The organism is Flavobacterium sp. CG_9.10 (assembly GCF_015752245.1).
GTDB lineage: Bacteria > Bacteroidota > Bacteroidia > Flavobacteriales > Flavobacteriaceae > Flavobacterium.
In genome coordinates, this window is sequence record NZ_JADOVD010000003.1 from 173,014 (window position 1) to 288,356 (window position 115,343).

The following is a 115,343-nucleotide window of genomic DNA, read 5'->3' on the forward strand; positions in this document are numbered from 1 at the left end:
TTCTAAAATATTCTTTTTTGAAGATTTTGTGTCGAGTAAATTCCATTTTGTAAAGCAAATTCTGGGAGGAATGTTCGTAACCATTGCGATGGTGGGACTCGATCAGGATTTAATGCAGAAAAATTTGAGTTGCAAAAACATCGGGGAAGCCCAGAAAAACATGTTCACTTTTACCGGAATATTTGTACTTATCAATATCTTTTTTCTAAGCGTTGGAGCATTACTTTATATTTATGCCGCTAAAAACGGAATTGAAGTCCCAACCGACTTAGTTACCGGAAAACCAAGAACGGATTTACTTTTTCCCGAAATCGCTTTTCATCATTTGAGCTTGATTCCTTCAGTGGTTTTCTTGTTAGGATTAACGGCCGCTACATTTGCGACAACTGATTCGGCATTAACAGCATTGACCACTTCGTTTTGTGTCGATTTCCTTGGTATGGATAAAGTCGAAAATTTAAATAAACCAAATATTGTGAGAACAAGACATTTTGTTCACATCGGTTTTTCGTTTTTAATGTTTTTAGTTATTGTATTTTTCAATTCTGTCAACGACAGCTCTGTTGTAGGAATGATTTTCAGAGTCGCTTCCTACACTTATGGTCCGCTTTTAGGATTGTATTGTTTCGGATTATTTGTAAAAACAAAAACCGTTAAAGATAAACTGGTTCCATTAATATGCTTATTATCACCAGCCGTGACTTTCTTTATCAGCGAAAATTCAAAAGCCTTGTTTTTTGGATATGTTTTCGATAATGAACTCATTATAGTAAACGGACTGATTACTTTTATTGGTTTGTTGTTGATTAGCAAACCTGCAGTGGAGGAAACTAGATTTTAAAAAAGCACAAAGTAATTCTTAGAGAGATCTTTTTACGACCATAGCTTTGAGAAAAAATTGGTTGTACCAAGTTCACTATACAAACTTGTTTTTTAATTTTGAATGTTCAACTTGGAATTTTCAATGTTGAAATCATTAAATCACGAAACAAAAACCATTTTAATCCCAAATCTTTAGGTTGAATCCAATATTCCTAGAGCCCTGATAAAAATGGAAATCCTTTTGATAAAAAACAGAAATTTTTTCTTATAAAAAAAGAGCGACCAACGGAAGCTCCTTATTTTATTTAGAAAAATACTGTTTTGTTCAAAAGATTGAAATGGATAGCAGGAATAGCTGCTAAAAAAACTAATACTGATTTGTAGCCAACATAACAAGCGTACAAGCTATCTCGACTTTTATGTCATTTAATTTTAGCAACTGATAAAACTCTGGATTCTCTGTCCCAGGATTGAAAATAACACGTTTAGGTTTTGCCTCTACTAAATAATTGTAGTAATCACGTTGACGTGAAGGGTTTAAATATAAAGTAACGGTATCGATATTTTTTAACGGAATGGCTTTGGTTTGGATTTTAATTCCTGCCACTTCTCCAGCATTTTGACCTATAGCGAGAACGGAATGGCCTTTTTCAACCAATTTTTCAATCGCCATAAAAGCATATCTGGCGGGTTTTGTAGAAGCACCAAGTACCAGCGTTTTTTTATTTTTTATCATTTTCTATAATTGTATTTTGCAAAAGTAAACAAAAAGGTTCAGGATTTAGAAATTATCCGCTTTTGTTGCAAAAGCAATGAAAACAATAAGCTAACATTAAAAGAGAGTCAACTTTTAAAAAAAGACTATTTTTGCAATCTTAACAACAACAATATGGATCTGTTTATTTACCTTTTTGCTGCGCTTTTTTCTGTTTTAAATCCCATCGGGACAGTTCCTATTTTTGTGGGACTTACACAAGATGATTCGTTAAAAGAACGCTCCAGGATTTCTTTATGGACAGCGATAAATGTGTTTGCCATTCTCATTATCTCTTTTTTCATAGGTCAATATGTACTGACTTTTTTTGGAATCAGTATTGATGCGCTGCGAATAGCGGGTGGAATTATCATCGTGAGCTCAGGATTTTCATTGCTTTCTGGAAAATTCAATAAGAAACGAGGTATCAATAAAAAAATAGAAACCGATGCTCAAAAAAGAAATGATATCGCATTGACTCCGCTTGCCATTCCTATGCTTGCAGGTCCCGGATCTATTTCTTTATTAATTGCATTTTATCAGGAACATCATTCTACGAGTGATGTTATATTTTCCTCATTGGCAATTCTAGCGATTGCGATTGCCATCTTTGTAATTCTTAGAAGTGCTCATTATTTGGCCAAAATACTTGGTGCGTCAGGGATTGTGGCTATATCCAGAATTGTTGGTTTTATTGTAATTGCAATTGGGATTCAATATATAGTGAGTGCCGTTATCAATATTATCAAAGGGAATTTTTAGTAGTATTTATTTAACTCTGACAAGGCACAAAACCCTGTCAGAGGTGTAAATTATTTTTTAGGCAAGAATATTTCTGCCATCATACATCTGGCACTTCCTCCACCACAAGCTTCAATTGTATCTAAACTTGAACTCAAGATTTCAGCATGTTTTTCTAATTGTGTAATTTGTTTTGGCGTCAAACTTTGATGTGCCGATGTGCTCATAACCAAATATCTTTTATCATTTGCGCCGCGAACTTCAAGCATATTCCCAGCGAAATTATTCACTTGAGTTTCGGTAATTAGAATAATCTCTTTCCCATTCTCTTTTAGATTATCCAAAACCATTTTGCGTTCTTTTTTCTCATCAATGCAATCCGAACAAATCACCGCAAAAGTTTCTCCCAAACACATCATAACATTAGTATGATAAATTAGTTTTCGTTCTCTGTTAACAGTTTGAAACGCTTCAAAAATTACTGGTGCATAATCAAAATCTTCACAAAATTCTATGAATAATTCTTCATCTGCTCGAGGTGACAAAGCGCAGTAAGCTTTACTATTGGCTCTATCCAAAAGTAAACTTCCTGTTCCTTCCAAGAAAAAACCATCTTCCTCAGCTGAAGTATAATCGACAATATTATTAATTACAAAACCTTTGTCTTCCAGCATATCCAAAATCTCCTCACGTCTTTCCTCGCGACGATTTTCGGCAAACATTGGATATAATGCCACATCACCATTCTCGTGAAAAGAAATCCAATTGTTTGGAAAAATGCTGTCCGGCGTATCAGGATTTAAAGTATCATCAACAACCGTTACATCAACACCAACAGCGCTAAGTTTTTCAACAAAAGTGTCAAATTCTTGTTGTGCCTTTGCATTGACAGTTGCCGGCATAAGTCCGTCTAGTACTTTTTGATAATAATTATTTACTGCCGTTTGTTCGTTCATTCGAAACGCAACAGGGCGAATCATCAATATGGAATTTGTAGTTTGTTTCATATATTTTTAGTTTAAAGTTTAATAATTTAAAGTTTAATGTTTCCCAACATTAAACTTTAAACTATTAAACAAATATTTAATCTCTACTTAAAGGTAAAGTAGAACATCGTAATAATCCTTCTTGTTTGGCAATTTCGGCATATGGAATTTCTTCAACGGTAAATCCATTAGATCGCAACCAATTGTTTAATCGAGTAAAGTTCTTTTCGGAAACCACAACATCAGTATCAATAGAAAAAACATTCGAATTCATATCATACATTTCATCTCGAGTAATGTGAAATAAGTTTTCTTTTCCAAAAAGATTGACAAGAAATAAATAATCAGCTTCTTCACGAAATCCACTTTTGTAAATAATTCCTTTGGCCTTCCCAACAGGTTGAAAACAACAATCAAGATGCAAGGCATTGTCTCTAGCTTCTATTTTTGATTTAACCAAATCGAATTCTTTGACAATTTTATTTGGAAATAAATTTTTAATGTATTGTACTCCTTGAACATTTGTTCGTGCTGTAATATAATCTTTGTAATCGCTTCCTTTATATGTGCCAATAAATATATAATCATTCCACAGAATCACATCACCACCTTCAATATGGACTTCTTCTGGAGGACGCACGACTTTTTTGGGATCCATTTGGTCAATCACATATTGAATCGCATCTAATTCGCGTTCTCTTTCTGGTAGAATATTCGATTTAATAAAAACATCATCAATGACGAATCCAATATCCCTTGTAAATATTTGATTGTAATTTTCAATCATTTCAGGACGAAAAACGGTAACATTATATTTCTTCAAAACCGTACTGAATGCTTCCATTTCATTGACCATATCTTCCTCAACCGGATAAGTTCCTGCCAATATATGCTCTAATGATTTTGGATCATAGGCTTCATCTGCTTTAGGTGTAGGGCCGTTATGTGTTGCAGAACCCAAAACTACAGCCCGCAGTCTTGAAGTTTCATTCTTTATATTTAACTCAAGCATTTTTTTTCATTTTGACAAATATAAAAAAAGCTTCACAAATTAGTGAAGCTTTTTAAATTGAATTTATCTTTTATCAGATGTTTTGAAATCTCTCAAAGGATGACCTGTGTAAATCTGTCTAGGTCTTCCTATAGGTTCTTTGTTTTCACGCATTTCTTTCCACTGTGCAATCCAGCCAGGTAAACGACCGATCGCAAACATTACGGTAAACATATCAGTAGGAATTCCTAAAGCTCTGTATATAATTCCAGAATAAAAATCTACGTTTGGATATAATTTTCTTGAAACAAAATACTCATCAACTAGTGCAGATTCTTCTAATTTTTTGGCAATAGCAAGAATTGGATCATCAACACCCAAAGTTGCTAAAACTTCATCAGCCGCTTTTTTAATGATTTTGGCTCTTGGGTCGAAATTTTTATATACTCTGTGACCAAATCCCATTAAACGGAATGGATCATTTTTATCTTTGGATTTCTCCAAATATTTATCAGCGTCGCCACCTGTTCTGTGAATTTCTTCCAGCATTTCAAGAACTGCCTGGTTAGCTCCTCCATGTAAAGGTCCCCAAAGTGCAGAAACTCCTGCTGAGATTGAAGCAAATAAACCTGCGTGAGAAGAACCCACCATTCTAACCGTTGATGTAGAACAGTTTTGTTCATGATCAGCGTGAAGAATAAACAATTTATCTAATGCATCTACAACTACTGGATTTGGCGTATAAGGTTCCGTAGGCAATTCAAACATTAATCGCATGAAATTCTCTACATAACCTTTAGTATTATCGTAATAATTTAAAGGATAACCCATGCTTTTTCTATATGTCCAAGTTGCAATAACCAAGAATTTACCCATGGTTTTACAAACAGCTTCATACATTTCTTTTTCATTCTCAACATTTACTGACTTCGGATTAAAAGCTGTCAAAGCGCTTGTCAATGCAGCCAAGACACCCATTGGGTGCGCAGTTTTTGGAAATCCATCAATGATGTTTTTCATTTCCTCATTGACTAAAGTGTATTTTCTTATATGGGTTTCAAAATCTTCCAATTGGGCCGCTGTAGGCAACTCACCAAAAATAACCAAATAAGACACTTCAAGAAAATGTCCTTTTCCGGCTAAATCCTCAATTGAATATCCTCTGTAACGAAGAATTCCAAGTTCACCATCTAGGAAAGTGATTTCGCTAGTACATGAACCTGAATTTTTGTAACCTGGATCAAGAGTAATTATTCCTGACAAATCACGTAATTTACTAATATCAATAGCAACTTCATTTTCACTTCCTGTGATTATAGGCAGTTCAAATTTCTTACTATCAATCTCTAATATTGCTGTTTTCGACATAATATAATTGAAATAAACTTTTAAAAATAATAATTTACCAAATCTAGGGAATTTAAGACTAATTAAAAAGAGAATTTCACAATGAATATGTTAAATAAAATAAAAAAACCGTTCATTATTAATGAACGGTTTTTGAAAAAAATATATGGGAAAATTATTTAATTTTAAAGGCGTCTTTACCTGGGAAATAAGCTGTGTTCCCAAGTTCCTCTTCAATTCTTAATAATTGATTGTATTTTGCCATACGATCAGAACGAGAAGCGGAACCGGTTTTAATTTGACCACAATTTAAAGCTACTGCTAAATCTGCAATTGTATTATCTTCAGTTTCTCCAGAACGGTGTGACATTACTGAAGTATAACCCGCATTTTTAGCCATATTTACAGCTGCGATGGTTTCTGTTAAAGTTCCTATTTGGTTTACTTTCACTAATATTGAATTAGCAATTCCTTTTTCAATCCCTGTAGACAAACGTTTCACATTTGTTACAAATAAATCATCCCCCACTAATTGTACTTTATCTCCAATTTTTTCCGTTAGGTATTTCCAACCATCCCAGTCATCTTCGTACATTCCGTCCTCGATAGAAATAATTGGATATTTTGCTGCTAATTCAGCTAAATAATCAGCTTGTTCTTCCGAAGATCTTATTTTACCAGTTTCTCCTTCAAATTTAGTATAATCGTATTTTCCGTTAACATAAAATTCTGAAGCAGCACAGTCTAAGGCAACCATAATTTCATCTCCAAATTTATATCCAGCAGATTCTACCGCTTTTTTTATGGTATCCAATGCATCTTCAGTTCCACCGGCAAGATTTGGTGCAAAACCACCTTCATCCCCAACGGCAGTTGAAAGTCCTCTGTCATGTAATACTTTTTTAAGACTATGAAAAATTTCTGTCCCCATCTGCATCGCTTGAGTAAAAGTAGTTGCTTTTACTGGAATAATCATAAATTCCTGAAATGCGATCGGCGCATCAGAATGAGATCCACCGTTGATGATATTCATCATTGGTACTGGCAATGTATTAGCTGAAACTCCTCCTATATATCTGTATAAAGGCAATCCTAATTCATTAGCAGCCGCTTTTGCAACAGCTAAAGAAACTCCCAAAATTGCATTTGCTCCTAAGTTGGATTTATTTGGCGTACCATCTAAATCAATCATCATTTGATCAATAACATTTTGTTCGAAAACAGAAACTCCCAAAAGTTCTTCTGAGATTATGCTATTAACATTTTTCACAGCATTCATAACTCCTTTTCCAAGAAATGCTTTTCCTCCATCACGTAATTCAACAGCTTCATGCTCTCCAGTAGAAGCACCAGATGGCACTGCCGCTCTTCCTAAAACACCATTATCTGTAATTACATCTACTTCTATAGTAGGATTTCCTCTAGAATCGAAAATTTGTCTTGCGTGAATTTTGATAATTATACTCATACTATTTTATTTTAAAATTTTAAAACACAAATATATTCTATCTTTTCTATTCATTTAATGAAAATAATGAATCTTATTAACGAAAACGTTGTAATTTTTTTTAAAAAACATAAAGTTTATATTTTGTTTAAAAAAAATCGTACACAATTTTATATTTTTTTCTTATTTCAAAGTCATTAAATACACAAAAATAAAACAATAGAGCAACCGCAAAATAATGAACTAATTGCATCTCTTTTTATTTTACAAAAGTACTATATTTAAAACTTTAATACCTCATTATCAATAATTTATATTATTTTTGTTATTCATTTTTACGATCGTAAAATCATACTCTATTGGATATTATCTAAAGTTTTTAATTTAGATCAAATTAGATAAAATTAGAAAAGGAACTCGCCATGAAAACAACTAAAAAACCAAACAGTCATAACAATTCTGTTGAAATTGAAGAGTTATTAAAAATAAATTCGACATCATTAGAAAATTTGAGCGATTTAGACCCATTGATTGATCTTATTGGAGATGCAAAATATGTTCTGCTAGGTGAGGCTTCTCATGGAACACATGAATATTACACTTGGAGAGCAAAAATAACACAACGCCTCATTCAGGAAAAGGGATTTTCTTTCGTAGGAGTAGAAGGCGATTGGCCCGACTGTTATCGATTAAATCGTTTTGCAAAAGGATATACAAATTCAGGAACAGATATTTACAATGTGCTTAATGAATTTAAAAGATGGCCAACATGGATGTGGGCAAATTGGGAAATAGCAGCATTCATAGATTGGCTCAAAGCCTATAACGTAGATCTTCCGGCTGATAAAAGAATCGGGTTTTACGGATTAGATGTATACAGTTTTAGAGAATCCATGAATTCAATCGTTCAATATTTAGAAAAAAATGATCCAAAAGCACTCGCAATCGCAAAAGCAGCAATGGAATGTTTCGAACCTTACAACAAAGATGAAGGACAATCTTATGCTAGAGCCTCCTCATTTGTTCCAGAATTATGTGAAAAGGAAATACTTCATCTGCTTACTGAAATAATAAAAAATGTTCCCAATTATAATCATGATGCAGAAAACGTTTTGAGCACGGAGCAAAACGCATTCATTGCCAGAAACGCTGAAAAATACTATCGAGCCATGATAAAAAGAGGCTCAGCTTCTTGGAATATTCGGGACGAGCATATGGTTTCCACCATTGAACGGCTTATGAAATTCCATGGAAAGGAAGCTAAAATAATAGTTTGGGAACACAACACACATATTGGTGATGCTCGTGCTACGGATATGGCAGCTGACGGCATGGTAAATGTTGGGCAATTATTGAGAGAACAATATTCAACTGAAGGAGTAATAGCGGTCGGGTTTGGATCCTATAAAGGAAGTGTAATTGCAGGCAGAGAATGGGGAGATTCCATGCGAAAAATAAAAGTTCCAGAAGCCCTGGAAGGCAGTTGGGAGCATTCCTTCCATCTTGCAAGCAAAGGACAAAACAGATTACTAATAATGAATAAAATACATGAGGAAAAATGTGTTTCTTCCTATATAGGACATCGAGCAATAGGAGTTGTTTATAATCCAGAACATGAAAGATTTGGAAATTATGTTCCTACAATTTTGCCAAAGCGATACGATGCTTTTATATTTCTTGATGAAACTAGCGCATTGCACCCAATAAATATCCAGCCCGATGGAAATCAAATTCCAGAAACATATCCATTCGGTATGTAAGCTGATATTAGCTATATAAAAAAAGGGATTGACTTTTTAATAAAAGCCAATCCCTAAATATTTCACTATTCTGTATTTAATAAAAAATCCTCACTACACTACTACCCTTTTATATTCTCAATGAATTGATCAAATAAATAAGAAGAGTCATGAGGTCCAGGACTTGCTTCCGGATGATATTGCACAGAGAAACAATTTTTGTTTTTCATACGCATACCAGCAACGGTTCCATCATTAAGATGAAGATGTGTGATTTCTAAATCAGGATGATTGTCCAACTCTTCTTTGCTTACGGCAAAACCATGATTTTGAGAAGTAATCTCCCCTTTTCCTGTAATTATATTTTTCACAGGATGGTTTATTCCTCTATGACCATTAAACATTTTATAAGTCGAAACTCCGTTTGCCAAACCAATTACTTGATGTCCTAAGCAAATTCCAAATAGAGGTTTGTTATTTTCAATAATTGCTGTAGCTACTTGAATGGCACTTGCCAAAGGTTCTGGATCTCCAGGTCCGTTAGATAAGAAATAGCCATCAGGATTAAATGATGCCATGTCTTCATAAGTTGAATCGAAAGGAAAAACTTTGATATAACAATCTCTTTTGGCAAGATTACGAAGGATATTCATTTTAATTCCTAAATCAAGAGCAGATATCTTATAGGTTGCATTCTCATCCCCAAAGAAATATGGCTCCTTTGTAGATACTTTTGAAGCTAATTCTAAGCCATTCATATCTGGAACTTTGGCTAAAGCTATTTTCAATTCCTCAATTGAAGTTCCATCCGTACAAATAACTGCATTCATCGCGCCGTTGTCACGAATATAGCTTACAAGTGCGCGTGTATCAACATCTGATATACAAATAAGGTTTTGTTTTATAAAATAGTCTTCTAAACTCCCCGAAGCATCTTCGCGTGAATAGTTAAAACTAAAATTTTTACAAACTAAACCTGAAATTTTAATACTCTCAGACTCAATTTCCTTATCATTTACTCCATAATTTCCAATATGTGCATTGGTAGCTACCATTATTTGACCAAAATAAGATGGATCTGTAAATATTTCTTGGTAACCTGTCATTCCTGTGTTAAAACAAACTTCGCCAAAAGTGGTTCCGCTAATACCAATAGATTTCCCATGGAATATCGTGCCGTCACTTAATAGAAGAATGGCGCTTTGTCGTGTTGTATATTTCATTCGTTGTTTTCTATTAATTTTTTAATAGTCTCATGAAACTCGAAAAACTCGTCTCATGTGTAGTTAAATATTGTGCAAATTTAATTTATTAAAACAATGGATGCAATGTTTTTAAAATTTATATTTATTAAACAGATTCACGCTCGGATTAAAAAAAAAGATTAATGTACTCGATCATTTCTTTTTGAAAAGTTTCTTATGAAACATATCCATTCTAAGTAGCCCTGATTGAAGCGGCATCCTTTTTTGAAATTCTAACAAAGGAAGAATTACAAAAAAGATATAGCGAAAAGCAGGTGAATCGTTCTTTTAAAAATATATTGTTGTGCTCCTAAAATTTAAAAAAAAAGTCAAAAAAAAAGGATAAACTATTAATAGCTTATCCTTGATTTTTATTGAATGATTATTTTCATAATTACTCAGCAGCGTCAGTTGTAGTTTCAGTTTCGGCAGCTGGAGCTTCAGTAGCTTCATCTGCTTTCTTTGCTTTTCCACCACGACGGCTTTTTGCTTTTTTAACTTCTTTTTTACCACCATTGTAAAGTTCATTGAAATCTACTAGTTCGATCATTGCCATATCAGCATTATCTCCTAAACGATTTCCAACTTTAATGATACGAGTGTATCCACCTGGACGGTCACCTACTTTAGCTGCTACGTCTCTGAACAAGTCAGTTACGGCATATTTGCTACGTAAGTAAGCAAAAACGATACGACGATTGTGAGTCGTATCTTGTTTTGATTTTGTTATTAAAGGCTCAACGAATTGTTTAAGCGCTTTCGCTTTAGCAACTGTAGTGTTAATACGTTTGTGCTCAATAAGAGAACAAGCCATATTAGCCAACATAGATTTTCTATGTGCAGTCTGTCTGCTTAAGTGATTGAATTTTTTTCCGTGTCTCATGACGTGTTTTTTTATACTTTCATCTTGATGCTATCCATTTTGGAGATCAAAATATGAAGTAATTTATTCTTTATCTAGTTTGTATTTTGCTAAATCCATACCGAAGTTCAAATTTTTAACTGCAACAAGTTCATCAAGCTCTGTTAAAGATTTTTTACCAAAATTACGGAATTTCATTAGATCATTTTTATTGAACGATACTAAATCACCAAGTGTATCAACTTCAGCCGCTTTCAAACAATTTAATGCTCTTACAGAAAGATCCATATCAACAAGCTTAGTTTTAAGCAATTGTCTCATATGTAATGACTCTTCATCATATGATTCTGTTTGTGCAATTTCGTCAGCCTCGAGTGTAATTCTTTCGTCAGAGAACAACATGAAATGGTGAATTAAAACTTTAGCAGCTTCAGTAAGTGCATCTTTTGGATTGATAGAACCATCAGTTTTTATTTCAAAAACTAATTTTTCATAATCTGTTTTTTGCTCTACACGGAAGTTTTCAATTGCGTATTTTACGTTTTTTACCGGAGTAAAAATAGAATCCGTAAAAATAGTACCAATTGCAGCATTCTGTTTTTTGTTCTCCTCAGCAGGAACATATCCTCTACCTTTTTCGATAGTTAAATCGAAATTCAGTTTGATTTTACTATCTAAATTACAGATAACTAGTTCTGGATTCAAAACTTGGAAACCTGAAATGAATTTTTGAAAATCACCAGCTGTTAATTGATCTTTACCAGAAACAGATATAGTAACTGATTCATTATCGACATCTTCAATTTGACGTTTGAAACGCACTTGTTTAAGATTAAGGATAATTTCGGTAACGTCTTCAACAACTCCAGGAATAGTAGAAAATTCATGATCTACACCTTCAATGCGAACAGATGTAATTGCATAACCTTCTAATGCTGAAAGCAAAACTCTTCTAAGTGCATTACCAACAGTCAATCCGTAACCAGGTTCTAAAGGTCTAAACTCAAATTTACCTTCAAAATCGGTTGAATCGATCATGATAACTTTATCGGGCTTCTGAAAATTAAATATTGCCATAAATTTCGACTAAGTCAATTATTATTTGTTGTACAACTCTACGATTAATTGTTCTTTAATGTTTTCTGGGATTTGAAGTCTCGCAGGTACAGAAACGAAAGTACCTTCTTTAACGTCGTTATTCCAAGTAATCCATTCATAAACATGACTTGAATTAGATAAAGAACGTTCGATAGCTTCTAAAGATTTAGATTTTTCACGAACACCAACTTTATCACCAGGTTTAAGGTGGTAAGAAGGAATATTAACAACCTCACCATTTACGGTAACGTGTCTGTGAGAAACGATTTGACGAGCACCTCTTCTAGAAGGAGCAATACCCATTCTAAAAACCACATTGTCTAATCTTGCTTCACACAATTGTAATAAAACTTCACCAGTAACACCTTTAGTAGCTGATGCTTTTTCGAATAAATTTCTGAATTGTTTTTCTAATATTCCATAAGAATATTTAGCTTTTTGCTTTTCCATTAACTGGACAGCATATTCAGATTTTTTTCCTCTTTTTTTTGCCATCCCGTGTTGTCCGGGTGGGTAATTTCTTTTTTCGAAAGCTTTATCGTCTCCGAAAATTGCTTCGCCAAATTTACGAGCGATTCTTGTACTTGGACCAGTATATCTTGCCATTTTAATTTGTTTAAGGTAGAGATTATGAATTCAGGTCTTATCCTTCGATAATCAACGTTCTACCTATGTTATACTATAATTAATTTGAGTATTAAACTCTACGTCTTTTAGGAGGACGACATCCATTATGAGGCATTGGAGTAACATCGATAATCTCTGTAACTTCAATACCACCATTATGCAAAGAACGGATAGCAGACTCACGTCCGTTTCCTGGTCCTTTTACATAAACTTTTACTTTTTTAAGTCCTGCCTCAAGAGCTACTTTACTACAATCTTCTGCTGCCATTTGGGCTGCGTATGGAGTATTCTTTTTAGAACCTCTAAAACCCATTTTACCAGCTGAAGACCAAGAAATAACTTCACCTTTTTTGTTTGTCAAAGAAATGATGATGTTATTGAAGGTAGCAGAAATATGAGCCTCTCCCGTTGATTCAACGATAACTTTACGTTTTTTTGCAGTTGCTTTAGCCATATTACTTATTATTTAGTTGCTTTTTTCTTGTTGGCAACAGTTTTTCTTTTACCTTTTCTTGTTCTAGAGTTGTTTTTAGTTCTTTGTCCTCTTAAAGGAAGACCAGTTCTATGACGGATACCTCTGTAACAACCAATATCCATTAAACGTTTGATGTTTAAAGAAACTTCAGAACGTAATTCTCCTTCAATTTTAAATGCTGATACAGCTTCACGAATTGCTCCGATCTCATCATCATTCCAATCTTGGACTTTTTTATCTTGGCTAACTTGAGCTTTTTCTAAAATCTCAATAGCTCTACTATTTCCTAATCCGAAGATATAGGTAAGTGCTATAACACCTCTCTTATTTTTCGGGATATCTACCCCTGCTATTCTTGCCATAACTATCCTTGTCTTTGTTTAAATCTAGGATTCTTTTTGTTTATAACGTACAATCTCCCTTTTCTACGCACAATTTTGCACTCGGGACTTCTCTTTTTTACTGATGCTCTAACTTTCATTGTGAATATCCTTTAATATCTATAAGTAATTCTTGCTTTTGACAAATCGTAAGGGCTCATTTCTAGTTTCACTTTATCACCAGGTAATAATTTGATGTAATGCATACGCATTTTTCCAGATATATGGGCGATTACAATATGTCCATTTTCTAACTCTACACGGAACATTGCATTTGACAATGCTTCAATGATTGATCCGTCTTGTTCTATTGCTGATTGTTTTGCCATAAGTTAAGCTACTGCCTTTCTATTTTTACCACTTTTCATTAAACCGTCATAATGTTTGTTTAACAAGTATGAATTGATTTGTTGAATTGTATCTATGGCAACACCAACCATAATTATTAATGAAGTACCTCCAAAAAACATTGCCCAAGATTGTTGAACATCCATAAGACTTACAACAATTGCTGGGAACACAGCTATCAAAGCAAGAAATAAAGAACCTGGAAAAGTTATCAAAGACATCACCTTGTCAAGATAATCAGAAGTTTCAACTCCAGGTCTAACCCCAGGAATAAAACCACCACTTCTCTTTAAATCATCAGACATTTTGTTAGTAGGAACTGTAATTGCAGTATAAAAGAAGGTAAATACAACTATTAAAGTTGCAAAAACTACATTATACCATAATCCAAACATATTACTAAAAGCGCCAACAATTGATTGTGATGCATCTGATTTTGATAAACCTGCCACAGCAGCAGGAATAAACATAATTGCCTGAGCAAATATAATAGGCATAACACCAGAAGCGTTAAGCTTCAATGGAATCCATTGTCTATTTCCACCCATTAAATCTTGTTCGTAATCTCCCGATGTTGTACGACGAGCATACTGAACAGGTATTCTTCTAACTGCCATTACTAGTAATACACAAGCAATAATAACTAAAAGCCAAATAATAATTTCAATAACCAATAGCATTGGTCCACCGTTATTATTAGTTACTCTAGTTGTAAATTCTTGCATAAAAGCTTGTGGAAACCTAGCTAGAATACCAACCATAATCAACAATGATATTCCGTTTCCGATACCTTTATCAGTAATTTTTTCTCCCAACCACATGGCAAATATTGTCCCTGTTACTAAGATTACTACTGATGAAAATAAGAATTCAAATGAATTAAATCCTAACAAAAAAGCACTACTTGGTAAGGTTTGGTACAAATTATAAATGTAAGTTGGACCTTGAACTAAAGTAATACCTATCGTTAACCAACGGGTTATTTGATTAATCTTTTTTCTGCCACTTTCTCCATCACTTTGAAGCTTTTGTAAATATGGAATCGCAATTCCCATTAACTGAACAACAATAGACGCAGAAATATATGGCATTATTCCTAAAGCAAAAACTGAAGCTTTAGAAAAAGCACCTCCGGTAAACATATCTAAAATAGATCCGATACCATTTTTGGTTTGACCAGCTAAACTGTTTAATTGAGTTGCATCAATTCCAGGAAGTGTAACGTGTGCTCCAAAACGATAAACTAAAAGAAGTCCTAAGGTGATTAGGATTCTATTTTTTAGTTCCTCGATTTTCCAAACATTACTTATTGATTCTATAATTTTCTTCATATTAATTGAAAAATTACATCGTTACAGCTTCTCCACCAGCAGCTTCAATAGCAGCTTTTGCAGTAGCAGTAAATTTGTGAGCGGTTACTTTTAATTTTGCAGTCAATTCACCTCTACCTAAAATCTTAACGATTTCATTTTTGGTAGCCAAACGATTAGCAACATATACTGTCATATCAACAGTATCTTTAATAACACCATTGTCAACTAAAAGTTGCAGTGTATCAAGATTAACACCTTCGTAATCTTTACGATTGATGTTTGTAAAACCAAACTTAGGTACACGTCTTTGAAGTGGCATTTGACCACCTTCAAAACCAATCTTTTTAGAATAACCAGAACGAGATTTAGCTCCTTTGTGACCTCTTGCAGAGGTACCACCTTTTCCAGAACCTTCACCTCTACCTAATCTTTTATTTTGATTGTGAGTAGAACCTTCAGCAGGTTGTAAATTACTTAAATTCATAACAGTATTTGTTATTTAGTTTCTTCAACAGAAACTAAGTGTTTAACTTTATTTATCATCCCAAGGATTGTAGGATTTGAATCATGCTCTACAACTTGTCCCATTTTACGTAGACCTAAAGCTTCCAAACCTCTTTTTTGAGTAAGAGGACAATTGATTTTGCTTCTTACTTGTTTTACTAATAATTTAGCCATAATTTCCTTGAATTAACCTTTAAAAACTTTTTCTAAAGAAACACCTCTTTGTTTTGCAACAGTATAAGCGCTTCTCATTTGTAATAAAGCATCAAAAGTTGCTTTAACTACGTTGTGAGGATTTGAAGATCCTTGAGATTTAGATAATACATCATGAATACCTACTGATTCAAGAACTGAACGAACAGCTCCACCAGCAATAACTCCTGTACCATGAGAGGCAGGAATTAAAAATACACGTGCACCACCAAATTTACCTTTTTGTTCGTGAGGAACTGATTTTCCATTCAAAGGAATTTTAACTAAATTTTTCTTAGCATCTTCTACTGCTTTCGCAATTGCTTCAGAAACGTCTTTAGATTTTCCTAATCCATGTCCAACCACTCCATTTTCATCACCTACAACTACAATAGCAGAAAAACCAAAAGCTCTACCACCCTTTGTAACCTTAGTAACACGATTTACACTTACCAAACGATCTTTTAATTCAAGACCACTTGGTTTTACTAACTCTACATTCTTGTATTTACTATTAGACATACTATATTAGAATTTAAGTCCAGCCGCTCTTGCGCCTTCCGCTAATGATTTAATACGACCGTGATATAAATAACCTCCTCTATCGAAAGTTACCACGTCTATCCCAGCTTTCAAAGCTTTTTCAGCAACTAGTTTTCCAACCGCTGTAGCAACTTCAATGTTCGTACCGTTACCTATTTCTTTTTCTCTTGAAGAAGCCGCCAATATAGTAACTCCGTTTACGTCATCAATAAGTTGCGCGTAAATTTCTTTGTTACTTCTAAATACAGAAAGTCTTGGATTAGTAGCAGTACCACTAATTGTTTTTCTAATTCTGAATCTAATTCGTTGTCTTCTTTCAGGTTTTGTTAATGACATAATCTTATTTTTTAAGCTGATTTACCTGCTTTTCTTCTTAATACTTCACCCACAAATTTAACACCTTTTCCTTTGTACGGCTCAGGCTTACGGAAACCTCTGATTTTCGCAGCTACCTGACCTAAAAGTTGTTTGTCAAATGATGTTAATTTAACGATAGGGTTCTTACCTTTTTCAGATATAGTTTCTAAAGTTACTTCTGGAGCAATTTGTAAAACTATATTGTGAGAATAACCAAGCGCTAAATCTAATTTTTGTCCTTGATTCGAAGCTCTATAACCAACTCCTACCAATTCTAATGACTTAGTAAAACCATCCGTCACACCGATAATCATGTTATTGATTAAAGATCTGTACAAACCATGTTTTGCTCTTTGGTCTTTGTGATCAGACGATCTGTCTACTTGAACAATACCGTCTTCAACTGTTACAGTTACGTCCGAAAACTCCTGTGTAAGTTGACCATTTTTTCCTTTTACTGTAATAATACCGTCTTTAACTTCTACAGTTACTCCAGCAGGGACTACAATTGGATTTTTACCTATTCTTGACATCTTATAAGTCTTTTAATTAGTATACGTAACAAATTACTTCACCACCTACATTTAATTGCTTAGCTTGTTTTCCTGTCATCAAACCTTTAGATGTAGAAACAATAGCAATCCCTAATCCATTAAGGATTCTTGGAATGGAAGAAGAACCTGAATACTTACGTAAACCTGGTTTACTAATTCTTTGGATATCTTTAATTACTGACTCTTTAGTATCTTTATCATACTTCAAAGCAATTTTGATTGAACCCTGAACAGCGTTGTCTTCAAATTTGTAACTTAAGATATAACCTTGATCAAATAAGATCTTTGTTATTTCTTTTTTTAGATTAGATGCAGGAATTTCAACAACTTTATGGTTTGCGGCCACAGCGTTACGAACTCTTGTCAAATAATCGGCAATAGGATCTGTATACATTTGTATTAATTTACGGTTTTGGTTTTCTTTAAGACTATCTTATTGAACCTTAAACCAATTTATAAATATTAATGATACAGACATAACTATGTTAAGTCTGTATCAGTACGTAATAAATTACGTCTTACCAAGATGCTTTTTTAACACCAGGTATCAATCCGTTATTTGCCATTTCACGAAATGTAACACGTGAAAGACCGAATTGACGCATATACCCTCTTGGTCTACCTGTTAATTTGCAACGATTGTGCAAACGAACTGGCGAAGCATTTTTTGGTAACTTTTGCAAACCTACGAAATCTCCAGCTTCTAACAAAGCTTTTCTTTTCTCAGCATACTTAGCTACTGTTTTTTCTCTCTTAACCTCGCGGGCTTTCATTGATTCTTTAGCCATGTCTTAATTCTTTTTAAAAGGTAATCCTAATTCTGTCAATAGAGACTTTGCTTCTTTATCTGTTTTCGCAGTAGTTACAAAAGAGATATCCATTCCTGATATTTTGTTTACTTTGTCAATATCAATTTCTGGGAAAATGATTTGCTCCAAAACACCAAGGTTATAATTTCCTCTTCCGTCAAAACCAGTAGCTTTAATACCACTGAAATCTCTTACACGTGGCAAAGCTGAAGTGATAAGTCTATCTAAAAACTCATACATTCTTTCTCCACGTAAAGTAACTTTTGCTCCAATAGGCATCCCTTTTCTCAATTTGAAAGACGCAACGTCTTTCTTTGAAATAGTAGATATTGCTTTCTGTCCAGTGATCTTTGTTAACTCATCAACTGCATAGTCGATTAATTTTTTATCAGATACAGCTGCACCAACTCCTTTACTTAAAACGATTTTGTCCAATTTTGGAACTTGCATTACGTTTACGTATCCGAATTCCTCTTTAAGAGCAGCGATTACTCTGCTCTTATATTCTTCTTTTAGTCTAGGTATATACGCCATTACTATAGTACTTGATTAGATTTTTTTGAAAATCTTACTTTCTTATCTCCTTCTACTCTAATACCAACTCTAGTTGTCTCCTTTGTTTTAGGATCAATTAAAGAGATGTTAGATATTTGTATAGAAGCTTCTTTCTTTACGATACCACCTTGAGGGCTTTTTGCACTAGGTTTCGTATGTTTTGAAACCATGTTTACACCTTCAACAATCGCTTTGTTTTTCTCTTTGTACACACGTAATACTTTACCTTCAGCACCTTTATGGTCTCCAGCAATTACTCTTACGATGTCACCTGATTTTATTTTTAGCTTTATCATCTTAAAACGAATTAAAGCACTTCTGGTGCTAATGATACAATTTTCATGAATTGTTTTTCACGAAGTTCTCTTGCTACTGGACCAAAAACACGAGTTCCTCTCATTTCTCCTGCAGCATTCAAAAGAACACATGCATTGTCATCGAAACGGATATAAGAACCATCGGCTCTTCTCACTTCTTTTTTGGTACGTACAACAACTGCAGTTGAAACAGCTCCTTTTTTAACGCTTCCGTTAGGGGCTGTATCTTTGATAGAAACTACAATCTTGTCACCAACAGAGGCATACCTTCTTTTGGTACCTCCTAAAACACGGATAGTTAAAACTTCTTTAGCTCCTGTGTTATCTGCTACTTTTAGTCTTGATTCTTGTTGTACCATAATTATTTAGCTCTTTCTAAGATTTCAACTAACCTCCAACATTTAGTTTTACTTAAAGGACGCGTTTCGCTAATCCTTACCGTATCTCCAATGTTACAGTCGTTCATTTCGTCGTGTGCGTGATACTTTTTAGTTTTCAACACGAACTTACCGTATAATGGGTGTTTTACTTTACGCACTTCAGCAACAACAATAGATTTATCCATTTTGTCAGAAGTAACAACACCAACTCTTTCTTTTCTTAAATTTCTTTTTTCTTCCATCTTTCAGCAGACTACAGTTATTGTAACTCTCTTTTAGTAAGTTCTGTAGCTAATCTAGCAACCGCTCTTCTCACACTTCTAATTTGAAGTGGGTTTTCAATTGGCGAAATAGCGTGAGCCATTTTTAGATCAGCATATGTTTTCTTAGTCTGGCTAAGCTTTTCTTGCAACTCTGCTGCAGAAAGATCTTTTATTTCTGATTGTTTCATAATATAATATAGATTATGCTTCGAAATCTCTAGCAACAACGAACTTCGTTTTTACTGGAAGCTTTTGAGCTGCAAGACGTAACGCCTCTTTTGCAACTGACAAAGGTACTCCTCCAACTTCAAACATAATTCTTCCGGGTTTAACAACAGCAGCCCAATATTCAACGGCTCCTTTACCTTTACCCATACGTACCTCAAGAGGTTTCTTAGTAATTGGTTTGTCTGGAAATATTTTGATCCATAATTGTCCTTCTCTTTTCATAAAACGAGTTGCAGCAATACGCGCAGCTTCGATTTGACGAGAGGTTAAGAACATTCCATCTTCATGTACAGATTTAATACCAAACATTCCATTAGAAAGTTCATGCCCTCTTTGAGAGTTTCCTTTCATTTTACCTTTTTGTACCTTTCGGTATTTTGTTCTTTTAGGCTGTAACATTTTTCTTTAGTTTAAAAATTTACTTTCTTTTACGAGCGTCTGGTTTTCCACCTTTGTTAAAAGGCTTTCTATCTCCTCTTGGAGAATCGCCACCTTTACCTCCACCAGTACCAGATTGTTTTTTGTCCATTCCAGCAAGCGGAGAAAGATCTCTCTTTCCATAAACTTCACCTTTCATGATCCACACTTTGATACCCATTCTACCATAAGTAGTATGTGCTTCAGCAAGTGCATAATCAATGTCAGCTCTGAAAGTTGATAGAGGAACTCTTCCTTCTTTGAAACCTTCTGAACGAGCCATCTCCGCACCATTCAAACGACCAGAAATCAAAACTTTGATACCTTCTGCGTTCATACGCATAGAGGCAGCAATAGCCATTTTGATTGCACGTCTGTAAGAAATTCTGCTTTCGATTTGACGACAGATGCTTGTAGCAACTAGATACGCGTCAAGTTCAGGTCTTTTGATTTCAAAGATGTTGATTTGAACCTCTTTGTCAGTAATTTTCTTAAGTTCTTCTTTTAACTTGTCTACCTCTTGGCCACCTTTTCCGATAATGATACCAGGTCTAGCAGTAGTGATAGTAACGGTTACAAGTTTCAAAGTTCTCTCGATGATTACTTTTGATACACTAGCTTTTGATAAACGAGCATGGATATACTTTCTGATTTTGTGATCTTCGGCAAGTTTATCACCATAATCATTTCCACCATACCAGTTTGAGTCCCATCCTCTGATGATACCAAGTCTATTTCCAATTGGATTTGTCTTTTGTCCCATCTTGTATTAAATTGCTTGTGTGTTATTAATAGATCCTAACACGATTGTTACGTGATTAGAACGCTTTCTAATTCTGTGTGCACGACCCTGTGGAGCTGGACGAAGTCTTTTCAACATCATTCCACCATCAACCGTAATCGTTTTAACAAATAACCCAGCTTCTTCCATATTAGCGTCAGGGTTTTTTGCTTGCCAGTTGGCAATTACAGATAAAACCAATTTTTCTAATTTTCTTGAAGCCTCTTTAGAACTGAATCTTAAGATGTTAAGTGCTCTCTCTACCTTCTGACCTCTTACCAAGTCCGCTACTAAGCGCATTTTTCTAGGTGAAGTAGGGCAGTTATTCAATTTTGCGAAAGCTATAGACTTATTAGCCTCTTTTCTCGCATCTGCTGTTTCTCTTTTACGAACTCCCATTGCTTCTTATTTTTTACCTTTATTTTTTGCTCCAGCATGACCTCTAAAAGATCTAGTTGGTGAAAATTCTCCTAATTTGTGACCTACCATGTTTTCTGTTACGTAAACTGGTACAAATTGACGACCGTTATGAACTGCGATAGTTTGCCCAACAAAGTCTGGAGTAATCATGGAAGCTCTAGACCATGTCTTGATAACTCCCTTACCACCTTTTTCAATGTTTTCTTGAACTTTCTTGTCTAACTTATAATGAACGAAAGGTCCTTTTTTTAATGAACGTGCCATATCTTATTATTTCTTTCTACGTTCTACGATATACTTGTTACTCGGGTTTTTCTTAGAACGAGTTCTATAACCTTTAGCTGGTATTCCATTTCTTGAACGTGGATGTCCACCAGAAGAACGTCCTTCACCACCACCCATTGGGTGATCGACAGGGTTCATTGCAACAGGTCTTGTTCTAGGTCTTCTTCCTAACCATCTTGTTCTACCTGCTTTACCAGATACAACTAATTGGTGGTCTGAATTAGAAACCGCTCCAATTGTAGCCGAACAAGTCAACAAGATTAATCTTGTTTCCCCAGAAGGCATTTTAATTGTTGCATATTTTCCATCTCTTGCCATCAATTGAGCAAATGTTCCAGCAGAACGAGCGATTACAGCCCCTTGTCCTGGTCTCAATTCGATACAAGAAATTACAGTTCCAAGTGGAACTCTACTTAAAGGTAATGTATTTCCAATTTCAGGTTGAGAATCAGGACCAGAAACTAATTTCTGACCTACTTTCAATCCGTTTTGAGCAATAACATAAGTTTTCTCACCATCAGCATAAGCTAATAAAGCGATAAACGCAGTACGATTTGGATCATATTCGATCGATTTCACTGTAGCTGGAATTCCTTCTTTTGTACGTTTGAAATCAATAATACGATATCTCTGCTTGTGACCACCACCCGTATAACGCATGGTCATCTTTCCTTGACTATTTCTACCACCAGAGTTTTTTATCGGCGCTATCAAAGAGCGTTCCGGCTTATCAGTTGTAATGGCGTCATAACCATTCACAACTCTAAATCGCTGACCTGGGGTAATAGGTTTTAATTTTCTTACTGACATTTTATCTTAGATATTGTTGTAAAAATCAATTGTTTCTCCTTCTTGTACTTGAACAATTGCTTTCTTAATTGCATTCGTCTTTCCACTGATTAAACCACTTTTAGTGTATTTTGTAGTTCTATCCGGTCTTACGTTCATCGTGTTAACACTCAAAATCGTTACTCCATAAGCAGCTTCAACAGCTTTCTTAATTTGTACTTTATTTGCTTTTTTGTCAACAACGAATCCGAAGCGGTTTAAAACTTCACTTTCTTTGGTTACTTTTTCCGTTACTATAGGCTTAATTATGATGCTCATATCCTATTATTTACTTAAATTTTCTTCAATTATCTCTAAAGAACTCTCTAAAAGCACTAAATTATTAGCGTTTAAGATAGCGTAAGTGCTTAATTCTAAGCTACTTACCACACTAGAACCCTTTAAATTGCGTGAGGACAAATATACATTTTTATTGGTATCACCCAACACAAATAGAGATTTTTTATTTTCTAACTCTAAAGCTTTCAAAACATTAATGAAATTTTTAGTGTTTGGCGTTTCAAAATTAAAGTCTTCAAGTACAATTATGTTTGATTCTTTTGCTTTAATTGAGAAAGCAGATTTTCTAGCCAAACGTTTCAAGCTTTTATTCAATTTGAATGAATAACTTCTTGGTCTTGGTCCGAAAACTGTTCCACCACCTTTAAACAATGGATTCTTTGCACTACCCGCACGAGCAGTACCAGTTCCTTTTTGTTTTTTAATCTTACGCGTACTTCCCGCAACTTCAGCTCTTTCTTTTGCTTTGTGCGTTCCTTGTCTTTGATTAGCAAGATATTGCTTAACATCAAGGTATACTGCGTGATTGTTTGGTTCTATACCGAATACTGAATCAGAAAGTTGAACTTTTCTTCCAGTATCTTTTCCGTTGAAATCTAATACTTTTGCTTCCATTACTTCTGAATGATTACATAAGAGTTGTTACATCCAGGAACACATCCTTTAATAACAAGTAGGTTCTTTTCAGCCACTACTTTTAAAACTCTAAGGTTTTGAACTTTTACATTGTCTCCTCCCATTCTTCCAGCCATACGCATTCCTTTGAATACTCTAGATGGATAAGAAGAAGCTCCTACAGAACCTGGCGCTCTTAAACGGTTGTGTTGACCGTGAGTTGCTTGACCAACACCACCAAAACCGTGACGTTTTACAACCCCTTGAAAACCTTTACCTTTAGATACACCTTGTACATCTACAAATTCTCCTTCTTCAAAAATAGAAACATCTATAAGATCTCCTAAATTTTGTTCAGTTGCGAAATCTCGGAATTCAACGACTTTTTTCTTAGCTACAGTTCCCGCTTTTTTAAAGTGACCTAAAGCCGCTTTTGTGGAATGTTTCTCGTTTTTGTCATCGAAACCAAGTTGCAACGCTTCGTACCCGTCAACACCTTTGGTTCTGACTTGGGTAACAACGCATGGTCCAGCTTCGATTACTGTACAAGGAATATTCTTCCCGTTCTCGTCGAAAATGCTAGTCATGCCGATTTTTCTACCAATTAACCCAGACATAATTATTAATTATTAATTATTAAATATAAATATAGAACACAACATTTAAGCGAATCCTATTTTTTAAGAGGTGCAAATGTATAACATTTATTCCATTAATCTTAAAAAATAATTTTCGCTTAAATAAAGTGCCCTTTTCTTACTAGTAAGCTACTTAAACTTTGATCTCTACTTCAACTCCGCTAGGCAATTCAAGTTTCATCAAGGCATCAATAGTTTTAGATGATGATGAGTAAATGTCAATTAATCTCTTGTATGACATTACTTCAAATTGCTCTCTCGCTTTTTTGTTAACGTGTGGAGAACGTAGTACAGTGAAAAGTTTTTTATGAGTTGGTAATGGAATTGGTCCTGTTACTACTGCACCGGTACTCTTAACCGTTTTTACAATCTTTTCAGCAGACTTGTCTACCAACATGTGATCGTAAGATTTTAGTTTTATTCTGATTTTTTGACTCATTTTCTTAAAGATTAAGCGTTTCCTTTTGCTTTTTTGATTACTGCTTCTGAAATATTAGCAGGAGTTTCAGCGTAATGTGAAAATTCCATTGTAGATGTTGCTCTACCTGATGAAAGTGTTCTTAACGTTGTAACGTATCCAAACATTTCAGATAATGGCACATCAGCTTTAATGGTTTTAGCACCTGCTCTGTCACCCATGTCATTCACCTGACCTCTACGACGGTTGATATCACCTACGATATCTCCCATGTTTTCTTCTGGTGTAATAACTTCCATTTTCATGATTGGCTCAAGAATAACAGCTCCGGCAGCTTTAGCAACTTCTCTATACCCCATTCTCGCTGCTAACTCAAAAGATAGCGCATCAGAATCGACAGGGTGAAAAGATCCGTCTGTTAAAGTTACTTTCAAACTGTCTACTTGGTAACCTGCCAATGGACCGGTTTTCATAGCTTCTCTGAAACCTTTTTCTACAGAAGGAATATATTCTTTAGGAACGTTACCACCTTTTACAGCGTTAACAAATTGTAATCCTTTTGGAACTTTTCCTTCAACTTCATCTGCTGGTTCTAATTTAAATACGATATCACCGAATTTACCACGACCACCTGATTGTTTTTTGTATGTTTCTCTATGAACTGCACTTCTTGTGAAAGCTTCTTTGTATTCAACTTGAGGCTCACCTTGGTTTACTTCAACTTTAAATTCACGTTTCATACGATCTACCAAGATATCTAAGTGAAGCTCACCCATACCTGATATAATCGTTTGACCCGAAGCTTCATCTGTTCTAACAGTAAATGTTGGATCTTCTTCAGCTAATTTAGCCAAAGCCATACCCATTTTATCAACGTCAGCTTTAGTTTTAGGCTCAATTGCAATACCAATTACCGGTGCAGGGAATTTCATTGACTCAAGAATAATTGGGTGTTTTTCATCACACAAAGTATCTCCAGTTTTAATGTCTTTAAATCCTACAGCCGCTCCAATATCACCTGCTTCGATATAATCGATTGGGTTTTGTTTGTTCGCATGCATTTGATATATACGTGAGATTCTTTCTTTATTTCCTGAACGTGTGTTCAAAACATAAGAACCAGCATCTAAACGCCCAGAATAAGCACGGAAGAAAGCTAAACGACCTACGAATGGGTCAGTAGCAATTTTAAATGCTAAAGCAGCAAAAGGCTCTTTAACATCCGGCTTACGCAATATTTTAACTTGATCTTCTTCTAATAAATCAGCATCATCAGGATGAATCCCTTCAATACCTTCTTTATCCATTGGAGACGGCAAATATTTACAAACCGCATCTAACATGAATTGAACTCCTTTATTTTTAAAGGAAGATCCAGCAATCATAGGGATGATAGCCATATCCATAGTAGCAGCTCTTAAAGCTATATTGATTTCTTCCTCAGTAATAGAGTCTTCATCTTCCATAAACTTTTCTAACAAAGTCTCATCATAATCAGCTACCGCTTCAATAAGAATCGATCTGTATTCTTTCACTTCTGCAATCATGTCTTCAGGAATAGGCACAATATCATATGTAGCACCAAGTCCTTCTTCATGCCATACAATAGCTTGATTTTTCACTAAATCCACAACACCTTTGAAATCATTTTCTTCACCAATTGGCAAAGTGATTGCAACAGCATTAGATTTTAACATGTCTCTAACTTGCTGACATACCATCAAAAAGTTAGACCCTTGTCTGTCCATTTTGTTAACAAATCCAATACGCGGAACTCTATATTGATCAGCCAATCTCCAGTTAGTTTCTGATTGTGGCTCAACACCATCAACAGCACTAAATAAGAAAACCAAACCATCAAGTACACGTAAAGAACGATTCACTTCAACTGTAAAGTCAACGTGTCCCGGGGTATCGATAATGTTAAAGTGATAAGGCAATGTTTCTGGTAAAACTTTACCTTGTTCAGTTGGAAAATTCCATTCACAAGTTGTAGCAGCAGATGTAATTGTAATACCTCTTTCTTGCTCTTGTGCCATCCAGTCCATAGTTGCAGCACCATCGTGTACTTCACCTATTTTGTGTGATTTTCCAGTATAGAATAATATACGCTCAGTTGTTGTTGTTTTACCAGCATCAATGTGTGCAGCTATTCCAATGTTTCTTGTATATTTTAAATCTCTAGCCATTTCTTATGAATTAAAATCTAAAGTGAGAGAATGCTTTATTAGCTTCTGCCATTTTGTGAGTATCCATTCTTTTCTTAACAGCAGCACCTTCTTCTTTAGCCGCAGCTAAACATTCTGACGCTAGCCTTTGAGCCATAGATTTTTCGTTTCTTCTTCTAGAATAAAGTATTAACCACTTCATTGCCATAGAAATCTTTCTGTCTGGACGAATTTGCATCGGAATTTGGAACGTAGCTCCACCTACTCTACGACTACGTACTTCTACGTGAGGCATAACGTTAGTTAAAGCATCTTTCCATATTTCTAATGATGGTTTCTCCGCATCTTGCTTTTTAGACTCAATGATGTCAATTGCATCATAAAATACTTTAAACGCTGTCGATTTTTTTCCATCCCACATTAAGTTGTTCACAAAACGTGTTACCAGTTGGTCATTAAACCTTGGATCTGGTAAAAGTGGTCTTTTCTTTGCCGCTCTTTTTCTCATGTCTTTTTTTTAATAAAATGCCATACTTATTTACCCGCAACGAATCACGTCTCCACAAGAATAACTTTTTAAATTACTTTTTTGCTTCTTTTGGGCGTTTAGCACCATACTTAGATCTTCTTTGCGTTCTTCCTGCTACTCCTGACGTATCAAGTGCACCACGAACGATGTGATATCTAACTCCTGGTAAATCTTTTACCCTTCCACCCCTAACTAATACTATCGAGTGCTCTTGTAAATTGTGTCCTTCACCAGGGATGTAGGCATTTACTTCATTACCATTTGTCAAACGTACACGCGCTACTTTACGCATTGCAGAGTTTGGTTTTTTTGGTGTTGTAGTGTAAACACGCGTACAAACCCCTCTTCTTTGAGGACAAGAATCTAAAGCAACCGATTTACTCTTCTTAGTTATCTGAGTTCTTCCTGTTCTTACTAATTGTTGAATTGTTGGCATAATTAATACTAAAAATTTATTATGTATATTTAATTCCCGCTTTTTACGGGGTTGCAAATGTAAGAAATATTTTTTACTCTACAAACCTTAACCCATTAATTTTCAACAAGATTATTTTACAGTTTGATTTTTACTACAAACAAAAGATATTTGCATTACTTTTATTAAAACATATTTTCATTTGAAACATCTTGCTATTTTTTTTGTGCTTTTTAATTTTGCTCTGACTTGTTCTGCGCAAAATTTTAAATTAAATATCATAGGAACTTCTGATTCTGAAACAAAAACAATAGACTCTTTACATTACACTTCTGCACAAACAAACCTAAAGCTCTTGCAGGACGAAATCAATCGAGTATCTGAAAAACTATCAAAAACAGGATATATCGAAAACAAAATACTTGACAATATAAATACTAAGGACTCCAGTTATACTGCAAAAATTAGTTTAGGAAAAAGAGTGAAATTTATACATATATATATAGGTACAAATGCAGAATTAAAAAAATTAATTACAACTAACACAAAATCAGACACAATCGTGATTCCATATAACGAAACAGAAGATTTTTTGAATAATACAATCCACCAATTAGAACAAAAAGGATTTTCTTTAGCAAATATAAAACTCAATAACATACGAAATATAAACACAATACTTTTTGCAGATTTGATTTTAGAAACAAACAAACAGAGAACCTTAAACGCTATTATAATTAAAACTTCTGAAAATAAAAACAAAATCAATTTCCCAAAAGGACATTTAGAACAAATCAACAAAAAATACCACGATAAAACCTTCAACCAAGAAATGTTAAAACAAATTCATGATGATTTTGACAACTTTGGATTTGTAACTCAAATAAAATATCCTGAAATTTTATTTACCAAAGACTCTACTAAAGTCTATTTATATCTTGAGAAAAAAAAATCAAACACTTTTGATGGTTTCGTAGGTTTTTCAAACAATGAAAACAAAAAAATAGCTTTTACCGGTTATTTGGATGTAACCTTAGAAAATACCTTACATGCTGGAGAACAATTTTCTATCTATTGGAAAAGCGACGGCAACAAACAAAAAACCTTTAGAGCCAACCTTGAACTACCCTATATATTCAAAACGCCACTTGCACTGAAAGCAAATATTAATATTTTTAAACAAGACAGCACCTATCAAAACACAAAAACCGCAATTGATCTGGGATATTACATTAACTATAATTCAAGATTATACATAGGCTACGAAGCTACGGAATCAAGCGATATTCAAAATAGTAATAACCAATTCTTAGGTGATTACAACAATTCCTTTTTTACTTCAAATTTTACTTATTCTAAAACTGATAAAAACAGCTTAACTTTTAACAAAAAGTCAACTTTTTCCCTAGGCGTTGGACTAGGAAAAAGAAATCGAAACAACTCATCCAATTTACTTGACACAAACAAACAATTTTATATCAGTTTTCAAGCCATGCATAATTTTCATCTAAACCAAAAAAACAACATCAACATAACGACTCAAAATTATTATTTGCATAGCGAAAATTACATATTAAACGAACTATTTCGTTTCGGAGGCTTAAATTCTATAAGAGGATTTGATGAAAATAGTCTGCAAGCCAATTTTTTAACATCAATATTAACAGAGTACAGACATACACTGTCTCCTAGTTTATACATTCACTCGATCCTAGATTACGGTATGTATACAGATAAAACCATTATAAACGAAAAAAAGCAAAAAGAGAATTTATTCAGCATTGGCGCAGGATTAGGCTTACAAACAAAAAACGGTTGGCTAAAAATAGCGCTGGCTAACGGGATTGCAAAAAATCAAAACTTCAAATTTTATAACACTATTGTTCACATCTGTTATAATGTAAAATTTTAGTCACAAAAATAAATTTTTTCATTTATTAGGAAAGTTAACAAATTATTAAGATTTTTGTCGCATAACTAATTCAATATAATTTAATATGAGATCAAAATTCAAATGGATTTTTACGCTATTAGTAGTGTTAACAATGCAGCTTTCATTTGCACAAGAGAAAACTGTTACAGGGGTAGTTTCCGATGCTACAGGACCATTACCAGGTGCCAATGTTCTTATTCAAGGAACAACAAGGGGTGTACAAACTGATTTTGACGGAAAGTATTCTATCAAAGCAAAAACGGGAGATGTTTTAGTATTCTCTTTCATCGGTATGGCCGAGTCTAGAGCTACAGTTGGAGCTTCAAATTCTATCAATATTAAACTACAAGACAGTAGTGTAAAATTAGAAGAAGTTTTAATTACTGGAGCAATGGGTATTAAAAAGAGAAAAGACGCACAAACGTCTACTCAACAAGTAGTTAAAGCAAAAGAACTTACTCAAGCCTCTAGTCCTAACGTTATACAAGCACTTGCTGGTAAAGTTTCAGGATTACAAATTAACACTGCAAGCAATGGCGCTAACCCTAATACAAAAATTGTATTAAGAGGAAATCGCTCACTTACAGGAAGTAATCAAGCTTTAATAGTAATTGACAATGCAATTTCATCTGCGTCTATCTTAGCACTGTTACCACCAGAGGTGATTGAAAGTGTCAATGTTATTAAAGGACAACAAGGTTCCGCACTTTATGGAGAACAAGGTTCAAATGGAGTAATTGTTGTTACTACTAAAAAAGGAACACAAAATTCAAAAATGACAGTTAGCCTAACTTCTTCTGTTGATTTTCAAACAGTTTCTTTTTTACCAGAAAGACAAACCAAATACGGACAAGGATGGGCATACGGATACGATTTTAAATTTCCAAATGCTACAGATCCAAGAAACAATAGCGTTCAATTTTCTCCTTATGAAAATGGAGCATGGGGTCCTGCGTTTAATAATCCTGCTTTCGCTGGTACTATCGTTCCGGTTGGTTTACCACAAGCGGACGGACATTTTCTTACTACAGAATGGAAATCTTTAGGTTCTGATAACATTCGTGATTTCTTTAGAACAGGTACTATTTTACAAAATGGTATAACAATCAATGGCGGTAATGAGGACGGTTATTCTTTATTAAGTGTAAACAGACAAACTACTGACTTCGTAGTTCAAGGAGACGGTTTGAAACGTAACAGCTTTTTATTCAAAGGCGGTAAAAAAATGGGTAATTTCACAATTGATGCAAACATCAATTACATAAACCAGTCTGTTACACAAACTGACAGTGATCTATTTGATGATTTACTACAAACAGCTACTAATGTACCTATCGCCGAATTTAAAAATTCAGGGCATCAAGGTAACTACTCTGTTTATGCTAGAAACCCATATCAAGTAATAAAACAAGTCCGCAATGATGATGGAAGTGACGTATTTAATGGTATTGCAGCCTTAAATTATCAATTCAACAAAAACATCTCTGTTAATTACACCAGCAATGTACAATTGCGTTACACACAATCAACCTCTCACGATGATGGATTTGACAATCTTGGTATAGACTATGATTTTTCTCCGTATTCAGATTTCGGTGATACAGCTTCTTCATATGAAGCTTTGGGAGGAACACCACAAACATCTTCATACTTTGTAAGTCAATCGTTTGGGAGAAAATTCTATGGTGATTTAATCTTCAATTTTAATTATGATCTTACTGAAGATTTGAATTTAAAATTTAATGTTGGAAACAACATGCAAGACAACTTTACAAGAGTTTCAACTCAAGGGGGTACAAATTTAGATACTCCAGGTTACTACCATGTAAACAACGTTTTAAGTCCATCCAATCCATCTACTTTAGCAAATGGAATCACTAGAAGAAGAAGTATATCTGGTTTTGGTAACTTAGATTTAGATTATAAAGGATATTTGTTTTTAAATGCTACTGCGCGTTACGACAAATCTTCTACTGTTGCTGATGGAGTTTTCTATCCTTCAGTAGGTGTTTCATTTGTTCCAACAAGAGCATTTGAAAACTTAAAAGGTGATGTATTAAATTATGTGAAGTTATCAGCAAGTTTTACTAAACTAGGAAATACTACATCAGTTAACCCTTATGCGACTAATGCAACAGGCGTTTCAGCTGCTGGTTTCCCTTTTGGTGATTTAGTTGGTTTTGGCTTTAACCAAGCACCTACCTCTGCTAATATCAAACCAGAATTTTATACTACAAAAGAAGCCGGTGTTAATTTAGGTTTCTTTGGTGACAGAGTTACACTTGATGGTACTTATTATATTACGGACACGAGTGACTTAATAACAAGAGCTACCGCTTCAACTCCTTCTGGATTTGTTAATTCATTACAAAATGTTGGAGATTTACAAAACAAAGGATATGAAATAGATTTAGGTCTTAATCCATTCCGTAATGCTAATGGCTTTAATTGGAATATAAAAGCTAACTATTCTTCTTACAAAACTGTAGTTAAAGCATTATCTAACGGAGTAAACTCCGTGAACTTACAATCAAACACTTTCATTGGTGTTTTTGCAGAAGTAGGAGAAGAATTTCCTTTAATTAAAGGTACTGCTTACGAAAGAGATCCACAAGGACATATTATTGTTAATTCTAATGGTGTACCATTAAAAACAACTGATTTCAAAAAATTAGGTAAATCTACACCTGATTACATTATCGGTTTTTCTAACACATTTAGCTACAAAGGATTATCATTAACTGCAGTTGCTGATTACCGCGCAGGACACAGTATTTATTCTGAAGCCTATGCTACAATGGCATTCGCAGGATACACTTTAGAGTCAGCTTCTCAACCTAGAGAAACAGGTTATATTGTTCCAAATTCAGTACAACAGACTACACCTGGAGTATTTACAACTAATGCTACACCTACTTTTAACACAACTTATGGTGGTGGAACATACAGAGGTGCTTTGGATTATTTTTCAGGTCAATATAACAGAACTGGAGAAGCTATGCTTTTAGATGCATCTGCTGTTAAAATCAAAGAATTATCATTATCATATGATTTACCTTCTAAACTTTTGAAAAACACTGGACTTACTTCTTTCAAATTTGGTGTTAACGCACGTGATCCTTTTATCTTTTTCATAAATAACGGTAATGGTATTAAAAACCAAGGATATACTGATCCTGAAGCTTCAAACACTACAGGAAATGGTTTAGGTATATCTAACGTTGGTCAATATCCTACAACTAAAACTTATGGAGCAAGTATAAACTTAACATTCTAATACATAAATAAAATGAAAAAAATAAAATTTATATTGCCGATTCTTGCCTTAGTCATGTATTCGTGCAATGATTATTTAGATGTCAACACAGACCCTAACCGTCTGTCTGAAAGTCAATTAAATCCGGCGAAATTAATGCCCGCATCGCAGGTTGGTTCGTATAGAGTACAAGCTACTTCGATGAATCAATTAGGTAACGTTTTTATGAACACGTGGGCAAGTAATGTACAATCGTACACAGGAGGTTATAGTAAAGAATTTCAATTAACTATTGACAACTCTTTTTACAATCCAATTTGGAATAATCTATATTTGAATCTAAATAACATTCAAAAAATTATTGACTACCCCAATACTTCTGGAAAGTACAATTATTCAGTTGCTGCTGCAAAAATAATGAAAGCTCATTACATGCAGTACATAGTTGACCTTTACGGTAATGCGCCTTTCACTGGAGCGTTTAAAGGATTTGAAAACTTAACTCCAGCTTATAATGACGATCAATTTATTTACCGTCAGTTATTGACTGGTTTAGATGAAGCACGTGCTTTAATTGCAAAATCAGATCCTTCTGTATCGGAAGACATTGCTGGCTTTGATGTTATGCTACACGGTGACATGAATCGTTGGGTACAATTTGCAAATACTATTGAATTAAGAATGTTATTGAGAATGTCAAATAACACTGGTGCTATTGCAACTTACAGAAATGCAAGATTAACTAAATTAGCCTCAGCTTCATTGATATCTAGTTCAGTTACTATAAATCCTGGTTATTCTGATTCTAATGATGATCAATTGAATCCAACTTATGGAGTTTTCTTCTTTGATTCTGCGCTTAATTCACTAGCTAACCGCACTTTCATAACGGAGTCAGGTCACATATACAAAGCATTAAATGCTGCCTCAGTTTACACAACAACAGGAGCGCCAGAAATAATTGCTGGTTCAGGTATATTCTACCCAAATGTTGCGGATCCAAGAAGAACAAGACTTTTTGGTAATGGTGCTGGTCAAACTTATCAAAGAGCGGTTACCCAAGGAAGTAATGTAGTTGATATATTCCCTACTACTGGTGCCGCTGGTTTACCGGCAAGACTAGGAACTGGATTGTTAAATCCTGAAAATGCAATTGTTGCTTCCGCAACTTCAGATTATGCATCTAGTAATGGTTATGTAATGACATTACAAGAAGCTTATTTCTTGCGAGCTGAAGCTGCGTTACGTTACCCAACTTTATTTACAGGAGCCTCTGCAAACTTTGATTTAGGAGTTCAAGCTTCATTTAAATATTTAACTTCTACAGTAGGTACTTATTTGACAACTGTAAATGCTACAAAACCAAATTTTGGATTTAATGTAGCTAACACTTTTGCTCAAAATTTACATGCAATTATGTATCAAAAATGGATTGGTTTAGCTGGAATTCATGGTATTGAATCATTTATTGATTACAACCGTACGGGTTATCCTTTAACTCCATTAGCTACAACAGCTACTGAAAAAAGAAAACCTAGAAGTTTAATTTATCCAATTTCTGAGTACATTGCTAATGCAGCAAATGTTCCAGTGCTAACAGCAGCACAAATATTTGCTGATTCAGATCCTTCTAATCCATTCTGGAGATCAGGAGATCCTGCTTTAGGAAACTAACATAATAATAATTCCAAGAAAAAGGACCGCCAGCAATGGCGGTCCTTTTTTATTTCAATCCTAGTCTAAATTGAAAAAACTACCGAGGATTATTAGAAAACAAAACCAGAATATTTAATCTAAAGGAAATAAGGCATTGCTGCAGTTTTGTTTTATAAGTTCCCATATAATTACGGTTGAATTGTATCACCAAAGGATGGAAAGTTGCACAAAAAAAATCTTCTCTTTCCAATTTCATAGTATAAAGTTTGTTACACGAAAAATTATAAGGCCAACTACTATCTACTTAAAGCTTCAATTTATCTTATTGATCAGTTGAAAAATACGCCGATTTAGCTTCACTATGTTTACATATATTCCTTCTGCAATTTCAATGATAAACCTACCAGTCTAAAACGCATATATAACGCTACAACACTTATGATTGTCCACATATATACTTTATAAGAATGAGCAGACTAACATTGAGTTATAATATTTCAATTTAACACCTCTTTTTGGGTAGCTTAATTATTATAATAAAAATAATTAATTTTTTTTAACTAAGGCAAAAACTCCCTCCCCCACTTAATATTATACTTTCTTGACAGCTTCACTTTAGGGTCAAGTTCAAAATCATATGTTTTAATGTTTTTTGAGCAATTAGAAATGGTTTGATTTTTCCATTTTTCCTAAGAAATACACTTTGACTTAACAGGTCATAATCCCATATTTACCCAATGCTTTTGCAAGGGATTGTATACATTCGCTTATTTTCTTAGAATACTACTTTCGGTGAAATACTGTAACCCATATCGGTCCCTATTATATCAATCAAATCTCGTATAATCATAATCAGTTTGAATCGCGTATTTGCAGGACGTAATATCCCATGGAAAACTTAAAATCGAGAAAATTAACAAATAAAAAACATCTCTTGTATTAAAAATAAATTAGCGAATTAAGTATTTCTAGATTTTCAATTTAAAAAAAAATTAAGCATTTTAAAAATATTTAATACCGTTGTGATATCTATATAGCTAGAATTATTAAATCAAGGATACTGTTAAATTTCAACATCCTCGTAAAATAAGAGTTTCATTTATTAGGAAAGTTAACAAATTATTAAGATTTTTGTCGCACTAATTCAAAATATTTAAAAATGAAACTAAAGTTCAATGGATTCTTAGTACTATTAGTAGTACTTGTGGCGCAACTAACTTTTGCGCAAGAAAGAGCCGTTTCAGGAACTGTTTCCGATAATGCAGGATTGCCTTTACCAGGTGTGAGTGTATTAGTAAAGGGAACTAAATCTGGGACACAAACTGATTTTGACGGAAAATATTCTATCAAAGCTTCACCAAGTCAAGTCTTGATTTTTACCTACATAGGCATGAAATCTCGCGAAGTAATGGCAACATCTTCAACTGTGAATGTGAAATTAGAAAGTGGAGCGTTAGAACTTGAAGGAGTTGTAGTAACAGCTTTAGGAATTAAAAGAGAAAAAAAATCTCTAGGTTATGCTACTCAAGAAGTTAAAGCAGAAGACTTAAATTCAGGTGCAGGAAGTGGAAATTTCATTAATGAACTTTCAGGAAAAGTAGCAGGTGTTAACATCAAAAGAAACAACAACTTTGGTGGTTCATCTAGTATTGTATCTAGAGGGGTTAAAAGTTTAACTGGTAGTAATGAGATGCTTATTGTTATTGACGGAATGCCAATCAACAACTCTAATGCAACTGGTGGTACAGGAAATCAAACCGGAGGAGCAGGAGGAACTTACGATTACGGTAATAATGCAATGGATATCAATCCTGAAGACATCGAAAGTGTAAATATATTAAAAGGAGCAGCAGCTTCTGCATTATATGGTTACTTAGGTGGTAATGGTGTTGTAATGATTACAACTAAAAAAGGTAGAGCAAAAAAAGGATTAGGGATAACAGTTTCTTCTGAATTTGTTGGAAGCACTATTGACAAATCTACATTTGTAAAATATCAAGATAAATATGGAGCTGGATACGGTCCATATTATGAAGATGCTTCTGGATATTTCTTAGAAAGAGATGTAAATGGAGACGGTATTCCTGATTTGGTTGTTCCTACATCAGAAGATGCTTCTTATGGAGCTGCGTTCGATCCAAAAATAATGGTGTACAATTGGAACGCATTTACACCTTGGTCAGACAGTTTCGGAAAAGCTACACCATGGGTAGCGGCTAAGAATGATCCAACAACTTTCTTTCAAACAGGTACTTCATTTAACAACTCTGTTTCGTTAGAAGATGGAAATGACACTACAAATTTTGTTTTGAATTATACTAATTCAAAACAAACAGGAATTCTTCCAAACAGTGATATGAAGAAAAATAGCTTCAGTGCTAAAATTAATCACAAATTTTCTGATAAATTATCAGCTAGTGTTTTCGCTAACTACAATGCTCAAAGCACTATAGGTAGAAACTCAACTGGATATAATGAAAATATCATGTCGAATTTCCGTCAGTGGTGGCAAACAAACGTAGACGTTCAAGAATTGAAACAAGTTTACGAAAGATCAGGTGGACAAAATATCAACTGGAACTTTACTGATCCAAGTGACTTAACTCAAATTTACTGGGATAACCCGTATTTCATCAGATATAAAAATTACCAATCTGATGAAAGAAACCGTTTTATCGGTTATTCTAAATTGGATTATAAAATTGCTGACTGGTTAACTGCTACAGCAAAAATATCTACTGATTCCTATAGTGAATTACGCGAAGAAAGAAGAGCTACAGGATCTATCGCTGGTCTTTTTGGAATAAACCGATTAGACGAAACTTCTGGATACCAAAAATACCAAAGATCTTTTTCTGAACAAAATTATGATTTCATCTTGACATTCAAAAAAGACATTTCTGAAAGCATTAGTTTTAATGGTGTTGCTGGAGGTACAGCAGTAAGAACTAGAATTATTTCTACTTTAAATTCTACACAAGGTGGACTTATAGTACCAAACTTATTCAGTTTATCAAATTCTGTTCAAACTGTTCCTTTCCCATTAGAGCAAGAAGCTAACATAGGAGTTAACAGTTACTACGGTTCAGCATCTTTAGGATTTAAAGATTTCTTTTTCTTAGATGCGACTGCAAGAAGAGACGCTTTTTCTAGCTTACCAGTTGGAAAAAATGCAATTTGGAGTTACTCTGCTTCTGGAAGTTATGTTTTCACTAACCATATTAACCAACCATGGTTAAGTTTTGGTAAGATTAGAGCAGGTTATTCTGAAAGCCCATTGGGTACTCCAGGACTTTCTTTGGTAGATACTTATGTTAAGAATGACCCTTTTGGTTCAAATCAACAATATTCAGTTGCTGGTACTAAAAACAATCCAAACTTAGAAGCGGTTAAAACTAACACTCAAGAAATTGGTTTAGAAATGCAATTTTTAAACAGAAGAGTAGGATTTGAAGTAAGTGCTTACAAAAACGTAAATAACGGAGAAGCTTTCCAAGTTCCTTTTTCTACCGCTACTGGTAACAGTGCAAGATATATTAATGCTGCAACTGTAGAAAATAGAGGTATTGAGGTTCAACTTAACGTTACACCTTTCAAAACAAAAGATTTCGCATGGGATATTTTTGTAAACTGGTCTAAAAACAAAAATGAAGTTACTAAGTTAGCTCCAGGAATTGAAAACTTAAGATTAAACTCATTTCAAGGTGGTGTAACTTTAAATGCTTCACTAGGAGAACCTTATGGAGTACTTAAAGGAACTGATTTTACTTATTTAAATGGGGAAAGAATAGTTGGCGCTAACGGTAGATACGTAATTAACGCCACTGCAAATAATGTAATTGGTGATGTAAATCCTGATTGGTTAGGTGGTATCCGTAACAAATTTACTTATAAAAATATATCTTTTGGATTCTTAATTGACATGAAAAAAGGTGGAGATATTTTCTCTCTTGACCAATCTTATGGTTTAGCTACTGGTTTATATGATGTTACTGCAGGTAATAATGAATTGGGTAACCCAATTAGAAATACAATCGCCAATGGTGGTGGTGTAATCTTACCAGGTGTTACCGCTGCCGGTGCTCCTAATACTGTAAGAACGCCTTCTCCAAATCAATACGGTAACGTATCAGGATATAGAAGAGCACCAAATAAAGCTTTCGTTTACGATGCATCTTTCATTAAGTTAAGAGAAGTAAACATTACTTATTCTTTACCAAGTACTTTCGTTTCAAGAATGAAACTTCAAGAAATGAAGTTTAGCGTAGTAGGTTCAAATTTATGGATAATAGATAAAAACCTTCCATACGCTGACCCAGAAAGTGGATTAAGTGCTAGTGCTTCATCTGCAGGATATTCAGTAGGTTCTTTACCAACAACAAGAAATGTTGGTGTTAACGTAACATTTAAATTTTAAATTATGAAAAAAATAGTTTTATTAATCTCGTTTTTAGCTCTGACTATATCATGTACTGATGATATAACCGGACTAAATACAGATACGAAAAATCCAACATCCGCTAAACCCGAGTTTTTATTTACAAATGCTCAAAAAACTTTAGTAGACCAAATGGTAAACTCTTCTGTAAACAGAAACGTTTTCAGAATGTTAGTTCAGCAATGGACAGAAACAACTTATCCAGATGAAAGTCAATACAATTTGACTACACGACCTATTCCTGACACTCACTTTACAACTCTTTACAGAGATGTTCTTAGAGATTTTAAAGAGTCTAATATTTTACTAACTAAGGTTGTTACTGCTGGTGCTAGTGAAGCTACAATTGTGGCTAACAAAAAAGCAATCGTTGAAATCATGAGTGTTTACACTTTTAGTGTTTTAGTAGATAGTTTTGGTGATGTACCTTATTCTGAAGCTTTAGATATCGAAGGTCATCCACTACCAAAGTATGATGATGCGCAAACCATTTACAAAGACCTTATTGCTAGATTAACCGCAGCACAAGCTGCATTGAATACATCAGAATCTAGCTTTGGTACTGCTGATCTTATATATAATGGTAATACTGCAAAATGGAAAAAATTTGCAAATACTCTTAGATTAAGACTTGCCATAAATATGGCTGACGTAGATGCTGCTTATGCTTCTACTCAAGCAACTGCTGCTATTACTGCAGGACTTATAACAAGTAGTAGTGACAACGCTAATTTGAATTATTTAGGTGCACAGCCAAATGCTAACCCTTTATATGTGGATTTAGTTGCAAGTGGTAGAAAAGATTTTGTTATCGCTGATACATTTGTTGACAAATTAAACACGTTATCAGATCCTAGAAGAGCTAAATATTTCACATTTGCTCCAGGTACAACTATATACAGAGGTGGTATTTATGGCGCATCTAATAGCTATACTAATTTCTCTACAGTAAACAGTACACTTTTAGCTCCATCTTTCCCAGGGACTATACTTACAAACTCTGAAACGGAATTTTTATTAGCTGAAGCTGCGGCAAGAGGTATTGCTGCTGCTGGTGTAGCTGCAACTCATTACAATAACGCAATTACTGCTTCTATGAATGATTGGGGTGTTGACCCAGCTGCGACAGTAGTATATTTAGCTGCTAATCCTTACAATGGAACTTCAACTGCAACTTGGAAAAAAAGTATTGGAGAACAATCTTGGATTGCTTTATATAATAGAGGTTTTGAGGCATGGAATACATGGAGAAGATTAGATTTTCCTGCGTTAGTGGTTCCTGCTACAACTTACGCTGATATAAAATCAGTTCCTACAAGATTAACTTATCCTGCTGGTGAAGCAACTGTAAACGCAACTAACGTAAGTGCTGCTGCTGCAAAAATTACTGGTGGAGACAAATTAACATCAAAAATCTTTTGGGATAAATTCTAATTATTTCGAAATTTTTATCAAAACCACCAGCCTAAAGCTGGTGGTTTTTTTATACAATTATTTTTCTATCAAAAGATTACCAACGCAATTAAAACGGTATTTTATAGTTGCAAAATGACTCGCCTCAAATAATTATTATTTAACAACAATCGCTTAAATAATTCAACTAAAAAACGAAACCACCTTTTTGGAAACTTGTTCAATTACTTTATAAATTGCAAGATGAGCTGATCCAAATGCTATTTTAGCGAATACATAAAACAAAAACTTATTAGAAGAGTGAGAAACGTTAAAAAATAGCTTTGACCAACTTTATACATACAGTCAATCCATGTAAAATCCCAAAACTATACTTATTCAATACAAACGGCTACAAAAAAAATTCGAAAAACTTGAACTTTTTTTAAAATCACAAAACAAAAACTTTTGTGCTTTTTAATGTTATTTTCAGTTATATTCCCAAAAAAATCACAATAATAATTACTACTAAGTTAAAATAAAGGATAATATGTTAGGAAAATTAACAAATTATTAGCATTTTTACTATGCTAATTCAAAAAAAATAGAAAATGAAACTAAAGTTCAATGGATTTTTAGTAATATTTGTAGTACTAGTGGCGCAATTAACATTTGCGCAAGAGAGAGCTGTTTCAGGAACTGTTTCTGACAATGCAGGTATGCCTTTACCAGGCGTAAGTGTGTTAGTGAAAGGAACTACATCTGGAACACAAACTGATTTTGATGGAAAATACTCCATCAAAGCAACAGCAAGTCAAGTCCTAATTTTCTCCTACATTGGAATGAAATCTCAAGAAGCATCTGCTAGTTCTACATCTCTGAATGTAAATCTAAAAGATGATTCAATCGAACTAGAAGGCGTTGTTATCAACGTACTTGGAGTTGAAGTTAAGAAAAACCAAAATGCTTCCGCTTTTTCTAAAGTGAAAGGTGACGTTCTAACTAATTCAGGTGAAACCTCAGTTTTAAAAGGACTTTCTGCCAAAGCATCTAGTGTGAGTATCGTTTCGAATTCTGGAGATCCAGGATCTGGAGCCTACATCCAAATTAGAGGTCAAAACTCTATTACAGGTTCTACTCAACCCTTATTTGTAATTGATGGTATTCCAATTTCGAGTGATGAAATTGGTAGTACAGTAGACGGAGTAGGACAACAAAGTAGAATGAATGACATTAACCCAAATGATATTGCTTCGGTTCAAGTATTAAAAGGTGCCTCTGCAGCTGCACTTTGGGGTTATAGAGCTGCAAATGGTGTCGTATTAATTACAACAAAAAAAGGAAAAAAAGGAAAAATATCGGTTGATATCAATTCAAGCGTTTCTTTTGATAAAGTAAATGTTAGGATGAAACTTCAAGATCGTTTTGGACAAGGTTCTAACGGAGTATGGCGAAGAAATGCTTCCACTTCTTTTGGAGATAAAATTTCAACCAGAATAGGCGGATCAGACATATTTAACACTACAGGTCAGTACTTTGTTTCTGATAACGGAAACACTATTTATCCTATTACGAAAAAGAATAGCACTGCAAATTTCAATGATTCTAATTACGATTCAGTAATAGGTAACGGACAAAACGTTGACAATCATATTGGAATAAGTGGTGGAGGAGAAAACACTAATTTCTATCTTGGTTTAGGAAGTACAAAGCAAGAAGGAGTTGTTAGAGGTTCCACCTATGAAAGAACAAGTATTGATTTCACTTCTGAATCAAAAATTGGAGAGAAAACAAGTTTTAAAAGTAAATTTGGTTATTCATCAGTAAATTCAAACAGAGTTCAAACCGGGTCTAATCTTGCAGGACTTTTCTTAGGACTTTATAGATCTCCTGCTGATTTTGACAACAGAGATTACAAAGGAACAAATTTTAGAAATGGAGTCCCTTCATTTAACAGCCAAAGAGCTTACCGACAAGATGTTGGAACTTTTGAAGGTGATTTAACACCTAGTTACAACAATCCACTATGGACGACAAATGTTCAGAAAAACCCAAATACTATAGATCGCTATATTGCAGGTTTTGAAATAAAACACGATGTAGCTAGCTGGATGTCGATTTTAGGCCGACTTGGTTTAGACGGATATAGTGATAAAAGAATTTCTATGTGGCCAAAAAATTCTGCAGAAAATGGCGGAAATGGTAATGCAAGCGAAAGCGTTACTGACTTCCAACAATATAATGTTGATATTATGGCATTAGGAGATGTAAAAGTAAATGACAATATTGGGCTAAATTATTTAGCTGGTGTCAATTTTGCTCAAACTCATTACGATCAACGAGGTGGTACCTATAAAAACTTTTTGCTTGACAATAATTCATTTTCATACGACAATGCATTGATCAATGACAAAACGACTTTTTTAGACCGAACATACTCCAAATTAAGCGGAGCTTATTTCTCTACCGCATTTGATTATAAAGACTATTTATTCTTGACTTTGGGTGGACGTTTAGAGACTTCTTCATCTTATAGCCCAAATTTAAAAGTCTATTTTTATCCTACGGCAGAGTTTGCTTATAAATTTACCCAAAACATCGAAAATGAAGTTCTTACTAACGGTAAATTAAGATTAACGTTTGGACAAATAGCTTCAATACCTAGACCTTATGCTGGAACAACATATTTCAATTCGGCCGTAGGTGTTGAAGGGTATGGTGGCGCATATGATTCAGGAGTTTACAACGGTTCTTTCCAAAGATCAGCAACAGGGGGAAATCCTAACTTAAAACCTGAAATAAAAACAGAGTTTGAGGTTGGAGCCGATTTAGAATTTTTCAAGAGAATAAAACTTTCTGGAACCTATTACTCCAATGAAACTAAAGATTTATTAGTGGATGTTCCTTTAAACGGTAGCTCAACTTTCAGTAGTCTTTATGGTAATTTTGCTACTATTCAAAACAAAGGTGTAGAAGTTGAATTTGATGCTAATCTACTTTCTTCTTCTTCGGAACTAAAATGGAATATATTTGGAAACTGGAGTAAAAACACTAATAAAGTAACTAAATTAGAAGGCACCGAATCTTTATTCCTAAATGGATTCACTGGATCTTCTTCCCGTGCAGTATTAGGACAACCACTAGGTGTTCTTTGGGGAGGAAAATTTGACAGAGACACAACTGGAGCATTGCTATTGGATTCTAATGGCTTCCCAACTGTAGCAAACGCTGAAGGAGTTATAGGAAATCCTAATCCAGATTGGAGAGGTGCTATTGGAACTTCTATATCTTATAAGAACATTAAATTAAGCACTTTATTTGACGCTTCAATTGGCGGTCAACTATGGGATGGTACGAACGGAGCTTTAAATAACTTTGGTAGACCATTGGAAACTGCAAATGAAGTAACCCTAACGACACCTACAGTTAATTCAGTTGGTTCATTAATTCCTGCAGGAACTGTGAGAGGTAATCTTAGAGATTTTGGAGCCGGTAATGTGCTGCTAGATCAATCATGGTATACTGGACTTGGTGGTGGTTTTGGACCAGTTGCTGAACAGTTTGTTAAATCTGCTTCATGGGTAAAATGGAGAGAATTAACTCTATCTTATGTATTAAAACTTGAAAAAGCAAAAATTGGATTTGAAAGCATGACTTTTTCGGGAACAGGTAGAAATTTATGGTTATGGACAGAAGATAAAACACTTGGTCAAGATCCCGAAACTAATCTTACGGGAGGATCAAATGGTAGAGGATTACAATATTTCAACAGTCCAAATACTAAATCTATAATATTTAGTGTAAATTTAAAATTCTAAAAACATGAAAAATAATATTATAAAAATAGCCAGTCTATTCTTAATCTTTACAACAATACTAAGTTGTACAAGTTTTGTAGAGGACATGAATGTTGACCCAGACAATTTGGTTGATGCTGATGCAAGAAATATATTTCAAGGTGTGCTTTTGGCTGACCAGTTTTTTCAAACCAGTTCAAATACCAGAGATATGATGATTTGGTTGAATCAAGCGAACGGTGAAAACAGACAATATGTTGCCTTAAACAACTGGAATGCATCAACGGCTTCAACATTTGATGATAGTTGGAACAATGCGTATGTAAACTGTATTACTCAAGCTAAAATAGCAATTTCTAAAGCGGACCAAGAATTAAACCCTAGATTAAAGGGAGCCACTCAGGTGATTGAAGCGCATTGTATTGGAACTGTGACTTCTTTATGGGGAGACGTTCCTTATTCTGAATTGGATATTACAGGCAAGAATCTTACTCCAAAGTATGATGCACAAGCCACGGTTTACAATAGTGTTCAGCTTTTACTAGATAATGCTATAACTAATCTTCAATCCACTAAAGGGAAAGGCATTCCTTCCGACAAAGATATTTATTATGCCGGGAATGCGTCAAAATGGATCACATTAGCCTATTCGCTTAAAGCAAAATATTATCTTCACGTGAAAGATTATACTAAAGCGAGAACGAATGCATTATTAGGAATAAACAATGCGGATGATGATTTGAAGGCAATATTTTCGAACAGTTATCTACAAAGTTTCAACCCATTTTATTCTTTCTTAGTTTACGACAGAGATGATTATATGTCAGGAGACAGTTATGCTGCTAGATTATTAGATCCTTCAGCCCCTTTGTATAGAGGAAATGCTAAAACAGACGAATCAGCAAGATACGCGTTCACATATAATGAAGAATATTTTTCTCCTTATGGTTTAAACATATATGGTGGAGATTATGGAGGCACTAATGGTAAATTCGGAAGTGATTCTGCAATGCCAATGGTGACTTATGGCGAAATGTTGTTAATTATTGCTGAAGTAGATGCAAGAACTTCTTTTGCCGCTGGCTTAACATCTTACAACAACTACAGAGCATTATTGAATACTGGATATTCAATTGGTATAGACAATGCAGGTTATGATACTGAAACTTTCAACTATTCCGCTTATGCTGCTGGCGATTTTGCCGCAGGTGGAATTGAAAATCCTTCGCCAAGCATTACGAATCAAAATGCCTTATTAAGAGAAATATTCCAAGAAAGATATATCTATTTTATGGGCAATTACGAATCATACAATGACTTTGGAAGATCAAACAACTTAGCTGGAATTCAATTGAAAGCAGGGATACCAGGGACTCCGCAAAGATTTTTATACCCACAAGTAGAGATCAATGCAAATCCGAATACACCAAACCCGATTCCAACAATTGTAACTAAAACACCTGTTCATTAAGACGACCTATTTAAATAATTATATTGAAAACCATCCCAATATCGGGATGGTTTTTTTTATATCTTTGCGCCATGGAAAAAGAACATCAAATATTCGGGATTAGAGCAATTATTGAAGCAATACAATCAGGTGCCACAGTTGACAAAGTCTATATTCAAAAGGAAGCAAGCAGCGAACTGATGAAAGACTTAATGAAAGTGATGAAGCGTGGTAATATAAACTTTTCTTATGTTCCGGTTGAGAAACTAAATAGACTTACTCCTAATAACCATCAAGGAGCAGTCGCAACCATCTCTCCTATTTCCTTTTTTGATTTGGAATCCTTAATAGAATCAGTGATTGAAAACGGAAAAAAACCTTTATTTTTAATCTTGGATCAAATATCTGACGCACGTAATTTTGGTGCTATTATCAGAACGGCCGAATGTACAGGTGTCAATGGAATAATCGTGCAAAAAGCAGGTTCAGCACCAGTAAACGGAGATACCGTAAAAACTTCTGCTGGAGCAGTTTTCAATATTCCAATTTGTAAAGTGGAACACATTAAAGATGCTATTTTTCTTTTACAAGCTAGTGGAATTAAAACAGTAGCCGCTACAGAAAAAACAGATACAAATATTTATGATATTTCTCTAAATGAACCCGTTGCTATTATCATGGGTTCGGAAGATCGTGGAGTAAATCCATCTGTTCTTAAAATCGTTGATGAAAAAGCAAAACTTCCTATGTTTGGAACCATTGGTTCTTTGAATGTATCGGTAGCTTGCGGTGCTTTTTTATATGAAGCAGTTAGACAGAGAAGTTAAAAATTCTCACTTCCCATTAGTTAATAAAAATTAAAAAATGAATTAAGACTCCGGCTTTAATTCATTTTTTTCATTTGCGATAACCTCATATTGAACGGGCCTACATGATGTAAAAAAAGGATTTAGATCTTCTTGCTCTATATTTTCTTCAATTATTGGAAGATTTACAAAATTTCCATTGGTATCAAAACGTTGCATAAATTTATCTTCCAAAGGATTAAAACTTGGATGTTCCCAATCATATTTAATTACCTTTTTATACTCTGGTGTTTTAAAAAACAGTGACAACGCAAAACCTGTTATGAATCCTGCCAAATGACCTTCCCAGGAAATGGTTTCATCTACTTTTGGAAAAACGTACCAAACCATCCCACCATACATAATGATCACAGCTAGTGACAAAGCAACCAACCGATAATATTTTGTTTGTATCCCTTTAAAAAAAATAAAACTAACCAACACATAGATTAGTCCACTTGCACCGATATGATAATTATCCCTTCCAATTACCCACGTAATTATTCCTGAAAACAGAATACCATACGATATCACGGCTATAGTTTGTTTCGAATAAAAAAATTGCAACGCAGCTAATAAAACCAATAACGGTATGGAATTATTATATAGATGATTCATATCCGAATGTATGAAAGGGCTAAACAAAACACCTTGCAAACCCGCAAAAGATCGCGGAAAAATTCCGTTCGAAACAAAATCAAAATCAAATCTAATTTCTACCCAATAAACAAACCATAGGAATAACACAAAAAAAAGTGGTAATCCAATAACGGAATTGGTGAATTTAAAATGCTTATCCATTTTTGCTGTTTGGTTTAAAAATAACAATCAATTATTTATCCAAAAGCAATTTAATGCTATTTTGTCATACTAAAACCAAAAGGACATTTAAAATATACAACCCTAGCCCAAATGGAAATGGCATCCTTTTTATCTCGTTTTTTTAACGAGATAAAAAGATATAGTGAACAGCTGGAAATAGCTCCAAATAAAAATAGTAATTTTACCAAAGTCATATTTTTGATTTATGATTAACGAATCCAGATTTCAGATTTAAAAAACAGATGGAAGCACCACTTGCAGAACGCATTCGGCCACAAAAATTAGAAGAATACATCAGTCAATCCCATTTAGTAGGTCCTAATGGTTCTTTGACGCAACAAATTGCAAAAGGAATTATTCCTTCCTTGATTTTTTGGGGACCACCGGGAACGGGAAAAACGACTTTGGCACAAATAATTGCGCAAGAATCAAAGCGCCCTTTTTATATATTGAGTGCAATAAATTCCGGTGTAAAAGACATCCGCGATGTTATTGAAAAAGCAAAACAAAGTGGTGGACTTTTTACCACAAGAAATCCTATCCTTTTCATTGACGAAATTCATCGTTTTAGCAAATCGCAACAAGATTCGTTATTAGCAGCAGTAGAAAAAGGTTGGATAACATTAATTGGCGCCACTACCGAAAATCCAAGTTTTGAAGTGATTCCTGCTTTATTGTCACGATGTCAAGTATACGTTTTGAATGCTTTCACCAAAGATGATTTGGAGACGTTATTACAACGTGCTTTAAAAACCGATGCTTTTTTAGCAACCAAAAACATAAAACTTAAAGAAACAGAGGCCCTGTTAAGACTTTCCGGAGGCGATGGACGTAAACTATTAAATATTTTTGAACTTGTCGTAAATGCATCCGATGAAGATGAAATAATCATCACAAATGAGCGAGTATTTGAACTGGTGCAACAAAACACAGTTTTGTATGACAAAAGTGGCGAACAACATTATGACATCGTTTCTGCCTTTATAAAATCAATTCGAGGAAGTGATCCAAATGGAGCAGTGTATTGGTTAGCAAGAATGATTGAAGGTGGCGAGGATGTAAAATTTATAGCAAGACGTATGCTCATTCTTTCCAGCGAAGATATAGGAAATGCCAATCCTACTGCATTTATTATGGCGAATAACACATTTCAGGCTGTTACCACTATTGGCTATCCTGAAAGCCGCATTATATTAAGCCAATGTGCCGTGTACTTAGCCACTTCACCAAAGAGTAATGCCTCTTATCTCGCGATAGGAAATGCACAACAATTAGTAAAACAAACAGGAGATTTACCTGTCCCGATCCATTTACGCAATGCACCAACCAAATTGATGAAAGAATTAGGATATGGCGATGAGTATAAATATTCTCACGATTTTGCTAATAACTTTGCGGAACAGGAATTTTTACCAGACGCCATCAGTAAAACACCATTATATATTCCTGGTACTAATTCAAGAGAAAATTCGATAAGAGAATTTCTTAAAAATCGTTGGAAAGATAAATATGGTTATTAGATTGTAGATCTTTAATTATCTATTATTGATACTATATTTCAAACACAATGATTATTAATGCTCGTCCTTCTAAATTAAAACTTAACTTCTATTTCCTCAGAGATTAATTTGTCATTTTGATAATATTCAAAAAACCATTGATTCTCTTTTGCAAGTAAAACACCCTGCACATTTCCTTTTACAGCAATATAACAATTCGTACTTGACGTTTTAAAAACTTTCATTATCACCTTTGGTGTACTATCAATCAATTGAAAACCGTTAGAAGTTTGTTGGGCATATAACAAATTACTCGTAACATTTTCTACATTTTTAGAACCATTTAAAACAGTTGTAGGCATAATAACTTGTGAAACTACAGGTGCGTCTGCTACTTTATTACTAGTATTTGTCCCGTTATATTTATACTGCAAAGCATAAATACCTTGAAAAGCTTTATTCAAAACTTCTGTATAAGCAAGCTGGGTATCTTTTTCTTTAGTAAAAGCACTTTGAGATTTATATACAACTTTCCCGTTACAGTCATTCAAAATTATAAACAGTTTTGTCGCTAAAAAAGCATTTTCTTTTATGACATCCAAATACAACAAACTACATCGGTCATTGTAATCTTTTGAAACAGCTTCATTTGTATAAAAAGCTTCAAAACCAGCTTTGTTTAAATTAAACTTAGACAAAGTTGCCAGACGATATTGGTTGTCGGTTTTCATAAAATCAAATTTTAATGGAATCATCACACCTTTATAATCATTAACCGATTGAGAAAAACCATAACTCGCAACAAATAACAATAGTAATAAAATTCTTTTTTTCATAATTATAAGTATTTTTTTAATTCTAATAAATGATTGACTTGTTTAATCGTGTTCGAAACTTGAACCCTACTTTCGTTAAAAAAAATAGCGTCTAATCCTGCATCCAGAGCTCCTTGCACATCAGCCTCAAGACAATCACCAATCATAATACTATTTTCTTTTTTGGCCTTTGCTAAATCTAAAGCATATTCAAAAATAATTGGATTTGGTTTTTTAACGCCAGCCATTTCCGAATTTGTAATCGTTTGAAAATAACTTCCAATCTTAGAATTAGTTATTTTCTTAAATTGCACTTCGGCAAAACCATTGGTAATAATATGAAGTTTATATTTCTGTTTCAGGTAATCCAAAACCTCAAAAGTTCCATCGAAAAGATGATTGTTCTCCGGCAACAAATCGATGTATTCTTGTGCAATACTTTCAATTTGCTCATCAGAAATAAAATAATCGATTGCATCAAAAGAATGTTTCAACCTATTGTAACGCAACTCCGCATGCGTAATTTTATCATATTGGTATAATTTCCAACAGGCTTGATTTATTGGAACATATTTTTCAATGAAAATTTTAGTTTCAATTGTTGGGTGATTCTTATTGAATATATTCTCAAATGTCAATTCGGAATTTTTGTCAAAATCCCAAAGCGTATGATCTAAATCAAAGAAGACATCTTTTATATTATTTTGCATCATTAATTTTATTATTTAAAAATTCTTTTATCAAAAGGAAAGTCATTTTGAGCTATAATTATAATTTTATCAAAATCTTTATGATAGGGGTTTATTAGAAAATTAAAATCTCCTTTCACCACTGCCGATGGAACTTTGAATACACAAGCCTCGTTTCTGCGCATAAAATCATCCCCTAATAAAGGCGTTTCAAATGTACCAGGAAAAACATTCCAACCCGTTTTTAAATTCATAGTATTAAGGATTTCAACTAAAATAGTATCTCGAATATGAAATGTCAACATAACAAAATCGCTTGGTAAGGTAGCTAATGACAAATGAACCAGGACTTCGGCCATCGCTAAAGCTCTACTTTGCGCGCAATAAATCATTTCCGTTCCCTTAGAATTCCAGCGAGCTCCAGTTATTGAGGCACCTTTACCGGATAGAACAATCGGATATTTTTTACGAGTCAATCTAAAAACTTCCATTACACAAAAATTCCTTGATCTATTTTATTCAATTCATTAACAACCATTTCTTTGCCATAAGAATCTTTTAACAACTCTATTGGTTTTAAATTTCCAAGCGCAAAAGAAGGTGTTTTCAGCCACGAATAAAACTGCTCATCTGTATCAAAAACTTCTTTCCCTAATGAGGTCACCTCAGCCAATTCGAAAATTTTTTCTGATTGCAATGCTTTAAAAACAAAATTTTCTTTGGCTTTATTTCTTTGAAGTGATTTTGCAGAAATTCCTAAAAAAGTAGCCCAATCCTCTTCATTAAAAGGAGTTCTTTCTTTTATAAGATCAAAAAAATGATAAGGAATTCCCTCACGAATAGAATGAACGATTAACATTCTGTTTTTTAGAAATTCGTTATAGGTAATGTTTTTATTGATCAGCTTATAACCTCTATCTTTCTCGACTTTCTCGACAAAAACCCTGACGGCTATGTCAATTGCTGCTCTAGACTTAATTTTTAAATTCTCCATATAAAAGACATTTGACTTCAAATATAAGACAAATGTCTTGAATTTTCAAATTTTTAAAATATCCCTTCATCTACAAAGCTAAAATAACTGACTTCCGTCACAATAAGATGATCCAATACTTTAATTTCTAAACTCTCTCCAGCCAACTTCAGTTTTCTTGTAATTTGTTTATCGGCATCACTGGGAACCAATGTTCCTGAAGGATGATTGTGACATAAAATTAACCCTGTTGCGCCCATTTCCAACGCGGTTTTAAACACTAATCTAATGTCAACAAGCGTTCCAGTGATTCCCCCTTTACTCAACTGTGATTTTGAAATAATTTTATTAGAATTATTCAAATAAACAATCCAAAATTCCTCATGTGGTAATTCTCCAATTATTGGCTGCATGATTTCAAAAATCATTTTACTGGAGGTTATTTTTGTCAATTCGACTGCATCTTCTGCTCTTCTGCGTCTCCCTAATTCTAAAGCGGAAATAATTGAAATGGCTTTGGCCTCACCTATTCCTTTAAAAGTAATCAACTGGGTAATGGATAATTTCCCTAATGCATTCAAATTATTATCTACACTTGCCAAAATTCGTTTGCTCAAACCTACTGCAGATTCGTTACGACTCCCAGACCCAATCAAAATCGCGATTAACTCGGCATCACTCAAAGAACTTTTACCTTTCAGCATCAGTTTTTCACGTGGTTTGTCGTCTTCCGACCAGTTCTTTATAGGAAAAAAGGAATTTTCAGACATTCATTTTCGCTTTAAATTTGTTTTTGCATGCAAATACTATTTTCCAAACCTATATAAGGTTCGTAATTATCAACTATTACGTAACCTACTTTTTGATACAACCCGATGGCTTCTTTTTGTTTATACAAAGTTTCTAAAACTGAAATCGTATAACCTAATTCACTTGCCCAATGTTCTAATTCTTGTAATATTCTTTTAGCAAAACCCATTCCCCGAACATCTGGTGAAACAAACATACGTTTTATTTCAATTGTATTTTTATCCTTTTTTTTGAAGCATCCGCAAGCTATTGGATTTCCTTCAAAATAAATAATCACAACGTTCGGATTTATTTCTAAAACATTATTATCCCAATAATCTGATGTGAATTCAGGATAACGTTCCCATAAACTTTGATCTAATGAGGCGACCAAGTTGACAAAATCTAAATTTTCACTGGTAGTTTTGCAGATTCTAATTTTCTCATTCATTTTTGTCAAATGGAATAATTATTTAATTAATTCTTTTACCTCGTCAAAATTCAATCCGCCATAATTCCCGGAACTCATCAATAATAAGGCTGAATTTTCAAGATTTTGTTTAAATAAAAAATCTTTAAACTCTATGGGATTCGTATAAATAATTAAATCTTTCCTGTTGAAAGCAGTTGCAATTTGGTCATAGGTAACTTCCTCAAGCTGTTTTATTTTTACCGCATCCGGCGAATAGAAAACAACTGCAACGTCTGCAAATTCTAATGCGCCTTCATATTCTTTTAGGAATTCCGCATTCAAGCTACTATAAGTATGCAATTCTAAACAAGCCACTAAAGTCCTGCTTGGATATTGTTCTTTTACGGCCTTGGTAGTCGCAGCCACTTTACTTGGCGAATGCGCGAAATCTTTATAGGCTACTTTGGTTTTACTTTCGGCAATTTTTTCCAATCGTTTTGAAGCGCCCTTGAAACTGGCAATTGCTTCGTAAAAATCAGCTTCATCAACTCCCATATTTTGACAAATCCATTTGGCTCCGGCCAAATTATTAAGATTGTGTGCTCCAAAAACCTCAATAGGCATATCACCTTCGGGAGTTTCCAGCAGCGTCACTCCATCACTAACCGAATATTTAGGAGTGCGATATGCTAGTTTTCGTATGGGATTTGTAGCGGCTTCGGCAACACGTTTTACTTCGGAGTCCTCTTCATTGTAAACTAAAATTCCGCCATTTGTAATTTTACCAATAAATATTTCAAACTGCTCCACATAGTTTTCATAAGTAGGAAACACGTTGATATGATCCCAAGCTATACCGGAAATCAAAGCAATATTTGGTTGATATAAATGAAATTTTGGTCTTCTGTCTATTGGCGAAGACAAATATTCATCACCTTCAAGAACGATAAAGTCATTCTCTTCAGTTAGATGAACCATAGTGTCAAATCCTTCTAATTGTGCTCCAACCATGTAATCAACTGCGATATTATGATAATGCATCACGTGTAAAATCATTGATGTAATTGTAGTTTTTCCATGAGAACCACCAATAACAACACGTGTTTTATTTTTGGATTGTTCGTATAGAAATTCTGGGTATGAATATATCTTTAAACCTAATTCTTGTGCTTTCAACAGTTCTGGATTATCGGCCTTCGCATGCATTCCAAGAATTACAGCTTCTATATCAGTTGTGATTTTTTCCGGAAACCAACCTAATTCGGCAGGCAAAATTCCCTTTTTATCTAATCTTGATTTTGATGGTTCAAAAATGGCATCGTCGCTTCCTGTAACTTGATATCCTTTGTTGTGTAATGCTAAAGCAAGATTGTGCATGGCACTCCCGCCAATAGCTATAAAATGTGTACGCATTTTAGTTTATGGTTTATGATTGTTGAATTTGCAAAACATTAAAAGTCATTACTCTTACTTATCTACCTTTCTCTATTTTTATATTCTTCTAAAATTGATTTTGCTTTTTCAGGTTCTTTCATTTTGTTTTTATACAAATTCGCAAGCATTTGATAGCCCACTTTTGAATTCCCTACTGCAATTCCCTTTTTATATTGTTGTTCAGCTACCGCATATCTTTTAAAATATTCATCGATATGCCCCTTAGACAAATAACCGTCAACCGGAGAAAGTCGGAATAATTCATTTGAATATTTTATAGCTTTAGATTGGCTTCCGCCCACGATTCCAGGTAACTGAATATAGAGTTCTATTAATGCCCAACGTGCTTCAATATGCTTTGGATTTAGCACAATTGCCTTTTCAAAGGCTCCTTTAACCTCATCAATCATGCCTAGGGCTTTAAACTTATTTGATTCCTTGGCTTTCATCCCTAAGGCTCCCCCATATTTATAATGATAATTGGCTTCTGATGGTTTTAACTGGACAAGTTTTTTATAATAAATGATAGTTTTATCCCAAGATTTATTTCGACCTGCAATGTCTCCTAAATATTCAATAGTTTTTAAATCCGAAGGATTCGTTTTCAAAACAGTTTCAAAGACAGCTTGCGCCTGTTCAAATTTATTTTCTTTGAATAATTTTTCTGCTTTATCAAAATTGGTTTGAGACCAAATGGAGTTAGAATACATTAGCAGAACTAAAAATAAGTATTTCATGATAGTGCATTTAAATTGTCATTTGTTTTATTACTATGCCAAAAATAAGAAATTTAAAATCAATATATTCTAAAAAGAATTTAAAGAAATCCTGTGGTATAGGAACCAATCAATGTAAACAACAAAAATTATAACAACTTTGAACTAAAATATTCATTAAAAATATCATTTAAAAGAAAATTTGAAATCGAATTTTTAACTAATTTAGTAGTTAATTAATTTAAAAATCAAAACAATGGGACTATTATCATTTATTAAAGGCGCTGGGGCGAAATTATTTGGAAAAAAAGAAGAAGAAGCTCCTGCTGCGGAAAAAGAAGCATTGAAAGCAAATGTTTTATTAGCACATGTTCAATCTTTAAAATTGCCTTTCAAAAATTTAAAAGTTTATTTACAAGAGGAAAAGGTTACACTGAAAGGAGAAGTTGACAAACAAGTTGATGCTGAAAAAATTGCTCTAGCTGTGGGTAATGTGGAAGGAGTTTCTGAGGTAGACAATCAGATGGAAGTTGCAATCAAAGAACCAGAAGCAAAATACCATACAGTAGTTGAAGGTGATTGGTTGTCAAAAATTGCAAAGACATATTATGGAGATGCCAATAAATTTAATGTGATTTTTGAGGCAAACAAACCGATGCTTTCCGATCCAGACAAAATATATCCCGGTCAAGTTTTGAGAATACCAAATTTGTAATTAATATTAATAAAAAAAGGGCTTCAAAAATTCGAAGCCCTTTTCCCTAAAATATAGTACCATTAAACTATTTTAGTCATTCAACATTTTCCATAATTTATCTTTCAATTCTGTCAATCCTTGTTGGGCAACAGATGAGATAAACATATAGGGAATACCTTTAAAAGCCACATCCAATTCTAATTTCAGTTCTACTTTCAATTCATCATCCAGCATATCACATTTAGAAATAACAACCATACGCTCTTTATCGAGCATTTCAGGATTGTATTTAGTCAATTCATTAACTAAAATATCATATTCTGCTTTAATGTCTGGTGTGTCAACTGGAACTAAAAACAACAAAGTTGAATTACGTTCAATGTGACGTAGGAAATAATGTCCAAGACCTTTTCCTTCGGCGGCACCTTCAATAATTCCGGGAATATCGGCGATTACAAAAGACTGAAAATCGCGATACGCTACAATCCCAAGATTAGGTTTCAAGGTAGTAAATGGATAATCAGCAATTTTTGGCTTAGCAGAAGTCAACACAGATAATAAAGTTGATTTCCCAGCATTAGGAAAACCTACTAAACCTACGTCAGCTAGCACTTTTAACTCCAATATCACGTCCATTTCTGCACCTGGTAATCCAGGTTGAGAATATCTAGGCGTTTGGTTTGTGGAACTTCTAAAATGCCAGTTTCCTAAACCTCCCTTACCTCCTCTTGAAAGTATTTGTTTTTCACCATCTTCGGTGATTTCAAATAAAATTTCTCCAGTTTCTTTATCTTTTACAACTGTTCCTAACGGAACTTCGATGTATTTATCATCACCATCGGCACCTGTACTTCTGTCTCCACTTCCATCGCCTCCGTTACCAGCTTTTATGTGACGCGCAAATTTTAGGTGAAACAGTGTCCAAAGACCTTTGTTTCCCACTAAAAAAACATGACCTCCACGTCCACCATCTCCACCATCCGGACCTCCTTTTTCAATAAATTTTTCTCTATGCAAATGCGTAGATCCTTTTCCTCCTTTTCCAGAAGAAACATATATTTTAACGTAATCTACAAAATTCCCTTCAGTCATCTTTTCTAATATTCAATTTTCAACTACAACATTCAAAACTCATTTTGAGCTCTTCAATCCTGTAAACTATTTTTACATTTGTAATGCTTTCACCATTACTTTATCAATCTTCACGCCATCCATATCAATCACTTCCAACTCAAATTTTTGCCAAATCAGTTTTTCGCCCTGTTTTGGAATATGAGAAAGTTCTGTCATTATTAAACCGCTAACCGTAGTCACTTCATAATCATTTATCAATTCATCCAACTCAAAGTATGTCAAGAAATCATGTAACGAATAATGCCCATCTACTACCCAAGTTCCATCTTCTCTTTCAACTAACTGAAAATCATCTTTATAAAAATCTGAAGCATCCCCAACTAAAGCTTCCAAAATATCATTCAAAGTAATTACACCTTGAAAAACACCATATTCATCTGAGACAAATGCATAATGTATTCCTGTTTTTTTGAAGTTTTCAAGAGCAATATAAGCAGTGGTTTGCTCCATCATAAAAGGAGCTTCCGTCATTATATCTGCCAAATTAAAATTCTCGTTTTCAAAATGGGCAAAAATATTTTTTAGGTTTACCACTCCAACAATATCATCATAATTATCGCCATAAACCGGATAAATGGAATGTAGCTCTTTTAGCATAAATTCTTTAACCTGATTTTTATCAGAATGCAACGGTAAAAACACGACCGATTTTCTATGAGTCATTAAAGAGTTTATTTTTCTATCGCCAATATGAAAAACACGTTCTACAATATCTTGTTCTATTTCCTGCACTTCCCCGCCTTCAGTACCTTCTTTGATAATAGCCTTTATTTCTTCCTCGGTTACTTTTCCGTCTGCTGTGGGTTTTATTTTTAGAACATTTAATAAAAATTCCGTTGAATGTGTCAACAACCAAATAAATGGTGCGGTGACAATCGAAACGATTTTCATAGGTAACGCCACTGCTTTGGCAATGGCTTCCGGATGATTTAAACCTATTCTTTTAGGCAACAATTCCCCTAAAACTAATGAAAAAAAAGTTAAAATCACAACTACAATTCCTACCGCTACAGTATGCGCATAAGGAGTTAGTATTTCAAATCCTTTTACAAAATTTTCTACATTTATTGTTATTTTATCACCGCTATATATACCCGTAAGAATTCCTATAAGGGTTATTCCTATTTGTACAGTTGATAAAAATTTATTTGGCGAATTGGCCAAATCCAATGCGATTTTCGCACTTTTATTTCCTTTTTTGGCAGCAGTTTCTAATCTGTTTTTTCTAGCCGAAATCAATGCGATTTCTGACATGGAGAAAACCCCATTTAATAGTATTAGAAAAAATATTATGAGTATTTCCATGTTTTTTTTTAGCCCAGATGGTAGTTAAAAGCCCGCAGCTTATACAACTTATTTTTCTTGACAGAAAAGAGCGACCACGGGAAGCTCCTTTTATGGCTTAGAAAAATAGTTTTTTAAGCGAGTCCCGAAAATTATCGGGATTGTAACGTACAGCTGGAAATTGCTCCTATAAATTATCAATAACGGCACTTAACCGTTCCGTAATTTCTTGAATAGTTCCTATTCCATTTACGGCGTGAAACTTTCCTTGTTGTTCATAATACCCCATTAAAGGAGCCGTTTTTTCATTGTATTCTTGGTAACGATTTCTTATTTTATCTTCATCTTGATCGTCTATTCTACCACTTGTTTTTCCTCTTTCCAATAATCGTTGGATTAAGATTTCATCATCGGCTTCAAGTGCTACTGTTGCAGCAACTTTAGAGCCAATTGTAGTAAGAAACGCATCTAAGTCTTCGGCTTGTGAAATTGTTCTTGGGTAACCGTCAAATAAAATTCCATTTGTATCTGGATGTTTATTTACCTCATCAATAAGCATTTTGGTAGTCAATTCATCAGGCACTAAATCGCCCGAATCCATGTAGACTCTTGCCTGTTTCCCTAATTCAGTATCGTTTTTCAAATTAAAACGAAATACATCACCAGTGGATATGTGCGTTAATTTGTATTTCTCTTTTAAAAACTCTGCTTGAGTTCCTTTTCCTGCTCCTGGCTTTCCAAATAAAACAATGTTGATCATAATGTTGTTGGGTAGTTATTCTTTTAGTTTATATACTTCGGGTAAATTTCTTCCTAATCCATTATAGTCCAAACCATAACCAACAATAAATTTATTTGGAATTCTAATTCCAACGTAATCTATCTTGACATCTTTTGTATATGCTTCTGGTTTAAAAAAAAGTGTTGCTATTTTAAAATGTTTTACATTTTGTTTTTTGAACAATTCTTTCAATTCAACTACTGTATTTCCAGTGTCTACAATATCTTCGATAATTACGACAGTGCGTCCGGTCAAATCTTGGTTCAATCCTATCAATTGTTTCACCTCTTCAGTTGACGAAGTCCCTTCATAGGAAGCCATTTTTATGAAAGATACTTCACATGGTTTTTTATACAATTTCATGAAATCAGAAACGACCATGAAAGCGCCATTCAAAACGCCAACAAACACCGGCGTTTCATCAAAAAAATCATCTTCTATTTGAGCAACCATTTTTGCTATTGCAAACTCAATTTCTTTAGCGGAAATAAACGGAACAAATTGTTTATCGTGAAGTTGTATCATTATTATCCTATTTAAAATAATGTGCAAAGATACAGAATTCGGATTTGACAATTGCTAATTGGACATTAATTTGTAATTAGCTTATTGAATGCACAAATTATCTTAATAACGCAATTATAAAATCTGTATCCGAAACCCTAAAAAAAACATATAATCTACTAAAAAACAATCAGTTAGACGACTATTACAATCTGTTAATCGAAAAAATAGTGTATCAAATTTATTTATTCCTAACTTTAAGTATAGGATAATGAAAATCGTATAATTATGGCTTCACTAAATCCAAATACCACAGTTTTAGGTGTAAAAAACGCTAAACATTTGTTGCGAAGAGCAACTTTTGTTTACACCAAGGCCTTGATAGACCAATATTCAAAGCTCGCCCCCAGCCAAGCGCTAGATCTATTATTGGTTGATAAACCCCTCGCGTTAAACCTACCGTATGACCCTTTGCCAACCACTGCTCCAGATGGTTTTTGGACCGAATCCGCAAATTTACCGACCTCAATTGCTAACCAATATGGTAAAGGTGTACTTGTAGCTGGTTGGTGGTGGTATAATGCCATAAATACTCCCACATTAAAATTTAAACTTTCTCATTTTCTATCTACCCGTTTTACAGTAATAAAAAACGAACAGGTTTTTGGATCTTCCACCGAATTCTACGATTACATCCGATTGCTTTTATTTTATTCCTATGGGAATTATAAAAAGTTAGCAAAAAAGATGACACTCAATAATTCTATGCTTTGTTTTTTGAATAATACTTCAAATGTGAAAAGTTCTCCAAATGAAAATTATGCCCGCGAGTTTCTAGAATTATTCACTATTGGGAAAGGAGCACAAGTTACACCCGGAAATTACACGAATTATACCGAATCAGATATTGTGCAGACAGCAAGAATATTAACGGGATTCAAAAGAAAATCCGACAGATCTCTAATTGATTCTGAAACTGGAATTCCAAAAGGGTACAATCAATTCTCAGATCACAATACCAGTCCTAAAACATTTAGTAGTGCTTTTAACAACAAAATAATTACTTCTTCAAGTGATGCTTCTTCGATGGATACCGAATTAGACAATTACATTGAGATGGTTTTTGACCAATCGGCTACAGCAAAAAATATTTGCAGAAAATTATATACTTATTTCGTTAAAAGCAACATTTCGTCAGAAGTAGAAAACGACATTATAAATCCATTAGCACAAGACCTTTACAACAATGGATATGAAATTGTTCCAATTATTAGAAAATTATTAGAAAGCCAACATTTTTACGATTTAGATGATAGTATCACAACTGATGAAATTATAGGTGGAATAATAAAATCTCCCCTTCAGCAATTATCAGAAATATGCACGTATTTAAAAGCCGCAATTCCAGATCCTACTTCGAATCCATTAAATTTCTATAATGTTTTTTGGTGGTATTTCGTCAACAATACCTTTTTTGTGCGTTCCAATATGATTCTATTTGAACCTGAAAATGTTGCCGGACATGCTGCCTATTATCAAGCTCCTGCTTTTGATAAAACTTGGATTTCATCTTCAACCTTAATTGCAAAATACAGATTAGGAGAATCTTTACTCGACGGAGTAAATAGGATCAGTGGTAATAGTAATATTGCTGTTAAAATAAACATTTCAGATGTCTTAAAAAACACTGGAATCGTATCAAATCCTTCGAACCCTCTTACATTAACTTCCGAACTGTGCAACGCACTTTTCGCCCAAGAAACAGACAGTGATCGTATTAACTACTTTATGAATTCTTTCCTCCTGCAAGGTCTATCTAATTATTATTGGACTGAAGCGTGGAATAACTTTATTAGCACCAATAATAACTCAGTAGTCGAGTCTCGATTAAAGCTGTTAGTAACCAAAATATTAAGAGCCCCCGAATCTCAAATGTTTTAGTATTATTTAAAAAATTTATTATTATCCAAAATATTTAAGAGAATTTAAACCTTAAATACATTTGGTATTACCCAACAATTCATATAGCGTACAAGATATTAGGAGACCCCAAATCTCGACTGTTTTAGTTTAATTCATTTAATTCCAAAAACAACAAATATCATGAAAAGAAGAAATTTTATTAAACTAACTTCAACTGCTAGCGTACTTTCATTGTTACCCACAGAAGTGTTTGCTCTTTTCAAATCAGCAGGTATGACATCCTGCCCTGATCCCAGCTCAAAAAAAATAGTTTTAATTCAATTAGCTGGGGCTAATGATGGACTAAACACCATTGTACCCATCAATCAGTATGATACTTATGCGACGTTGCGTCCTAACATTAAACTTAATAACGTTGGAATGACAAATGGCATCATTAATCTTGATTCAACTTTGGCATTAACCGATCAAGTAGGATTACACCCTTCCCTTATAGGATTCAAAAGCTTATATGACAAAGGATTTATGAGAATCATTCAAGGCGTTGGCTATCCTGCCCAAGACAAATCTCATTTCAAATCAACTGATTTATGGTTGACAGGAGGAGATGGCACCATGGCTAACAATAATTTAGATAGCGGATGGACGGGACGTTTTCTTGAGAATTACTATGCTGAATTTTTAAATTCAAATTTCCCTTTAGGAATTCAACTTGGCAGTAGCGATAATTCATTAGGTTTTCATGGAGAAGTCGAACATGGTATGTCTTTAAACATTAGTGGACAGGATTTATCTGGATTTTATTCTGTGGTGAATGGTTTAGGCGGTCAACCGCCAGCAAACATACCCGATTCCGAATATGGAGGATTAATTCAATATATCATTAACAATGATGCTTCTACAAATGCTTATGCGCAGACTATTTCCAGCTCCTTTAATTCAGGCTCTAATTCATTAACATATCCTAACACTAGCTTATCCAATCAGTTAAAAACAGTCGCACGATTTATTTCAGGTGGCCTTCAGACCAAAGTCTATTTAGTTAAAGTTGGCGGATTTGACACTCATGACATGCAAGTAGCTGCAAATAATACTACTCATCTAGGCAATCATGCCACTCTTTTGACTCAAATTTCAGAGGCAATTAACACTTTCATCACGGACTTGAATAATCAGAACATGGCCAATGATGTTGTAGCAGTTACCTTTTCAGAATTTGGGAGAAAAGCGGGAGAAAATGCAAGCTTAGGCACGGATCACGGAGAAATTGCCCCGATGTTTGTTTTTGGGAGCGCCATAAATCCTGGAATCTCCGGGACAAATATTAATTTATCTGAAGCCGTTTTGGCAAATAACTATCAAGTTCGAACCGTTCAGCATGACAACAGAAGAGTTTTTAGTACAATTCTTCAAGATTGGTTTGGAGCAAGCAACCAAACATTAGATTTGACTTTTTACAATCAAACCACTAATACCGGCTTTTCAAATAATAAAATAGCGGATTTAATCAAAACTCAAAATATAGTTAATTCAACCTGTTATACTGACAAGTTACTTTCTGTCAACGAATTCAAAAATACCTATGAAGTTATCGTTTATCCAAATCCAACTTCGGAACTGATTACCATTAATTCGCCAAACAACAATGATATTTATTCGGTTTCTATTTACTCAATAGACGGAAAATTTATTGGAAAATATAAAAATCCTTTAAACGGCAGTCAGCTTTCAATCAATGTTGAAAATCTATCGACAGGATTTTATAATTTAAAAATCGAGACCACCAACGGGAATTTTTCCAAAAAAGTAATTGTGAGAAGATAATATTCGAAATACTGAAATACTTATCCGACCATTTTACAACTCGTATTTTTTTATTATTACTCATTTAAAAGTATCTTTGTAAAATCAATTTTACAGATAAATTTCAATACAACGATGAATTATTTTTCTTCTGATTTTAAACTTGGAATTCTCGGTGGCGGACAACTCGGCAAAATGCTGTTATCTGACACCCGAAAATTCGATATACAAACTTATGTACTTGATCCAAGTGATGAAGCACCTTGCAAAATAGCCTGTGACCAATTTTTCAAAGGCGACTTAATGAATTTTGAAACCGTTTACAATTTTGGAAAACTAGTTGATGTTTTAACCTTTGAAATCGAACTGGTTAATCTTGAAGCTTTAGTAAAACTAGAAGATGAAGGATTGAAAGTCTACCCTTCACCTAAAACACTAAAACTCATTCAAAATAAAGGGATTCAAAAAGATTTTTATATACAACATGCTATACCAACTGCAAACTACAAGCGATTCCCAAATTTAAAAAGTGTAGTTGTTGACATTCTCGATTCCAAACTAAAATTACCTTTCGTATGGAAATGTACGGAATTTGGTTACGACGGAAATGGCGTTAAAGTAATTAGACAAATCTCGGATTTAGACAATTTAGCTAATGTAGAATGTATTGCTGAAGAAATGGTTCCGTTCAAAAATGAGTTGGCAGTAATCGTTTGTCGCAATCCATCCGGCGACATAAAAACATATCCTGTGGTTGAAATGGAATTTCATCCAGAAGCAAACCAAGTAGAATATGTGATTTGTCCTGCTCGAATCGATGACACAGTTGCCGAAAAAGCGAGAGCAATCGCCTTGAATGTTTCTGAAAAATTCAATCATGTTGGACTTTTGGCAGTGGAAATGTTCCAAACAGAAGATGACGAGATTCTTGTAAACGAAGTTGCTCCTCGCCCGCACAATTCAGGTCATTATTCGATTGAAGCCAGCTATACTTCACAATTCGAAAATCATTTGAGAGCAATTCTTAACTTACCCTTAGGAAATACCGATAGCAAAGTAGCTGGAATTATGGTGAATTTAGTTGGTGCTGAAGGATTTTCAGGAGACGTAGTTTATGAAAATATCGAAAAAATATTAGGATGGAATGGTGTCACACCACATATTTACGGAAAAAAACAAACTCGTCCTTTTAGAAAAATGGGGCATGTAACTATAGTAAATGAGGACATAAAAGAAGCAAGACGTATTGCGCAAGATGTAAAGAATACTATAAGAGTAATCAGCGATAAATTGAATAATTAAAAGATTTAATGATTTAAAAATTGTAGTAAGCTAAATAGACTTTTAAATAATTTTTCAATCTTTAAATTTTTCACCCGAGCCCAAAAGGCGAACGGATGAATTAATCTTTAAATAAAAAATAATGAAAGTAGCCGTAATAATGGGAAGCATATCAGATATGCCTGTAATGCAAGAAGCGATAGACATCTTAAAAGCATTTGACATAGAAACAGAAGTTGATATTGTCTCCGCACACAGAACTCCTGAAAAATTATTTGATTTCAGTAAAAACGCTCACACTCGCGGCATTTCGGTAATTATTGCTGGAGCCGGAGGTGCTGCACATCTGCCTGGAATGGTTGCCTCCATGTCTCCACTTCCTGTAATTGGTGTTCCGATAAAATCGAGTAATTCTATTGATGGCTGGGACAGTGTTTTATCCATTCTACAAATGCCTGGTGGTGTTCCTGTAGCAACAGTTGCGCTAAACGGAGCCAAGAATGCAGGTATTTTGGCGGCACAAATTATTGGTTGCCACGATAAAATTGTCTTAGACAGAATAATATCATATAAAACTGGATTAAAAGAAGCCGTGGATATTGCCTCTGAAAGTCTAAATAAATAATAAAAAGCTCCATGACGGAGCTTTTTATCTTTATTTTTATTCTAATTAATTCTTTAATCTTCTGTCAACACTTCTTCCAAAATTCCATCGAATTCTGAAGCAATTATATCATCTCTGTTTAACCAATATTCAGACGTGGTTACTGTAAAATCAACATTATTCGTTGTGGTTAAATCCCACAGAATGTCGTCAGCTTCCGGAAATGGAGCATTATGATTCATTTGGTGGTCAAACAATCTTTTTATAAGATTGCTGTCAGACAATCCGTTGCTTAACAATTTCAACACATCTTCCTTTGTTAACTCCTTCACAGTTTCTTCTTCTAAAGGAGCAAAACTACACTTTACAATTGTAGCTTTTGCATTTGGAAATTTACCGTTATATGCTTTGAAAAGCAATTGATTTACGTGAAACAATTTTGCATGTAAACCAATTTCCGGATATTCTTCACAAACTTTATCTAAAAACATGTCGTTAGAAATCTGTTGTATTTGCCCTTCATTTAATTGCTCTGCTAATTTATAAGTTAATACAATTACAGCGGCTTCTTTAGGCTCAAAATCGGTAATTGCCATTTCAAGCAATTCGCTTAAGCTTTCCTTATCAGCGCCAGCTGCATCTGGATAATCGAATTTTTCCAGCAACTGCACATAATCTTCATTAGTCCAATAGTCTTCAATTTGGTCCACACTAAAGGCATTTTTTATTGTAATATGATAGTTCATAACGTACTTAATTTAGTAACTTTTTTATAATTAGTCAGTTTGAGAACTAACATTTTTTTACAATGTAGGCGTTTTTAATCATAAGATCGACTGACGTTTTATAAATTTTAACAATAAATCAATCCTATTAGAAACTCCATTTTTTTTTAATAAATCCCTACATTTGTATATACAAAATTCGATATTTCACCAACAGAAAATTAATGACTCAACAATGAATATTCTCACTCAACATTTCAATACTAAATACGATACTGCGCCATTTTCCCAAATAAAACTTGACGATTACAAACCCTCTTTTATTGAAAATATTGCTTCCGCAAAAGCAGAAATCGATGCAATTATAAACAATGCAGAATTACCAACATTCGAAAACACTATAGAAAAATTGGATTTTTCCGGAAATGCGCTGGACCGATTATCGAGCATATTCTTCAATTTGAACTCGGCAGAAACCTCAGACGAAATGCAAAAAATCGCACAGGAAGTTTCACCGCTATTGACAGAATTTAGCAACGACATCACTTTGAACGCAGATTTATTCAAAAAGGTCAAATCAGTTTTTGAACAAAAAGACAGTCTAAATTTAACACCAGAACAAGCAACATTATTAGACAAAAAATTTAAAAATTTCTCTCGAAATGGAGCGCTACTTTCTGAAGATAAAAAAGTTCGCTTGCGCGAAATTGATACGGAATTAGCCAAACTAAAACTGACTTACGGTGAAAATGTTTTGGCAGAAACCAATAATTACGAATTAATTATTACAGACGAAGAAAATTTAAAAGGCCTACCGGAAGGAACTATTGAAGCCGCAAAATCATTGGCAAAATCAAAAGAAATAGAAGGTTGGATTTTTACGTTGGATTTCCCAAGTTATATTCCGTTCGTAACTTATGCTGATAACAGGGAACTACGAAAAGAAATTGCCATAGCAGCAGGAAAGAAAGGATTTCACAATAACGAATTCGACAATCAGGAAAACGTACTCAAAATTGCCAAATTACGTCATGAAAGAGCTAATTTACTGGGTTATCAAACACATTCCCATTTTGTTTTGGAAGAAAGAATGGCACAAAATCCAGACAAAGTAAAATCCTTTTTGGATGATTTATTAGTTAAAGCAAAACCCGCTGCCGAAAGAGAATTTGCTGAGCTTACCGCTTTCGCCAAAGCATTGGACGGCATTGATCATTTAGAAAAATGGGATGGCGCTTACTATTCAGAAAAATTGAAACAGAAATTATTCAATTTGGATGATGAAAAATTAAAACCTTATTTTCAACTAGAAAAAGTACTGCAAGGCGCATTCACGATTGCTCAAAAATTATACGGAATCACTTTTACTGAAATTTTCGACATCGATAAATACCACAATGAAGTGACCACTTACGAAGTGAAAGATGAAAAGAATGAACTGGTTGCCATTTTTTATGCTGATTTTTTTCCAAGAAAAGGCAAACGAAATGGCGCGTGGATGACTTCTTTTAAATCACAATACATTAAAGACAGAAAAAACGAAAGACCACATATTTCTAATGTTTGTAATTTTACAAAACCAACAGAAACCAAACCATCTTTATTGACATTTAATGAAGTAACGACTTTGTTTCATGAATTTGGCCACGGCTTACACGGCATGTTAGCCAATACAACATATCCTAGTTTGTCAGGGACTTCAGTTTATTGGGATTTTGTGGAATTGCCAAGCCAGATTATGGAAAACTGGTGTTACGAGCCGGAAGCTTTGGCTTTATTCGCCAATCATTATCAAACGGGAGAAATTATACCGCAAGAATTCGTGGAAAAAATCAAGGAAAGCTCAAGCTTCCAAGAAGGAATGGCAACCTTACGCCAAATTAGTTTTGGATTATTGGACATGGCCTTTCACAGTAACAATCCTAATGGAATTACCACTGTAAAAACGTTTGAAAAAGCAGCTATGGAAAACACCATTCTATATCCTGATGTAGCCGAAAATTGCATGAGTGTTTCGTTTTCCCATATTTTTCAAGGCGGATATTCGTCTGGATATTATAGTTACAAATGGGCTGAAGTACTCGATGCAGATGCTTTTGCATATTTCCAAGAAAAAGGAATTTTTAATAAAGAAGTGGCAACAAAATTTAAAGACAATATACTTTCCAAAGGTGGCACGGAACAACCAATGACTTTATACAAACGCTTTAGAGGGCAAGAACCTTCTCCAGACGCTTTGCTGAAAAGATCAGGATTGGTTTAGATTTCAGATATAAAACCGAAGTAGTCCTGCTTCGGTTTTATTATTTCAAAAACTCCCTGAAATTCTCTTTACTTACCACTAAAAAACTGGGCTGATAAGCCTCTTGAAATGATTTAGGCAACTTGATTTTTTTATTCGAAGACCATTTAAATTCAAAAGCACTAATCACATCAGCATTCGTTTCGATGTAATCTATTTCCTGTTGCTGCGTTGTTCTCCAAAAATACGGCTTCGCCAAACTATCCGTATAGGAAAGCATTTTTATTCGTTCAGAAACTAGAAAATTTTCCCAAAGCGCTCCTTTGTCTTGACGAAATTCTAAAGTATTAAAATTACCAATTAACATATTGCGAACTCCATTGTCATAGAAATAAATTTTTCTGTTGGCTTTGATTTCGTTTCGAATGTTTTTACTAAAACTATTCAATCTAAAAATTACGAAAGCTTTCTCCAATACATCAATATAAGTACTCACCGTGTTTTTATCTACACCCACTAATTGCGCAATTTCATTGTAACTCACTTCGCTACCCACTTGCAATGCCAAAGCCTGAAGAATCTTCTCTAAAACCTCTGATTTCCGGATACCCGCCAAACTCAAAACATCTTTGTACAAATAACTGGAAACCAAATTTTTTAAAATCTCGTATTCATTACCAAAATTATTGATCACATCCGGATACATTCCATAAAGTAAACGCAACTCTAATTGCTGTTGCGCTTTGATGTAACCCACATTACTTTCAAATTCATTCCATGAAATAGCATACAAATGGTATTCAAATTTTCGGCCCGTCAAAGGTTCTTGGGTGACATGATTGATATCAAAAGCCGAAGAACCGCTAACGATCACCTGTACGTCTTTGATTTGATCAACAATAATTTTTAATTTCAATCCAATATTTGGAATTCGCTGTACCTCATCTATAAAAACGTATTTATAATTTCCTATAATATTTTTTAAGGTTTCTGTATTTGCACTTGCCAAAGTATCCGACACGACGGCATCATCGCCATCAAGAAATAGAAACGGAATATCCTTCAATAAGGAATTGATTAATGTCGTTTTACCCACTTGGCGCGGTCCTATCAAGACAATAACTTTTCCTTTATTTATATTTTTTTGAACAACTGAAGTTAAATCTCTTATAATCATAGCAATAAACTTTAAACAAATATACTACAATAAAATCCTATTCACCAAATTTATATTGTTTTTGGTGAACGTATTCACCAAATTTGTATATTTTTTGGTGAACGTATTCACCAATATCAATATTTTTAAAACAATAGAAGCAACAACCACCAGACAATAGGCACGCTTTCTACCCAAAAAGAAGTATAATATTTCGAACGTTTTTCATTGGAGAAAAGCAGAAATAGAGAAATCATAATCACCAATATCAGGTTGACAACTAATTGATTTTCATCAAAATTACTTTTAAAAAATTCCAGAAAATAAAACGGAATCAAAAGTAACATTCCTAATATTTTTGTGCGCTTCACTCCTATTTGTTGTGGTACGGTTTGCAAATGCGGATCATCATTTGCCAAATCAATGATTTCAAAAATAAGGACCAACACAAAAATAAGAATGAACCTTTGAATACATTTAAGGTAAAAATCTGAAGTAATGGCAATTTCAGCATTCAAAACAGGCAAACCTAAAGTCACACCCACCCAACACAAAGCCACAATATAAATTTTCACACCAGCCCAGTTTCTGGCATTCCTCTTATTTGGAAAAAACGGAAGCGTATACAATAAAGTGATACTCAAAAAAGCAATTGCAACAATTTGAGTAATGCGATGCAACTGAAAAAAATAATAGCCCACCATTATAAGAGAACAAAAACTAAATAAAGCAATTATTTTTAATTCCTTTCGCATTTGCTGTTTTTTGGCTCTGGCCAATGCATCGTATTTCACAAAATTATATCCTACGATTGTTCCAAAAAAAACAAAATTAGCAATTGGTTCATCAAACGGAATGTTGAACATGTGTTGCGTCATCTTGACAAGAGAATAACACGATAAAGCAACATGAATGCTACTATTTACGTAAAAATTAAAAATTTGTTTAAATACCTTCATTAAACAAAATTAGTCAATTGTGAACAAATCTACCATTTAGTTGAAAAATCAATAAAATATGAATACCAAAATACGTTTTAAACTATTAATAATACTTATTTTTGCAGCACTAAAAAACAACACCTATATTTTTGTATGAAAACAGATGCTTTTGCTTTAAGACACATAGGCCCAAGAGAAAACGACCTACAACATATGTTGAAAACAATTGGCGCAGAAACGCTGGACCAATTGATTTTCGAAACTATTCCAAGCGACATTCGCTTGAAATCAGATTTAGATTTAGAACCTGCAATGACTGAATATGAATATTCAAATCATATTACTCAATTAGGAAATAAGAACAAAATGTTCCAATCCTACATTGGTTTAGGATACAACCAAGCGATTATTCCTGCAGTTATTCAAAGAAATGTTTTTGAAAACCCAGGATGGTACACTGCTTACACACCTTATCAAGCTGAAATTGCTCAAGGTCGTTTAGAAGCGATTTTGAATTTCCAAACCATGGTTATCGAATTAACAGGAATGGAAATTGCCAATGCTTCTCTTCTTGACGAAAGTACAGCAGCGGCAGAAGCTATGGCATTACTATTTGATGTAAGAACTCGTGATCAAAAGAAAGCTAACGTTTGTAAATTTTTCGTTTCAGAAGAAATTTTACCCCAAACATTATCGGTTTTACAAACGCGTTCTACTCCTATCGGTGTTGAATTAGTTATTGGAAACCATGAAGAATTTGATTTTTCAACTGAATTTTTCGGAGCCATTCTTCAATATCCAGGTAAATTTGGACAAGTTCATGACTATGCTGGTTTCATTGCTAAAGCAAAAGAAAATGAAATAAAAGTGGCTGTTGCTGCTGATATATTAAGTTTAACTAAACTGACTCCTCCAGGAGAGATCGGTGCTGCAGTAGTTTTAGGAACAACACAACGTTTCGGAATTCCGTTAGGTTACGGAGGTCCACATGCCGCTTATTTTGCTACAAAAGATGAGTACAAAAGAAGCATGCCAGGAAGAATCATCGGTGTAACTGTTGATACAAACGGAAATCGTGCACTTCGTATGGCATTGCAAACACGTGAACAACACATTAAACGTGATAAGGCGACTTCAAATATTTGTACTGCTCAGGTTCTATTATCTGTTATGGCTGGAATGTATGCGGTTTATCATGGTCCAAAAGGATTGCAGTATATCGCTGACAAGGTTCATGCTTTAGCAGCGACTTTGGCAAACGCATTAGAAAATTTAGGCTTACAGCAAACGAATACAGCATTCTTTGACACCATCGTTGTAAAAGCTGATGCTAAAAAAGTGAAAGAAATTGCAGAACAAAACGAAGTAAACTTTTATTACATCGACGAAAATACGGTTTCTATTTCTTTGAATGAAACAACAAGTATTGCTGATTTAAATAAAATCATTGGTGTTTTCGCTTCCGCAAAAGGGACTCAGGCAACTACAATTGACAGTTTAACAGAAACCAATCATTTTCCAGAAAACATAAACAGAACATCGACTTTTTTACAACACGATGTTTTCAACAAATACCATTCTGAAACCGCTTTGATGCGTTACATCAAAATGTTAGAAAGAAAAGATCTGGCTTTGAATCACTCTATGATTTCATTGGGATCTTGTACCATGAAATTGAATGCTGCATCAGAAATGTTGCCTTTGAGCAATGCACAATGGAATAACATTCACCCATTCGCACCATTGGATCAAGCGCAAGGATATCAAGAAATGCTTTCAAAACTAGAACAACAATTGAATGTTATTACTGGTTTTGCAGGAACAACATTACAACCTAACTCAGGTGCTCAAGGAGAATATGCAGGATTAATGGTGATTCGCGCGTACCACCAGTCAAGAGGTGATCATCATAGAAATATTGCTTTGATTCCATCATCTGCTCACGGAACAAATCCGGCTTCGGCAGCGATGGCAGGAATGAAAGTAATTGTTACCAAAACATTGGAAAACGGAAATATCGACGTGGAAGATTTACGTGAAAAAGCAATTCTTCACGCAGCTAATCTTTCTTGTTTGATGGTAACTTATCCATCGACTCATGGTGTTTTCGAAAGCGCTATCAAAGAAATTACACAATTGATTCACGATAACGGTGGACAAGTATATATGGATGGTGCCAATATGAATGCACAAGTAGGATTAACAAATCCAGCAACTATTGGTGCTGACGTTTGTCACTTGAACTTACACAAAACATTCGCCATTCCTCACGGTGGTGGTGGACCTGGTGTTGGCCCAATATGCGTGGCGAAACAATTAGTCCCGTTTTTACCAACCAATCCAGTAATTGCGACTGGTGGAGATAAAGCCATAACAGCAATTTCGGCTGCACCATGGGGTTCTGCTTTAGTTTGTTTAATTTCTTACGGTTACATCTGTATGTTAGGTGCTGAAGGGTTGAAACAATCTACTGAATATGCAATCTTAAATGCGAATTACATTAAAGAAAAACTAAACGGTCATTACGATACTTTGTATTCAGGTGAAATGGGTCGCGCGGCTCACGAAATGATTTTAGAATGTCGTCCTTTCAAACAAAAAGGAATTGAAGTTACTGATATTGCAAAACGATTAATGGATTACGGTTTTCACGCTCCAACAGTTTCTTTCCCAGTTGCCGGAACATTAATGATTGAACCAACCGAAAGTGAAAACCTAGAAGAATTAGATCGTTTTTGTGATGCTATGATTTCAATTAGAAAAGAAATTGAAGCAAGCAGTGCCGATGACCATAACAATGTTTTGAAAAATTCCCCACATACTTTAGCAATGCTAACTACTGATGTTTGGAATTTCCCATATACCAGAGAAGAAGCTGCTTTCCCATTAGATTATATTGCCGAAAACAAATTTTGGCCTACCGTTCGCAGAGCAGATGACGCTTATGGCGATAGAAATTTAGTTTGTAGTTGCGCTCCAATTGAAGCCTACATGGAAAGTTAAAATACAAGTTAAAATGTCTCGAGAAATCGGGACATTTTTTTTTATACTTTGTTTAGAAAAAACTTTATTTTCGCCTAATCAAAATTCCACAGAGTCTTCCAATAATTTCTTGAGACAATTAGGAAAGATTCATTTATCATTAAATTAAAAAATAGGCGTTTTTTCCATTTACAGGAATTACTACGATAAAATCGCATCTAAATTTGCAATTCATAATAAAATATTTAATATTTTCGCTTAAAACTTACTATTTGATAATTATATGCATGCATAGTAAATATTATAAGAGTAATAATTTTTTTATGTTTAAATTAGCATAAATTTTGGAAACAAACTCAATGAAAATAAAAATAACCGGAATAGGAAGTTATATTCCAGAGAAAAAAATAAGTAATACAGACTTCGGCAATCATGTGTTTTTGAATGAAGATGGAACCGCATTTGGCTATCCTAATCAAGTTGTCATCAATAAATTTAAAGGAATAACCGGAATCGAACATAGGCGATATGCTGAAGATCATTTAACCTCATCTGATCTCGCATTTTTTGCTTCAAAAAAAGCAATAGAAAATGCCAACATAGATCCAGAAACGATTGATTATATCATTTTTGCACATAATTTTGGTGATGTAAAACATGGAGCAGTCCAATCAGATATGCTACCTAGTTTAGCCACACGCGTCAAACATAAATTACAGATAAAAAACCCAAATTGCGTTGCTTACGATATCCTTTTTGGATGTCCAGGTTGGATTGAAGGTGTGCTTCAAGCAAATGCATTTATCAAATCAGGTATGGCCAAGCGTTGTTTGGTTATTGGTTCTGAGACTTTATCAAGAGTCGTTGACAAGCACGATAGAGATTCTATGATTTACTCTGATGGCGCTGGCGCTTCAATAATAGAAGCTTCTGATGATCAAACCGGTATGCTATCCTACGAAAGTGGTACGTACGCTAACGACGAAGCCAATTATTTGTTTTTTGGAAAATCATACAATCCGGATTTAGACCCAGATATTCGATACATAAAAATGTACGGACGCAAAATTTACGAATTCGCATTAAATACAGTACCGGCAGCAATGAAGAGTTGTTTAGATAAAAGCGGTATTGGGATTGACGATGTTAAAAAAATTCTTATCCATCAGGCCAACGAAAAAATGGACGAAGCAATCATTCAACGTTTTTATAAATTGCATGACAGACCAGTTCCTCAAGACATCATGCCTATGAGCATACATGAACTGGGAAACAGCAGTGTTGCTACCGTTCCCACCCTTTTCGACTTGTTAATTCGGGGAGAAATTGAAAACCAATCTATACAAAAAGGCGATATTCTACTTTTTGCATCCGTTGGAGCAGGGATGAATGTTAATGCATTTGTTTATAGATATTAATCATTGCGAGGAACGCGGCAATCAGGAGCTAATCCAGCTATTCACTTCAAGTCCACACTTAAAAAATGTGTTTTTCCAAACCTTAAAAAGAGCTTCTTTTAGTCGCTTTTTTAAGCTAATAAAAACTACATCTTTTAAGTCGTGGGCTTTCCGCTATTATCTGGGCTAAAAATTCTGCAAATAAGAAACATATCTTTGTACCTTTGCGCCTTTGTTGTTAAAAAATAAAAAAATGTACGAAAAAACGTTTCCAAATAAAAGATTCAAACACACTTTAGAATTTTTAAAAAAACATATCTCTACAACTGATACCATTTTAGATTTAGGAGTTGAAAATCCATTTTCTAAAATTATGAAGGCAGAGGGCTTCACTGTTAAAAATACTACCGGAGAAGACTTAGATAACAATCAAGAAGTATTTCAATCAGAAAAAACAGCTGCTGTTACTGCTTTCGAAATTTTCGAACATTTACTCAATCCGTACACAATTTTAAAAGAAATACAATCAGATAAACTTTTTATCTCTATTCCTATGCGTTTGTGGTTTTCACCTGCTTATCGCAGCAAAACGGATATGTGGGACAGGCATTATCATGAATTTGAAGATTGGCAACTCGATTGGCTTTTGGACAAAACAGGTTGGAAAATTATCGACAGAGAAAAATGGACTAATCCGGTTAAGAAGTTTGGTATTCGTCCCCTATTACGAAAATTTACTGACAGGTATTATATCGTTTACGCTGAAAAAATAAAATAATGAACTACTATATTGTTATTCCAGCTCATAACGAAGAAGCGTTTATTGCCTTGACACTACAATCATTGCTTTCTCAAACTATTCCACCAAAAAAAGTAGTAGTAGTTAATGACAATTCCACTGATAAAACTGCCGAAATAGTAATGGCTTTCGCCAAAGAAAATCCGTTTATTACCTTGGTAAATAAAACTTCTGAAGCGATTCATTTACCCGGAAGCAAAGTAATTCAAGCTTTTCATAAAGGTTTTGAAACCTTAGACGAAAATTATGATATCATAGTAAAGCTGGACGCTGACTTAATTTTACCGACTAATTATTTCGAGACTATTTTAAACATTTTCGAAAAAGATGCAACTATAGGAATGGCAGGTGGATTTGCCTACATTGAGAAAAACGGGCAATGGATTCTGGAAAATCTAACCGATAAAGATCATATTCGAGGTGCTTTTAAAGCCTATCGAAAAGCATGCTTTCAACAAATAGGAAACTTAAAACCGGCAATGGGCTGGGATACCGTTGATGAATTACTCTCAAAATTCTATGGATGGAAAGTAGTTACAGAGTCTTCATTAATCGTAAAACACCTAAAACCAACTGGAGCTAACTATAATAAGATAGCACGTTATAAACAAGGAGAAGCTTTTTACACATTGGGTTACGGGTTTTTAATCACTGCAATTGCCTCGGCAAAACTGGCAATGTTGAAAAAGAAGCCTTTGCTCTTTCTAGATTATTTAAAAGGGTTTACTAAAGCAAAATCAGCAAAAACACCTTTGTTAGTAACTCCAGAACAAGCAAAATTTATCAGAAACTATCGTTTGCAGAAAATGAAAGACAAACTTTTCTAACGAAACTATTAACTGACAACTTATAACTCCTAACTATTTTCGTAATTTAGCCAATATTTCAAAAACTATGATGCTCATTCGTTATTTATCACAAATTGGAAGATATTTTTTGATGTGGAAAGAAATTTTCAACAAACCAACTAAATGGTCTGTAATGAGAGGTCTTATCTTCAAGGAAATAGACGATTTAATTATTGGTTCTCTTGGAATTGTTGCTTTCATTTCCTTTTTTGTTGGAGGTGTTGTAGCCATTCAGACTGCTTTGAACTTAACCAATCCATTGATTCCAAAATATCTTATCGGATATGCCACAAGACAATCCGTTATTTTAGAGTTTGCCCCTACCTTTATTTCGATAATTATGGCTGGAAAAATGGGCTCCTTCATTACTTCCAGTATTGGAACCATGCGCGTTACGGAACAAATTGATGCATTAGAAGTAATGGGTGTAAACTCATTGAATTATTTAGTTTTTCCCAAATTAATTGCATTACTATTATACCCATTCTTGATAGGAATATCCATGTTTTTAGGTATCGTTGGCGGTTACATGGCCAGCGTTTATGGAGGATTTGGTGACAGCACTGATTTTGTCGATGGACTTCAACGTGATTTCATGCCATTCCACATTGCTTATGCTTTCATAAAAACTTTTATTTTCGGTTTACTTTTAGCAACAATTCCTTCATTCCATGGTTTTAATATGAAAGGTGGTGCACTTGAAGTTGGGAAAGCCAGCACGGTTGCATTTGTATGGACATCGGTAACTATTATTTTAGTGAATTATATTTTAACTCAATTACTATTAACCTAATGATAGAAGTAAAAAACATAGAAAAATCATTTGGCGGCGTTCCAGTTCTTAAGGGCATATGCACTGTTTTTGAAACTGGTAAAACAAATTTAATAATTGGGCAAAGTGGTTCTGGAAAAACAGTATTGTTAAAGAGTTTATTAGGAATTCACACCCCTGACTCCGGAACAATTTCTTTTGATGGCCGAATATATTCTGACTTAACTCTTGATGAAAAAAGAGATCTAAGAACTGAAATAGGTATGGTATTTCAAGGAAGTGCTTTGTTTGATTCGATGACTGTTGCTGAAAATGTGGGTTTCCCTTTAAAAATGTTTACCCAGGAGCGTGGAATAAAAATTCAGCAGAGAGTCGACTTAGTTCTAAAAAGAGTTGATCTAGAAGATGCTCATAATAAATTACCTTCTCAAATATCTGGTGGAATGCAAAAACGTGTTGCTATAGCACGAGCTATTGTAAACAATCCAAAATATCTCTTTTGTGACGAACCTAATTCCGGTTTAGACCCGAATACAGCAATATTGATAGATAATCTTATCAAAGAAATCACTGAAGAATACAATATTACTACGGTCATAAATACGCATGATATGAACTCAGTAATGGAAATTGGCGAGAAAATTTTATTTCTTGAAAATGGTCTAAAAGCCTGGGAAGGAACCAAAGAAGAAATTTTCAGAACTGACAATCAAGCGGTAGTTGACTTTGTTTATTCTTCTAATTTATTCAAAAAAGTCAGAGAAGCTTATTTGAAAGAATAAACAATTTCAAATTTAACTGGATTTCAACAATTCCACCTCAGCATTTGGATTAAAAAGATAGGTCTTGCCAGAGCTAACTTCTAGACATTCAAAACGCTTAGTTCTTACCGCTATTTTCTTAAATATTTTCCCGTTTTGGATTCGGAAAACACTGCCGTAAGGAATCTCAAACACATAATTTTTATCATTTTGCTGGTCAAATTGTTTCAATGCCAAGGCTAATGTGGCATCAGTATCGCTACTGGCGGTTGGATTTTTGAAATGTCTCGCTAACAAAGGCAATAAATGATTAGGGAAGATCTCCGGACGAATGTACGGAATCATTAACCTTTGGAAAGAATACTTCCATTCATTACCATGCGGTTTAATGTTTCTTCCAAACTTCTCAAAAGCCACCAAATGCGAAATTTCATGTATCAGCGTAATTAGAAACTTGTATTTATTCAGGTTTGAATTGACTGTTATTTCGTGTTTACCACTCAAGCCTTTTCGATAATCGCCATGACGTGTTTGTCTTTCATTTACAATCTTGAGATGCACTTGATTGGCAACAATAAGTTCAAAAACGGGTTTTACGGCATGTTCGGGTATATATCGTGAAAGTGTTTCGCTCATAACAATTAGGAATTATAAATATAAATTACGGATTCGTAGATGAAACCTGCAATACTTTCCCGTTGAAATATTTATTCCCAGTCAAAGTGAAATCATAAATATAATCGGCCATTTCACTTGCTGATATTGGTGCTTGATAACCTGGAAAAGCTTCTGCTAACATTTCCGTTTGAACAGAACCTAAGGCCAAAACATTGAAAGAAATTCCACGCTCTTTATACTCTTCGGCTAATAATTCAGATAAGGTAATTACCGCTCCTTTACTGGAACTATAAGCTGAAAGTCCTGCAAACTTTAAACTTCCTTGAATCCCACCCATAGAACTTATGGTAACCACATGACTTCCTTTTAACAAGTAGGGCAAACAAGTTCTTGTCAAATTTGCAACTCCAAAAACATTTACTTTATAAATACTTTCAAAATCTTCCTGAGTGGTTTCTGAAAATGATTTCAATAATAGACTGCCTGCATTATGAACAATCGCATCAATTTTTTTCCAAGAAGAAGAAAGAAAAGATTCTACTTTTTCTAAATCGGATTCACTTGATAAATCCACTGAAAGACAAGTGATGTTTTCGTTATCAATTAATTCTTGTGGTATTTTTCTGGAAATGGCTAAAACCTGATGTCCAGCATTAGCAAATTGCATTGCCAACTCAAATCCTATTCCCCTACTCGTACCTGTTACAATGATATTTTTCATATAGCAAAAATAAACAAAAACGTCAGTAAAACATCTTTTACACCACGGATTATTTCCGCGATATAATTTAGGATTCTTATAATTTCCCTTAAATTTGTTTTGAAAAATAATTGCATCTAAAACCATTGAAAATGATTGAGAACATACAATATGAAGTAGCGAAATTACATGACATCGATGGAATAGTAGCATTGCAAGAATTATATCTAGTTTCTAATCTTTCTGAAGAAGAAAAAGAATCAGGATTTGTTACTACTCGTTTCACCATAGAGCAACTAACCGAAATTATAGGACAAGAAGGATTATTTATTGCTAAAGACGATAACAACATCATCGCTTATATTTTTGGCGGGAGTTGGAACTTCTTCAATCAATGGCCAATTTTCACTCATATGACTGCACTATTTCCTAAACTTAGCTTTTTAGATTTTGATATAACAACAACTAACAGTTTTCAGTACGGACCTATTTGCATTGCTAAGGAATATCGCGGAAAAGGATTAATCAAATTATTTTTTGAATTCATGAGAATTCACATGGTTAAAAAATATCCTTTGAGTCTGACATTTATCAACAAAACCAATATTCCTTCAACAAAAGCCCATACCGAAAAATTAAAATGGAATATCATTTCCGATTTTCAATTCAACAATAACAACTATTTTGTTTTGGCGTACGATATGAGCCAACCCGTTTCCTAAGCAGATTTATTTAACCATAATAATTTCATGTGTTGGGGAACTAGCCATTTGCGTTACAGCTGGCAGTAATTCCTGAATGAATGAAGTCATGTGAGGAATATCCATGGCTTTAAACTCATCAGAAACATGGTGATAATATTGGAAATTTTCAAAATCGAAAGTACTTATTGACTGACAAGGAACCTTAAAAACCTCATAAAAAGAATAATTATCAGATCGATAAAACAATTGATATTCCGCTTCTTTTGGGAGGAAACCAATGGATTTTTTTCCAGTATATTCATTTATTTTACTGGCCATATTCGACTTATCAAAACCAGTAATATACGCAAGAAAATCTCGTTTCATTGGTACACCAATCATCTCGATATTAAATTGCGCATATAAATTAAAATTTTGCGCTTTTAGTTTTTTGGCCAAATGTTTCGAACCCAACAAACCTTTTTCCTCTCCTACGAAGAACACAAAAAGCACGCTTCTTTTATTCGATTTAGAAACACTGAAATATTTAGCCATTTCAGCCACAGCGGTTGTTCCAGACGCGTCATCATTGGCACCATTGTTAATGAAATCACCATTCACTCCTTTTTTATCAATTCCGATATGGTCGTAATGTCCGCTAATAATTATGAACTCCTTTTTTAGAATAGGATCTGTTCCTTCGACATAGCCAACAATATTATAGGCCGGGACTTTGTAATCCGTCAAAGTGTCGCGGTAACTTTTAAAATAAGGCTTTACATTATTGTTCTTGAAAAATTGTTCCAAATAATCTGCCGCTTTCTCCATTCCTTTAGTTCCGGTTTCTCTGCCTTCTAATTCATCGGAAGAAAGGTATTTCAAAGTTTCCGCAACTGCGGTTTCTTTGACCTTGTAATTTATTCCTAATGGAGTTTGTGATTTATTTTTTAAAGAATCAGACAGTATGGTTGAAGTTTGTTTACAACCAAAGAAAACGAAAGGAACTAATAGAAGTATTTTTTTCATAATTGGATATTTATTCTTTATTACATTTTTAATGGAACTTTTAAATTCCAATATTATCTTTTATAATATTTTTTATAGACTTTATACATTTGAATAAAAGCTAAAACTATGAAAAATAAAGGAATAATAACTGACATTACATATTTAGAAAAAAAAGTAGTGTTTTGCGATAGTGTATTTAAAATTAAAACTAACGCTAACATTCCCACAAATGTTCCTATCAAGGTTCCTGCAACGTAATAATATTTAAGTTTATTTTCGATTGCAATATAGTTCCCATTCATCAAATAAAGATTCCAACCCGTCCAAAAAGGCAATTGAAGAAAGTTAACGCAATTTAAAACCAATCCAATAAGATAAGGTGAATAGGTAATATATTTTTCTAAATCATCATGATTTGCCGCTGATTGATTAGAATGAGCATAAAAAGAATAGCCCAGAATTAGCAAGAATATAATGGCAAAATAATCAACTGCTTTCATGAGTTTTTTATTATTTACCAATTTTTCAGCAAAAATTAAAGTAAAATAAATCACAAAAACCTCAACAGAAATCACCCCCAATAAATAGAAAATTAAGTCCTTAATTCCAAATTTCGAATAAATTTCAAAGCCAATAATGTTTAAATATCCAAGCGGTATAGAGCCGATAAAGCTCACTAAAAAACCAACAAAAATATTTTTTATTACTTTCATTTCATTAAAAATTTACAATCTTATTACTTTGCTCTATATGCAAACGATATTCTTGCATACCCACTTTGTGAGTCAAATATGGAATGCCATTTTTATGATTGTGAACACTAATTTCGAACATGTAAGTAATATGTCGTGCCAGTTCTTTCCACGCAAACAATAAAGAATGTTTTGGATCGTAAATATGAGTGGGTTCGCTAGCCGCTCCATTCAATTCAACAATAGAGAAGTTTTTTCCTTGTTCCAAGTCTTCTAAAGTAGCATACATCACATCCAATCTTCCAAAATAAAAACCCGGAATCTGCAAACACATTTCATTAATAATTTTTGTCAATTTTGGCGTTATCCAATGGCTTCCATCTATAAATTTTGCTCCACGTGCGTGATTCCCGTACGGGACCAGATTCAGTTTTTTATCTTTTGGAAGAATGTCAAGTAATTTTTTTCCGTATTCCTTTTTTAATACTTCCAATTGCAATTCGTATCGCGGATTTTCTTTGATTAGTTCTTCAATTGTAGAATTGCCATCTCCGGTAATAATTAGAAATTCTTTAGAAACTATCCCTGTAATTCTGCCCGATTTTTCATCAGGATAACGCACATAAAAAATGCCGATTTCGTTTTCGTAAGGAATCAAATCTTGGATAACATAATCAAAATTTGCTTTATGGGCATACAATTCCAAGTCCTGAATAGTATTGATTTTTTTAACTCCCGAACCACGTAAACCTATATCCGGTTTTGCAATCAACGGATATTTTATTCCTGAAAATTCCATGATTTTTAAAATGGTCTCTAGTGAAGTTCTTTCATTTATCAACTCTGTTTTTGGATAGAATTGTTGCGGAATCAAATCATAAATTGCTTTTTTGGATTCCATCATAAATCCCCCATTTTTAATAGTGGGATTAGAAGCATTAAAGAAAAAAATCGATTTTGCCTTAATAGAATAATAGGACCAAAGAAAGTAAATTGGAATGTAAACAATCTGGAAAGGCCAATATTCCCAGTGGGTAATTTTATGAAAGAGTAATTTTATTCGCCTATTCGCCATAACTTATGTCAATTTCCATTTTTTTAAATAGTAATAAAAGAGGTCGTATATTCTTTCTGATGAATTAAATCATAATGCAATATAGCAACTTTATTTTTTTCGATTATAGATTGAGTGATACTTAAGGTTTTCATTTCTTCATTTCGATTAATTACCAAACCGTTTTCCTGATTTTCTTCTTCAGTATAGCGATGAAAACCAAGGATTTCTTCTTCTGAAATCTGTGGATTTGTTTCCAAAAAAGTATAAAACCAGTTCGAACGTTTATCCCGAATTTCTTTCGGATATAAAGTCGAAGAAGACCAAACATGATTTTTATTTATGTCAAGTGATTTGGTTTCTTTTTGATTTCCATTCCAACGCAACTGAAAAAGTTCATTATTTTGAAATAAAATCAGCGTAAAGGGTTCGATATCTTCTAAATCAATTTCCTGCCAGAAATCCTTTGGTGAAGCACTACTTATAATATCCAAAACAATCAAACCCCGACTTTTTCGGTACGGAAGTTGAACCTTGTGTTTTTCTTCTGCGCCGTTTAACAATACCAAAACAGTTCCGTCAGCATCTACCACAAACCAAGTTCCCCCAGCTTTTGGATCTTTTGGAAAAATGATATTTTTACCGTTAATGGTATAATCTTTTGGAGGAATTGCACTTGGACGTATTACTTTTTCATCTCGATTTGAGGTAATGATAATTTTACCGTTGACATTTACAAAACTTACTGTACACATTGTTTTCTATATTCGATTGTGGAACGGGCTACACCAAAATTTTCATCGACAATAATTGTTGCGTTTTGCAAAACGGCTACCTTTATCAATGCCTGATGATGAATACAGTGTTCTAAATTATAAAGCAATTCCCGGAAGTAATTACTATCAATACGGATTTCCTCACCATCAATAATTTGCTGCAGTTCTATTTTTTTATTTTGTTTTTCCAAAGAATCTTGGATAATTCTAATTTGACTTATTGCAAATTCAGTATCTGTTTGAATTGCAATATTTCTTTTTCGGTTATCATAGTTTACAATGCCCGCCTCATAATTCGCTTCAAGACATTGAAACATTTCTATAATATGCCTGGTGTGTTCGCCTATAGAGGAATTACTCAGGGAAGCACAAGGGTTATAATACTCTGAATTAGACAGCTGGTTAAGTAAATCGACCAGTCCGTTTAAGCTATTATTTATGGAAGGTATAAGCATATTAAAAATTTAATTTAAACAAATTTGGTGTTTTACTCCTATTTTGATAAACTAAAATAGAACAGCACAGAAAGGTGATTATCGCTAGGGTGAAAAGTGTTCCACCATCGTTTTGCACTTCAATTCCTAAAACTAACAAATGTGACATAATTGCACCAATCATTACTCCAAGTCCAAGTAATGCACCAAGTAGAGTGGTTCTGGGTATTACTATTAAAATGGAAGCAATTAGTTCCGCAATACCGGAGCCTATACGACCGTAAGGTTCCATCCCTAAAGTTTTGAAAATATAAATACTTTCCGCTGCACCCGTAAATTTAAAATATAAGGTCTGCAATAAAATCACGGCAACAACAAGACGCAGTAACCAAGTAAATAATGATGATTTCATACTACTAATTTATTGAATTATTTTTTTCCAATTTGCATCAGCCTTTGACTTTAAACCTAACTGATTTTTATTCCAACTTTTCAATGTATTATTGAAATAAGCGTTATAAAAAAGATATAATTTCCCTTCAATAATTTTGAACGTCTCTGGATTTATATCCACTTTTTCACCTGAATCTCCCATCGCAAAAGCACACCAACCCCCATATTGAGGCTCATAAGCTGATTGATTTTTTAGAAACAACTCCTTATTTGTCGCCGAAGAAAAATTATAAATAACTCCTTCAAAGGTTGAAGTTAATTCTTTTTTTCCTTTCACCGCTTTTCCTTGTTTAAAATAAGCCACAGGATCATACCCTTTAATGGCGATATTTCTTTCTAAATTGAACTGTTTTATTCGTGTACTTTCGTTTTGAGAAAATCCTGTTAACGAAATAAAACTGATAAGCAGACAGATGATTTGTTTTTTCATTGTAATTGAATTTAAATGGTTCTCTGAAATTTCTTTACCAAAGGTATTTAGAACCAGAAAAACCATTTGTCAGCTAGTTTACAATAGATACGAAATAGTTGTAATTAAAGTTTTGTTACATCCAAAATAACGATTTCTTTTCGATTGTAAAGAAGTATTCCATTTGTTTCCATTTCATTCAGCAGTTGAGTAGCAGTTTGTCTTGATGTACAAATAATTTGAGCAATATCAGTTTGAGTAAGATAATTCTCGATAACCACTTCATTTTCCACTCGCTTTCCTTCTTTCTCTGCCCAATCTTTTAGAAACTGAAACAATCTAGTTTTAGCATCTTTTGAAATCAAATTAGAATAACTGTTTTTGATGCGCTTCATCTTCAATCCTACAAATTTAGTATAGGACAAGGCCAAGCTAGGGTTTCGCAATAACAAATCTTCGAAATCAGATAGTAGAAAGCTACAAATTGCCACATCATCTGAAAGGACTTTTGCATATTCATTAGTCTGATCATCTGTTTCTAAAGTAAGTTCCCCAAATAAATCTCCTTTTTGAATAATATCTTTTATCGTTTCGTTTCCGTCTTCATCAACAGCTACGATTTTAATATTTCCTTTTTTAAGCAAAAAAATTCGAGGCACATCCGACGAGGAAAAATAAATGATCTCCCCCTTATTTGCTTTTTTAAAACCTGTAATAATACACAATTGTCTGATTTGTCCGAAACTTAAAGTCCGAAACAATTTGTGATCGCGTAAATACCAATATTTTAAATCTTCATACATAAAAGTAAATCTTTGAGTAAATGTATTAAAAAAACGACTTAAAAAACAAAACCCTTTCCAATCGAAATTGGAAAGGGTTTTAATAGCTATAAAATTTTATCTAAGAAATCAACGTTCTTGAAATTACAATACGTTGAATCTCTGAAGTACCTTCATAAATCTGAGTAATTTTAGCATCACGCATCATACGTTCCACATGATATTCGGCTACATAACCGTTTCCACCATGAATCTGTACGGCCTCAATAGTCGTGTCCATAGCTGTTTGAGAAGCAAATAACTTGGCCATTGCTCCTGATTGAGAAATATCCATTCCTAAATCTTTTTCGGATGCAGCTTTAAAACATAACATTTTAGCAGCCATAATTTGAGTCGCCATATCCGCTAGTTTAAAAGCAATCGCTTGGTGTTTGAAAATTTCTTTTCCAAAAGCTTTACGCTCTTGAGAATATTTCAAAGCCAATTCATAAGCACCTGTAGCTATACCCAATGCTTGAGAAGCAATACCTATTCTTCCTCCGTTTAATACGCTCATGGCGAAATTAAATCCAAATCCATCTGCTCCTATTCGGTTTTCTTTAGGCACTTTAACATCGGTAAACATTAAAGAATGCGTATCAGACCCGCGAATTCCCATTTTCTTTTCTTTTAGACCAATATCAAAACCAGCCCAACCTTTCTCCACTATAAAAGCATTGATTCCTTTATGTCCTTTTTCAACGTCAGTTTGAGCAATTACGATATAAGTAGATGCAGACGATCCGTTAGTAATCCAGTTTTTGGTACCATTTAATAAGTAATGATCTCCTTTATCAATTGCAGTCGTTTTTTGTGAAGTAGCATCAGATCCCGCTTCTGGTTCCGACAAACAAAAAGCTCCAATAACTTCCCCTTTGGCAAGAGGAACTAAATATTTAAGTTTTTGTTCTACATTGCAATATTTCTCTATTCCCGCACAAACCAACGAGTTATTTACTGACATAATAACTGCCGCAGAGGCATCAATTTTTGCAATTTCAGTAACTGCCAAAATATAAGAAACGCTATCCAGTCCTGAACCACCATATTTAGGATCAACCATCATTCCTAGAAAACCAAGTTCTGCCATTTGCTTAACTTGCTCTGTAGGAAATTTTGAGTGTTCATCTCTTTCAATTACTCCCGGCAACAATTCGTTTTGAGCAAAATCTCTAGCGGCTTGTTGAATCATTAACTGCTCTTCGGTTAGATTAAAATCCATAATTATATAAAATAAAAAAGTTGTGAATTACTTAAAAAAAGTAGCCAAAGATACTTTTTTCTTGTGAATTTATCAATTCTGATTCGTAAATTTGGGATATGGAAACAGAAAACTATAACGTTATAGGAGTAATGTCAGGAACTTCGCTGGATGGAATTGATTTGGCTCATATTCAATTTAGAGTAGAGAGTCAAGAATGGGCTTTCGAAATAATTGAAAGTGAAACTATTAGCTATAGTTCAGAATGGCTTACTAGTCTAAAAATGGCTGTGGACTTCTCCATAAACGAATTAGATGATTTAAACCAAAAGTACACCGAACTTCTCGCCACGACCATCTCTAATTTCATTAAAAAGTATAATATCGAAAACATCGATGCCGTTTGCTCGCATGGTCATACCATTTTACACCAACCGCAGAAAGGTTTTACACTTCAAATAGGCAATTTACCAGAAATCTCCGCATTGATTCATCAAACAGTAGTGTGTGATTTTAGAGTTCAGGATGTTCAATTGGGAGGACAAGGCGCGCCTTTAGTTCCTATTGGCGATAAAATATTATTTCCTGAATATGACTATTGTATGAATTTGGGCGGTTTTTCAAATATTTCATTCGAAGAAAATGGTGAACGAATTGCTTTCGATATCTCTCCAGTAAATACAGTTTTGAATTTTTACGCAAATGAACTGGGTTTAGCGTATGACGATAAAGGACAAAAAACGAGTACTGGGAGTATAAATGAAAATTTATTAAACGAATTAAACGATCTGGATTTTTATCAAAAAAAACATCCAAAATCATTGGGCTTCGAATTTGTAAAAGAGGTCGTATTACCCATAATTGACACGTATAAAATTTCGACAACAGACAAGCTACGAACTTTCACAGAACACGTTGCGTTTCAAATTGCATCGGCTCTGCCTACTAAAAAAGGAAACCTATTTATAACTGGTGGTGGGGCATACAATGATTTTCTTATAGAACGTATTCAATCCTATTTACCGGAAATAAAAATTATAATTCCGTCAAATAAAATATTGGAATTCAAAGAAGCATTAATATTTGCTTTGCTTGGTGTATTAAAATTACGAGGAGAAGTCAATGTATTGCGAAGTGTAACCGGGGCACAAAAAGATCACAGTTCTGGAGTTATTTTCACCGTATGAAAAACAAAAGAATTCACTATCTCATTACAATCTTAACAATCATCTTATTGGGGATTTTTTCCAGACAAATTCCAATTGTCCCTTTGTGTGTTGGTGACATTTTATATGCCATAATGATTTATTTTATCATAAGACTATTGTTTTTAAAAACGTCAAAACACAAAGCTGCGTTGATCGCTATAAGCATTTGTTTTGCAATTGAATTTTCACAACTTTATCAAGCAGATTGGATTACTACAATTCGAAATACAGTAATAGGACACTATGTTTTGGGACAAGGATTCCTTTTGATTGACTTAGTGGCCTATTCTTTTGGAATATTTATCGCTTTTATTTTAGATCGTTTCACAAAATAATTCACAATTACTCTTAAATTTAGATTCTTTAAAATAATATTTCAAATACAGATTTCGCATTATACTATTTTTTATATTTGTCAAAATTAAACATATCGCAATAAATGAAAGATTTATTAAAGAAATTCGAAAATAAGGAACCCGAAATCATTTTTAACTGGAAAGATCCCGAAACAGAAGCTGAAGGATGGACTGTCATCAACTCCCTTCGCGGTGGTGCTGCCGGTGGTGGAACTCGTATGAGAAAAGGATTGGATATGAATGAGGTTTTGTCATTGGCAAAAACAATGGAAGTGAAATTTTCGGTTTCAGGGCCTGCTATTGGTGGTGCTAAATCTGGAATTAATTTTGATCCAAATGATCCAAGAAAAAAAGGCGTTTTACAACGTTGGTATAAAGCAGTTTCTCCATTATTGAAAAGTTATTACGGAACGGGTGGCGATTTAAATGTTGATGAAATTCACGAAGTAATTCCAATGACGGAAGAATGTGGTGTTTGGCATCCGCAAGAAGGTGTTTTTAATGGTCATTTTAAACCTACAGAAGCAGACAAAATCAATAGAATTGGTCAATTGCGTCAAGGTGTGGTTAAAGTAATCGAAAACCCGAAATTCTCGCCAGACGTCTCTAGAAAATATACTATTGCCGATATGATTACCGGTTATGGCGTTGCCGAAGCCGTTCGTAATTATTACACTATTTATGGTGGTGATGTAAAAGGAAAGAAAGCCATTGTTCAAGGTTTTGGAAATGTAGGTTCTGCAGCAGCTTTTTATTTAGCCGAAATGGGAGCAAAAGTAATTGGTATAATTGATAGAGATGGTGGATTAATCAAGGAAGAAGGTTTTACTTTCGAAGAGATAAGATCATTATTCCTTGCCAAAGACGGAAACAAACTGGTTGCAGAGAATATAATTCCTTTTGAAGAAATCAATCAAAAAATATGGACAATAGGTGCTGAAATATTCACTCCTTGTGCCGCTTCCCGTTTAGTTGCTCAATCTCAAATTGACAGCTTAATTGCTAATGGTCTTGAAGTAATTTCTTGTGGTGCCAATGTTCCATTTGCAGACAAAGAAATCTTTTTTGGTCCAATTATGGAAGATGTGGATCACAAAGTAAGTTTGATTCCTGATTTTATTTCTAACTGTGGAATGGCTAGAGTTTTTGCTTATTTTATGGAAAAGAAAGTACAAATGACGGATGAAGCAATCTTTCAGGACACTTCGGCTACTATTAAAAATGCAATCGAAAAAGCGCATCAATTAAATCCATCAAAAACAAATATTAGTGCTACTGCCTTTGAAATTGCCTTAAAGCAATTGACTTAAAGACAAAAACACAATAATTTTAATACCTATTCCAACTCGGATTAAACAGATTCTCTAATCTGTTTAATCCGAGTTTTTTTATACCTTAAACAGCAATATTAATTTTAACAATAGATTACCTTTTCTCTGTTGGCAATTTTTAGTACATTTCAACGTTTTTTATACATACACTTTTAAAATATTAAAATACCGATGAGTTCCACCATTTCTTCAGATCAAAAGAAATCATTAGCAATATCATTCCTTTTATATGCGACTTTGCTGTTAATTTTATTTTTCATTAGATTTTGGCCTCCAGCCAACATGGCTGAATTAGCAGGTGGCGGAGGTGGCGGAGGCGTTACCGTAAATTTTGGTGATAGTGATTTAGGTTCAGGAGCAAATTATAAAAGTGAAGTTTTACAAGTAAAAAACCAAACCAAACAAATAGCTACAAAATCGACTCCTGAGGAAGCCATCTTATCACAAGAAAACACCACTGAAGAAAGCGTAGTAATCCCAACCAAAGAAAAGACGAAAAAACCTACCGTGGTTATAAAACAGGAAATAAAACCAGTTGTAGTAAAACCTAAAGTTTCCAGTAATACAAATGACGCCTTATCTAGCATTCTAAAAGGTTCTAATAAAGGAGGAGATGGTAATGACAAAACAGCAGGAAACAAAGGAAAAGCAAACGGAAGTTTGAGCTCTAATGGCTATTATGGAACCGGAGGATCTGGCGGTGGAACAGGAGGCGGAAATGGTACTGGAAACGGAATAGGAACCGGTAGCGGATATGGTTCAGGAAGTGGCGGAGGATCAGGAAGCGGATCTGGTGGTGGTACTGGTTACTCTTTAGGAAACCGGAAAGCAGTTTCTAAACCTGCACCAAAATATACTTGTAACGAACAAGGAAAAGTGGTAGTAGAAGTATCCGTAGACCGAAACGGTAGAACCATAAGTGCTGTTGCAGGAATAAAAGGAACAACCAACACGGCAAGTTGTTTATTAGAACAGGCAAAAATAGCTGCCATGAATACCAAATGGGACGCTAGCAGTGATGCCCCAGAAAAACAGGTAGGAAAAATTGTTTACAACTTCAATTTGAATTAAAATAATTAGGAGCACCGCTTTTTCGTTTTTCATGTCATTGCGAGGAACGAAGCAATCACATAACGACGAAAGCAACAACTGTGATTGCTTTGTTCCTCGCAATGACTGCCCCAGAAATTGATGGGTTACGAATTTGCGTGAGGGATAGGAGCAAGTACCGAAGTACTGCGGATAGCCCGACCGCAATAGAAAAAGGGGCTAATCAACTTTATGCTGATTAGCCCCTTTTTCTATTGCGGTCACGCCCAGATAATTTAGATACTTCGTAAAAACTCGCAATGACATTTACTTGGGACTTGTAGCAATCACAAACTTCAAATTATTCCGCACTCCAATTTGCAAAACATCAACTAAATCTTGCACTTGTAAATTGAATGGGATTCTTACAATAACCGTTTGATCTTTCCCGCTGTTCATTTTAGACATAAGCGTTGTTTCTAACGCTTCAAAAGTGACAGCCTGCTTATCGATGTAGAATTTTTTATCTTCTGTAACTGATAAACTAATATATTGTTTGTTGGTTTTCTCATTGGATTTAGCTTTTGGCAATGTCATTTTAATAACATTTGGATTAGCCAAAGTGGATATAATTAGAAAAAACAACAACAAGAAAAACATAATATCGCTCAATGACGAAGTAGCCACTTCGGCATGAAATCTTCTTTTTCGTTTAATGGACATCTTAGCTTCTTTGAATTATGTTTACAAACTCTAATATCTGTTTTTGAACTTTCAATGCGAAATTATCAATCTTTCCGTTTAATAAATGGTAGGCACTGTAAGCAATGATACCAACTAACAACCCAGATCCACTACTGATCATTTTTTCATATAAACCTCCTGAAATATTACCAATACTGATATTCTCGGTAACGGAAATACTGTAAAATATTTTAATTACTCCTGAAATTGTTCCAATAAATCCTAACGTAGGCGCAATTCCTGCAATAAGTCCTAATTGACCCAAATGTTTCTCCATTTCTCCAATTTCGATATCGGCAGCGCGATCCATATTAGATTCAATCTCGGCAATAGGCCTGCCAATTACAAGAATTCCTTCTTTAATAATATTACCAGAAGAGTTGTTGCTCCTCTCGGCAATTGATCTTGCTAATTCTAAATTACCGGAATTTAAATTGTCTCGTACGTCTAACATCAATCGATGATCAATTTTAGACGCTTTATTAATGTATAAAGTACGTTCTATAATCAAATAAAAAGTATAAAATAATAGGATTGAAATTGGAATTAAGAAGAACCCGCCTTTTAAAATAAATTCCAAAACAGAGATTTCGGTATTTGGGGCAATTTTTTCGATAACTACGTTTGAAGCAGCATTGGCAATGGTATCGGCCTGTAATTGTATAAAACTAAACATATATTATTATTATTTTTTACTCATTAATTCTAAAAATTATATCAATTTTGCACTAAAGATACTTTTCGATGTAATATTAAACTAAAAAAATCGAAAAATATTTTAATGCACAGCAATTTTATAAAAAAATGAACTATCAAGAAACTATAGATTGGATGTTTAAGCAACTCCCGATGTACCAACTTCAGGGCGCTTCGGCTTATAAAAAAGATTTAACCAACACTCATTTACTAGTACAACATCTCGGTAATCCACAAGAAAAAATAAAATGCATGCATGTAGCGGGAACAAACGGAAAAGGTTCCACCTCTCATATGCTGGCATCCATTCTTCAGGAAGCGGGCTATAAAGTTGGTTTGTATACGTCTCCCCATTTAAAAGATTTCAGGGAGCGAATTAAAATTAACGGATTTGATATTACTGAAGAATTTGTTACTGATTTCATCAATAAACACAAATCTTTTTTTGAAGCAAACGACATGAGTTTTTTCGAAATGACCGTTGGGTTGGCGTTCGATTATTTTGCAAAAGAAATAGTAGACATTGCCATCATCGAAGTTGGAATGGGCGGCAGATTAGATGCCACCAATGTTATTACGCCGCTTATATCCGTGATTACCAATATTGGATTAGATCATACACAATTTCTAGGAAATACACTTGAATTGATTGCTTTTGAAAAAGCAGGCATTGTAAAACCAACCATTCCCGTGGTTATAGGAGAATATACCTCTGAAACGAAACCTGTTTTTTTAGCTAAAGCCAAAGAAAGTCAATCGAAAATATATTTTGCTTCCGATTTGATTTCAGAAAACTATTCTTGTGATCTAATTGGTGATTACCAGGTCCACAATAAAAAAACAGTTTTACAGACTATTAGCATTTTAAACAGTCAAAACGAATTTAAAATCAGTGAGAAAAATATCAAATTTGGTTTATTGAATGTTGTAAAAAACACGGGACTTTTAGGCAGATGGCAACAATTAGGTGAATTACCTAAAATTATTTGCGACACAGCGCATAATAAAAACGGCTTGGAAATTGTTCTCAATCAAGTTCGAAAAGAAAAATTCGATAAGTTACATATAGTATTTGGCGTGGTTAACGACAAAGATTTAGAGGAGATTTTACCCTTATTCCCAAAAAATGCAATTTATTATTTCTGCAAACCGAATATTTTTCGAGGTTTAGACGTGGCCATTTTACAGCAAAAAGCTTTGGAATTTGGACTTATTGGGGAATTATACAATTCGGTTTCAGAAGCTTACAGCGACGCAAAACAAAATGCATCAAAATCAGATTTTATCTATGTTGGCGGAAGCACCTTTCTAGTTGCAGAAATTTTATAATTTTTTTTGTTTTTTACTTGCAAATCCAGAAAAGTGGCTTATATTTGCACTCGCAATAAGGAAATGAAAATGACTAAATTGTGTTAGGGCGATTAGCTCAGCTGGTTCAGAGCACCTCGTTTACACCGAGGGGGTCGGGGGTTCGAACCCCTCATCGCCCACAAAAAACTCCTTACGAAATTAAGGAGTTTTTTTATGTTCAATTTTTCCTGTCTTGAAATAGTAGTCCAAAAAAAGACACTAATAAAAATTCAAATAATGGATATAAGCTTCAAGTTTAATACACCAATGTTTGGATAGCATGAGGTAAGATAGAAACCTCAGTTGCTTTTGTACCAATGCATAAATAGTACTTCAATTTACGATCCGTTTTATTCATAACAACAGTAATTGCTTTACCATCTTTATTTAAAAAAGAAGTAGTTAATAAATAACTTTGACTGGAAACACTACTGATTCTTTTTGCACTTTTTCCAATAAATTTCGAGAAATGACCTATGAAATAATAAGATGGCGTGTAGACTAATTCTCCCGTTCTAGTATCACCATGGATTGGAGCAAAACAAAAATTACCAACATGGTTTGGCCCTCCATTTTCATCCAACAGAACATTCCAATCAGTCCATCCTACAGTTCCGTTATTGAAATCGTTAATCATTGACTGTCCATATCGTTCACCGTTTGCCCAAAGCTGCAATTTTTTGTAATCAAATTTCTCCACGCAACCTTCTGTAAAAAGTAAGTTTTTGTCTGGATACATTTCATTTACTTTACCAACATTTTCATACATTGAGTCTCCTCCGCTCCAGTTTTCATACCAATGGAAACCAATTCCCCAAACATATTTATTGGCTTGCGGATCATCTAAAATGGTGCTCGCTCTTTGAGCCAGCAAATCTCTATTATGATCCCAAACTGTAATTTTTTTATCACCAAGTCCGGCTTTCTTTAACGTTGGCCCCAGATAATTTTTCAGGAAATCACGTTCTTCTTCGGCAGTGTAAATACAGGACTCCCAGGTTTGCTTCGCCATTGGCTCATTTTGAATCGTTAATCCCCAAACAGGGATCCCCTCTTTTTGATAACTGTTAATGAATTTCACATAGTAATTTGCCCAGGACTGATAAAATTCAGGCAATAATTTACCGCCTTCAAGCATTTTTTTAGTGTCCTTCATAAAAGCAGGTGGACTCCATGGACTCACAAATACGTTAGCATTTCCGTCTGCAGCAGCAATTGCTTTTTTAATTAGTGGAATTCTAAATTCTTTGTCATGGGAAATATTGAAACTCCTTAACGCCGCATCACCTTCATCAACGTAAGTGTAACTGCCCGAACTAAAATCACAACTATGAATGTTTGTTCTAATCAGTGAATAACCTATTCCCTTTTCCTTATCGTAATATGCATTTAAAAATTCTTGTTGGTTTTCTTTGGTTAATTTTGCAAAAACCTCTGCGCTTGCATCCGTAATTGCACCACCAATCCCTAAAAATGTCTGAAAGGTTTTACTTGGATTTACAAAAACACAAAGTTGTGTTTCAAGTGGTTGTTTTAAATCCGTGAATTGCAAATTATCTGTTTTTGACAATCTTAAATTCGTATTATCCGCCGAAGTATAAACTGTAACCGTTCGGTCTTTTGTAGAAAAGAGAACCGGACTTATTTTGTTTTTTTGCTGAGCGATTGCAAAAAAGGACACTGCTAAAAGTGCTGTTGTTATTATTTTTTTCATAAAATTGATGTTTACTTCCCCAAAAACCTTCACACACATTTCCATTACTATATTTTTGTTTGCTAAAAATTCACTATCAATCTTACAACGTAAGATGGCTTTGAAATTCAAAAATATAATTTTTCGCTTACTACAAAGAGCTATCTCAACTGCTACTAAATTCAGTGGTTAAATTACTTAAATAAATAAGACCACTTCATAATTGAAAAATAACAACTATAATAATTATTAAAACATTTTTCAATGTCTTCTTTTTGTCAATACAATTTAAGATAAAAAATCCAAACTTCTCTCTAATGCCATTCCCCTGGAACCTTTAATCAAAATCGTTTTGTTCTCCAATTTCATGTTTTTCAAATGAGCCGAAAAGGCATCAAATGTTTCATAAAACTGAAAATTATCTCTAGCAACTTTATTCTCATAAAATTCAGTTCCAATAAAGTAACAGTTAACTTTTATCTGATCTAAAAGCATTGTTACGATAGTTTTATGTTCCTGTTGGCTTTCTTCTCCCAATTCAAACATATCTCCCAAAATCACAATCTTATTTGGATTGTCTAATTGTTTAAAGTTCTCGATAGCAACCATCATGCTGCTTGGATTCGCGTTATATGCATCCAGAATAATCTGGTTTGTTCCCAATGTCAATAATTGCGATCTGTTATTTTCAGGAACATAGCTTTCCAGTGCCGCTTTAATTGACATATCTGACACGTTAAAATACTTTCCAATTGTGATGGCAGCATTTATATTATTAGCATTGTAAAGACCAATTAAATGAGATAAAATCGTAAACCCGGAATAACTAATTACCACGAATGGATTTGCTGTCACTTTTGTAATATTTACATCCGCATTTTCTTTATTTATACCAAAAGAAAATGATTTAAACATTTTTGATTTTTCAACCTGAATTGGATCTTCCAAGTTTATAAAAGCCATTTTATCATTATCGGAAAGATAGTGATACATTTCACTTTTACCTTGAATAACACCCTCAACACCACCAAATCCTTCCAAGTGCGCTTTACCAAAATTAGTGATATAACCATAGTCTGGCTTTGCCAATTCACAAAGAAATTCGATTTCCTTTTTGTGATTTGCACCCATTTCAACAATTCCAATTTCTGTCTCCGAATTAAAAGAAAGTAAAGTCAAAGGCACGCCAATGTGGTTGTTTAAATTTCCAACAGTGGCTTTTGTTTTGTATTTTTTAGAAAGAACAACATTAATAAGTTCTTTCGTTGTAGTTTTTCCATTACTGCCTGTAAGAGCAATTATAGGCAATTTAAGATAGGCGCGATGAAACTTCGCTAACTCTTGCAATGCAATTAAACTGTTTTCTACCAAAATAGTTCTGTGGTCAATATAATAGGCTTCATTATCAATTATCACGTAAGAAGCTCCTTTTTCCAGTGCTTCTTTAGCGAAAGTATTAGCATCAAAACGCTCTCCTTTTATAGCAACGAAAAAGGAATTCGACTCAATTTTACGGGTATCAATCGAAACTGATTTGCACTTTAAAAACAACCTATGAATGCTGGCTATATCCATTTAAAAATGATTTAAAAAAAAAGCCCTAATGAAAGGGCTTTGATTATTATTTGATGAAAAATTAATTTCTTGCTGTTTTCTTTTTATCAGCTTTAGGTCCCACTCTTGACATGGCACATCTAAATCCAATATAATCGGTAGCCATATCTTGAGGAAAATATCTTCTTTGAGCCGGATCTAACCAATAAGCTCTGTCTCTCCAAGATCCACCTTTATAAACTCTTACTTGATCGTTTATCAAAGTAGTTCTTTTACTTGATTTGTCATACTTTCTAACCATCATCCCTAAACTATCTGTTGTTACATTGTGTTTAGGAGAATTGTACATGATTTTTTCCTCTTTTTGCTTGGCAGTTTCAGAATCAGATCCAAAGTTGTAATATCTAGTAGATTGTTTATCACCATCTCTGTAATTGACATTATCACTTTTATCAAAATTCTGTCTCAAATAAGTCTCTTGTTCATCAACAGGAACTTGAGCTATTTGACCTGGAAAATTTCGAGCCATGATGCGTCCGTTACTTAATGTATCGTACTTCATATTTTCTTTCGTCACAATTTCAACTTTCCCGTCTGCACCAATTTTATTCTTGGTATAAAGATTTCCTCTAAAATAATTAAAATCATTAGATTCGTTGTCAATAATTGGTCTATAAACATCGGCAACCCATTCGGCTACATTTCCAGCCATATCATATAATCCAAAATCATTTGCCGGATAACTTTTTACTGCATTAGTAATATCTGCACCGTCATCAGACCAACCTGCAATTCCACCATAATCTCCATTTCCTTGTTTGAAATTGGCTAATTGATCGCCTTTACTTTGTCTTTTCCCTGAACGAGTATAATCTCCAGACCAAGGATATTTTTTCTGTCCTTTGTAAATATTGTATTCTCTTTGCCCAACATCTGCTGCTGCTGCATATTCCCATTCTGCTTCAGTTGGAAGTCTATATTCTGGAAGAATAATTCCAGAAGAACGTTGTGCATATACATTTTTTGCTTCAGTTACTTTTCCGTCTTTCCCTGCTTTCGGCGTTTTTCTTGCCCCTTTTTTACCTTTCAAAACAATTTCTTCATTACCACCATAGGTTAATGTAGGACTATTTAAATATGTTTCTGTACTAAATGAACTTTCCGCACTAACATCCTGTGTTTTAGCATTTTTCTTTAAGTAACCACTTTTTTCTAATACAGCTTCATTTACACGATCTGTTCTCCATTTGCTAAATTCTACTGCTTGAATCCAGTTCACACCCACAACAGGATAATTAGCATAAGATGGATGTCTCAAGTAATTATTAGTCATTGTTTCATTATATCCTAATCTATTTCTCCAAACTAAAGTATCTGGAGATGCTCCTTCATAGATATTTTTGTAGTTTTCTTCTGTTGGTGGAAATACTTGTTTTAACCAATCTAAATATTCCAAATACATGAAGTTCGTTACTTCAGTTTCGTCCATATAAAAAGACTGAACGTGTTGTTGCGTTGGAGTATTATTCCAATCATGCATTACATCATCTTGTACTTTACCCATTGTAAACGTACCACCTTCAACAAAAACTAAACCTGGTCCAGTTTCTTGTTTTTTAGCGTTTGACCCTTTCTTACCATCCACATTCCAACCGGTAGCCCTTGATGCATTTTTGGAGCTAGATTTTTTACTGCAACTAGCGAAACCTGCAATCATTAGTATTGATAACATCAATCGAAAGGCCAAAATTTTGTTTAGTTTCATACTCTTTAGTAGGTAATAATTTTAAAGTGACGCAATATAATAATTAACCAGTAACTTGCAACATCCTTTTTTAATAAATTTTATCAGAAAATCATATTACAAAAACGCAAATTTATAATATTTATTATTTACAATTACACTAAATGATTTATTTTTACTCATTAGTAATAATTCAGGCTCAATCCCGTTAAAAAAAACAATGAGAAAAACACTTTTAGTTTATTTATCTCTTATTCCATTTATTTCTTTTGCCCAAACAAAAGGCACGATTAACATTGGATGGTCAGAAAAAAAAGAAATTTCTATTGGAGATATTCTAATCAATGCCCCTCAATTTAGCGGTGAAAATTATTATTATGATGTCGCCAAAAAAGCGATAAACTATACTTTAAAAATATCAGAGTCAAGTTCTTTTGAAAAAAGTAATGTTGAAATAACTAATATTATTTACGAACCCATTTCAACATCCAACCTAGGTGATCTAGATTTGGAAAATATTCCCACAACACCAAATGCTTACCTGAGAACAATAACGGCTCGAGACCTAGAATCCACTTTTCTTGTTCTCTCACCAATAGTAAAAGACAATTTTGGATTCAAAAGAATAAAATCGTTTTCTTATGCGGCGCAAAGCAACTCTTCCAGACTTTCACAATCTAATAAAAGCGCTGCCGCGCAAATCAATTCAATTTTAGCATCAGGGGATTGGTACCAATTTTATATAGAAAAATCCGGCGTTTACAAGATCTCTAAAAGTTTTTTACAGCAATTAGGATTCAACACAAACGGCATTGATCCAAAAAAAATAAAGATTTATGGCAATGGCGGAAAAATGCTTCCCTTGTCAAACAACACCTTCTACCCTTCAGATTTGATTGAGAATGCCATTGAAGTTCTTGGAGAAAACGACGGCATATTTAACGATGATGACTATATTTTATTTTATGCTGAAGGATTGGATACCTGGAACGAAGAAAGCCAAACCTTTACTAATTTATACGACACAAAATCATATTATTATGTAACAACTCAAGGTGCTGAAGGAAAAAGAATCGCACCTATGAATCAACCTTCAGGAAGCACTACAATTGCTTTAAACACATTTGATGATCATCAATATCATGAAATAGATCTTGTAAATATTGCCCGTTTAGGGCGACAATGGTTTGGAGAATCATTTGAAATAAAGCAAGAACAGGAATTTGAATTTAATTTCCCAAACTTCGATGCCTCTTCTCCTATTAAAGCAAAAGCAACATTAGCTTCAGCGGCTTTTTCCCCTACTTCATTTAAAATGGCGGCTAATGGACAAGAAATAGGGAACATTTCTTTTCCCGCATTGAACGCTAATTCGGATACCGAATTCAATACGGGATCTTTACCAAACAATGTGTCTTTTACCGGTTCCGAAAATGTAAAAATCAAATTAACCTATAATAATAATGGCGTTCCTGGATCAAAAGGCTATCTGGATTATATTCAGCTTATCGCCAAAAGAAAACTTCAGGGTTACGGAAAGCAATTTCATTTTCAATACGATTTATCAAATTCAAGTTTAGGAATTGCAAGTTATACTATCGCAAATTCCGCAAGCATTCCTGAAATATGGGACATCACCGATTTATACAATATAACCAAAGCGGAAAACGCGGGTCAAAGTTCTTTCACTTTTAAAGCAAATTTGGGCGAGCTGAGAAAATATATTGCACTTGACGCATCAGACTACTTTACGCCATTGAAGACTAGTAAAACTAAAATTACTAATCAGAACTTAAAAGGAACCATCTTTAAAAATGCCCAAGGCCAGTTTCAAGATATTGATTACGTAATTATATCGCCTGCTTTTTTAACAACACAAGCGGAAAAGCTAGCAACTTTTCATCGTTCAAAATCAAATCTGAATGTAAAAGTCATTTCGCTTGAATCGATTTACCAAGAGTTCTCATCCGGAAAACAAGATATTTCTGCGATAAGAAATTGCATCAAATATATTTATGATAATGCCTCAACCCCTGAAAAAAGAATAAAATATGTCAACCTTTTTGGTGACGCCTCTTATGATTTTAAAAACCGAATAGCAAACAACACTAATATTGTTCCTATTTATCACTCCTTAAAAAGCAATACATCGGGCGAAGCATCTTTCGCCTCAGATGATTTTTTTGGTTTAATGGATGCTAGTGAAGGGAATATTATTTTCTATTTTGGAGGAATCGATATTGCGGTTGGCAGAATGCTGGTAAATGACACCAAGCAAGCTGATGAAATGGTAAATAAAGTCATCGAATACTATGATTTAAAATCATACGGCAGTTGGAGGAATAATATAGTTTTGGTTTCTGACGACTCAGACATAACTTCTGATGCATCTTTGCAAAGCAGACAAAATAATTTAGCAGACGTTATTACATCCGAAAAACCATTTTTGAATGTTAATAAAATACTTTTAGACTCTTATGTTCAAGAAGCTTCCGCTGGTGGATTCAGGTATCCAAAAGCACGAACCGATTTTTTTAATGCTTTCGAAAAAGGAGCATTAATATTTAATTATTTGGGGCATGGTGGGGAAGATGGTTTGTCCAGCGAACGCATTTGGGAAAAATCTGATGGTCAAAATTTAAGCAATCAATATAAATATCCCTTATTCATTACTATAACTTGTGAATTTTCCCGTTTTGACAATCCTTCCAGACCAACAGCGGGGGAATATACGTATTGGAATCCAAAGGGAGGTGCCATTGCCATGATCACCACCATACGAGCAATTGGACAATACAGTGCTGAAAATTTCAACGATACATTGTCTAAATATTTATTGTCGTACGGATCTAATCAATATACTTCTATTGCAGAAGCGTTGCGACTTTCCAAAAACAGCAACCCAAATTCAGCGACGAATGTGGTTTTTTATATTGGCGACCCAGCTTTGATGCTAGCGATACCAAAACCAAAAATAAATCTCACAAAAGTTAATGACATTGCAGTTTCTCAACCCATTGATGATTTCAAATCATTATCAAAGATAAAATTGACCGGTGAAATTACCGATGAAAACAACAACCTACTAACGAATTATAATGGCGAACTTTCTACCACTATTTTCGATAAAATTATTGCAAGAACAACGCTAAACAATGATCGAAATAGTAGTCCAATAAATTTTAATGTTTTAGGTGAGACCATATTTAGAGGAAATGCATCGGTAACAAATGGCAAATTTGAGTTTAGCTTCGTTGTTCCGCGTGACATCCGAATTCCGTTAGCCAATGGAAGAATCAGTTTTTATGCTAAAAAAAATCAGATTTTAGAAAATGAGACTGGCTTTAATACGAGCATCAAAGTAGGAGGAATAAATGAAAATGCTGTCGCAGACAATATTAGTCCAAAAGTTAAGTTATATATGAATGATGAAACTTTTGTTTCAGGTGGCACAACAAATGAATCTCCTTTCCTTCTTGCTTTTCTTGAAGATGAAAATGGTATAAATACAGCCAGCGGAATAGGTCATGATATTGTTGCAATATTAGATGGTGATGTAAATAATCCTTTTATATTAAATGATTATTATCAAACAAAACTAGATGATTACACCCATGGAACGCTCAGATTTCCATTGCATAACTTATCAGTAGGCCTACATACTATTACGTTCAAAGCATGGGATGTATATAACAATCCCATTATTACAGAAATTCAGTTTATTGTTGTTGGAGATGAAACCATAACATTGACGCACGTATTGAACTACCCCAATCCATTTGTTAATTATACCGAATTTTGGTTTACACATAACAGACCTTATGAACCTCTTGAGGTTCAAGTTCAGGTTATGACAATAACAGGAAAAGTGGTTTGGACTAAAAATCAAATCATTACCACTGAAGGATTTCTATCTAAAGATATTATTTGGGATGGAAAAGACGACTTTGGAAGCAAAATTGGAAAAGGAGTTTACGTTTATAAACTTACTGTAAAATCAAACTTGACCAATAAAAAGGCAGAAAAGTATGAAAAACTTGTAATACTTTAATAAAATATTATATTTGTCCAATCAATTTTTAAACAAAAATGAAAAAAATAGCTTTACTCTTTATCTGCTTTTTTATACTTTTTCTTGCAAAAGCGCAAGATAGAGTCATAACAACAGGGGTTCCGTTTTTATTAGTTTCTGCCGATGCTAGAGCAGCAGGTATGGCCGATGTTGGAGTGTCGTCTTCCGCTGATGCCTTTTCACAACAGTGGAATCCAGCAAAATATGCATTTTCGACAGACAAACAGGGTTTTTCTATTAGTTACACTCCCTACCTTACCGACTTGGTAAATGATATTTCATTGGGACAATTAACGTACTACAACAAACTTAATGAAAGAAGTGCGTTTGCAGGAAGCCTGCGTTATTTTGGCTTAGGGAACATCGAACTTCGTGAAACCGGCAATCCTGATGAAGTACCTAGAATAGTTTCTCCAAACGAATTTGCACTTGATGGATCTTACTCATTAAAACTGAGTGAAAGATTTTCAATGGCCGTTGCAGGAAGATATATTCATTCCAGTTTAAAAGTTGCAACAGATAATGGAGATGCATCACCGGCAACCTCATTTGCAGTTGACGTAGCAGGTTTCTACCAATCGGAGGAAATAGCTTACAGTAATTTTAACGGAAGATGGAGAGGCGGATTTAATTTTCAAAATTTGGGTCCAAAAATAAGTTATGATAATTCTGAATTTAGCACCAATTTTCTGCCTGCCAATTTAAAAATTGGAACTGGATTTGACTTTATCTTAGATGACTATAACAAAGTGGCTTTAAATGTAGAATTCAATAAGTTATTAGTCCCAACACCTCAAAATCCAGATTTAAATGGAGATGGAACTATAACCGCTGAAGAACGAGCACAAAACTTAGAAGACTACCGCAGAATTGGTTGGGTTTCTGGTGTTTTCAAATCATTTGGTGATGCTCCCGACGGTTTCAGCGAAGAACTAAAAGAATTTACTTATGCAGCTGGTGCTGAATATTTCTATCAGGATTCATTTGCAATGCGTATGGGATATTTTCACGAAAGCCCACAAAAAGGAGCTAGACAGTTTTTCTCACTTGGAGCAGGATTTAAATATAATGTCGTAAAAGTAGATGTGTCTTATTTATTCTCCGCTTCAAAAGTAAAAAACCCGTTAGAAAACACACTTAGATTTTCACTTACTTTCAACTTTGGTGAGAAGTATGACGAATATTAGTAATAATAAATTTATAACAACTATAAATCCAAATTTCAACATCATGAAATTTGGATTTTTTTTCCTGTAAAAATAATGAAAGAAATTACCATAACAACTCAATTTACCGTTTTCGATTCGATTAATGATTTGCCAAAAGACGTCCACAGTCTTATGGAAGAAGCGGTTGCCATAAGAAAAAAAGCATATGCACCATATTCAAAATTTAGAGTAGGCGTAGCTTTAGCTTTGGATAACGGAAAAATTATACAAGGCTCAAATCAAGAAAATGCCGCTTATCCTTCAGGACTTTGTGCAGAACGTGTCGCTATTTTTTATGCGGGATCGATTTATCCAGAAGCAAAAATTTTAAAAATGGCAATTACTGCCGCTTCAGACACTAATAAAACGACAACCCCAATTCCTCCGTGCGGTTCTTGTCGACAATCTATTGCAGAATATGAGATAAAACAAGACACTCCAATAGAAATATACTTTATGGGAGAAGAAGGCCAAGTATACAAATCGGCATCGTTAAAAAATTTACTTCCATTTATGTTTGACAAAAAATTCCTTTAAAAAACCCAAAAACTAGTCTATAAATTTCACTTCTTAGTTGTAATGTCTTATTTTTGCTTTTCGCAAATTTGTGTGAGGAAACTATTTTGCGTTATAGGTACGAATTGATAACACAATAACGCTTAAGCAAAAGAAACAATCCAAATGAAAGAAGTTACAAAAGAGGTTTATTTAAAGTGGTATGAAGACATGCTGCTTTGGAGAAAGTTTGAGGACAAACTTGCAGCATTATACATTCAACAAAAAGTTAGAGGATTTCTACACTTATATAATGGTCAGGAAGCAGTTCTTGCAGGCGCTTTGCATGCAATGGACTTGTCGAAAGACAAAATGATTACTGCCTACAGAAATCACGTTCAACCAATAGGAATGGGCGTAGACCCAAGACGTGTAATGGCAGAACTTATGGGAAAAGTTACCGGAACTTCAAAAGGAATGGGTGGCTCGATGCATATTTTCTCAAAAGAACACCGTTTTTATGGCGGACACGGAATTGTAGGTGGACAAATTCCTGTAGGAGCGGGATTAGCTTTTGCAGATAAATATTTTGAAACTGGCGGAGTTACTATGACCTATTTTGGCGATGGTGCAGCGCGTCAAGGTTCTTTACACGAAGCTTTTAATATGGCGATGTTATGGAAACTTCCGGTAGTATTTATTGTAGAAAATAACGGTTATGCAATGGGAACATCTGTCGAGAGAACCGCTAATCATACGGATATTTGGAAACTAGGTTTAGGATACGAAATGCCTTGTGGACCAGTTGACGGAATGAATCCTGTAAAAGTTGCCGAAGCAATGACGGAAGCTATTGATAGAGCTCGTCGTGGTGATGGACCAACATTTCTTGAAATGAAAACGTACCGATATAGAGGTCACTCTATGTCCGATGCACAATTATATCGCACCAAAGACGAAGTAGAAGAATACAAAAAAATTGATCCAATTACCCAAGTTTTAGATGTAATAAAAGATCAAAACTACGCTACAGAAGAAGAAATTGAAGCAATCGATCAACGAGTAAAAGATTTAGTGGAAGAATGTGTAAAATTCGCCGAAGAATCTCCTTATCCTGAAATTCAACAATTATACGATGTAGTATACGACCAAGAAAACTATCCATTTTTACCTCACAAATTATAAATCAATTATGGCAACAATTATAACAATGCCTCGTTTGAGCGATACGATGACGGAAGGAACGGTAGCGACTTGGCTTAAAAAAGTAGGTGACAAAATCAGCGAAGGAGATATCCTTGCAGAAATTGAAACTGACAAAGCAACAATGGAATTTGAGTCGTTCAATGAAGGAACTCTTTTATATATTGGTATCCCAGAAGGAGAAACTGCACCAGTAGATTCTTTACTTGCAATCATAGGGAATGAAGGCGAAGATATTTCTGCTTTGATAACAGGAAAGACTGCTCCTGTAACGGAAGAAGCAAAACCTGCTTCTGCAGATACTGCAACTGAACCTAAAGCCGAAGCTGAAAAGGCAGAAACTACAACTGCTACTCCTGCAACAGCAGCAGCGCCAACAGTAGTAGCACCAACATCAGCATCACTTCCTAAAGGAGTTGTAGTAGTTACTATGCCTCGTTTAAGTGATACAATGACTGAAGGAACTGTCGCAACTTGGTTAAAAAAAGTAGGTGATAAAGTTGCCGAAGGAGATATTCTAGCTGAAATCGAAACCGATAAAGCAACTATGGAATTTGAATCTTTCAACGAAGGAACTTTATTATACATTGGAATTCAAGAAGGAAATTCGGCTCCAGTTGATAGCCTTTTAGCAATCATAGGACCAGAAGGAACTGACATTAGCGGAATTGCATCAAATTATAAAACTGGCGGAGCGCCACAAGCGGCTCCTGCAGCAGAAGAAGAAAAAGAAACATCTTCAACAGAAAAAGAGACTGAACCAATTGTTCAAGAAGCATCAACTGATGGACAACGAATTTTAGCATCACCATTGGCAAAGAAAATTGCGAGTGACAAAGGAATTCAATTGACACAGGTAAAAGGGTCTGGTGAAAATGGACGTATCGTAAAAAGCGATATCGAAAACTTTACACCAACAGCCAGTCAACCTGCTGCGACGGCTCAACCAAAAGAAACTGCAAAAGCGGAAACTGCTACTGCACCAAAAGTATTTGTTCCTGCCGGAGAAGTTTTCACGGAAGAGATCAAAAATTCGCAAATGCGAAAAATCATAGCCAAACGTTTGGCAGAATCTTTATTTACGGCACCTCATTATAACTTAACGATTGAAGTTACAATGGATGAAGCAATGAAGTCAAGAGTAATAATCAACAGCATTCCGGATACCAAAGTTTCTTTTAACGATATGGTTATCAAAGCTTGTGCGATGGCATTAAAAAAACATCCAAAAGTAAATTCTCAATGGAAAGAAGATGCAATCACCATCAATCACCATGTGAATGTTGGAGTAGCCGTAGCTGTTGAAGATGGATTAGTAGTACCTGTATTGAAATTTACAGATGCAATGAGTTTATCTCAAATTGGCGGAAGCGTAAGAGATCTTGCCGGAAGAGCTAAAAATAAAAAGTTATTACCGACTGAAATGGAAGGAAGTACTTTTACAGTTTCTAACCTTGGAATGTTTGGAATTGTTGAATTTAATTCTATTATCAACCAACCGAATTCTGCTATCCTATCTGTAGGCGCAATTGTAGAAAAACCAGTGGTTAAAGACGGTCAGATTGTGGTAGGAAATACGATGATGTTATCTTTGGCTTGCGATCACCGTACTATTGACGGCGCAACTGGAGCTCAGTTTTTACAAACCTTGAAACAATATATTGAAAACCCAGTGACTATGCTTGCATAAGTACTGATTCTATATAAAGCCAAAACCCGTCTCGTTTTTCAGAATGAGACGGGTTTTTTATTTTTGGCATGTCCCCGCTTCCACTATTGTTACAGCGCGGTCAGGTTGTACGCTATATCTTTTATTTCATTGCATTCCATAAAAGGATGCCGCTTCCATCCCTAATGCGAAACTATTTTAAATATGCCAACTACTATTTATTTTTCTCCTCAATCCACTTCGCCATGTACTTCGTGCTTTTTAAAGTATGATGTTGCAACAATTCGCCCATAAAATTGTTCAAACGATGTTGCGGTAAATTACTTTGAAGGCTTTGTATTTGCTCTTTAAAGTCAGCTTCAAATAATGCTCTTAGATAGCGAGTATTGATAATAGCCATTCCATTTTTTTGAGCTTGAAGCCAAGTATTTTTGTCCTGAAATAATTCTACCGCTTTATCTGCAAAAAGTTGCGGATCATCCTCGACAAAACCATTCCAGGGCAAATTTCCTTGCATCGATTCGGCACCGATAGTTGTTGTTGCGCTTGGCGTTCCGCATTGCATCGCTTCCAATAATTTTCCTTTTATGCCAGCCCCAAAACGCAAAGGCGCTAAAACAACTCGGCCATTTCGAACGACTTCCTGCGCATCATCTGCACGGCCTTTGATCAGAAATCCCTCTTTTACGTTATTCAATTGCAACACTTTTTGCGAAGGATACGCACCATAAATATTTAAAACAGCATCAGGTAATTGTTTTTTTATAAGAGGCCAAATGGTTTCTTTCAAATATTGAACGGCATTCCAATTCGGCTCGTGAAGAAAATTTCCAATAAAAACAAAACCGTTCCGCTCTTCAAAAGATGGTAATTTATCGAAAGTTATAACGGTTATGGGTTCTAATAAAAAAGGCAAATAATACAATAGATTTTCATCGATTTTAAATACAGAAGTCAACAGTTCAATTTCAAATTCAGAAATCATTAAAGATAAATCACATCTCAAAATACTGGCAATTTCTCGTTTTGCTACTTCTTCAACAAACAAATCTGTAGTCTGAAACAAACGATTTTCTTTGAATGCTTTTTGCCGCGCCAATCTCAAACAGTGTAAATCTTCGGTATCCAGTAATCGCACTGCATTTGGACAATTTTCGGCAACACGCCAACCAAATTGTTCTTCCATCATAAAACGGTCAAACAAAACAATATCGGGATTTAACTCTTTTACGAAAACATCAAAACTGGAACAATTTAAAGTAATTGATTTCTTGTCAACACCATATTCCTTTAAATCAACCATAAAATCACTGTCTTGAGCCGGACTGGCAAACGTAATTTTAAAATCCTCTTCCTTGAAAAACGAAATTAATTGCATCATCCTTCCTCCTGCCGCTGACGAATTGGGTTCAGGCCACACAAAACCAATAATTAAAAGTTGTTGCACTTGATTTAAAATTTGCATAAAGTTATGCTTGCAAAATAATACTATTTTGATGGGATTTCGGCAGATAATTTGTTTTTAAATTTTTTGTTGTCGCTGTACTTTAATTGTTTTTTGGAGTAAAAACAGTGTTGTTTATGCTAATCCGCGTGAGGGACAGCAGTGAAAAGCCCGGAGTCCCGACGCAGCGAAGCGAAGTCGGGACGAGGACTTGCAACGGATTGCCCGACAGCACTAAAAAAATGGCTAAACGGTTTTTGTGATTTTGCCATTTTTTTAGTGCTGGCACGCCCAAATTATTTAAAAGCAAATTCATTAAGCATTTCAGTTATAACCAATAAAAATCAGGTAGAAAACACTAATTTTGTACCCAAATAAATTGCAATATCATGTTAGGATTAAAATTAGCCACAGACCCGCGTTGGGTAAATATAGTCGAATCAAACATTGAAGAAATCTTGACGGATCATGCTTGGTGTGAACAAAAAGCGGCATCAAATGCCATTAGTTTAATAGCTTACAACTCCGAGTTAGAGGAAATGGTAACCGAATTATTAGTTATTGCAAAGGAAGAATTGGATCACTTGCAATTAGTTCATAATTTAATCAAGAGCAAAGGCTTAACCTTAGGACGGGAACGCAAGGACCATTATGTGAATGAGCTTTTCAAATTCATGAAAAAAGACGGCAGTCGCAGAGATGCCTTGGCGGAGCGTCTATTGTTTTCGGCCATGATTGAAGCGAGAAGTTGCGAGCGTTTTAAAGTACTTTCAGAAAACATAAAAGATCCGGAACTCGCTAAATTCTATCGTGATTTAATGATTTCGGAAGCGGGACATTACACCACTTTTCTTGGCTTTGCCAGAAAATATGCGGATAATGTTGATGTTGACAAACGGTGGCAAGAGTGGATTGATTTTGAAACTTCAATCATTACAAACTACGGAAAAAACGAAACCGTACACGGTTAAAAGTTTTAAAATAATGGAATAAAAAAAGGGATGTCTTTCGAACATCCCTTTTTTTATTCATTAAATATTATTTAACAATCATAAATTCAGACCTTCTGTTTAATGCGTGTTCTTCTTCTGTGCAATTCTCTTTGCAATCAATTTTCAGTTCTGATTCTCCAAAACCTTTTGCTGATAATTTATCCGCGGTAATTCCTTTTGAAATAAGATATTGAACTGTAGAATTGGCTCTTTTTTGTGAAAGATCTATATTATATTCATCAGTACCTCTCGAGTCAGTATGTGATTTAATATAAATAACTAATTTATCATTTTGAGACATCGCGTATGCCAGTTTATCCAATTCAGCAGCGCCTTGCGGCGTAATCACGCTTTTGTTATTATCAAAATAAATTGGTTTTAAAATAATTTCTGTTTCCGTAACTATCATTTCAATTGGATCAATAAGCGCTTCTATAGTTTGTTTTCCTTTCTCAATTTTAGCAAGAGGAAATGATTTAGTTACAAAACCGTCTTTGTAAACATCAATCGAAAATTGGCTTTGACAACTTGTATTATATGAAGCTTCTCCTTGATCATTGGTTGTTTTAGTGTCTAAAACGTTTTTATCAGCATCTAAAAAAACCACTCTGGAATTAGCTAAAAGAGCACCAGTTTTAGAATTTTTTACGATTGTGGTCATTTCTGATTTACAAACAGGAATTGAATTATAAATATGATCCGTCCCTGATCTATTACTAGACAAGAAGCCAATATTTTTATCTTTATTAAAGCTAAAAGCAAAATCATCTTTTTCTGTATTGACAGGACTTCCCATGTTAGTTGGCGTCTCATTTTTATTTAAATCCGCATAAAAAACATCTAAACCACCAAAACCCATTAGAGCATTTGAAGAAAAGTAGAGAATACCTTCATCAGATACATATGGAAAATTCTCGTCTCCAACCGTATTTATTTTGTCACCAAGATTCTCCGGAGTTCCAAAACTACCATCGACATTCACAGCTACTTTCCAGATGTCAGTACCTCCTATTGAGCCCGGCATATTTGAAGCAAAATAAAGAGTCTTACCCTCTTTGTCTATTGATGGATTACCAGTAGAATAATTTTTACTATTAAATGGAAGCGGAGTAATTAATGTCCATTTTCCATTGTCTTTAACAGCTTTAAATAGACTTACTTGTCCGAATTTTAATTTTTTAGTTTTATCTTTTACAAATAGTTTTTCATTAAAACTTTCACTCGAAAAATAAACAGTGTTCCCATCTTTGGTCATTGTCAATGGACCTTCGTGGTATACCGTATTTAATTCTGAAATTGCAGTTGGTTCTGAATACGTTCCATCTACTTCATTATAATTTGACTCATACAAATCTAAAAAAGGTTCGTTATTCCAACCATAAACTTTATTAGTCTCGTCCCTTGAGCTTGCAAAATAAATTACGTTGCCATAAAGTGCCGCACCAAAATCAGATTTTCCAGAATTCAATGCTATTTTATTTACATCAAATAATTTTTCTTTATTTTTTAGTTTGGCAAGATAATCCCGATTATTATTGAATTCTATTGCTCTTCTATCAGTAGGTGACATCACAACAAATACTTTCATTTGGTCATCTGATTCGACATATTTACCATTTGACTTTAACATCTGAGCATAGTTGTAGTGAGTTTCTGCATCTTGTTTAGACTCGATGGCTTTTGAATACCACTTTTCTGCTTCAACTGTATTAGACATGTTATAATAACAATCTCCTAGCTGTTTGTAAACATAAGAATCAGAACTTCCTTTTTCAACTAAGGACAGATATTCCTTAGCAGCAGACGCATATTCGTATGAGCCAAAAAGTTTATCTGCGTTCTTCGTATCTTTATTTTGTGCTGTTAGTGAAATACACGTTAGTACAAAAAACAATAGTATAGTAATTTTTTTCATTAATTGTAAAGTTTAATATTAGAAAAATCTTGGAGAACGTGAAACTTTTTTCGAAGTGAATAAGTCGTATAACAAAATAAATTCATGGGAGGACGAAGTAGTTACCTTCAAATCAGAAACAATATGATCATAGGCATAACCTATTCGCAACTCTGGTGTAACTGCAAAATTCACCATTCCACCAAAACTATCTTGTAATCGATAAGTAGCACCTATTTCGAATTTTTCTTTATACAAAAAGTTTGCAGAAACGTCCAAGGAAGGAGTCACATTGAATGCTGATTTCAGCATAAATGACGGTTTAAATTTCAAATCATAATTAACGTCAAAAACATATCCTGCTGTTAAAAAATAATGAGACACATCAGAACCATATTGACGTCCGTTATAATCTAAATGCGCCGATTTTAGCATATTTGGAACAGAAAAAGACACATAATAATTGTCTGTGTAATAAAAAGCTCCCGTCCCTAAATTCAGGGATGCGTCATTAATATCTTGTCCAAAAATACCTTCGGAGGGATCTGGCAGTGAAGATTGAATATCTCTTAGACCCACTTGATGAAATGAAACACCCGCTTTTAATCCAAGTGCTAATTTGCCGGTTTCATTTACTTGTAATGTATAAGAAAAATCCCCAAATACGTTTTGTTCCGTCACAGGACCAATTTTATCTGATATTAAAGACAATCCTACCCCTACATTATTCCCAACAGGAGTATCTCCAGAAAAAGTAAAAGTGCTTGGAGCCCCTTCGATATTTACCCATTGTTTTCTATACAAAAGACCAAAGGAAATACTTTCCTTAGAGCCCGCATAAGCTGGATTTACTACATTCAAATTATACATATATTGAGTATAATGGGGGTCTTGTTGCGCTTTCACATCCATATAAGCTATAAGAACTAAAAGAGAAGTCAAAAATATTTTATTCATATCTATTTGTTTTTCGTTTTATTCGCCCAGAAGATATTGGTGGGCTTCAAAAATAAATTAATTTACTATTTTTCTCTGATTAGATATATCCAGCCAGTTTTTGTTTCTCCTTTATTAAGTTCCATTACATAGTAATACGTTGCACTTGGAAGATCCTCTCCTTTATTTGATTGTCCTTTCCATTGGTCTGTATAATCCGATTGATTGTACACTTTAATACCATATCTATCAAATATTTCCAATTTTTTTACATCCAATAATCTTAAATCGAAGTAATCATTCGAACCGTTACCATCAGGTGAAATTCCTTTTTGAATATTACAATAGATCGTTTCCACTTTAACATTTTTTGTTGTTTCACAACCTGTTGCAGTTGAGATTATTGTTAGCGTATAATTTAAGGGGAAAATTTCTTTTTCAGACGTAGAAGCAATCAAATTCGAAACATTTAAAATATTAGAATTTGTTCCTACTATCAATCCTGAACTGTCTTTCCATTGAAAATCTACATTATTTGGATCGTACGAATTAGATAACGGAGTAGCTGTTAACACATAATCTTTATCCTCACAATCTCCGTTAATTTCAAATTGAATTTGCTGAGGAATAGGTCTAATCGTTTGAACAGCGCCTTTAACATCGCAAGAAGTATTGTTTTTAAATCGTACACTTATTGTATAACTGCCTGATGGTACATTTGTAAAAATTGGATTATCTTGAAATCCACTACCAATACTATACTCAGCACCAGCTTGTGCAACAATACTTATTTCTCCTGTTGAATTAGTACATGTAGGTTGCTTGGTAATTGTTGCAGTTGGTATTACAGGAATTGCTGTTATACTTAAAGTTACTTTAGTTCTGGAAGCACTTAGACATTTTCCAATTGATGACTCAGCATAATAAGAAACGGTTCCTACACCTACTTGTGTTGGATTGGATACTACACTTCCACCTACTAAAGCTGTGTACCAAGTAATATTATTACCAACTGCTGTTGCGGTCAATGTCTGAGTAGAAGTTCCATTTGAACAAACAGTCTGATTACTTGCGATTGGATTTGGCACTACACCAACAATTGTCAAAGTTACTGGTGTACGAGTAAAACTTGGACAAATTCCGCTTGATGATTCTGCGTAATAAGTTATCGTACCGACGCCAACTTGTATTGGATTTGCTACAACACTTCCTCCAACTGCAGCAGTATACCAAGTAATAGAATTACCAACTGCCGTTGCTGTTAAAGTTTGAGTCATTGTTCCATCCGTACATTCTGTTTGATCTCCACCACTTACTGGTACATTTGGTCTTGCATTTATTGTTAGACTTACTGCAGTACGTGAAGCACTTGCACAAGATGTTGTATTATTTACCGATTCAGCATAATAGGTAATGGTTCCTAATGAACTTAAAGTAGGATTTGGCATTACATTTCCTCCAGTTAAGGCATCATACCAAACTATTGATTCTCCTGCTTGGGCGGTTGCCGTGGCGGTCAAAGTTTGAATAGGTGAAGTAGCACATGCCGTTTGATCTCCTCCGCTTACCGGTACAACTGGTTTTGGATTTATAGTTAAGGTTACTGCAGTTCGGGAGCTACTTACACATGGTGTGGTGTTTTTTGCCGATTCCGCGTAGTAGGTAATCGTACCTAATGAATTTAGTGTAGGATTGGATATTACATTCCCTCCAGTTATTGCATCATACCAAACGATCGTTTCTCCTACTTGAGCGGTTGCCGTAGCGGTCAAAGTTTGAATAGGTGACGAGGCACATACGGTTTGATTCCCTCCGCTTACTGGAACAACTGGTGTTGGATTTAAAGTTAAAGTAACTGCCACACGTGATGGACTCACACAAGAAGTTGTATTATTTACCGATTCAGCATAATAGGTAATGGTTCCTAATGAACTTAGTGTAGGATTTGGCACTACATTTCCTCCAGTTAAGGCATCATACCAAACTATTGATTCTCCTGCTTGGGCGGTTGCCGTGGCGGTCAAAGTTTGAATTGGCGATGAAGCACATACCGTTTGATCTCCTCCGCTTACCGGTACAACTGGTTTTGGATTTATAGTTAAGGTTACTGCAGTTCGGGAGCTACTTACACATGGTGTGGTGTTTTTTGCCGATTCCGCGTAGTAGGTTATGGTCCCTATTGAACTTAGTGTAGGATTCGATACTACATTTCCTCCAGTTAAAGCATCATACCAAACGATTGTCTCTCCTGCTTCAGCGGTTGCCGTGGCGGTCAAAGTTTGAATAGGTGACGAAGCGCATACGGTTTGATTCCCTCCGCTTACTGGAACAACTGGTGTTGGATTTAAATTTAAACTAACGGCCACGCGTGAAGCGCTTGCACAAGATGTTGTATTATTTACCGATTCAGCATAATAGGTAATGGTTCCTAATGAACTTAAAGTAGGATTTGGCACTACATTTCCTCCAGTTAATGCATCGAACCAAACTATTGATTCTCCTACTTGGGCGGTTGCCGTGGCGGTCAAAGTTTGAATTGGCGATGAAGCACATGCCGTTTGATTTCCTCCGCTTACCGGTACTATTGGTTTTGGATTTATGGTTAAGGTTACTGCAGTACGTGAGTTACTTACACAAGGTGTGGTATTTTTTACCGATTCCGCGTAGTAGGTAATCGTACCTAATGAATTTAGTGTAGGATTGGATATTACATTCCCTCCAGTTATTGCATCATACCAAACGATCGTTTCTCCTGCTTGAGCGGTTGCCGTGGCGGTCAAAGTTTGAATAGGAGATGAAGCGCATACGGTTTGATTTCCGCCGCTTACTGGAACAACTGGTGTAGGATTTAAGGTCAAACTAACGGCCACACGTGATGGGCTTGCACAAGAAGTTGTATTATTTACCGATTCAGCATAATAGGTAATGGTTCCTAATGAACTTAAAGTAGGATTTGGAACTACAATTCCTCCGCTTGAAGCATCATACCAAACTATTGATTCTCCTGCTTGGACGGTTGCCGTGGCGGTCAAAGTTTGAATTGGCGATGAAGCACATACCGTTTGATTTCCTCCGCTTACCGGTACAACTGGTTTTGGATTAATAGTTAAGGTTACTGCAGTTCGGGAGCTACTTACACATGGTGTGGTATTTTTTGCCGATTCCGCGTAGTAGGTTATGGTTCCTATTGAACTTAGTGTAGGATTCGATACTACATTTCCTCCAGTTAAAGCATCATACCAAACGATTGTCTCTCCTGCTTGAGCGGTTGCCGTGGCGGTCAAAGTTTGAATAGGTGATGAAGCGCATACGGTTTGATTCCCTCCGCTTACTGGAACAACTGGTGTTGGATTTAACGTTAAACTAACGGCCACGCGTGAAGCACTTGCACAAGAAGTTGTATTATTTATTGATTCAGCATAATAGGTAATGGTTCCCAATGAACTTAAAGTAGGATTTGGCACAACATTTCCTCCAGTTAAGGCATCATACCAAACTATTGATTCGCCTGCTTGGGCGGTTGCCGTGGCGGTCAAAGTTTGAATTGGCGATGAAGCACATACCGTTTGATCTCCTCCGCTTACCGGTACAACTGGTTTTGGATTTATAGTTAAGGTTACTGCAGTTCGGGAGCTA

110 protein-coding genes and 1 tRNA gene (2 of these 111 only partly in view) are annotated in these 115,343 nt (G+C 34.4%); 37 read left to right on the forward strand and 74 right to left on the reverse strand.

All coding sequences use genetic code 11. The features are described 5' to 3' along the window. On the forward strand, positions 1–841 hold the 3' portion of the coding sequence (locus IWX84_RS03680; protein ID WP_196849417.1) for a sodium:solute symporter. It extends 668 nt beyond the left edge of the window; the window shows 841 of its 1,509 coding nt (coding positions 669–1,509); the start codon falls outside the window, past its left edge; it ends in the stop codon at positions 839–841. Between the two features lie 348 nt (positions 842–1,189). On the opposite strand, the gene IWX84_RS03685 is transcribed toward IWX84_RS03680, so the two are convergent. Then, positions 1,190–1,555 (reverse strand): CoA-binding protein, encoded by a 366-nt coding sequence (locus tag IWX84_RS03685; RefSeq protein WP_196849505.1) that lies wholly within the window; start codon positions 1,553–1,555, stop codon positions 1,190–1,192. Between the two features lie 156 nt (positions 1,556–1,711). Here IWX84_RS03685 and IWX84_RS03690 point away from each other — a divergent pair, with 156 nt between their 5' ends. Continuing rightward, positions 1,712–2,338 (forward strand): MarC family NAAT transporter, encoded by a 627-nt coding sequence (locus tag IWX84_RS03690; protein WP_196849418.1) that lies wholly within the window; start codon positions 1,712–1,714, stop codon positions 2,336–2,338. Positions 2,339–2,388: 50 nt separating this feature from the next. On the opposite strand, the gene ctlX is transcribed toward IWX84_RS03690, so the two are convergent. The 4 genes from ctlX to eno form a co-directional block, all read right to left on the reverse strand. Next, positions 2,389–3,324 (reverse strand): citrulline utilization hydrolase CtlX, encoded by a 936-nt coding sequence (ctlX, locus tag IWX84_RS03695; RefSeq protein WP_196849419.1) that lies wholly within the window; start codon positions 3,322–3,324, stop codon positions 2,389–2,391. A 76-nt stretch (positions 3,325–3,400) separates the two neighbouring features. Further along, positions 3,401–4,315 (reverse strand): dimethylarginine dimethylaminohydrolase family protein, encoded by a 915-nt coding sequence (locus tag IWX84_RS03700; protein ID WP_196849420.1) that lies wholly within the window; start codon positions 4,313–4,315, stop codon positions 3,401–3,403. A gap of 63 nt (positions 4,316–4,378) precedes the next feature. Then, positions 4,379–5,662, reverse strand: coding sequence for a citrate synthase (locus IWX84_RS03705; protein ID WP_196849421.1), 1,284 nt, complete (start codon positions 5,660–5,662; stop codon positions 4,379–4,381). A gap of 154 nt (positions 5,663–5,816) precedes the next feature. After that, positions 5,817–7,109 (reverse strand): phosphopyruvate hydratase, encoded by a 1,293-nt coding sequence (gene eno, locus IWX84_RS03710; protein ID WP_196849422.1) that lies wholly within the window; start codon positions 7,107–7,109, stop codon positions 5,817–5,819. Between the two features lie 401 nt (positions 7,110–7,510). On the opposite strand from eno, the gene IWX84_RS03715 reads away from it, so the two are divergent. Then, the gene (locus tag IWX84_RS03715; protein WP_196849423.1) at positions 7,511–8,848 is read left to right on the forward strand and encodes an erythromycin esterase family protein; all 1,338 of its coding nucleotides are present in this window, start codon (positions 7,511–7,513) and stop codon (positions 8,846–8,848) included. A 101-nt stretch (positions 8,849–8,949) separates the two neighbouring features. Here IWX84_RS03715 and carA read toward each other — a convergent pair whose 3' ends face one another. The 33 genes from carA to rpsL form a co-directional block, all read right to left on the reverse strand. Continuing rightward, on the reverse strand, positions 8,950–10,050 hold the full coding sequence (gene carA / locus IWX84_RS03720) for a glutamine-hydrolyzing carbamoyl-phosphate synthase small subunit (RefSeq protein ID WP_196849424.1): 1,101 nt from the start codon (positions 10,048–10,050) through the stop codon (positions 8,950–8,952). Between the two features lie 415 nt (positions 10,051–10,465). After that, entirely contained in the window at positions 10,466–10,954 is a 489-nt protein-coding gene (gene rplQ, locus IWX84_RS03725) for a 50S ribosomal protein L17 (RefSeq protein WP_196849425.1), read from the reverse strand. A gap of 63 nt (positions 10,955–11,017) precedes the next feature. Then, positions 11,018–12,010 (reverse strand): DNA-directed RNA polymerase subunit alpha, encoded by a 993-nt coding sequence (locus IWX84_RS03730; protein WP_196849426.1) that lies wholly within the window; start codon positions 12,008–12,010, stop codon positions 11,018–11,020. Positions 12,011–12,031: 21 nt separating this feature from the next. Continuing rightward, positions 12,032–12,637 (reverse strand): 30S ribosomal protein S4, encoded by a 606-nt coding sequence (gene rpsD, locus IWX84_RS03735; RefSeq protein WP_196849427.1) that lies wholly within the window; start codon positions 12,635–12,637, stop codon positions 12,032–12,034. 91 nt (positions 12,638–12,728) lie between these two features. Further along, entirely contained in the window at positions 12,729–13,112 is a 384-nt protein-coding gene (gene rpsK, locus IWX84_RS03740; RefSeq protein ID WP_024981527.1) for a 30S ribosomal protein S11, read from the reverse strand. Positions 13,113–13,120: 8 nt separating this feature from the next. Beyond that, the gene (rpsM, locus tag IWX84_RS03745; RefSeq protein ID WP_073210387.1) at positions 13,121–13,495 is read right to left on the reverse strand and encodes a 30S ribosomal protein S13; all 375 of its coding nucleotides are present in this window, start codon (positions 13,493–13,495) and stop codon (positions 13,121–13,123) included. 2 nt (positions 13,496–13,497) lie between these two features. Continuing rightward, positions 13,498–13,614: a type B 50S ribosomal protein L36 gene (gene ykgO / locus IWX84_RS03750; RefSeq protein WP_008992256.1), complete on the reverse strand. Its 117-nt coding sequence runs from the start codon at positions 13,612–13,614 to the stop codon at positions 13,498–13,500. Positions 13,615–13,626: 12 nt separating this feature from the next. Next, on the reverse strand, positions 13,627–13,842 hold the full coding sequence (infA, locus tag IWX84_RS03755) for a translation initiation factor IF-1 (protein ID WP_007136545.1): 216 nt from the start codon (positions 13,840–13,842) through the stop codon (positions 13,627–13,629). Between the two features lie 3 nt (positions 13,843–13,845). Continuing rightward, positions 13,846–15,192, reverse strand: a complete 1,347-nt coding sequence (secY, locus tag IWX84_RS03760; RefSeq protein WP_196849428.1) for a preprotein translocase subunit SecY — start codon at positions 15,190–15,192, stop codon at positions 13,846–13,848. 13 nt (positions 15,193–15,205) lie between these two features. Continuing rightward, positions 15,206–15,658, reverse strand: coding sequence for a 50S ribosomal protein L15 (rplO, locus tag IWX84_RS03765; RefSeq protein ID WP_066081007.1), 453 nt, complete (start codon positions 15,656–15,658; stop codon positions 15,206–15,208). Between the two features lie 11 nt (positions 15,659–15,669). Continuing rightward, a complete protein-coding gene (gene rpmD / locus IWX84_RS03770) occupies positions 15,670–15,852 on the reverse strand; it encodes a 50S ribosomal protein L30 (RefSeq protein WP_035668100.1) in 183 nt (60 codons plus the stop codon). 12 nt (positions 15,853–15,864) lie between these two features. Then, positions 15,865–16,392, reverse strand: coding sequence for a 30S ribosomal protein S5 (gene rpsE, locus IWX84_RS03775; RefSeq protein WP_073210380.1), 528 nt, complete (start codon positions 16,390–16,392; stop codon positions 15,865–15,867). Positions 16,393–16,398: 6 nt separating this feature from the next. Beyond that, entirely contained in the window at positions 16,399–16,749 is a 351-nt protein-coding gene (gene rplR, locus IWX84_RS03780; protein WP_113636694.1) for a 50S ribosomal protein L18, read from the reverse strand. 11 nt (positions 16,750–16,760) lie between these two features. Then, positions 16,761–17,303: a 50S ribosomal protein L6 gene (gene rplF / locus IWX84_RS03785; protein ID WP_196849429.1), complete on the reverse strand. Its 543-nt coding sequence runs from the start codon at positions 17,301–17,303 to the stop codon at positions 16,761–16,763. A 16-nt stretch (positions 17,304–17,319) separates the two neighbouring features. Then, complete coding sequence (rpsH, locus tag IWX84_RS03790) at positions 17,320–17,718, reverse strand: 30S ribosomal protein S8 (RefSeq protein ID WP_099713442.1); 399 nt, start codon at positions 17,716–17,718, stop codon at positions 17,320–17,322. Between the two features lie 124 nt (positions 17,719–17,842). After that, positions 17,843–18,112 carry a 30S ribosomal protein S14 gene (rpsN, locus tag IWX84_RS03795; RefSeq protein WP_007136553.1) on the reverse strand — a complete coding sequence of 90 codons (270 nt, stop codon included), beginning with the start codon at positions 18,110–18,112 and terminating at the stop codon, positions 17,843–17,845. Between the two features lie 3 nt (positions 18,113–18,115). Beyond that, positions 18,116–18,667, reverse strand: a complete 552-nt coding sequence (gene rplE / locus IWX84_RS03800) for a 50S ribosomal protein L5 (protein WP_104000021.1) — start codon at positions 18,665–18,667, stop codon at positions 18,116–18,118. Positions 18,668–18,669: 2 nt separating this feature from the next. Then, positions 18,670–18,984 (reverse strand): 50S ribosomal protein L24, encoded by a 315-nt coding sequence (rplX, locus tag IWX84_RS03805; protein WP_188049962.1) that lies wholly within the window; start codon positions 18,982–18,984, stop codon positions 18,670–18,672. Positions 18,985–18,995: 11 nt separating this feature from the next. Further along, entirely contained in the window at positions 18,996–19,364 is a 369-nt protein-coding gene (gene rplN / locus IWX84_RS03810; protein WP_026717863.1) for a 50S ribosomal protein L14, read from the reverse strand. 2 nt (positions 19,365–19,366) lie between these two features. After that, positions 19,367–19,627, reverse strand: coding sequence for a 30S ribosomal protein S17 (rpsQ, locus tag IWX84_RS03815; protein WP_066081027.1), 261 nt, complete (start codon positions 19,625–19,627; stop codon positions 19,367–19,369). Positions 19,628–19,644: 17 nt separating this feature from the next. Beyond that, a complete protein-coding gene (gene rpmC / locus IWX84_RS03820; protein ID WP_196849430.1) occupies positions 19,645–19,836 on the reverse strand; it encodes a 50S ribosomal protein L29 in 192 nt (63 codons plus the stop codon). Between the two features lie 13 nt (positions 19,837–19,849). Then, complete coding sequence (gene rplP / locus IWX84_RS03825; protein ID WP_007803637.1) at positions 19,850–20,275, reverse strand: 50S ribosomal protein L16; 426 nt, start codon at positions 20,273–20,275, stop codon at positions 19,850–19,852. 19 nt (positions 20,276–20,294) lie between these two features. Next, positions 20,295–21,056: a 30S ribosomal protein S3 gene (gene rpsC / locus IWX84_RS03830; RefSeq protein ID WP_073210367.1), complete on the reverse strand. Its 762-nt coding sequence runs from the start codon at positions 21,054–21,056 to the stop codon at positions 20,295–20,297. Positions 21,057–21,062: 6 nt separating this feature from the next. Beyond that, a complete protein-coding gene (gene rplV, locus IWX84_RS03835) occupies positions 21,063–21,473 on the reverse strand; it encodes a 50S ribosomal protein L22 (protein ID WP_007136561.1) in 411 nt (136 codons plus the stop codon). 6 nt (positions 21,474–21,479) lie between these two features. Further along, positions 21,480–21,758, reverse strand: coding sequence for a 30S ribosomal protein S19 (gene rpsS / locus IWX84_RS03840; RefSeq protein WP_196849431.1), 279 nt, complete (start codon positions 21,756–21,758; stop codon positions 21,480–21,482). A gap of 6 nt (positions 21,759–21,764) precedes the next feature. After that, positions 21,765–22,589, reverse strand: a complete 825-nt coding sequence (gene rplB, locus IWX84_RS03845) for a 50S ribosomal protein L2 (RefSeq protein ID WP_196849432.1) — start codon at positions 22,587–22,589, stop codon at positions 21,765–21,767. A gap of 6 nt (positions 22,590–22,595) precedes the next feature. Continuing rightward, the gene (gene rplW, locus IWX84_RS03850; protein WP_035668124.1) at positions 22,596–22,886 is read right to left on the reverse strand and encodes a 50S ribosomal protein L23; all 291 of its coding nucleotides are present in this window, start codon (positions 22,884–22,886) and stop codon (positions 22,596–22,598) included. 6 nt (positions 22,887–22,892) lie between these two features. Beyond that, the gene (gene rplD, locus IWX84_RS03855) at positions 22,893–23,522 is read right to left on the reverse strand and encodes a 50S ribosomal protein L4 (RefSeq protein ID WP_035668126.1); all 630 of its coding nucleotides are present in this window, start codon (positions 23,520–23,522) and stop codon (positions 22,893–22,895) included. Then, entirely contained in the window at positions 23,522–24,139 is a 618-nt protein-coding gene (rplC, locus tag IWX84_RS03860; RefSeq protein WP_196849433.1) for a 50S ribosomal protein L3, read from the reverse strand. Before rplC ends, rplD begins: the two co-directional genes overlap by 1 nt. A 154-nt stretch (positions 24,140–24,293) precedes the next feature. Further along, entirely contained in the window at positions 24,294–24,599 is a 306-nt protein-coding gene (gene rpsJ / locus IWX84_RS03865) for a 30S ribosomal protein S10 (RefSeq protein ID WP_011963470.1), read from the reverse strand. A gap of 11 nt (positions 24,600–24,610) precedes the next feature. Next, complete coding sequence (gene fusA / locus IWX84_RS03870; protein WP_196849434.1) at positions 24,611–26,767, reverse strand: elongation factor G; 2,157 nt, start codon at positions 26,765–26,767, stop codon at positions 24,611–24,613. A 10-nt stretch (positions 26,768–26,777) separates the two neighbouring features. Next, a complete protein-coding gene (gene rpsG / locus IWX84_RS03875; RefSeq protein ID WP_035668130.1) occupies positions 26,778–27,254 on the reverse strand; it encodes a 30S ribosomal protein S7 in 477 nt (158 codons plus the stop codon). A gap of 73 nt (positions 27,255–27,327) precedes the next feature. After that, entirely contained in the window at positions 27,328–27,711 is a 384-nt protein-coding gene (rpsL, locus tag IWX84_RS03880; RefSeq protein WP_007136570.1) for a 30S ribosomal protein S12, read from the reverse strand. A 181-nt stretch (positions 27,712–27,892) separates the two neighbouring features. On the opposite strand from rpsL, the gene IWX84_RS03885 reads away from it, so the two are divergent. The 8 genes from IWX84_RS03885 (at position 27,893) to rlmB (ending at position 46,439) form a co-directional block, all read left to right on the forward strand. After that, complete coding sequence (locus IWX84_RS03885) at positions 27,893–29,602, forward strand: hypothetical protein (RefSeq protein ID WP_196849435.1); 1,710 nt, start codon at positions 27,893–27,895, stop codon at positions 29,600–29,602. Between the two features lie 85 nt (positions 29,603–29,687). Further along, positions 29,688–32,900: a SusC/RagA family TonB-linked outer membrane protein gene (locus IWX84_RS03890; protein ID WP_196849436.1), complete on the forward strand. Its 3,213-nt coding sequence runs from the start codon at positions 29,688–29,690 to the stop codon at positions 32,898–32,900. A 12-nt stretch (positions 32,901–32,912) separates the two neighbouring features. Further along, positions 32,913–34,553, forward strand: coding sequence for a SusD/RagB family nutrient-binding outer membrane lipoprotein (locus IWX84_RS03895; protein WP_196849437.1), 1,641 nt, complete (start codon positions 32,913–32,915; stop codon positions 34,551–34,553). Positions 34,554–35,694: 1,141 nt separating this feature from the next. Further along, entirely contained in the window at positions 35,695–38,952 is a 3,258-nt protein-coding gene (locus tag IWX84_RS03900) for a SusC/RagA family TonB-linked outer membrane protein (protein WP_196849438.1), read from the forward strand. 3 nt (positions 38,953–38,955) lie between these two features. Continuing rightward, entirely contained in the window at positions 38,956–40,407 is a 1,452-nt protein-coding gene (locus IWX84_RS03905; RefSeq protein ID WP_231385405.1) for a SusD/RagB family nutrient-binding outer membrane lipoprotein, read from the forward strand. A 569-nt stretch (positions 40,408–40,976) separates the two neighbouring features. Further along, positions 40,977–44,183 (forward strand): SusC/RagA family TonB-linked outer membrane protein, encoded by a 3,207-nt coding sequence (locus tag IWX84_RS03910; protein ID WP_196849439.1) that lies wholly within the window; start codon positions 40,977–40,979, stop codon positions 44,181–44,183. A 4-nt stretch (positions 44,184–44,187) separates the two neighbouring features. Further along, entirely contained in the window at positions 44,188–45,633 is a 1,446-nt protein-coding gene (locus IWX84_RS03915; RefSeq protein ID WP_196849440.1) for a SusD/RagB family nutrient-binding outer membrane lipoprotein, read from the forward strand. 71 nt (positions 45,634–45,704) lie between these two features. Further along, positions 45,705–46,439, forward strand: coding sequence for a 23S rRNA (guanosine(2251)-2'-O)-methyltransferase RlmB (rlmB, locus tag IWX84_RS03920; RefSeq protein WP_196849441.1), 735 nt, complete (start codon positions 45,705–45,707; stop codon positions 46,437–46,439). 42 nt (positions 46,440–46,481) lie between these two features. On the opposite strand, the gene IWX84_RS03925 is transcribed toward rlmB, so the two are convergent. After that, positions 46,482–47,258 (reverse strand): rhomboid family intramembrane serine protease, encoded by a 777-nt coding sequence (locus IWX84_RS03925; protein ID WP_196849442.1) that lies wholly within the window; start codon positions 47,256–47,258, stop codon positions 46,482–46,484. A 263-nt stretch (positions 47,259–47,521) separates the two neighbouring features. Between IWX84_RS03925 and IWX84_RS03930 the strand changes: the two genes are divergently transcribed. Next, positions 47,522–48,799 (forward strand): replication-associated recombination protein A, encoded by a 1,278-nt coding sequence (locus tag IWX84_RS03930; protein ID WP_196849443.1) that lies wholly within the window; start codon positions 47,522–47,524, stop codon positions 48,797–48,799. A 74-nt stretch (positions 48,800–48,873) separates the two neighbouring features. Here the strand turns inward: IWX84_RS03930 and IWX84_RS03935 are convergent, their stop codons facing one another. The 8 genes from IWX84_RS03935 to IWX84_RS03970 form a co-directional block, all read right to left on the reverse strand. After that, complete coding sequence (locus tag IWX84_RS03935) at positions 48,874–49,614, reverse strand: hypothetical protein (RefSeq protein WP_196849444.1); 741 nt, start codon at positions 49,612–49,614, stop codon at positions 48,874–48,876. Between the two features lie 2 nt (positions 49,615–49,616). Further along, complete coding sequence (locus IWX84_RS03940; RefSeq protein ID WP_196849507.1) at positions 49,617–50,303, reverse strand: YjjG family noncanonical pyrimidine nucleotidase; 687 nt, start codon at positions 50,301–50,303, stop codon at positions 49,617–49,619. A gap of 11 nt (positions 50,304–50,314) precedes the next feature. Beyond that, positions 50,315–50,773, reverse strand: coding sequence for an RES family NAD+ phosphorylase (locus IWX84_RS03945; protein ID WP_196849445.1), 459 nt, complete (start codon positions 50,771–50,773; stop codon positions 50,315–50,317). Beyond that, positions 50,773–51,276 carry an antitoxin Xre/MbcA/ParS toxin-binding domain-containing protein gene (locus IWX84_RS03950; protein WP_196849446.1) on the reverse strand — a complete coding sequence of 168 codons (504 nt, stop codon included), beginning with the start codon at positions 51,274–51,276 and terminating at the stop codon, positions 50,773–50,775. The genes IWX84_RS03945 and IWX84_RS03950 overlap by 1 nt, the downstream gene beginning before the upstream one ends. A 53-nt stretch (positions 51,277–51,329) precedes the next feature. Continuing rightward, complete coding sequence (gene radC / locus IWX84_RS03955) at positions 51,330–52,025, reverse strand: RadC family protein (protein WP_196849447.1); 696 nt, start codon at positions 52,023–52,025, stop codon at positions 51,330–51,332. A gap of 11 nt (positions 52,026–52,036) precedes the next feature. Further along, positions 52,037–52,495 (reverse strand): GNAT family N-acetyltransferase, encoded by a 459-nt coding sequence (locus IWX84_RS03960; RefSeq protein ID WP_196849448.1) that lies wholly within the window; start codon positions 52,493–52,495, stop codon positions 52,037–52,039. Between the two features lie 18 nt (positions 52,496–52,513). Continuing rightward, on the reverse strand, positions 52,514–53,869 hold the full coding sequence (locus IWX84_RS03965; RefSeq protein WP_196849449.1) for a UDP-N-acetylmuramate--L-alanine ligase: 1,356 nt from the start codon (positions 53,867–53,869) through the stop codon (positions 52,514–52,516). Between the two features lie 62 nt (positions 53,870–53,931). Then, positions 53,932–54,627, reverse strand: coding sequence for a tetratricopeptide repeat protein (locus IWX84_RS03970; RefSeq protein WP_196849450.1), 696 nt, complete (start codon positions 54,625–54,627; stop codon positions 53,932–53,934). A gap of 235 nt (positions 54,628–54,862) precedes the next feature. On the opposite strand from IWX84_RS03970, the gene lysM reads away from it, so the two are divergent. Beyond that, positions 54,863–55,321, forward strand: a complete 459-nt coding sequence (lysM, locus tag IWX84_RS03975; protein WP_196849451.1) for a peptidoglycan-binding protein LysM — start codon at positions 54,863–54,865, stop codon at positions 55,319–55,321. 72 nt (positions 55,322–55,393) lie between these two features. Here lysM and obgE read toward each other — a convergent pair whose 3' ends face one another. The 4 genes from obgE to hpt form a co-directional block, all read right to left on the reverse strand. Then, a complete protein-coding gene (obgE, locus tag IWX84_RS03980) occupies positions 55,394–56,395 on the reverse strand; it encodes a GTPase ObgE (RefSeq protein WP_196849452.1) in 1,002 nt (333 codons plus the stop codon). 72 nt (positions 56,396–56,467) lie between these two features. Continuing rightward, entirely contained in the window at positions 56,468–57,742 is a 1,275-nt protein-coding gene (locus tag IWX84_RS03985) for a hemolysin family protein (RefSeq protein ID WP_196849453.1), read from the reverse strand. A 166-nt stretch (positions 57,743–57,908) separates the two neighbouring features. Then, positions 57,909–58,481: an adenylate kinase gene (locus IWX84_RS15355; protein WP_231385406.1), complete on the reverse strand. Its 573-nt coding sequence runs from the start codon at positions 58,479–58,481 to the stop codon at positions 57,909–57,911. Between the two features lie 15 nt (positions 58,482–58,496). Continuing rightward, positions 58,497–59,027: a hypoxanthine phosphoribosyltransferase gene (gene hpt, locus IWX84_RS15360; RefSeq protein WP_231385407.1), complete on the reverse strand. Its 531-nt coding sequence runs from the start codon at positions 59,025–59,027 to the stop codon at positions 58,497–58,499. A gap of 267 nt (positions 59,028–59,294) precedes the next feature. On the opposite strand from hpt, the gene IWX84_RS03995 reads away from it, so the two are divergent. The 4 genes from IWX84_RS03995 (at position 59,295) to purE (ending at position 64,638) form a co-directional block, all read left to right on the forward strand. After that, positions 59,295–60,947 (forward strand): DUF1800 family protein, encoded by a 1,653-nt coding sequence (locus tag IWX84_RS03995; protein ID WP_196849454.1) that lies wholly within the window; start codon positions 59,295–59,297, stop codon positions 60,945–60,947. A gap of 162 nt (positions 60,948–61,109) precedes the next feature. Next, complete coding sequence (locus IWX84_RS04000; protein ID WP_196849455.1) at positions 61,110–62,753, forward strand: DUF1501 domain-containing protein; 1,644 nt, start codon at positions 61,110–61,112, stop codon at positions 62,751–62,753. A gap of 114 nt (positions 62,754–62,867) precedes the next feature. Beyond that, positions 62,868–64,034, forward strand: coding sequence for a 5-(carboxyamino)imidazole ribonucleotide synthase (locus IWX84_RS04005; protein ID WP_196849456.1), 1,167 nt, complete (start codon positions 62,868–62,870; stop codon positions 64,032–64,034). 118 nt (positions 64,035–64,152) lie between these two features. Next, positions 64,153–64,638 (forward strand): 5-(carboxyamino)imidazole ribonucleotide mutase, encoded by a 486-nt coding sequence (purE, locus tag IWX84_RS04010; protein ID WP_196849508.1) that lies wholly within the window; start codon positions 64,153–64,155, stop codon positions 64,636–64,638. Between the two features lie 53 nt (positions 64,639–64,691). Here purE and IWX84_RS04015 read toward each other — a convergent pair whose 3' ends face one another. Next, positions 64,692–65,363: a hypothetical protein gene (locus IWX84_RS04015; RefSeq protein WP_196849457.1), complete on the reverse strand. Its 672-nt coding sequence runs from the start codon at positions 65,361–65,363 to the stop codon at positions 64,692–64,694. Between the two features lie 214 nt (positions 65,364–65,577). Between IWX84_RS04015 and IWX84_RS04020 the strand changes: the two genes are divergently transcribed. Beyond that, entirely contained in the window at positions 65,578–67,605 is a 2,028-nt protein-coding gene (locus IWX84_RS04020) for a M3 family metallopeptidase (RefSeq protein WP_196849458.1), read from the forward strand. Between the two features lie 40 nt (positions 67,606–67,645). Here the strand turns inward: IWX84_RS04020 and IWX84_RS04025 are convergent, their stop codons facing one another. Together IWX84_RS04025 and IWX84_RS04030 are read right to left on the reverse strand one after the other, a co-directional pair. After that, positions 67,646–68,761 (reverse strand): ATP-binding protein, encoded by a 1,116-nt coding sequence (locus tag IWX84_RS04025; protein ID WP_196849459.1) that lies wholly within the window; start codon positions 68,759–68,761, stop codon positions 67,646–67,648. Positions 68,762–68,886: 125 nt separating this feature from the next. Then, positions 68,887–69,699, reverse strand: a complete 813-nt coding sequence (locus tag IWX84_RS04030; RefSeq protein WP_196849460.1) for a hypothetical protein — start codon at positions 69,697–69,699, stop codon at positions 68,887–68,889. A gap of 135 nt (positions 69,700–69,834) precedes the next feature. Between IWX84_RS04030 and gcvP the strand changes: the two genes are divergently transcribed. From gcvP to IWX84_RS04060, 6 genes are all read left to right on the forward strand, one after another. Next, positions 69,835–72,684 (forward strand): aminomethyl-transferring glycine dehydrogenase, encoded by a 2,850-nt coding sequence (gene gcvP, locus IWX84_RS04035; RefSeq protein ID WP_196849461.1) that lies wholly within the window; start codon positions 69,835–69,837, stop codon positions 72,682–72,684. A 338-nt stretch (positions 72,685–73,022) separates the two neighbouring features. Then, a complete protein-coding gene (locus IWX84_RS04040) occupies positions 73,023–74,081 on the forward strand; it encodes a 3-oxoacyl-ACP synthase III family protein (protein ID WP_196849462.1) in 1,059 nt (352 codons plus the stop codon). A gap of 232 nt (positions 74,082–74,313) precedes the next feature. Beyond that, positions 74,314–74,838 (forward strand): methyltransferase, encoded by a 525-nt coding sequence (locus tag IWX84_RS04045; protein WP_196849463.1) that lies wholly within the window; start codon positions 74,314–74,316, stop codon positions 74,836–74,838. After that, on the forward strand, positions 74,838–75,686 hold the full coding sequence (locus IWX84_RS04050) for a glycosyltransferase (protein WP_196849464.1): 849 nt from the start codon (positions 74,838–74,840) through the stop codon (positions 75,684–75,686). Before IWX84_RS04045 ends, IWX84_RS04050 begins: the two co-directional genes overlap by 1 nt. Positions 75,687–75,753: 67 nt before the next feature. Then, positions 75,754–76,500 (forward strand): MlaE family ABC transporter permease, encoded by a 747-nt coding sequence (locus IWX84_RS04055; protein WP_231385409.1) that lies wholly within the window; start codon positions 75,754–75,756, stop codon positions 76,498–76,500. Beyond that, on the forward strand, positions 76,500–77,261 hold the full coding sequence (locus IWX84_RS04060) for an ABC transporter ATP-binding protein (RefSeq protein WP_196849465.1): 762 nt from the start codon (positions 76,500–76,502) through the stop codon (positions 77,259–77,261). The genes IWX84_RS04055 and IWX84_RS04060 overlap by 1 nt, the downstream gene beginning before the upstream one ends. A gap of 12 nt (positions 77,262–77,273) precedes the next feature. Here IWX84_RS04060 and IWX84_RS04065 read toward each other — a convergent pair whose 3' ends face one another. After that, on the reverse strand, positions 77,274–77,876 hold the full coding sequence (locus IWX84_RS04065; RefSeq protein ID WP_196849466.1) for a SprT-like domain-containing protein: 603 nt from the start codon (positions 77,874–77,876) through the stop codon (positions 77,274–77,276). A gap of 25 nt (positions 77,877–77,901) precedes the next feature. Beyond that, the gene (locus tag IWX84_RS04070) at positions 77,902–78,579 is read right to left on the reverse strand and encodes an SDR family NAD(P)-dependent oxidoreductase (RefSeq protein ID WP_196849467.1); all 678 of its coding nucleotides are present in this window, start codon (positions 78,577–78,579) and stop codon (positions 77,902–77,904) included. Positions 78,580–78,710: 131 nt separating this feature from the next. On the opposite strand from IWX84_RS04070, the gene IWX84_RS04075 reads away from it, so the two are divergent. Next, complete coding sequence (locus tag IWX84_RS04075; RefSeq protein WP_196849468.1) at positions 78,711–79,280, forward strand: GNAT family acetyltransferase; 570 nt, start codon at positions 78,711–78,713, stop codon at positions 79,278–79,280. Between the two features lie 6 nt (positions 79,281–79,286). On the opposite strand, the gene IWX84_RS04080 is transcribed toward IWX84_RS04075, so the two are convergent. The 9 genes from IWX84_RS04080 to IWX84_RS04120 all read right to left on the reverse strand — a co-directional run bounded on the left by IWX84_RS04080 (position 79,287) and on the right by IWX84_RS04120 (position 86,110). Beyond that, a complete protein-coding gene (locus IWX84_RS04080) occupies positions 79,287–80,267 on the reverse strand; it encodes a M28 family peptidase (RefSeq protein WP_196849469.1) in 981 nt (326 codons plus the stop codon). Between the two features lie 53 nt (positions 80,268–80,320). After that, a complete protein-coding gene (locus IWX84_RS04085; RefSeq protein WP_196849470.1) occupies positions 80,321–80,962 on the reverse strand; it encodes a hypothetical protein in 642 nt (213 codons plus the stop codon). A 4-nt stretch (positions 80,963–80,966) separates the two neighbouring features. Further along, entirely contained in the window at positions 80,967–81,845 is an 879-nt protein-coding gene (locus IWX84_RS04090) for a D-alanine--D-alanine ligase (RefSeq protein WP_317192104.1), read from the reverse strand. A gap of 194 nt (positions 81,846–82,039) precedes the next feature. Beyond that, positions 82,040–82,750 (reverse strand): NRDE family protein, encoded by a 711-nt coding sequence (locus IWX84_RS04095; RefSeq protein WP_196849472.1) that lies wholly within the window; start codon positions 82,748–82,750, stop codon positions 82,040–82,042. After that, a complete protein-coding gene (locus tag IWX84_RS04100; protein ID WP_196849473.1) occupies positions 82,738–83,226 on the reverse strand; it encodes a DinB family protein in 489 nt (162 codons plus the stop codon). Before IWX84_RS04100 ends, IWX84_RS04095 begins: the two co-directional genes overlap by 13 nt. Before the next feature lies 1 nt (position 83,227). Further along, positions 83,228–83,617: a DoxX family protein gene (locus IWX84_RS04105; RefSeq protein WP_196849474.1), complete on the reverse strand. Its 390-nt coding sequence runs from the start codon at positions 83,615–83,617 to the stop codon at positions 83,228–83,230. Positions 83,618–83,626: 9 nt separating this feature from the next. After that, positions 83,627–84,088: a YHS domain-containing (seleno)protein gene (locus tag IWX84_RS04110; RefSeq protein ID WP_196849475.1), complete on the reverse strand. Its 462-nt coding sequence runs from the start codon at positions 84,086–84,088 to the stop codon at positions 83,627–83,629. A 104-nt stretch (positions 84,089–84,192) separates the two neighbouring features. Next, positions 84,193–84,870 (reverse strand): Crp/Fnr family transcriptional regulator, encoded by a 678-nt coding sequence (locus IWX84_RS04115; RefSeq protein WP_196849476.1) that lies wholly within the window; start codon positions 84,868–84,870, stop codon positions 84,193–84,195. A 100-nt stretch (positions 84,871–84,970) separates the two neighbouring features. Continuing rightward, a complete protein-coding gene (locus IWX84_RS04120; protein ID WP_196849477.1) occupies positions 84,971–86,110 on the reverse strand; it encodes an acyl-CoA dehydrogenase family protein in 1,140 nt (379 codons plus the stop codon). A 98-nt stretch (positions 86,111–86,208) separates the two neighbouring features. Between IWX84_RS04120 and IWX84_RS04125 the strand changes: the two genes are divergently transcribed. The 4 genes from IWX84_RS04125 to IWX84_RS04140 all read left to right on the forward strand — a co-directional run bounded on the left by IWX84_RS04125 (position 86,209) and on the right by IWX84_RS04140 (position 90,055). Continuing rightward, positions 86,209–87,276 (forward strand): anhydro-N-acetylmuramic acid kinase, encoded by a 1,068-nt coding sequence (locus tag IWX84_RS04125; RefSeq protein WP_196849478.1) that lies wholly within the window; start codon positions 86,209–86,211, stop codon positions 87,274–87,276. Continuing rightward, positions 87,273–87,632, forward strand: coding sequence for a DUF2809 domain-containing protein (locus IWX84_RS04130; protein ID WP_196849479.1), 360 nt, complete (start codon positions 87,273–87,275; stop codon positions 87,630–87,632). Before IWX84_RS04125 ends, IWX84_RS04130 begins: the two co-directional genes overlap by 4 nt. A 104-nt stretch (positions 87,633–87,736) precedes the next feature. After that, positions 87,737–88,963, forward strand: a complete 1,227-nt coding sequence (locus IWX84_RS04135) for a Glu/Leu/Phe/Val dehydrogenase dimerization domain-containing protein (RefSeq protein ID WP_196849480.1) — start codon at positions 87,737–87,739, stop codon at positions 88,961–88,963. A gap of 192 nt (positions 88,964–89,155) precedes the next feature. Next, positions 89,156–90,055, forward strand: a complete 900-nt coding sequence (locus IWX84_RS04140) for an energy transducer TonB (protein WP_196849481.1) — start codon at positions 89,156–89,158, stop codon at positions 90,053–90,055. A 285-nt stretch (positions 90,056–90,340) separates the two neighbouring features. Here the strand turns inward: IWX84_RS04140 and IWX84_RS04145 are convergent, their stop codons facing one another. Further along, positions 90,341–90,736, reverse strand: a complete 396-nt coding sequence (locus IWX84_RS04145) for an ExbD/TolR family protein (RefSeq protein WP_196849482.1) — start codon at positions 90,734–90,736, stop codon at positions 90,341–90,343. A 1-nt stretch (position 90,737) separates the two neighbouring features. Continuing rightward, on the reverse strand, positions 90,738–91,433 hold the full coding sequence (locus IWX84_RS04150) for a MotA/TolQ/ExbB proton channel family protein (protein WP_196849483.1): 696 nt from the start codon (positions 91,431–91,433) through the stop codon (positions 90,738–90,740). 128 nt (positions 91,434–91,561) lie between these two features. Between IWX84_RS04150 and IWX84_RS04155 the strand changes: the two genes are divergently transcribed. Together IWX84_RS04155 and IWX84_RS04160 are read left to right on the forward strand one after the other, a co-directional pair. Next, positions 91,562–92,782 carry a bifunctional folylpolyglutamate synthase/dihydrofolate synthase gene (locus IWX84_RS04155; protein ID WP_196849484.1) on the forward strand — a complete coding sequence of 407 codons (1,221 nt, stop codon included), beginning with the start codon at positions 91,562–91,564 and terminating at the stop codon, positions 92,780–92,782. Positions 92,783–92,868: 86 nt separating this feature from the next. Further along, positions 92,869–92,943 (forward strand) — tRNA-Val (locus tag IWX84_RS04160). Positions 92,944–93,059: 116 nt separating this feature from the next. Here the strand turns inward: IWX84_RS04160 and IWX84_RS04165 are convergent. From IWX84_RS04165 to gldJ, 3 genes are all read right to left on the reverse strand, one after another. Further along, a complete protein-coding gene (locus IWX84_RS04165; RefSeq protein WP_196849485.1) occupies positions 93,060–94,517 on the reverse strand; it encodes a glycoside hydrolase family 30 protein in 1,458 nt (485 codons plus the stop codon). 267 nt (positions 94,518–94,784) lie between these two features. Next, positions 94,785–96,071, reverse strand: coding sequence for a UDP-N-acetylmuramoyl-tripeptide--D-alanyl-D-alanine ligase (locus IWX84_RS04170; RefSeq protein ID WP_196849486.1), 1,287 nt, complete (start codon positions 96,069–96,071; stop codon positions 94,785–94,787). A 61-nt stretch (positions 96,072–96,132) separates the two neighbouring features. Further along, positions 96,133–97,815 carry a gliding motility lipoprotein GldJ gene (gene gldJ / locus IWX84_RS04175; RefSeq protein ID WP_196849487.1) on the reverse strand — a complete coding sequence of 561 codons (1,683 nt, stop codon included), beginning with the start codon at positions 97,813–97,815 and terminating at the stop codon, positions 96,133–96,135. Between the two features lie 199 nt (positions 97,816–98,014). On the opposite strand from gldJ, the gene porU reads away from it, so the two are divergent. From porU to IWX84_RS04200, 5 genes are all read left to right on the forward strand, one after another. Then, positions 98,015–101,845, forward strand: coding sequence for a type IX secretion system sortase PorU (gene porU, locus IWX84_RS04180; protein WP_196849488.1), 3,831 nt, complete (start codon positions 98,015–98,017; stop codon positions 101,843–101,845). A gap of 38 nt (positions 101,846–101,883) precedes the next feature. After that, positions 101,884–103,053 (forward strand): type IX secretion system outer membrane channel protein PorV, encoded by a 1,170-nt coding sequence (gene porV / locus IWX84_RS04185; RefSeq protein ID WP_196849489.1) that lies wholly within the window; start codon positions 101,884–101,886, stop codon positions 103,051–103,053. Positions 103,054–103,128: 75 nt separating this feature from the next. Then, positions 103,129–103,611 (forward strand): cytidine deaminase, encoded by a 483-nt coding sequence (gene cdd / locus IWX84_RS04190; RefSeq protein ID WP_196849490.1) that lies wholly within the window; start codon positions 103,129–103,131, stop codon positions 103,609–103,611. Between the two features lie 144 nt (positions 103,612–103,755). Then, positions 103,756–104,754, forward strand: coding sequence for a pyruvate dehydrogenase (acetyl-transferring) E1 component subunit alpha (gene pdhA / locus IWX84_RS04195; RefSeq protein ID WP_196849491.1), 999 nt, complete (start codon positions 103,756–103,758; stop codon positions 104,752–104,754). Positions 104,755–104,761: 7 nt separating this feature from the next. Beyond that, positions 104,762–106,462 (forward strand): pyruvate dehydrogenase complex dihydrolipoamide acetyltransferase, encoded by a 1,701-nt coding sequence (locus IWX84_RS04200; RefSeq protein ID WP_196849492.1) that lies wholly within the window; start codon positions 104,762–104,764, stop codon positions 106,460–106,462. Positions 106,463–106,655: 193 nt separating this feature from the next. On the opposite strand, the gene IWX84_RS04205 is transcribed toward IWX84_RS04200, so the two are convergent. After that, entirely contained in the window at positions 106,656–107,906 is a 1,251-nt protein-coding gene (locus tag IWX84_RS04205; protein WP_196849493.1) for a glycosyltransferase, read from the reverse strand. Between the two features lie 368 nt (positions 107,907–108,274). On the opposite strand from IWX84_RS04205, the gene IWX84_RS04210 reads away from it, so the two are divergent. Then, the gene (locus tag IWX84_RS04210) at positions 108,275–108,856 is read left to right on the forward strand and encodes a tRNA-(ms[2]io[6]A)-hydroxylase (RefSeq protein WP_196849494.1); all 582 of its coding nucleotides are present in this window, start codon (positions 108,275–108,277) and stop codon (positions 108,854–108,856) included. A gap of 67 nt (positions 108,857–108,923) precedes the next feature. Here the strand turns inward: IWX84_RS04210 and IWX84_RS04215 are convergent, their stop codons facing one another. The 3 genes from IWX84_RS04215 to IWX84_RS04225 form a co-directional block, all read right to left on the reverse strand. Beyond that, complete coding sequence (locus tag IWX84_RS04215; RefSeq protein ID WP_196849495.1) at positions 108,924–110,792, reverse strand: OmpA family protein; 1,869 nt, start codon at positions 110,790–110,792, stop codon at positions 108,924–108,926. 18 nt (positions 110,793–110,810) lie between these two features. Next, complete coding sequence (locus tag IWX84_RS04220) at positions 110,811–111,728, reverse strand: type IX secretion system membrane protein PorP/SprF (protein ID WP_196849496.1); 918 nt, start codon at positions 111,726–111,728, stop codon at positions 110,811–110,813. Positions 111,729–111,793: 65 nt separating this feature from the next. After that, on the reverse strand, positions 111,794–115,343 hold the 3' portion of the coding sequence (locus IWX84_RS04225) for a gliding motility-associated C-terminal domain-containing protein (protein ID WP_196849497.1). The gene runs 2,837 nt beyond the window's last position; 3,550 of the gene's 6,387 nt are visible here — the last part of the coding sequence; the start codon falls outside the window, past its right edge; it ends in the stop codon at positions 111,794–111,796.

Excerpts from the sequence above, each read along its gene's own strand:
- IWX84_RS04205 (WP_196849493.1), bottom strand. The coding sequence starts at position 107,906 with ATGCAAATTTTAAATCAAGTGCAACAACTTTTAATTATTGGTTTTGTG.
- IWX84_RS03730 (WP_196849426.1), bottom strand. The coding sequence starts at position 12,010 with ATGGCAATATTTAATTTTCAGAAGCCCGATAAAGTTATCATGATCGAT.
- rpsG (WP_035668130.1), bottom strand. The coding sequence starts at position 27,254 with ATGAGAAAAAGAGCGGCAAAGAAAAGACCACTTTTACCAGATCCAAGG.
- IWX84_RS03970 (WP_196849450.1), bottom strand. The coding sequence starts at position 54,627 with ATGAAATACTTATTTTTAGTTCTGCTAATGTATTCTAACTCCATTTGG.
- IWX84_RS03925 (WP_196849442.1), bottom strand. The coding sequence starts at position 47,258 with ATGGATAAGCATTTTAAATTCACCAATTCCGTTATTGGATTACCACTT.
- rpsL (WP_007136570.1), bottom strand. The coding sequence starts at position 27,711 with ATGCCAACAATTCAACAATTAGTAAGAACAGGAAGAACTCAGATAACT.
- fusA (WP_196849434.1), bottom strand. The coding sequence starts at position 26,767 with ATGGCTAGAGATTTAAAATATACAAGAAACATTGGAATAGCTGCACAC.
- IWX84_RS03700 (WP_196849420.1), bottom strand. The coding sequence starts at position 4,315 with ATGCTTGAGTTAAATATAAAGAATGAAACTTCAAGACTGCGGGCTGTA.
- IWX84_RS03715 (WP_196849423.1), top strand. The coding sequence starts at position 7,511 with ATGAAAACAACTAAAAAACCAAACAGTCATAACAATTCTGTTGAAATT.
- IWX84_RS04095 (WP_196849472.1), bottom strand. The coding sequence starts at position 82,750 with ATGTGTACAGTAAGTTTTGTAAATGTCAACGGTAAAATTATCATTACC.
- ctlX (WP_196849419.1), bottom strand. The coding sequence starts at position 3,324 with ATGAAACAAACTACAAATTCCATATTGATGATTCGCCCTGTTGCGTTT.
- IWX84_RS04050 (WP_196849464.1), top strand. The coding sequence starts at position 74,838 with ATGAACTACTATATTGTTATTCCAGCTCATAACGAAGAAGCGTTTATT.
- rplX (WP_188049962.1), bottom strand. The coding sequence starts at position 18,984 with ATGATAAAGCTAAAAATAAAATCAGGTGACATCGTAAGAGTAATTGCT.
- IWX84_RS04015 (WP_196849457.1), bottom strand. The coding sequence starts at position 65,363 with ATGAACTATCATATTACAATAAAAAATGCCTTTAGTGTGGACCAAATT.
- rlmB (WP_196849441.1), top strand. The coding sequence starts at position 45,705 with ATGGAAAAAGAACATCAAATATTCGGGATTAGAGCAATTATTGAAGCA.
- IWX84_RS04155 (WP_196849484.1), top strand. The coding sequence starts at position 91,562 with ATGAACTATCAAGAAACTATAGATTGGATGTTTAAGCAACTCCCGATG.
- rplP (WP_007803637.1), bottom strand. The coding sequence starts at position 20,275 with ATGTTACAGCCTAAAAGAACAAAATACCGAAAGGTACAAAAAGGTAAA.
- IWX84_RS03945 (WP_196849445.1), bottom strand. The coding sequence starts at position 50,773 with ATGGAAGTTTTTAGATTGACTCGTAAAAAATATCCGATTGTTCTATCC.
- IWX84_RS04055 (WP_231385409.1), top strand. The coding sequence starts at position 75,754 with ATGATGCTCATTCGTTATTTATCACAAATTGGAAGATATTTTTTGATG.
- radC (WP_196849447.1), bottom strand. The coding sequence starts at position 52,025 with ATGTCTGAAAATTCCTTTTTTCCTATAAAGAACTGGTCGGAAGACGAC.
- IWX84_RS03960 (WP_196849448.1), bottom strand. The coding sequence starts at position 52,495 with ATGAATGAGAAAATTAGAATCTGCAAAACTACCAGTGAAAATTTAGAT.
- IWX84_RS04145 (WP_196849482.1), bottom strand. The coding sequence starts at position 90,736 with ATGTCCATTAAACGAAAAAGAAGATTTCATGCCGAAGTGGCTACTTCG.
- gldJ (WP_196849487.1), bottom strand. The coding sequence starts at position 97,815 with ATGAAACTAAACAAAATTTTGGCCTTTCGATTGATGTTATCAATACTA.
- IWX84_RS04115 (WP_196849476.1), bottom strand. The coding sequence starts at position 84,870 with ATGTATGAAGATTTAAAATATTGGTATTTACGCGATCACAAATTGTTT.
- pdhA (WP_196849491.1), top strand. The coding sequence starts at position 103,756 with ATGAAAGAAGTTACAAAAGAGGTTTATTTAAAGTGGTATGAAGACATG.
- IWX84_RS04060 (WP_196849465.1), top strand. The coding sequence starts at position 76,500 with ATGATAGAAGTAAAAAACATAGAAAAATCATTTGGCGGCGTTCCAGTT.
- IWX84_RS04200 (WP_196849492.1), top strand. The coding sequence starts at position 104,762 with ATGGCAACAATTATAACAATGCCTCGTTTGAGCGATACGATGACGGAA.
- IWX84_RS04100 (WP_196849473.1), bottom strand. The coding sequence starts at position 83,226 with ATGCTTATACCTTCCATAAATAATAGCTTAAACGGACTGGTCGATTTA.
- IWX84_RS04120 (WP_196849477.1), bottom strand. The coding sequence starts at position 86,110 with ATGGATTTTAATCTAACCGAAGAGCAGTTAATGATTCAACAAGCCGCT.
- IWX84_RS04005 (WP_196849456.1), top strand. The coding sequence starts at position 62,868 with ATGAATTATTTTTCTTCTGATTTTAAACTTGGAATTCTCGGTGGCGGA.
- IWX84_RS04030 (WP_196849460.1), bottom strand. The coding sequence starts at position 69,699 with ATGAAGGTATTTAAACAAATTTTTAATTTTTACGTAAATAGTAGCATT.
- rplC (WP_196849433.1), bottom strand. The coding sequence starts at position 24,139 with ATGTCTGGGTTAATTGGTAGAAAAATCGGCATGACTAGCATTTTCGAC.
- lysM (WP_196849451.1), top strand. The coding sequence starts at position 54,863 with ATGGGACTATTATCATTTATTAAAGGCGCTGGGGCGAAATTATTTGGA.
- rpsC (WP_073210367.1), bottom strand. The coding sequence starts at position 21,056 with ATGGGACAAAAGACAAATCCAATTGGAAATAGACTTGGTATCATCAGA.
- IWX84_RS03965 (WP_196849449.1), bottom strand. The coding sequence starts at position 53,869 with ATGCGTACACATTTTATAGCTATTGGCGGGAGTGCCATGCACAATCTT.
- IWX84_RS04040 (WP_196849462.1), top strand. The coding sequence starts at position 73,023 with ATGAAAATAAAAATAACCGGAATAGGAAGTTATATTCCAGAGAAAAAA.
- IWX84_RS04150 (WP_196849483.1), bottom strand. The coding sequence starts at position 91,433 with ATGTTTAGTTTTATACAATTACAGGCCGATACCATTGCCAATGCTGCT.
- rpsH (WP_099713442.1), bottom strand. The coding sequence starts at position 17,718 with ATGTATACAGATCCTATTGCCGATTATTTGACAAGAGTTCGTAACGCT.
- rpsJ (WP_011963470.1), bottom strand. The coding sequence starts at position 24,599 with ATGAGTCAAAAAATCAGAATAAAACTAAAATCTTACGATCACATGTTG.
- rpsE (WP_073210380.1), bottom strand. The coding sequence starts at position 16,392 with ATGTCTAATAGTAAATACAAGAATGTAGAGTTAGTAAAACCAAGTGGT.
- IWX84_RS04045 (WP_196849463.1), top strand. The coding sequence starts at position 74,314 with ATGTACGAAAAAACGTTTCCAAATAAAAGATTCAAACACACTTTAGAA.
- rplQ (WP_196849425.1), bottom strand. The coding sequence starts at position 10,954 with ATGAGACACGGAAAAAAATTCAATCACTTAAGCAGACAGACTGCACAT.
- porV (WP_196849489.1), top strand. The coding sequence starts at position 101,884 with ATGAAAAAAATAGCTTTACTCTTTATCTGCTTTTTTATACTTTTTCTT.
- IWX84_RS04020 (WP_196849458.1), top strand. The coding sequence starts at position 65,578 with ATGAATATTCTCACTCAACATTTCAATACTAAATACGATACTGCGCCA.
- rplF (WP_196849429.1), bottom strand. The coding sequence starts at position 17,303 with ATGTCAAGAATAGGTAAAAATCCAATTGTAGTCCCTGCTGGAGTAACT.
- IWX84_RS04000 (WP_196849455.1), top strand. The coding sequence starts at position 61,110 with ATGAAAAGAAGAAATTTTATTAAACTAACTTCAACTGCTAGCGTACTT.
- gcvP (WP_196849461.1), top strand. The coding sequence starts at position 69,835 with ATGAAAACAGATGCTTTTGCTTTAAGACACATAGGCCCAAGAGAAAAC.
- IWX84_RS04105 (WP_196849474.1), bottom strand. The coding sequence starts at position 83,617 with ATGAAATCATCATTATTTACTTGGTTACTGCGTCTTGTTGTTGCCGTG.
- IWX84_RS04110 (WP_196849475.1), bottom strand. The coding sequence starts at position 84,088 with ATGAAAAAACAAATCATCTGTCTGCTTATCAGTTTTATTTCGTTAACA.
- IWX84_RS03895 (WP_196849437.1), top strand. The coding sequence starts at position 32,913 with ATGAAAAAAATAAAATTTATATTGCCGATTCTTGCCTTAGTCATGTAT.
- rplV (WP_007136561.1), bottom strand. The coding sequence starts at position 21,473 with ATGGGAGTTCGTAAAAGAGAAACAGCAGATGCGAGAAAAGAGGCTAAT.
- rpsN (WP_007136553.1), bottom strand. The coding sequence starts at position 18,112 with ATGGCTAAAGAATCAATGAAAGCCCGCGAGGTTAAGAGAGAAAAAACA.
- infA (WP_007136545.1), bottom strand. The coding sequence starts at position 13,842 with ATGGCAAAACAATCAGCAATAGAACAAGACGGATCAATCATTGAAGCA.
- IWX84_RS03950 (WP_196849446.1), bottom strand. The coding sequence starts at position 51,276 with ATGGAGAATTTAAAAATTAAGTCTAGAGCAGCAATTGACATAGCCGTC.
- cdd (WP_196849490.1), top strand. The coding sequence starts at position 103,129 with ATGAAAGAAATTACCATAACAACTCAATTTACCGTTTTCGATTCGATT.
- IWX84_RS04135 (WP_196849480.1), top strand. The coding sequence starts at position 87,737 with ATGAAAGATTTATTAAAGAAATTCGAAAATAAGGAACCCGAAATCATT.
- IWX84_RS03890 (WP_196849436.1), top strand. The coding sequence starts at position 29,688 with ATGAGATCAAAATTCAAATGGATTTTTACGCTATTAGTAGTGTTAACA.
- IWX84_RS03915 (WP_196849440.1), top strand. The coding sequence starts at position 44,188 with ATGAAAAATAATATTATAAAAATAGCCAGTCTATTCTTAATCTTTACA.
- IWX84_RS04130 (WP_196849479.1), top strand. The coding sequence starts at position 87,273 with ATGAAAAACAAAAGAATTCACTATCTCATTACAATCTTAACAATCATC.
- IWX84_RS03690 (WP_196849418.1), top strand. The coding sequence starts at position 1,712 with ATGGATCTGTTTATTTACCTTTTTGCTGCGCTTTTTTCTGTTTTAAAT.
- IWX84_RS04065 (WP_196849466.1), bottom strand. The coding sequence starts at position 77,876 with ATGAGCGAAACACTTTCACGATATATACCCGAACATGCCGTAAAACCC.
- rplO (WP_066081007.1), bottom strand. The coding sequence starts at position 15,658 with ATGAATTTAAGTAATTTACAACCTGCTGAAGGTTCTACTCACAATCAA.
- rpsK (WP_024981527.1), bottom strand. The coding sequence starts at position 13,112 with ATGGCTAAAGCAACTGCAAAAAAACGTAAAGTTATCGTTGAATCAACG.
- IWX84_RS04080 (WP_196849469.1), bottom strand. The coding sequence starts at position 80,267 with ATGAAAAAAATACTTCTATTAGTTCCTTTCGTTTTCTTTGGTTGTAAA.
- IWX84_RS03935 (WP_196849444.1), bottom strand. The coding sequence starts at position 49,614 with ATGAAAAAAAGAATTTTATTACTATTGTTATTTGTTGCGAGTTATGGT.
- rplR (WP_113636694.1), bottom strand. The coding sequence starts at position 16,749 with ATGTCATTAACAAAACCTGAAAGAAGACAACGAATTAGATTCAGAATT.
- IWX84_RS03900 (WP_196849438.1), top strand. The coding sequence starts at position 35,695 with ATGAAACTAAAGTTCAATGGATTCTTAGTACTATTAGTAGTACTTGTG.
- hpt (WP_231385407.1), bottom strand. The coding sequence starts at position 59,027 with ATGATACAACTTCACGATAAACAATTTGTTCCGTTTATTTCCGCTAAA.
- rplD (WP_035668126.1), bottom strand. The coding sequence starts at position 23,522 with ATGGAAGCAAAAGTATTAGATTTCAACGGAAAAGATACTGGAAGAAAA.
- IWX84_RS04210 (WP_196849494.1), top strand. The coding sequence starts at position 108,275 with ATGTTAGGATTAAAATTAGCCACAGACCCGCGTTGGGTAAATATAGTC.
- eno (WP_196849422.1), bottom strand. The coding sequence starts at position 7,109 with ATGAGTATAATTATCAAAATTCACGCAAGACAAATTTTCGATTCTAGA.
- rplB (WP_196849432.1), bottom strand. The coding sequence starts at position 22,589 with ATGTCAGTAAGAAAATTAAAACCTATTACCCCAGGTCAGCGATTTAGA.
- IWX84_RS03940 (WP_196849507.1), bottom strand. The coding sequence starts at position 50,303 with ATGCAAAATAATATAAAAGATGTCTTCTTTGATTTAGATCATACGCTT.
- IWX84_RS04070 (WP_196849467.1), bottom strand. The coding sequence starts at position 78,579 with ATGAAAAATATCATTGTAACAGGTACGAGTAGGGGAATAGGATTTGAG.
- carA (WP_196849424.1), bottom strand. The coding sequence starts at position 10,050 with ATGAAATATACAACACGACAAAGCGCCATTCTTCTATTAAGTGACGGC.
- IWX84_RS04090 (WP_317192104.1), bottom strand. The coding sequence starts at position 81,845 with ATGATGGAATCCAAAAAAGCAATTTATGATTTGATTCCGCAACAATTC.
- IWX84_RS04075 (WP_196849468.1), top strand. The coding sequence starts at position 78,711 with ATGATTGAGAACATACAATATGAAGTAGCGAAATTACATGACATCGAT.
- IWX84_RS04125 (WP_196849478.1), top strand. The coding sequence starts at position 86,209 with ATGGAAACAGAAAACTATAACGTTATAGGAGTAATGTCAGGAACTTCG.
- secY (WP_196849428.1), bottom strand. The coding sequence starts at position 15,192 with ATGAAGAAAATTATAGAATCAATAAGTAATGTTTGGAAAATCGAGGAA.
- IWX84_RS04220 (WP_196849496.1), bottom strand. The coding sequence starts at position 111,728 with ATGAATAAAATATTTTTGACTTCTCTTTTAGTTCTTATAGCTTATATG.
- IWX84_RS04215 (WP_196849495.1), bottom strand. The coding sequence starts at position 110,792 with ATGAAAAAAATTACTATACTATTGTTTTTTGTACTAACGTGTATTTCA.
- rpsD (WP_196849427.1), bottom strand. The coding sequence starts at position 12,637 with ATGGCAAGATATACTGGTCCAAGTACAAGAATCGCTCGTAAATTTGGC.
- IWX84_RS03985 (WP_196849453.1), bottom strand. The coding sequence starts at position 57,742 with ATGGAAATACTCATAATATTTTTTCTAATACTATTAAATGGGGTTTTC.
- IWX84_RS04165 (WP_196849485.1), bottom strand. The coding sequence starts at position 94,517 with ATGAAAAAAATAATAACAACAGCACTTTTAGCAGTGTCCTTTTTTGCA.
- rpsS (WP_196849431.1), bottom strand. The coding sequence starts at position 21,758 with ATGGCACGTTCATTAAAAAAAGGACCTTTCGTTCATTATAAGTTAGAC.
- IWX84_RS03930 (WP_196849443.1), top strand. The coding sequence starts at position 47,522 with ATGGAAGCACCACTTGCAGAACGCATTCGGCCACAAAAATTAGAAGAA.
- IWX84_RS03905 (WP_231385405.1), top strand. The coding sequence starts at position 38,956 with ATGAAAAAAATAGTTTTATTAATCTCGTTTTTAGCTCTGACTATATCA.
- rplN (WP_026717863.1), bottom strand. The coding sequence starts at position 19,364 with ATGGTACAACAAGAATCAAGACTAAAAGTAGCAGATAACACAGGAGCT.
- IWX84_RS04140 (WP_196849481.1), top strand. The coding sequence starts at position 89,156 with ATGAGTTCCACCATTTCTTCAGATCAAAAGAAATCATTAGCAATATCA.
- IWX84_RS04085 (WP_196849470.1), bottom strand. The coding sequence starts at position 80,962 with ATGAAAGTAATAAAAAATATTTTTGTTGGTTTTTTAGTGAGCTTTATC.
- rpmD (WP_035668100.1), bottom strand. The coding sequence starts at position 15,852 with ATGGCTAAATTATTAGTAAAACAAGTAAGAAGCAAAATCAATTGTCCT.
- ykgO (WP_008992256.1), bottom strand. The coding sequence starts at position 13,614 with ATGAAAGTTAGAGCATCAGTAAAAAAGAGAAGTCCCGAGTGCAAAATT.
- IWX84_RS03910 (WP_196849439.1), top strand. The coding sequence starts at position 40,977 with ATGAAACTAAAGTTCAATGGATTTTTAGTAATATTTGTAGTACTAGTG.
- rplW (WP_035668124.1), bottom strand. The coding sequence starts at position 22,886 with ATGAGCATCATAATTAAGCCTATAGTAACGGAAAAAGTAACCAAAGAA.
- rpsQ (WP_066081027.1), bottom strand. The coding sequence starts at position 19,627 with ATGGAAGAAAAAAGAAATTTAAGAAAAGAAAGAGTTGGTGTTGTTACT.
- IWX84_RS04025 (WP_196849459.1), bottom strand. The coding sequence starts at position 68,761 with ATGATTATAAGAGATTTAACTTCAGTTGTTCAAAAAAATATAAATAAA.
- rpmC (WP_196849430.1), bottom strand. The coding sequence starts at position 19,836 with ATGAAACAATCAGAAATAAAAGATCTTTCTGCAGCAGAGTTGCAAGAA.
- IWX84_RS04170 (WP_196849486.1), bottom strand. The coding sequence starts at position 96,071 with ATGGATATAGCCAGCATTCATAGGTTGTTTTTAAAGTGCAAATCAGTT.
- rpsM (WP_073210387.1), bottom strand. The coding sequence starts at position 13,495 with ATGGCAAGAATAGCAGGGGTAGATATCCCGAAAAATAAGAGAGGTGTT.
- IWX84_RS03995 (WP_196849454.1), top strand. The coding sequence starts at position 59,295 with ATGGCTTCACTAAATCCAAATACCACAGTTTTAGGTGTAAAAAACGCT.
- obgE (WP_196849452.1), bottom strand. The coding sequence starts at position 56,395 with ATGACTGAAGGGAATTTTGTAGATTACGTTAAAATATATGTTTCTTCT.
- rplE (WP_104000021.1), bottom strand. The coding sequence starts at position 18,667 with ATGGCGTATATACCTAGACTAAAAGAAGAATATAAGAGCAGAGTAATC.
- IWX84_RS03705 (WP_196849421.1), bottom strand. The coding sequence starts at position 5,662 with ATGTCGAAAACAGCAATATTAGAGATTGATAGTAAGAAATTTGAACTG.
- IWX84_RS15355 (WP_231385406.1), bottom strand. The coding sequence starts at position 58,481 with ATGATCAACATTGTTTTATTTGGAAAGCCAGGAGCAGGAAAAGGAACT.
- porU (WP_196849488.1), top strand. The coding sequence starts at position 98,015 with ATGAGAAAAACACTTTTAGTTTATTTATCTCTTATTCCATTTATTTCT.